Origin of the sequence: Sulfuriroseicoccus oceanibius (assembly GCF_010681825.2) — a bacterium.
Taxonomy (GTDB): domain Bacteria; phylum Verrucomicrobiota; class Verrucomicrobiia; order Verrucomicrobiales; family SLCJ01; genus Sulfuriroseicoccus; species Sulfuriroseicoccus oceanibius.
On record NZ_CP066776.1, the window covers coordinates 865,070 to 980,412 of the forward strand.

The following is a 115,343-nucleotide window of genomic DNA, read 5'->3' on the forward strand; positions in this document are numbered from 1 at the left end:
TGGACCTGCCTTATGATTATCAATCGGCGGCGGTGGTGCAGACGTCGGAGGAGATTTCGATCTACGGCATCCACGGGGTGTTGGCGTTGCAGGTGAACTCGACGGGGAATGTCACGCCGTTCAACCTGACCGGGCTCACATTTGATCTGACGGGAACCACGGATCTCGGCGACATCGAGGACGTGCGATTGTACTCGAGCCCGAGCGCAGGTGCGTTTGATCCGAGCCGCGCGACCTTGGTGGAAACCCTGACCGGACCATTTGACGGGACTCTGAGCTTTTCCACTCCGGCTCCGGTGGCATCGAATAGCCATCACTTCTGGGTGGCGGTTAAGTTGAAAGGAACGTCGACTTTGGGCGATGTGCTGGACGGTCGCATCACTGGGTTTTCCATTGATGGAGCGGATGCTGGCAGCTATGTGCCGACGGGAATTGATCCGGCGGGCGAGCTGACGGTCAATTCGCAGTTCTTCTCGACAATCGTGCGCAAAGAGGGCGACGACGGATCGCGGAGCTACCGCATTCCGGGCTTGGCGACCTCGAACGACGGCACGTTGATCGCGGTGTACGACATCCGATGGAATGGCAGCGGTGACCTTCCGGCGAACATTGACGTGGGAGTTTCCCGCTCGACGGATGGTGGCTTCACCTGGGGGCCAATGATCACGGCGATGGACTTTGATGGCAGCATTGCCGGGTCGAGTGGCAACGGAGTGGGCGATCCGTCCATTCTCGTGGACCGTGAGACGGGGCGCATTTGGTGTGCGGCGCTGCACTCGTTTGGCAACAATGGCTGGGCGGGATCCGGTCCGGGGCTCACTGCCGAGGAGACCGGGCAATTTGTACTAAATTACTCCGACGACGACGGCCTGACCTGGAGCGAGCCGGTTTCGATCACCGAGAGTATCAAGGATCCTGCGTGGCGTTTGTATTTCAACGGACCGGGCAAGGGGATCTGTCTGCGCGACGGGACATTGGTTTTCCCAGCCCAGTACCGCGATGAAAGCGGTACGGCGCGCTCGAACTTCATCTACTCGACCGACAATGGCGCCACTTGGAACCACGGCGCGCCGGCGGTTGCCTCAGGTAGTCCATGGACGACCGAGGCGCAGATGATCGAGTTGGACAACGGAGATTTGTTGATCACGATGCGCAACCACGCGGGCAATGGCCAGCGGGCGTGGGCGACGTACTCGTGGGATCATGAGACCGAGACCATTGCCGACGGCACGTGGAGCGCGATCCGCTACGACCAGACCGATCCGGTGGTGATGGCGTCGATCGAACGCTACAGCTCGACGCTCGACGGAGACCCGTATTCGGGCCTGCTTTTCGCCAACCCGGACAACAGCAACCGCTCGCGCATGAGCATCCGCCTCAGTTTGGATGAAGGCCAGACCTGGGCGTACAAGCGCAAGATCGATGACCGTCCGGCGGCGTACTCGTGCATGACGATTCTGCCGGATGGCGATATCGGGATTTTCTACGAGACGGGTGATCAGTCATCGGTAGCGGAGATGCGCTTTTGCCGGTTCCCGGTCGAGTGGGTGGTGGGCGATCTGACGGTCGACACCGATGGCGATGGGATGCCGGATTTCTATGAGGACACCAATGGCCTCAACAAGAACAGCGCGGCGGATGCTACGCTCGACGCCGATAGCGACGGGGCGAACAACTTGAACGAATACCTCGCCGGAACGGATCCACAGCAGGCACCGGGCGGTGGCAATCTGGGCGTGGTCGTGAGTGCGGGCAGTGACTTTTCCACCATCGAACCAACGGCGACTCTGGCGGGCTCTGCCAGCGATGACGGGTTGCCGAACCCACCGGCTGCGTTCACCACAGCGTGGAGTGTAACCTATGGACCGGGGGCGGTTACGTTTGCGGATGCGAGTTCGCCGACGACCGATGTGACGTTCGCCGCTGAGGGGACTTACGTGCTGCGTCTGACAGCAAATGACGGCGCCGTGATCACGGTGGATGAAGTGCGGGTCGACTACGCATTGACTCCGCCTGCCGGGGTGTATGCAAACTTCCGCGCGGGAGATGGCGTGACGGCTGACGGCTCGGGCACGATTTCCAATTGGGCGGACCAGTCCGGTAATGGGCGCAATTTGGACCAGGTGGTGGGAGCTCCATCGGTGAGCGAAACTCTGGGACTGAGCGGTCAGTCGGTGGAGCTGGTTGTCATGGACGGCGACGACTCGCTGTGGGCGGGGAATGGCTTCGGTGTGATCCAAGGCAACCGTACGATCGCAGTCCGCGCGCGGTTGGGTGATGTGGCTAATGGCTACCTTTTCGATGGCAGCAGTGTCGCTGGACTGACCCGCGCCCACGTGGCGGCGGGCGATTGGCAGGTCGGCGTGCAGGTGGATGACTTTGCCGGAGCCGATCCGGTGACCACCAGCGTGGAGGCCAACGATTGGCAGGACCATGTGTTTGTGTTCATTGAATCGGGCGGTAGCACCCATGTGACCCATTGGATCGATGGTGTCCAGGTGGGATCACATACGGTGGCGACGGATACTTCGCTCTCCGGATTGATCCTGGGCATGAGCGGCGCCGCTACCGATGGACTGAATGTGGAGTTCGCCGAAGTGCTGGTTTACGACCGTGCATTGGATGTGGGCGAACGCGATGAGTTGCAGCGCTACCTCGACCTGCGCTGGGCGGAGCTTGGCGATGCGCCGATGGATTTCACCTCTGCCTCCGTCGTGCAGACTGCGGGCGATGTGTTCAAGTTCGGCACCTATGGGGTGGCGGCGCTGGCGGTGACCTCGTATGGCAATCAGGGCAGCTACAACCTGACCGGACTCGAGTTCGACCTCAGCGGGACCACTGACCTAGGCGACATCGCGGAGGTGCGACTTTACTCGACCGGCGGCGACCGTGAGTTTTCGTCCAGTAGCGCGACCTTGATTGCAACACTGGACGGACCATTCAACGGACCGCTTACGTTCAATGCCAGCGCGGCCGTGACTCCAGGCATCCACCATTTCTGGGTCGCTGTGAAAATGAGCGGCGCCCCGGTGGACGGCGATGTAATCGACGCGCGCATCACTGGCTTCTCGGTGGACGGGCCGTCGGCGGGCAGCTACGTGCCAAGCGTGACCTCACCGCCTGAGTTCCTCACCGGAACGTCTGGCTTCTTCTCCACCGTGGTGCGCAAGGGCGGCGACGATGGATCCGGTAACTTCCGCATCCCGGCGATGGTGGTTTCCAATGCGGGCACCGTGATTGCCGGCTTCGACGTGCGCTGGGATGGCAACGATATCTCGTCGCCGGACCTGCCGGCGAATATCGATACCGCAGTGATGCGCTCGCTTGATGGAGGCTACACGTGGGAGCCTATGATCACGGTGATGGACTTCGATGCCAACGAGGCCGGATCCCAGGGCAATGGCGTGGGTGATCCTACCTTGCTCGTTGATCGTAACACCGGCCGCATCTGGTGCGCGGCGCTGTGGTCCAAGGGGAACCGCGGGTGGTGGGGCTCGGGTCCGGGACTCACGGCCGACGAAACCGGACAGTTCATGCTCAGCTACTCGGACGACGACGGCGTGACGTGGTCGGAGCCGTTCTCGATCACCTCGCAAGTGAAGGACCCTGCGTGGAACCTGTATTTCAATGGTCCGGGCAAGGGGATTTGCACCCGCGAGGGGACGCTGGTTTTCCCTGCTCAGTACAAGGATGCCGGCGGCACGCCACGCTCGAACTTTATCTATTCGACGGATAATGGAGCGACGTGGGTTACCGCACCTGCGGCAATTGCATCGGGCAACCCATGGACGACGGAGTCGCAGATTGTCGAGTTGGACAACGGGGATCTGTTGTTGTCGATGCGCAACCATGATGGCCGCAAGCAGCGCTTGTGGGCCCGTTTCTCATGGGACCGCGGTGCCGGTGAAACGATAGCCGACGGCTCATGGAGTGCGCCTTGGTTCGAGCAAACCGATCCAACCTGCATGGCAAGTGTCGAGCGCTACCGTTCGACGCTCGACGGCCATCCGTTCTCGGCGTTGTTGTTCTCCAACCCGGACAGCACGGCGCGTGAGAAGATGAGTATCCGCCTGAGCTTGGATGAAGGGGTGACCTGGCCGTACAAGCGCAAGATCGACGATTTGTTGTCGGCCTACTCGTGTCTTGCTGTGATGCCGGATGGGGATATCGGGATCTTTTATGAGACTGGGGAGCAATCATCGATCACTCGCATGGTGTTTGCCCGCTTCCCACTCAGCTGGCTGGTGGGCGATACGGACACCGACGGCGACCGTATCCCGGACTTCTATGAAGATGTCATGGGCCTGAACAAACAAGACGCGACCGACGCGGCAAAAGATGCTGACGGTGACGGTGTTAGCAATCTAGGTGAATTCGAGGCCCAGACCGATGCGAAGCGCAAAGACTCCGTGCTCAAGGCGGACGTCGTGCCGCAGGGCAATGGCTTCGCGCTGCGTTGGGACTCGGTCGAGTACGTCCACTACCGCGTGGAGAAGTCGGCCTCGCTCGAAGACGGAAGCTGGACTCCGGTCCCCGGTTATGAAAGTGTTCGAGCTGCCGGATCTGTGACTAACATTACTTTGCCGGAAAGTGCCGATCCACGCTGCTTCTATCGCGTGGTGACCCAGTAGAATTTTTGGTGCGCCGCAACTGACCGCATCCGACGGGAGCAATCCCGAACCCCACAGAGAGCCGGTGGTATCACCGGCTCTCTGTCATTTTTTGAGGTGGAGTTGATGGGCGTCCGCCTTTTGAACGATTGATGGGTGCAGGTGTGGGGGCCTGCAGGTGAGGTTTGCGTCGGTGATTCCATGCCCTCCTGTAAACCGTCCCTGCGGGACGCCTCATTCTTGGGCTCATGTCCGGAGGTTGAAACCTCCGGCTAACCGGTAAGTTGTCGCTTCGCGACGGGCTTATGGTAACGAGGGGTGTTACGGGAGTCCGTCTCTCATCGTCATAGGAATGGCGCGCCGGGGGCAACTCCCAATTTAATCAGACGGCTTCCTCGGCGTCGCTATCTCCGCCTTGTTAGCCGTCTTTGTTTGGTCGATGGGATTGGGGCTTAATTCGTCTAATTAGCGCCAGAAGTAATGGTGAGATCAAGAGCCATCCTGCAAAGTTGATCAACTGTCCCCTTCCGAATGCATTACTGTAGCTCTCGTCGGCACCTAATAAGCTGCTGTGCAGTGAGCCATCTACTTGCTGTAGAGCAATGTGTGGCCACGAATTTAGTGCATGTGCTAGCGGATAAAGTATTGCACCACCCAGATCGTAGGTGAAAAAGCAGATCATTAGCGCAATGAACGAGGTAGCGTAGAATGCCGCAGCTACCAAAGGGCTTTTGATCAGGAGGTCTTCAGTGGTTCTTCGCAAAGCAATTTCTTTGGCTAACAGTCACGATAAGATGAAGGGGCTAATGGTATGGGGATGAGATATGTTATGCCGTATCGATCAAACGCGCAGGAAGATGTGTTTGCGGAAGAAGAGAAGAAGGAGCAGCCACTGGACGACGAGCATTCCTACGATGAGGACGACTTTCTCCCACTCTCCGCAGAGCTTGGCGGTGCCGCCGAAGAAGAACCAGGAGACGTGGTCGAAGGGAAGGATATGATAGAGAATGTAGATCGTCAGCGGGTTCATGCCGATGACCTGAAGCGGGAAGCTCCAATTGATGCGGGGAGTGAAGTCGATCGTCAGGTGGAAGAATGCGAGTAGGAGCAATGCGATGCCTCCGGCGAGGAGGTTGAACGAACTAGTCCAGGCGCTTTTGATCGGTGGGTAGCCGTTGTCCCAACAGAGCCAGCCGAGAAACAGGAGGGTGGCACCCGCGGCGGTAAATTGAATGACTGAGCGGAACTGCGGTGACTTGCGGTGGTGAAGTAGTTCACCGGCGAGGCATCCAAGGAGAGCGAGGAACCCAGCTGAGAGGATGCAGACGAGGCCCTCCGGGTCGTGGAATCCAAAGTAGAGCTGACCTGGTAGCAGGTGTTGGTCTACCCATGAGTTGAAAATGGCTTCACGGGTGAGGAGGCCGGGTCCGTGATCGGGAACCGGGTAGAAGAGCTGCAATGCCGCCACGCCGAGAAGGATGGTGAGTGCGGTGCTGATGCGCCACCAGTAGCTCCGTCCTGCGAGGTAGACGAGTGCGGCGATGCCGTAGCTGATCCCGATGAGCCCGAGCACGCTGGCAACCCTCAGGCTTTCCCAGTTGAACTGCAGCATGCCGTTGTAAACCATGCCGAGAACGATCAGGATAACGACGCGTTTGAGTGTGTGGAGTGTGAGCTTGAGCTTGGAGGCGCCGTTGTCGAGCTTGCCGCGCAGTGCGTACGGGATCGCGACGCCTGAGATGAAGACGAAGGTCGGGAAGATGAGGTCGTAGAGGCGCAAGCCGTCCCACGGGACGTGATGCACTTGCTTGCCGAGCCAGACGAGAGCAGGGCTTTCGGTCATGCCGGCGAGCGTCCGGAAGAGCAAATCCAGACCAATGATCCAGAGCATGTCGAACCCACGCAGGGCATCGAGGGACTTGAGGCGGGTGGGCTTGGATGCCTGAGCAGTGGCGGCGGGTTGGTCGGCTGCGGCAGTAGCGGATTCGGGCTCGGGCATGTGAGGAGGGATTGGGTTATTCGACGGTGAGGATCAGTCGGTAGAATCGTCGGTTGTGCGAGGACGGTACCGGGTACACGACGGTTTCGCCGGTGGCGACGCCCTGCATTACTGGCGACCAACTTGTGAGGTCTGAGGAGGACTCGAGTTGGTACTTACGTGTAACGCCAACGTATCCTGTCCCATTAGCTACGGGAATATTGAAGCTGAGTGAAGTGCCGTCGGCAGCGAATGTGATTGGGATGGAATTGGTGCTTGGAGTGGTGGGGGCTGTGCCGAGGCGGAACTCATCGAGGTTGGAAATGGTATCGCCGTCGGTGTCTTCGTTGGGGTTTATTGCGATGTTGGACCCGCTGTAGAGGGATTCCCACGCGTCTGGGATCAGGTCGGAGTCACGGTCGATGCTGATGTTATGAAGGAAGTCGGTCTTGGCGTAGCCGGAGTAGAGGGTTCCATTGATGGTGAAGTCAGGGGCGATGGGGTCCGGGCCGACCATGGTGGTGTGGAGTCCCCATTCTTCTGAGGCGTGGGCTTCGAAGTCGGGGCTTGCGGTTTCTCCCGTGAGGTAGGCAGTGGAAACGGTTTGTGTTCCCTGGGTGGCGTGGTAGGCGAGTCCGTTGTTAGCGACTTGGCGGGGTGTCAGACCGTTGATCGACGGGGATTCCCAGTGGTCGTGGAAGAGTTTCGAGACCGCATTGGCGTTGGTGTTGTAGCGGTGGATGTAGAGCTTCTTGGCTTGCCAGGGGGCGAGTCCATCGAGATCGACGGTGGGATCGGCCGCCATGGCGAAGGCATCGCGGGTGGCGATCGACGCGGCTTTGTGGTTGCTGTGGCCGTACTCGCCATTTTCGTCGTGCGTGATGACGACCTCGGGGCGGAATTTGCGGATCTGGCGTGCGACGTACTCGGTGGCTTTGAGTTTGCCTGCGGCTTCGTCGCCGTTGCCGAGTACGTTGTCGTTCCATATGTCCCACGTGCCGTTGATGTCGCCGTCGTCGATCCAGTAATCGCGGAAACGTGGAAAGAGCGGGTGGTTGCGAAGCCCGTACTCCCAGCAAGCCGAGCGGAACTCAGCCTCACGCACGGTAGGTGCCAGAGAGTAATCGCCGCTGGTCATGCTAATGCAGATGGTTGGGACGTTCTGGGTTTGGGTGTAATAGGGGAGGGTGCCGCCGAAGAAGATGCCTTCATCATCCGGGTGGGCGCAAACGACCAAAAGTGTGGCTTTCGCGGGGCGGGCGGAGTAGGCGCGGCCGAAGTCGTTGGTTTGTGGGTCATGGCCCTGCTGGTATTCTTCGATGTTTGGCAGGCCGTCTCCATCGGGATCGCCGTCGGGGCCGTTGTCGATGTTGAGGGATCCGTCGTCGTTGGGGTCGAGGCCGTTAGCGGTTTCCCAAGTGGTCGGGAGTCCGTCATCGTCTGCATCCATGTCTCCGGAGGTGAGGTCGATGGACCAGGAATTGAGGGAGCCGCCGTCAGCTGATACACCATCGTAGATCTCAAGCGTCCATGTTCCCGAGGCATCGAGGGTGTTGAGATTGTCGAGATTGCCGTCGGGGCGGAATGTGCCGGTGAATGGAGGTCTGGCCGAGGCGATGCTCGTGGCTGCCTGTTGGTCGAAGGTGGTGTTGGTGTAATTGTCCGCTGACCCTCCGTAGCGACTGCTGAGTGTGACTCTTGTGCCGGTCGGGTGGATCAAGGTGAGCGTGAGGTCGCCGACCCACGAGTGTGTGATATCGAGCGTTACATTGACGTCGAGAATGCTGCCGGCGCCTTGGGGGACTGTCAGTCGGCTGGTGATGGTATTTGCCCTGCTGGCATCAATATTCCGAGGTACGTCACCGGAAGAGTAGGTCACTGCGTGGAGTGTGGGCAGCGTTGCCAGTAAGGCTAGCAGTGGGAGTAAGCGCATTATGTGAAGGTAGGGGAACTGTGGCCACTGTATTGATTAGATGACCTCTAATCCTATACCGATGAGATGAAATTCCTGACGCGCATGGGGGCTTTGGAACGGGGAGGAATAGGCGCAAATATCAATTTGACCCTTGGAGTGTCGCTCGGGATTAATTGGGGGAGATGCGCCTCTGGTGAAGAGATTTGATCAAGCTGTTTGAAGTGTCGGAGTGTTTCCGGAATAGAAAGACAAGAATATGCCTTACATAAATTTGCAGATTACCAAAGGAGCGGGGCGGGAGCAGAAGAAGGCGATCGTGGAGGAGTTTACGGCATCCTTGGTGAAGCACCTCGGCAAGAAGCCGGAGCACATTCACATTGTGATCCAAGAGATTGAGGAGGAGGACTGGGGCTATTCCGGGATGCTGACAGATGAGTTTAGAAAGTTGAGGGGAGCGGAAGGATAGTTTTTAGTGTGGCTCTGTTCCTCTGAATAAGGAGGGGGCAGGATGTCGAGTCTTTCTAGGCGGTTTGTCTTCGGCAAAGAGAAACCCCGCCGAAGTGGGGCTGGCGCGCGCGCCATTCCCACCCCGACGGGGCGGCTAACGATGAAACTGGCAATTGATGCTTCCTGGACGAGGAAGCGCGAGTTCATCAGGTGAAGATGATTTGCGATCCGGCGGAGAGCTCGTAGAACTCACCAACGGTGAGCACTCGATCCATCTGCGGGCAGAAGTCGTCTTCAGTGAGGTGGAACATATCGACGGTGGCGCGGCAGGCGTAGATGCCGCAGCCTGCGTCTGAGATCATTTCGATGAACTCGCCGATGGGTGGGATGTCGAGTTTGTCCATCTCCTTGCTCATCATGTGGGTGGCAAAGGCGGACATGCCGGGCAGAGCGCCCATCCATGTAGGCAGCGGCATGCCTTTGGCGTCTGGAACGCGCATGGCCGGGTTGCCGACGGTGGCGATCTTGATGTCGTTCATGTACTTTTTCAGCACTCCGTAGAGGCCGAAGAAAGTGAAGAACAAGTTGGCTTCGATCCCTTCCATCCGTGCTCCGTTGGCCATGATCAGACCGGGGTAGATCCCGTCGAGTGAGCCTTTGGAGACGATGATGGAGACCTTTTTGATTGGTTCGTCACTCATAGATTACTCCTTCGGGTTAGACGCAGCTTGCGGGTTTAGGGAGGCCGGCGATCTTCGCGGCCTTTTTGATCGGCCCGCCGGGGAAGAGCGAATAGAGCTCCTTGGTTGGGATGCCTCCGACTTTATTCAGGCGGCGCATTCCCGGGACGGCGCCCTTCTCGGCGAAGTCGGCGAGGATGTAGTCGAGTACCTTCCAGTGGGCGTCGGTGAGGGTGATTCCTTCTTCTTCGGCGATGGTGGCCGCCATGTCTTTGTTCCATGGGGAGTGGTCCTGCAGGAACCCATCGTCGTCGGTGCTGACGGTTACTCCGTTGATTGTTTTATCAGGCATGTTATTTCTGGGGTTTGTGTTTTTGTACTGGGTTGTTAAACCAAAGGTTGTGGGGCTTTGACTCCTTCGGGGAGTTTCTTGCCGCTGAGGGTCATGCGGTGGCCGACCATGGGAATGGGGTGGCCGGGGAGCAGGACGTTCCAGTAGATCCAGCGGAAGGCCATCTTGCCCATGTGGTTGAGTTTGGATTCGCCGAGTAGAGACATCGGGCCGATGCCAGGGACGGGGAACTTGCCGGGCACTGGCTCGAGTTCGTAATTGAAGTCGAGGAGGAATGCCTTCTCGTTACCGGATTCGATGAAGCAGTTGGCGTGGCCGTCGAACTTTTCTGGCAACGGCTTGCCCTGGGTGAAGGCGAGGATGTTTTCGGTCAGGACTTCGGCTTCGAAGTGAGCGACCGAGCCGGCTTTCGAGGTTGGGGCGTCGGTGGCGTCGCCGATGACGAAGATGTTCTCGTGGGCTTTCGACTGAAGCGTGTGTTTGTCGGTGGGGACGAAGTTAAGTTCGTCTCCGAGTCCCGAGCGTTCGATCATGGGGTCGCCCATGTTGGTAGGAACCGTGACGAGCAAGTCGTAAGGGACCTCCCGTTCGTCCCACGAGACGATCTTGTGGTCCTCGTTGTCGACGTGGCTGATGTTGAAGTCGTTGACCACCTCGATTTGTTTTTCTTCCAGCAGGCCGGAGAGGATTTTCGAGGCGACGGGTTTTGTGAATGCGCCGGAAAGCGGGGTGGCGTAGACGAGTTCGGTTTTGTCACGCAGGCCGCGTTCGCGGAGCCAACTGTCGGCGAGGAAAACGAATTCGAGAGGGGCGACGGGGCATTTGATCGGCATCTCGCAGATGTGCATCACGAGGCGGCCGCCCTGCCAGTCGTCCAGTGTGTTGGCGAGAGCTTTGGCGCCCTCGAACGTGTAGAATTCATGTACCCGCTTGCGCCAGTCGGGCCCCGTCATGCCCTCGGTTTCCTCTGGCACCGGTGTGGTGCCGGTGGCAACGATGAGGACATCATAGGCGAGGGTGTTACCGTTTTTCAGATGAACCTGATTGGCATCCGCTTCGATGCGGTCGACATCCGCCTCAAGGTAATCGACTCCTCCACCAACAAACTTGCGTTTGGGCTTCACTACATCCGCCTCGGAGTAGATGCGGAAGGGCATGAACAGAAAACCTGGCTGGTAGTAATGATCGCCCTCTTTATCAACAATGGTGATCTTCCATTCGGACCGGTTCATCTTCTTGCGGAGATGGTTGGCCATGATGGTGCCTGCGGTTCCAGCTCCCAGTATCAGTAGGTTTTTCATCGTTTGTTTATTGTGGTTGGTTGCAACTGGTCATGTATTCGCCACGCAGGTATTCGATGGTGTGGGCGATCTTGGGATCAGCCAGTGAGTAGAGGACTTGTTTCTTGAGGCGTCTTTGTTGGACCACTCCGGCCAGGCGCAGGACGCGCAGTTGTTGTGAGATGTTGGTCATCTTGCCTTCAGTGACCACCTCGGCGATCTCCTGGACGCTCGCTTCCCCGTACATCAGCATGCAGACCGTTCGGAACCGAACCTTGCTCGACAAGATGTGAAACAGCCCGACCACTTGCTCACAAACGGCCTGGTTATTTCCAAATTGTTGCTTGATGTCTTCTAATTGATCTTGCGTCATTTGAGACCCTCCGGGGTTACGATTGATCATATAAGTAATCATTGAATCGTCTCCGCGTATCTTGCTGTCCTTTGTGCATGTTTTGTTGAGTTTTTCGGTTTCGTGTTTTTTTTGGGCGTGTTGGTTCTTCTTTGGGGTGAGGGTGTTGTGGGTTTGGGGTTGGTTCTGTTTGTGCGTGTTTTGCAGTGTTGGTTGGGTTGGTGGTGGGGCTTTCGTGTTGCTAGATAGTAGTTTTCGTGGGGATCTTTGAGTTTCTATTCAGGGGCTTCTGGCTGTGTGGTGGTGTTGCTAGAGTGAATTTGTGGAGAGTGGTCTCTTGAAATCCCGCACAATGGGGTTGTTGTTATGGGCAAAAGAAGGGCGCTGTGGTAGCCCGACAAAGACTCCTGATTCATCTGCCTTGAGATGGTGTTTGGAGGGGAGTCGAACCTTAACCAGACCTCATTGCTATGAATTATAAATCAGTCGGCAGCGCCCTCACCGTGATGGGGCTTGGCCTTGTAACCCAGGCGTACGCCACCAATGGCGTGAATTTGATCGGGATCGGACCAGTGTCCCGCGCTCAAGGTGGAACGGGGGTAGCTGCACCGCAGGATGCGGTGAGTGCGGTGTTCTCCAACCCGGCTGCGATGTGTATCAGCGAATCCTGCAGTTCGCCTCAAGTGGACTTGTCGTTGACCACGTTCATGCCATCGACCAGTGCCAAGATGAGCATGGGACCGATGACTTTTGAAGGGGACAGCGATAGTGAGTTGTACTATATTCCTGCGCTTGGGGTTTCGTTACCGGTTGGAGGTGAGAGCACACGCTGGCGTGCGGGGATGGCGATTTATGGAATTTCCGGCTTGGGTGTGGACTACGAGGACACCGCAATTTCGTCGGTGATTCCTTTTGATTTCACCGAGTTGCAGATCATGAAGATGGCGCCATCGGTGGCCTACTCCGTGACACCGGATCTTTCGATTGGTGCGTCGGTGCACGTGAACTACGCGAGCTTGGAGATTGGCTCGTCGACCTTGCCTACTGGCAAGAACGATGCGTCGGACTGGGCGATGGGCGTCCAGTTGGGGGCGACCTGGACGGTGACTCCTTCTGTGACTTTGGGTGTGACTTACATTACCGAGCAGGAGAACTCATATAGCGATATCATGCCTGAGTTTGGCATGATGGGGCCGACCGGTGCGTTGACCGATTTCGATCTGTCGCTGCCGCAGCAGGTGGGTGTTGGTGTTGCCTGGACCGGGCTTGAAGATCGACTGACTTTGTCGACTGACGGACGCTGGGTCAATTGGGCTGACGCCGATGGCTATAGCGACTTCGGCTGGGAGGACCAGTGGACAGTTGGTGTTGGTGCCCAGTACGAGGTGATCGACAATAAGTTGACCGTTCGTGCTGGTTACAACTACGGCAAGAACCCGCTGCGTACGCAGTCGTTCAACCAGGATGTGATGAGCATCATTGGTTTCCCTGCGATTGTGGAGCATCACCTGGGCCTTGGTCTTGGGTATCAGATCAACAAAGATTTTGTGGTGAACATCGCGTGGGTGCACGCGTTTGAGAACACAATGAGCTCCGCCACGCCGGACGGCATGGCGAGCATTGAGTCTTCCCTCTCGGAGGACACGATTGATGTGGGATTGACCTGGCGTTTCTAATAGAAAGCCAGTGGTTGTGTGGGGCAGAACCTTCGGGGGTTCTGCCCCATTTTTTGTGGTCGCTCACTGGCTTTTGAGTGGTTTTATAAGTTCTTAATAACGACGGAATAGTACGATTTTTGAGTGGGAGGTTTAGGGGTGAAATGTTATACCGGCAGGCATGAAAGAGAAGATCTGCACGTTGGTGGTTTTGCTGTGTGCTTTTTGGCTTGTGGGGTGTGCGAATACGGGTGGTGGTGGCACTCCTGAGGGCGGAGATGTCGTGGGGCCGGATTATAGAAACTCGCGCGCTGAGGTCGTGGTTCTGAGCTTCTTCGACATGTATTGTCCGGTCTGCCAGCGCAGTGCTGATGAGGTGAACGAGCTGTATGGAATGGCGCGCAAGCAGGGTGGGCGGATTGCGTTTTACGCAATTGGGAAGAACAACACGCCGATGGAGGCGGATACGTACCGCAAGCGGTTCAATGTACCGTTTCCCGTGGTGGCGGATCGGCAATTGACCGTGGCGTCGCGGTTTGGGTCGTTTAAAGCGCCGATGGTGATTGCTCTCAGGCGTCAGGGTGGGGATTGGAAAGAGTTCTACCGAGCCAATCCCCACGAGACAAAGGTCGATGAAATGTACGCTCGTATCCAGCCATGAAGAGACAAGTGACTCCGAAATGTAGATTGGGGGGCAGGCGTGCGCTGTGGGCGGCGTCTGCAGCGGTGATGCTATTGGGAAGCTGCGCTACGAGTCCGGTCGCGCCAGAAGCGCAGGCAGTTCCTGAGGAATCTCTTTTTGAGCCGGGGAAGCTCAAGCCGGTGGACAGCGTGCTCAAAGTGAAGGTGGGTGAGCGGGTGCCTGATTTCACGTTGCCGACGGTGTCGGGCACCAGGGTTTCGTTGTCGCAGTTCCGGGGGAAGAAGAATGTGGTGATTGCCTTCGTGCCGGCGGCTTTTACTCCGGTGTGCTCTGCCCAGTATCCAGGGTACAACATTGCACTGGATTTGTTTGAGCGGCACGATGCCGTGTTGTTGGGGATGACGACTGACAACCTGCCGTCATTGCACGCCTGGGAGACGGCGATGGGCGGGCTGGACTTCGAGTTGCTCTCTGATTTTTGGCCGCATGGCAAGGTGACTTCCGAGTATGGCGTGTTGCGCAGCGACGGCACCTGTGAGCGGGCGTTGATGGTGATCGATAAGCAGGGTGTGCTCCGCTACGTCGATGTGCATGACATCAACAAGCGCCCGCCGCTGGAGGACTTGGCGGCGGCGTTGGCGGATTTGAAAGGGTGACGGCAGTGGGGCCGGGAGATTGAGGCGTGGGTTTGCTCGCTTCGTTCCCAATGTGTTCCATGGTAAGCTGTCCGGTGCGATGAGTACCAGGAGTCATGCCATGGTGAGGGAGCAGTTGGTGCCGCGGGGGATTATGGATCCCCGGGTGCTGGCGGCGATGGAGGCGGTGCCGCGTGAGGAGTTTGTGCCTGAGGAGCGGCGACCCGATGCGTATGCGGACGGGCCGTTGCCGATTGGGCATGGGCAGACCATTTCCCAGCCCTACATTGTGGCGGCGATGGTGCAGGCGCTGCGGGTGGGGGCTGAGGCGACGGTGTTGGATGTGGGGACGGGGTGCGGCTATTTGGCTGCCGTGTTGGCTCAGTGGGTGGAGAAAGTGTGTTCGATTGATTGTGTGCCAGAGCTGGTGAAAGCGGCCTCTGATCGTCTCGAGCGGCTGGGGGTTACCAATGTGGAATGTCGGGTGGGTGATGGCAGTAAAGGGTGGCCGGATCCGATGCTCTTCGATGGGATTGTGGTGTCGTGCGCGACGCCGGAGGTGCCACCGGCGCTGATTGACCAGCTGGGGATGGATCGTCGATTGGTGTTGCCGACCGGGAAGCCCAATGGTCCGCAGGTGTTGGAGGTTTACCGGCGTGAGGCGGGCGGGTTGGTGCCGGTCGGTGAGCCGATCCCTGTGCGCTTTGTACCGATGGTCTAGGCTGGGATCGTTTTGCTCTGGTGTGCCTGTTTGTATCTGCTTGTGGGAGCGGGCAGCGGTTTCGCCACGATGGCTGGGGCTCTGAAATTAGAATTTGCTGGATCGTTGCGGGGCTGTGCGTGACAGATAGCCTTGTGATTAGCGACGCATTATGGATGGAAGAAGCCTTGATCGAGGCACGCAAGGGGATCGGCCTGACCGCGCCGAACCCAGCGGTCGGGGCGGTGATCGTCAAGGACGGTGAAGTGATCGGCCGTGGGTGGCACCGTGCCGCCGGTCAGCCTCATGCCGAACGCGAAGCGCTCGCCGACGCGCGTGAGCGTCATGGAGAGGATGCGATTCGTGGTGCCACCGCGTATGTCACGTTGGAGCCGTGTTCGACCACTGGACGTACGCCGCCATGTTGCGATGGCTTGATTGAAGCGGGAATTTTCCGTGTGGTTTGGGGCGCGACCGACCCGAACCCAGCCCATGTGGGGGCGGCGGAGAAGATTTTGAACGATGCCGGGGTGGAAACCTCGCATGGGATGATGGCCGACGAATGCGAGGAGGTGATCCGAGGTTTCGCGTCTGTCCAAACCCGTAACCGCCCGTGGGTGATCGCCAAGTCTGCGATGTCAATCGACGGCCGGATCACGCGTCCTGCCGGTGAGGGGCAATGGCTGACGTCTCCGGAATCGCTGAGTCGGGTGCAGCAGATCCGCTCGCAGGTGGATGCGATTGTGACCAGCGGAGCGACCTTGCGTGCCGACAATCCGGCACTGACGCTGCGCGTGGCACATCCGCACGGTGAGAAAGCTCCCTTGTGGCGGGTGGTTTTCAGTCGTGGCGGTGGGTTGCCGGCGGAGGCGCAGGTGTTCACCGATGCGCAGCGTGAGCGCACGTTGGTGGTGATGGTTGGCGCGCCCGAGGGGGCGGTGGTCGAGGCACGTGCGTTGGTAGGGAACGAGCGGGTAGCGGTTGTGGAATCGATCGTCGGGGGACTGGAGTGGCTGTGCCAATGGGGGATCCAGACGGTGATGGTGGAAGCCGGTGGGCGGATGTTGGGAGAATGGATCGACCGACAGTTGGTCGATGAGTTTGTCGGGTTTGTGGCGCCGATGCTGTGTGGAGGGGGCGCGGTCGGCGTGGCGGGTGTCGGCGTGCCGAGCGTGACGATGTCGCCACGGCTGAGTGGGTTTACCTCCGAGCGGATTGGGAACGATGTGATGGTGCGTGGAGTGGCGCGTTATCCGGCATCGGAAGTGGTGGCCTCCGGCGTGCGGCGGATGCCTTGTGTGTTTTTTGATCGTGACGGCGTGGTGAACGATCCACGTGATCATTACTATGTGACTCGCTGGTCCGAGTTCCATTTCATGGAGGGCATCATCGATGTGATCGCCAAAGTGAAGGCGGCCGGGTGCCTCGCCATTTTGGTCACCAGCCAGCGAGGTGTGGGCAAGGGGCGGATGAGTGAAGCTGATCTGGCGGAGATCCACCAGCAAATGCAAGAGGAGTTGGAACGCCAGGGAGCCGCGTTTGATGGCATTTACTCGTACACCGGGCTCGCTCCGGATGGGCCGGGTGCCAAACCCCGCCCCGACATGATCTACGATGCGCTGGCGGATCATCCGATTGATCTCACCCTCTCCGTGATCATCGGCGATGCGGACCGCGACATCGAAATGGGCCGCAATGCCGGGATTCGGACCATCCGGTTGGTCGGAGAAAAGGCAGTGGGCGTGGAAGCGGATGCCACCGTGCAGCGGCCGGGCGAGCTGCTCGCCGTGCTGCGGGAGATGGGCTTTGTGATGTAGGTCTGGCGGTGCGTGGAATTCCACGTCGCTCCCAAGGCTGGCAGGCTGCTTCACCTGCGGTGTGCAAACTTTCGGTGGGTTTGTACTCGCGGGGTGTTGGGTGTCTGATAGTTTCTCGTTGCGATGAGCAAGGGGAATACGAACCGTAGGATTTTACTATTTGGAGTGCTGCCGGCAGTGGGGTGTTTGGCACTGAGTCTGCTCTTGTGGTGGGGGCTGACAGCGAAGGATCGGGAGTGGGAGCGATTGAAGGCGGAATGGGAGGCCAAGGGTGAGTCGTTCGATCCGAAGGATTTTGTGACCGAGATCGACTGCGAGGCGGAGGACAATGGCTGGTTCCATCCATTGGTCGTGGACGCGCGGAGCGGCGGGAATTATGTCACGGAAAAGGTCGGTGAGATCGATGGCTACTTGTGGTCGATGGGGATCGAGCGGCCGAGCGAGGGAGGGCTCACACTCAGGGAGTGGGGCGATCCGGAGAAGCCATTAGGGAAAACGCAGCATGAGATGGCTCGCGACTACCTGGCTCGGTTCTCTCTTTATCAGTCGGAATTCGATGAGCTGGAGGGGCTGGCGGACCGCCCGTTTTGGCAAAGCGGTGAGGTTCCATCGGTAGAAAACGAGTGGGGGATTAGCGAGTCTTATGGTGTAGGTGAGGTTTTCACCAATCGAGCGACCTTGCGTTTGCTGGCGGGGGAGCCCGATGCTGCGTGGGAGGATGTGATGCGGGCTCGGAATGTGTTGCGCTGGTATGAGCAGAATCCGGTTTCCCTTTTTTCTCTGTTGGTCTGGGGAGTAAATGATGGGCGGATTTCGAATGCAGTGCTCGATGGTTGTTTGATGGGGGCGTGGAGCGATGCCCAATTGCGGAGTCTCGCGGGTGGTGAGTTGACTGCTGGGGGGATGGGGTATCGGGAGATGTACCTCGCATCGGCCCGCGGCGAGGTGGCTTTTCAGGTCGATGGATTACCGGATTGGCTGGAATCTCCTGAAGTTCCGTCTCCCTATCGCCTGTTAGAGGCTCATTATGGCATCTATATCATTGAGGCGCAGTTGGCACCTCTGGTGGCTTATGAGGCGATGGGGCCTGGTGTGTCGTTGATGGAGCTGGCGGATGCGTATGAGTCCGCTCATGCCAGAGCTACGGCGGGGCGGTTGTGGCAAGGGTTGAAGCGATGGACGGAGTTGGGGAAGGCTATGGTTGCCAGTTCTTCAGCGGACTTTGTGTACCGGTTGCTGGAGTTGGATGTGCGGCGCGGATGCGTGCCTGTAGTAGCGGCGGCGGAATTATACCGTCGCGAGCACGGGAGTTGGCCGTCGACGCTCAAGGATCTGGTGCCGGAGTATCTGCCGGTGATTCCCAAGGATCCGGTGGATGGCGCGGCGATGCGCTATGTGGTGGGTGCTGACGGGGTGCCTGTGGTGTATTCCGTTGGGCGGAACCGGAAGGATGATGGGGGTGCGGATGGGGATTGGTGTGTGCGGCTCACCTGGTAATTCGCGCTACTCCATGTGGGATTCCTGTCTCTTGGTGTGGAGGTTCTGCAAGTCGCCGTGTTCTGTCGGCTTTTCCCGTCCTGTCTGTGGTGTTCGTGGTTATGTACGTCAAGTTCTGCAAAAAGGGTTTGATGGATGATGATCAGGCTGCGGACGTTTGATTTGAAGTAAGGCTGAGCTTTTGGGCTTCTTTGAGGTGATCCATGTTCAGGTAGCGGTGTTGATCGATCCACTGCTCATGGACTTGATGCGTGACAGCCCGGATTAAACGTTGGGCTGCAGCCTGGTTGGGGAAGGTTCGGATAATGTGCGTACGACGCTTAATCTCCTCATTGAGTCGCTCGAGCATATTCGTGCTTTTGAGATGCTTGTGATGCTCTCTGGGAAGTCGATAAAAGGTGAGCGTTTCTTCGATCTCACTTTCGACCCAGTCACAGAGCTTGTGGTATTTGCCTCCCCACTTCGCCAACCATGCCCGCAGATCCTGACGCGCTTCATTGATGTCTCGACGGTCATAGATCCAGCGCAGCTCGGTGCAGCAGTCGTCGTCATGCTTGCGAGGTAGATGATCAAGAGCGTTGCGAAGGAAGTGGACGTAGCAGCGTTGCCACAGCGCCTCGGGAAGCACTTCGCTGATAGCTCGTCGCAGGCCGGCATGGTTATCAGTCACGCAGAACTCAACACCCGTCAGTCCGCGTTGCTTGAGTTGAAGTAGGAAGTTCTTCCAGCTGCTTCCGCTTTCCCTTTGATCGAGCTCGGTAGCAAGGACCTCCCGTCGGCCATCCCAACTGATGCCAATGGCGATCAACACAGCCTGGCTGCGCACCACGCCGTTCTCTCGAACCTTTTCGTAGCGGGCATCCAGGATGAGGTAAGGATAAGCGTGGTTGAGCTTGCGTCGGGCAAAGTTCTCAAGCTCTTCGTCCAACGTTTTGTTCAGCCTGCTTACCACACTGGCGCTGACCCGGTGACCGCAGAGCTCCTCGGTGATCTGCGCGACTTTACGTGTCGAGACGCCCTGCACGTACATTTCGATCAGGGTGCTTACCAAAGCCTTCTCGCTGCGTTGATAGCGATCGAAGATCTCGGTGCTGAAGAGTCCGTCGCGATCTTGAGGGACGCGCAGCTCGATCCTTCCTACCCGTGTCAGGAGACTGCGTTGATAACTGCCGCTGCGATAACCTCGGCGTCTGTCGCTGCGTTCTGATTTTACCGCCTGGAGTGTCTCGTTCATTTCTTCTTCGAGCATCTCCTGCATCAATTTCTGAACCAAGGGCCTCAGAAAATCTTCCTGCTCGGCAAGAATACTTTTCAACTGCGGCGTTGTGGTCTTATCTGGTCGTGGGGTCATGGTGTGACGATTAGGGGTTCTTGTTTTGTTAAAAACCTAATCAATCATCATGACCCTTTTTGCAGAAGCTTTGGCACACTACCGTGTTCGTCTTTTGGTGACGTGGATTGGGTAGGTGGGCTGGCGGCTGGAGCGGAGTGGTGCAGTCTGCGGTTGGTGGGGTGATCCAACTGTGTGGGGCTTAGAGAATTGTGGGTGTGGCTGGTGATGGGACGGGGATGGTTTTTGATTTGAGAAACCTTAACGAAATCGTTGACTTTTGGGGTGGTGGCGGTATCCCTTGTGGATGCCTTTCAGCAATACCACAACATCTAGTTACTGGGATCGGCATGTCTCCGTGTTGCTTGTTGAAGGAGGAGGCCGCCGATCGCATGCGAACGTGCGATTTTCGGCAGCGAACCGCGACAAGTCGCCAGCGAAGGAATTCGGGCGTCGGCGGTTCCGCGAGGGCTTGCTCAACATGGTGACTACTGTCAGCGGATCGAACTGATCCGGATCCTTGATTGAAATGATGTGCACACCGGTGCCTCGCCGGTGGATGGTTTCGCGGCGTCTGTTATCAGGCGCCGCTTTTTTGTCGTTTTGTGGGCAAAATGGGCGGCTGGTGGTGACTTTGTAGGAATAGATCTTGGAGGGGGAGGCTCGTTGCTACATTCTCGAAAAGCGAGTGCGGCAAATAGCAGGTGGGGCGAGGATTTCCGCTGCCTGGATTTGCGTGCCATCGTATTGTTTCTGCCACCCTATCCAGCCATGATTTCGAAACTTACCGACGACATTATTTTCAACCCGGAGAAGCGTAACTTTCCTACATTCAGTCTACAGCGATTGTTGGGTCAGGTCTTTGAGCCGACCGAGGGCTGCAGCGTTTGTATTTTGATCGACCTGGAGGACATGTCGTTGATCAAAGACTTCGGATTTGCCAAGGCAGAGGGCCATGAGGTGCAGAAGAATGCGTACAAGCATTTCTACCTCGGGCTGAGGGAAGGGGTGATGGATGCGCTGGGGATGAAGGGCGGAGAAATGTTTGCCTACAAGCCGACCTATGGCAGCAACCTGGACCTACAGGACGAGTGCTGGGACACCGAGGGCAAGCAGCTCAGTTTGGACAAGGATGTCTACCCTAACTACGACATCATTCTGTGCATCTCGACTTGGTCGGCCACGGCGCCGTTGACCGCGAAGTGTAAAGAGTTTGGGTTCCGCGGCGCGACGCTACACGGACTCAACGATGTGATTCTGAATAGCGGGCTGGCAGTGGATTATAACGAGGTGAGTGCCGACGCGGAGAAGATCCGCCTCGCGATGAACAAGGCGGACTCGATTGAGATTGATTTCACTTTGGAAGATGGCCGGGTGCTGACCGCGTGGCTCGGGCTCGACGGCCAGGAGGCTCAGAAAAGCCATGGTCTGTGTAAAGGGACTCAGCCGGACGTCGCGAACCTGCCGGCGGGTGAGATTTATTACGTGCCGACCGATGCTCGCGGGCAGTTTCCGATGAAGTATGAGGATGGGACTTTGGGGGTGTTGGATGTTGAGAACCGCAATATCATCCGCTCGACGCTGATCGAGGGCAATCAGGCGACCATCGATGAGCATAACCAGCGGCTGAAGGACGACCCGATGACCGGGACGTTGGGTGAGCTTGGTTTTGGCACCCAGGTTTTGCCTGTTTCCGGTCAGGATATTCAGGACGAGAAGGTGCTGGGGACGTGTCACTTGGCGACGGGGCGTGACGACCATTTGGGGGGCGATATTGTACCGACGATGTTCAAGAAGCATGAGAACTCGACACACGACGATATTTTGTTCGCGCCGCACAAGACGCCGAACTTTGATATCAGCGAGGTGCGCATGAACCGCGGCGATTTGCAGGAGATCATCATCCAGCACTTCAAGCCGAGTGATTTTGTGCTGCGTGCGGCCCGTGTGTAATTCAGGTTCAGCCCCCCCCCAGGCTATGGCTACTGATTATGAATCACAGCGGGTACTGAACGAGTACTTGTTGTTTCACTATGGTTCCCAAGCGGATGTGCTTGGGGACTTTCCGGTGCCGGCAGAGGGTTGGGGGTTCCCGGTGCGGACGGCTGAGATGGCGTTGGCACATGGCGCTTGTGGGCGGGCACTGGATTTGGGGTGTTCGGTTGGGCGTTCTGCTTTCGAGCTGGCGCGCGGCTGCGACGAGGTGGTTGGGATTGATTGTTCCGAGGTGTTTGTGGATGCGGCGGACTTGATTGCTCGTGAGGGGCAGGTGCCTTACGACGTGGTGGTCGAGGGGGAGCATGCGCGGTCGGCCTCGGCGAGAGTGCCTGAGGGGGTAGACCCAGGTAGGGTTCGCTTCGAGCGTGGCGACGCGATGGCGTTGCGCGACAATTTGGGCAGCTTCGACTGCGTGCATGCGGCCAACCTGATCTGCAGGTTGCCTGACCCGCAGCGGTTGCTCAAGCGGTTGCCTGAGTTAGTGGTGGACGACGGCGTGCTCGTGTTGGCCACGCCGTTTACGTGGCTTGAGGAGTTCACGCCGCGGGGCAAATGGCTGGGGCCCGATGGCTTCGGTGCGCTTGAAAAGCTGCTCGAGCCGTCCTTCGAGCTGCTGAAGGCGAAGGACGAGCCGATGTTGATCCGCGAAACTGCGAGAAAGTATCAATTCACCTTTTCCAAGGTGAGCGTATGGCGCCGAGTGGCAGGTTGACGCTAGTTTTTCACCGGGACGATGAGCGTGCCGTCCGCACGGTCTGATTTGATGATGATGTTGTCGCCCGGTTCTTTGATTTCCGGGCGGGCTCCGTAAACGGGGAGCTTGCCGTTGATGGAGAATTTGTCGAGGTCCTGGCGGATCACTTCATGGGGCTTCTTGTTGGTCAGGTGGACCCTGGTGCGCGCTCCCTTGAGGTTGATTGAGGTGCTGGCAATTGGCTTGCCGCCCTGGGTGATGGTGAGGGATCCGTATCCTTCGATCGTCACGGCGGCATTTGTCAGCGAGGGCAGCTTCATGGTGGAGTCGACGATCATGACGGTGCCACCGCCGAGATCATTGGCCGTGCTGGTCGATGCGGAGAGAGCGGCCGCGGCGTGGCTGGCGATCTCTTGCGGTGTGAGCATGCTGCTGAATGCGGCGAACGAGTGGACCTGGTTGCCGCTGCCCAGGCTGGCGTTTGGATTGCCTACGACAGCTTTCTTGCTAGAGAAGTCGGGAACGTCGTTGGATGTGCCGATGAGCTTTCCGTTGCCGAAAATCCGGGTTTGCTTTGCTCCGGGGTCGACGACGTAGGTGATGTGGGTTGGGGTGTTGGCGCCGTCTGTTTTTTGACCTTCGAGGGCGATTTCCCAGTCATTGGCTTCGAAGAGGGTGCCAGTGGAGTTGACGGTTACGAGCAGTTCGATGGTGGCGGCACCGAAGATGGAGCTCGTATCGATGACCGTGCTGCCGTTGCTGATGGCGCAGAGGGACGGTTGTTTTGCGACGAGAGCTGACCACGATGCGCGCTGCGCATTGGACGATGGGTCCTTGCCATCGAGCATCGAGTTTTTGGTCAGGATGATGTCGAGCGAGCTATCGGGGTTCTGGGATTTTACCAGTGGGCCGAGGTTGCGACAGGTCGATGCGTCGAGGACCAGCGCGGTGCGGTGGCCGAAGTAGATCGGGTTGTGATTGAAGTCCAGCGACCCTCCGCTGTCAGCGACGATGGTGGACTGCTTGGTCAATTCGATCGGTCCCTGGGCGGCAGCTTTCGCTTTGAACCCGGAAAGTGAAAGGTGGAATGCCTTGCCGTTGGTTGGGGCTTTGGTCTGCTTCCAGAATGTGTCGTGGCTCATGTTGCCCTTTTTCGGGCCGTCCCATTCGAATGTGCCGCCATTGCTCCAGACTTTGGCGTTGGTGTTTGGGGACGATGCGGAAGCGGACGCAACTGCGATGAATGCGAGCGAGCAGGCGATCAGTCGGGGGGTAGGCATGGCTGCTGGAGGTCAGGTGGGGGATCAAGGTTCGTGATGTGCGGCGAGGCTACCAAGAGGGGGCGTTGTTGCCGAATTGCTGCAAACGGGCAAGGTTTAAGGGAAACCTGTGTGTCAGAAAAGACAAAATGCGTGCCATTGCAAGAATGGCACGCATTTATTTGGTGATTTTTACGTGTTAGGCAGGTGCGTTTCAGTGAGGGCTGCCGAGGGCGATGCCTGCTTGGATCCACACCGTGTGATCGCTGCCGTGGTTAGGCGAGTGATCGAAGTTGTACTGGGCGCGGATGTGGGTGCGGCGATTGTTGTCGGGGAAGAAGGTGACGCTCGGGGATACGCGGATGCGCTCGTTCAGTCCGAGGTCCTGGATACCTGAGACGTAGTCGAAGCGGATACCTGTATCCCAGTGACGCGACCAGCTGGCGACAACTGACGACGAGATGCCGATTTCGTCGAAGGTGGCGTCGCGTGGGCCATCGTCGTGATGCTCGTCTTCGTCATGGTCTTCGTGGGCGAGGTGATCTTCTTCATGATGATCATCCTCGTGGTGTTCTTCATCCTCGTGATGATCGTGGTGCTCTTCGTCCCCGTGGATTTCGCCCGAGCGAGCGGCCACGCTGCGGCCGAAGATTTCGGTTTTCCACAGCACGGAGACGGCATCCGGGTCGGTGAGGTCGGCGTTCCATCGGTAGCTGAAGTCGAGTCCGCCAACGTGGTTGTGACGGCCGAACTCGTTGTCACCGTAGACGTAGCTGATACCGGTGGTGAGTTCGTGCTGGTCGGAGAAACGGTGGCTGTGAGCGGCGCGGGTGGAGAACACACGGTCGTTGAAATGGGCACCTTCTTCTTCGAAGAGAGCCTCTACTTCGTCGTGATCGTGGTCATGCCCATGGTGATTGTGGTCGCCGTGGCTGTGATCGTGATTGTGTGGGCGGACTTCACCGTAACTGACGGTCAGGATCGACTGGTTGGTGAGTGGGTCGCCGATCTGCGGGCGCCAGTTGATTTCACCCGAGCGGGTGATCAATCCGTCGTCGCCGAGGAAGCGCGTGGTCAGCAATGGCATATCGACAAATTGCCACTGGTGGATGTGGGTTGGGTTGAACACCCCGACGCGGTTCAGAAACTGTCCGCCGCGGAGATCAAAGCCTCCCGGGAGGTCGTGAACGGAGCCGAAGATCTCCTCCCATTCCCAGGAGACATCGCCCTCTGCATCAGAGAAAAAGAGGCCGTTGGCGAAACCGGAAATGTGTTCGGTTGGTTTGATGCTGATGGACGGTTCGATGGCTTGGAGTGTCCAGCCTTCGCGCTGTGGGTCGTGGCCGCCGGTTTGCAGTTCGCCTAACTCGCCGGTGGATCCGCCGTAGCTCATGTAGCCGTGGAGAGATCCGCTGATGAGCCCATCCCACAGAGACCAATCGTTTGCTCGGTCGAACCACGAGGCGTCGCTGTCATCGGAGGCGTGATGGTGGCCATGGGTGCAGGTAGGGCCGCAGTCGTGATCTGCTGCGTAGGCTGCCGGTGCCGCTGCGAGCAAGAGCGCGGGAAGTGTGCGCATGAATCGGGGAGATGTCATTGTTAACTTGGTGTGCATGGTTCGGGGGATGGTTGTACGGGGTTTTTAGGAGTGCCGAATTAATCAGCCAGCATCCCCATGATGTTGATGCTGTTGAACGCGGCGTGAATGGAAATGGGTAGCCAGAGTGAGCCCGAGCGCTCGTAGCTGAACACGAGAATAAGAGAGAGCAGAGCGAGCACCGGTATTCCCGTGAGGTTGTTGTGAATGATGGCGAACACGACCGAGGTGATAATCGCTGCGAAAACAGGCTCGGTGAAACGTTTGAGCACTGGGTAGATGTAGCCGCGGAAGATGAACTCCTCCGCCAATGGTGCTGCGATGCAGGCGGATGCGATCACCGCGAGACGGGCGGAAGTTGAGCCGCTTTCTTTGAAGAAGGTGACCATGGATTGTTCCTTGGGAACGCCGATGGTGGGGACGACGACGGCTTGGTTCCACCATTGGACGACGACGACTCCGAGGAAGTAGGCCACAGCGGCACCGAGTAGTCCGTAGGCGATGACCTTCGCCGCCTTGATGCGGTTGAGGCCGTAGAACTCATTCACGTTGGTGCCACGGATGGCGATGGCGCCCACGGTCACCCCGGCGATGAAGAGCATCGTCACCGCGCTCGAAAAGATGTGGCTGATGGAAATCTCAGGAGTTCCGGAGTCGGCGTCGGTGGGAACGCTTCCGGCATCTGCCAGCCCGATGTAGAAGAGCAAAAACAGGCCGGAGACGATCACGAAATCCCCGCCATGGATCGGGCCGGTCCAGACATTGCCACTATTGCTCCAGGAGAGCTCGGGGCGCATGCGGCGGATGATGGCGCAGACTCCGAGGCCCAGTGCGAGGGCGACGATGGTGATCTGGAGCCATTCAATGAGAAATGTTTGGGTGATGGGGTCCATGGAGGGATTCAAACAGCGTGGATGGTGCGCCTCCCGTTACGGGGGCGCATGCTGTGGGCAGGGGGCTAATTATTCGCCCGCTGGGGACGGCAGGTGGAGGAAGTACGGGGTGCCCGTTTCGAGACGTGGAAGCAGTCGGTCCGAGACGTCGAGGGTGACTTTTTGGCCGCTTCCCTCGGCTTTTGCCGAGCCAAACATGGAAAGCAGTGCGCCCAGGTTTGGTCGCGTGCGGTAGCGGACAACGGTGGCGTCGGTGAGGTTGGCGCGCTGCATGGCTTCGGCCCAAGCGTCTTCGATGTAGCCGGTGGCGTCGATCATCCCCATCTCGAGCGCTTTGGTGCCGGAGTAAATGCGTCCGTCGACTGCTGACGAGCCACGCAGTTTCTCGATCGGGATGTTGCGTGCATCTGCGACGATGCCGAGGAATCGCTCATAGGACTCACCGACGAGGCTGTTGACGTACTCTCGTTCGTCCTCGCGCATCTCGCGGGATCCGCTGAGCATGTCTTTGAAGTCGCCGCTCTTGAAGACGACCATGTCGACCCCGATCTTTTCGGTGAGTTCCTGGTAATTGATGGTTTGGATGATGACGCCAACGCTGCCGGTGAGGGTGGTTGGGTTGGCCATGATGTGGTCTGCTCCGCAGGCGAGGTAGTAGCCGCCGGATGCAGCCACGCTGTCCATGTAGATGACGACCGGCTTGGCGGCCGCGGCTTTTTTCACCGCATTGTAGAGCACGTCGGAGGCGGTGACTTCGCCGCCGGGTGAGTTGACGCGGATCACGATGCCCTGGACGTTTTTGTCGGCTACCGCGTGGGCGAGCAGGGCTTTGGTTTGGTCGACCATGCTGGCTTCACCGCGAGTGGCGGAGGTGATCACGCCTTCGATGTCGATCTGGGCGATTTTTCCGTGTTCGCCCTTACGCAATTCCACTTCACGCACAGTGACTTGCTTCTCGATTGGGGCAATCGCGGAGACTGGAGCGGTCACGCCGCGGATCAGGTTGCTGATGCCGGCGAGGAAAAAGAACCCAAGCAAACCTACTACGGCGAGTGAGATCAGGCAGCCGATCATCAATCCATTGGAGCGGCGGCGCGGAGGAACTGGGGGAGGGGTGTAGGAATCACTCATGGTGTGCAGGCATCAAGTTGCCGAATCAGATCGGTTGATCTCAGAGTACGACACAGAATCTGCACAAAATCGAGACTTCGTCCACCTTCTTAATGCAAATTATTTGTATTAAGGTGCGCTTACAGGGTGCGCAGGTCGTCGAGTGCGCTGCCGATGTGGTCGATCACATCCGATGCGGTGAGTGAATCGACCGCGGTGTGGCGAGGGCCGAGGAAGGAGGCGATCTCGGCGGCACGTCCGTGGATCCATGCGGCGGCGGCCGCGCTGATGGCGGGGGCGAGGCCGCGGGCGGCGAAGGCGGCGCAGATACCGGTGAGGGTGTCTCCCATGCCAGCGGTGGCCATGCCGGCGTGACCGGTTGGGTTGGCTAGCAAGGGGCCGTCCTGCGAGCCAGTGAGTGTTCGTTGTCCTTTGAGCAGGAGAACCGAGCCGGGGTGGCGTTCGGTGAACGCGCGTGCGCGTTCGGCACGGGTACCGGTCAGGTCGTTGGCGAGTCGGCGGAACTCACCGGGGTGTGGGGTGAGGATACGCGGGCCGGCGGGTTGGTCGAGCAGCGGGCTGCGTTCGGCCACGGAGAGGCGGGAAAGTGCGTTCAATGCGTCGGCATCGACGACGACCGGAAGTGGGCATTGGCGCAGAATGTTGCAGGCCAGCGTGTCTGAGTTCGCACCCAGTCCGGGGCCGAGCGCTACGGCATCGAATGACTTCCAGTCGATGTGGTCGTCTGAGGGGAAGGGCTGCACCATGATCTCGGGGGCGCAGCGAGCGGCGACTTGGTCGATGCTGCTTGGATGGGTGATGATGGTGACGAGACCGGCGCCGGAGCGCAATGCGGCGTGGGCGGTGAGCGCGGCGGCGCCCGTCATCCCGGGTGATCCGGCGACAACGAGGACGCGGCCTGCGGTGGACTTGTGCTGATCGTGCGCAGGGCGTGGGAGCCACGCTGCGAGCATTTGGCGGGTGGTGACCTGATGAGTGGTGTCGCCTGCGGGTTGCAGTTCCGGGAGTGGGATGACTTCGAGTCTTCCGACGTATGGGGAGGCGTTGTCTGTGACCAGTCCGGTTTTGGGTTGGCAGACGGTGGCGGTGAGGTCGGCTACGATACAGTGGGTATCGGCTTCGCCGGTAGTGCCGTCGAGTCCGGTTGGCAGGTCGATGGAGACAGTGAACGCGTTGTGTACGGTGCGCCAGTGGTTGATCCATTGGGTGGCGGCGGCTACCGGGCCGCGGAGGGGTGGGCGGGCACCGATTCCGAGCAATCCGTCGACGACGACCAATGGGCGGGGCCAGTCAGGATCCGGTTCGTGGGCGGAGTTGAGCTTCTTGGCGCATTCTCCGAGAGCGGCCAGATTCTTCTGCGTCAGGTCCGAGAGTGGACGCTCCGGGCAGGCTGCGATCCATCGGATCGTCCAGCCGGCAGCGGCGAATGGGCGGGCGGCGACGCAGGCATCGCCGGCGTTGTTGCCGGGCCCCAATGCGAGAACGAGAGTGCCGCGGCGCAGGTGGGGCGGGAAGTGACCGGCGATGGCGCGGGAGATGCCGAGTCCGGCCTTCTCCATCAATGTGCCCGCGTTGCCGTGAGCGTTCATCCAGTCCGCTTCGGCGTCGAGCATCTGTTGTGGAGAGACGAGCATGGCGGGCTGGAGATTGGCGGGTTAGTGGTCGGCGGGTTAGTTGATGGCCTTGAGGTGTTTTAGAACGCCTCTGCCGATGGCCTCTGCCATGGCTTGGCGGTATTTGCCGGTTTTACACAGCTTGAGTTCGCGAGCGTTGGTGAGGAACCCGCACTCGACGAGAACCGCTTGCTGCTTGGTGTTCCGGATCACGTGGAAGCGGGCTTGCTTGACCCCGCGGTCACGTCGGCGCGTGGCGCGGACGATTTCGGTTTGGATACGAGCCGCGAGCTCTTTTGAGTTGCGCGAATAATGGAATGTTTCGAGGCCGTGGGCGTTGCGGTTGCTGGCGCCGTTGAAGTGGACGCTGACGAAGATTGAGTTTTTCGAGTAGCGGTTGGCGATACGGACGCGTTCCGGCAGTGAGATGAAGACGTCACTACGGCGGGTGAGGACGGTTTTGACGCCCTTTTTGCGCAGGTATTTGTCGAGACGGAGCGAGACATCGAGAGCGAGCCACTTTTCATAAACCTGGCCATTGCGTTGACCGAGGTTGAACCCACCGTGGCCGGCATCGATCACCACGGTGTCGATCTTGCGGGCGTGGGCTTGCGGTACGGCAAGCGCTGCCACGGCCATGCAGAGCAGGCAGAGGAGCCCGCGGATGAGAGCCGTCCGGGCGGTGATGCGGTGGGTGAGGGGCTGTGATGTCATGATCCGTGATGACGTTTACGCTTCAACGCGCTCATTCCGCCGCTTCTAGTTGGCGGCGCATGTCGATGAGTTCCTCCAAGCCTGGAGGCAGTTCGGAGAGACGGCGGGTTGCCTCCTTCTGCTCCTTGGCAGCATCCGGATCGAACTCGACGCCACCGACTACAGCGACACCACCTTGTGGCACGGCTTGCAAACGTGGAATGGACGGTCCCTTTTCTTTGAAATACTTGACGGAGTCGGGGAGGACATTGCCGCGGGTGTCGATTTCCACTTTGGCGTACATCTGTGGTCGGGTCATCCACAGAACGTGGGCGTGGTTGTCGTTATCGATGGCGAACATCGGCTTGCGGATGTCGATCAATTCCGCCAGGCGGTAGCAGGTGAGGCAGGCCAGCGTGCTCGGGTCGTCGAGACGGTAGTAAAGGTAGGACTTGTTGCGCCCGGTGAACTTCATGAACTTGTGGGTACGCAAGGTCATGAGGCGTGATCCGCCGTCGTCGTGCAACGATTCGAACTCGCTGAGGTCAGTGTCTGTCTTCGGCCGATCGCGGGTGACACCGTAGGTTTGATCCCACAGAACGCGGGCGCTTACGACGTTGCCGCTGGTTCGGTTGGAGGTAATGTACTTGCGGGCAGGCGAGAACCAGACGGCGGCTTGGAACGTGTAGAATCCGAAGTCCGTCATGGTGAAGTAGTTGGCGATGTCGACCGTGAACTTCATGGTTTGACCATTACGGATCATCGTCGGCTCGAAGATGTTGTTGAGGTTGCTTCGGCGAACCGCGCGCTGGCCGCGGAAGACGCGGAAATCGAGCCAGTCGGCACCGCCAGGGCCACCCAGAGTGAGGTCGCGTCCCGAGCGGTTGGTCAGTGTGATCATCACGGGAATGTCCTCGAATTGGACGTACTCACGCTGCTTGGTTTTGATTTTGATCTCGAGCTGGGCGTGCGCGGACGGAGCAAACGCCAAGCATAGCACGAGGATGAGCGCGGCGGAGACAAGCTTCGGCAGGGAGGCTGGAGATGCGAAAGACATGGGGAAAAAAAGATCGGTCTTGGTGTGATTTGCTCGGCGAGGGTGCTTCGGATCGAGCGGCGAATCAATCATCGATGTGCGAAATCGGCGGCTATTCGCAAGGGTGGGTGGGATATGCAACGGGCAGTGTGGCGCCCTCAATCCGGGTTGCGGCTGGTGGCCGTGCGGAAGCCAACGTAGGGCGCGTGGCTCGAGCGGTTGGTCGGCAGTGAGCGGGCGGTCAGGTCGACGCTTTCGGCATAGTAGGACCCGCCTTTGACCACCGGAGCCTTGAGGTCGGGGTCACTGGGGTCTGGTACTTCCGAGGCGGTCCATTCGGCCACGTTCCCTGCGAGTCCCATGACGCCCTCTGGTGTGCGGTCGGCAGCCGGGTGGTAGACTGCGGATGTCATGGCGGATCCGTCGACCGATCCGTCGCGGGAGTCGGCACCTGTGTTGGCGAATGCCGGCTTCCACTGGTGGCCCCACGGGTACTTGCGCGGTGGGTTTCCGAGTGCGGCGAACTCCCATTCTTCCTCACTCGGGAGGCGGCGACCGCGCCAGCGGGCATACGCGTAGGCATCCCACCAATCGACGCCGAAAACCGGGTGGTGCAGCGTGAGCTTGTGGCCTTGGTAATTCCCTCCGGCGGTGGCCAGTGGGTAGTAGACCGACCAATTGGCGGGGACGTGGTTCCTTTTCGTTGAGGGTTGGTTGCGGTGGTTGAGGTAGTCGGAGTCTTCCGAGGATTCGAGGTAGTCGAGAAACTCGGCGTACTGGCCGATGGTGACTTCGTGGGCGGAGAGCCAGAAGGTTTCGATCTTGATCGGGTTGCTGGCGTTGTCGCGGCGATAGCTTCCGCCTTTGATCTGAACCATTTCCTCCAGGTCGATGTTGGCTGGAAGTTCGGGGGCGGCGGGGTTGCTGCCAGTGAGTTTCAGCCCGACGATGAGTCCGACCGCTGCTAGTACGGCGGCGACGATCCAAGGGACGGGGGATTTCTTCTTTTGGGGAAGTGGTCGGCCAGGGCCTCCGGCGCGTTTTGGAACGAAGGATTGATCTTGTGGGCGCACGGTGATGGCCGTGGCCCGGCCTTCGAGCTTGGCGAGCAGCTCACGTGCTGCAATCGACGTGCTACGCAGACCGGATGGTGCGGTTCCCTGACTCATCATCTGGTCGAGCCAGTCGATGACTTCGGTGGCGTGCGGCGCGGCGGAATCGATGGATTGGATAATGGCAGGCAGCAGGTTGCGCAGGTTTTGCAACAACTGCTCCTCAGAGGCCGTGCCGGCGTAGGCGGTGTTTTCGATGCGGCAGTGGTCTTTGGCTTCCTGAATGAGGAAGATGTGCTCCGGTTCGAGTTGGTGGCTGTTGACCTTTAACCCGAGCAAGTGGAGCAGGACGGAAGCCGCGGCGCGCACGATGTGCACAGCGAGCGTGGGCTCGATCGGTTCTTTGTTGCGGATCCGATCGGCCAGCGTGTCGTAGAGCAGGTGCTCTTCGGTGTAGTAGAGCTGGATGCCGTTATCGATGGCTTGGAAAACCGGAATGATCGAGCCGTGGTTGGCTTTGGCCTTGGCCTGGATGTCCTCAAGGAACTCGCGCCGCACCTGGGCGTCGTGGGTGTGCTCGTGGTTGAGCAAATGGAGGAAAACCGGACGCTCGATCGACGTCTGGGTTGCTTCGAAGGTGTGGGTCATCCGCCCGTACGAGAGCAATTGGGCGAGTTGGAACTCATCGAGTCGACAGGCAGGGTCGTTGGCCGGATGTTCGGAGAGCATCACCCGCAATGCATAGCCGGTGCCGGGGAGAGGCATGACGGGATGGCTTCCGAGTCGTTGTTGCAGATCGGGGATGAGGTCGTGCTCTGCCAGCACGATCAACCGCATGGATTCAAGAAATGGCTCCAACGCGTCGAGCAGGGTGTCGAAGTGCTCGTCGTGCGTGATCAGCGCTTTTGGAATCTCGGCGGCAGCGGCTACGAAGCCGGTAAACTCGGCGGCAGAGGCACAGCGTGTGATCTCGAGGCCCGGTGTTTGGTCGGTCGAGTGGCTCAGCCGCCCGCAGATGTGGTCTGAGGCGGAGCCATGCGGACTGTAGACGAGAATACTCACGGGGGGGGGATGGTCGGGTTGGTGCGGGGATCGGACAGGCGCGGCTAGAGATCTGCGGGATCGGTAAAGCCCTCCATGGTGTCGTAATCGTCCTGATAGTGGTCGATCGCCGGGGGCGCGTCGAGAGCAGGGGAGAAACGAGCCAGGCGTCGTGGACGAGCAATTAAATCTACCAAGCGTTCTTTGTAGTAAAGCTCAATCACGTAACCGAGCTGCGCGCGCTTGTCGTCGATGTTCGGGCGGAACACGTTGTACTCCGGTAGCTTGTAGCTGAGTTCCAAGGTTTCGATGCCGCCGTTGTTCCAGTTGACGGGGAGGTCGAGCCATTGTTGCTCAGGTGGGTCACTAACGACGAGTTCGTCCTGTGCGCCATTGGCGGTATCGACCAAGTGGACGACGACGTAGACGTCTGATCCAGGGTCCTCAATTTCCACGCCCGGGCGGGTCTGGAGGGTGACGGCCAGTGTGAGGTTCATGCCCTCGACTGGACCTTTGATAGGGGTGCGGCGTTCTTCGATGTTGCCGATGAAGATCTTCTCGTCGATCGGCGCCTGGTTGGCGATGAGACTCAGCCCTTGGGTCAGCTTTTTGGCAGCGAGCCGGTGGTAGGCTCCGGCCTCGGTTTCGCCGGCGTCGTAGACGCGTTGGAACGAAGCGGCGGCCTTTTTTGCGAGGCCCATCAGTTCGAGCGCCGAGCCGATCTCCCAGTGGAGACGTGGGTGATTGGGGATATGGGTTTCGGCTTCGCGCAGTTTTGCGATCGCGGTGCCGACGTCGCCGCGTTGGCGGGCGGTGATCGATGCTGCCACCAGTTCGCGGGCGATTGGGTTGTTGATGTTGAGGTTAGGCTCGGCTGGTTCGGGGGCGGGTAGCGTCGGGGGGGGCGTTGGTGCGAGCGGTTCGAGTACCGGCGGACGGATCGATGCGACAGGTGCCAATAGATTCGGGGCCGGTAGCGCGGGAAGTTGCTCTGGTCCGTCGAGCGGTGGCAGCGAATCGGGCAGAGGTGGTGTGGGGCCGCCCTGGGGCTCGACTACGATCGGTGCGGGCTCCGGCGCTGATGTGCTGGTTTCAGTGGGTTCCTGACGGTCGCGCTGGGACCAAAGCAGGATCAAGACGTGGGCAATCACCGTAACGACGAGTAACCCCAATACCCAGCTGAAGGTATTGCCGCGACGCGGATGGTGGGAACTGAGCGTGGGTGTCATCTTTGGGGGAGATCAGGCGGTGGTTGAGGATGGCCGCACTATAGCCGCGATGCCCTGTGGGAAAAACCAGGATTCCTGCTATCATTAGTGATCGCGGATTCGAATGCGGACTATCTGTGGACGGGGCAGACCTCGGGTGTGATACTACAACGCATTTGCACCGCCCAGCTATTTGAGAATTGTTTCACGACATGAACCCATCACCCCGCGCAGACCTTGAGGCGTTTCGGAAGGCAACCACTGCAAACGACGGCGACGGTGTGGTGTGGCTGGATGCGGCGGGACGGTCGGAAGGGGAAGTGAACCCCGGGGCGCGATTGTTCTCCGACCCGGTCGCCGTGGTGACGGGGAACCTAATGGATCCTGTGGATCGAGACCGGCTGCGCGCGGCGTTGGCGGAACTCAATCCGGAGCGAGGGGCATTGGCCGGAGCGGTGGACTATGACGGGAGCTTTCAATTCGGGGTGTACACGGATTACCTGACGTCACCGGCGAGCTTTGCGGGGCGCGCGGTTGAGGATTTGCCGCCGCCATTGGATCCGGCGCCCGAATTGCAGCCGGAGATGAGTCGTGGCCAGTTTTGTGACGCGGTTGCGCGGATCAAGGAATACATTGCCGCCGGAGATATCTACCAAGTGAACCTGGCTCAGCGTTTTTCCGGGGCGGGGATTTCAGGTGCGGCGGCGGTTCAGCTTTACCAGCGGCTGCGCGGGTATTCGCCAGCGCCGCGCGGGGCGTTTGTTTCGCTGCAGGGGCGGCAGTTGTTGAGTGCGTCGCCTGAGTTGTTTTTGGAGTTTGATCCGGAGACCCGGCGCTTGGTGACCCGTCCGATCAAGGGGACCCGTCCGCGGAGAAGCGATCAGGCGGCGGACGCGCAATCGCGAGAGGAGTTGTTGGCTTCGGAAAAAGAGCGGGCCGAGTTGATCATGATCACGGATCTGGAACGCAATGATCTGGGGCAGGTCTGCGAGTTCGGATCGGTCGCTGTTTCTGAAATCGCCTGTCTTGAGTCGTTCGAGCAGGTGTATCACCTGGTTTCCACGGTGGGCGGGACGCTGGCATCAGGCGTGGATGCGATTGACGCGATGGCCGCGTGTTATCCCGGCGGATCCATCACAGGAGCCCCGAAGAAGCGGGCGATGGAAATTATCGAGGAACTGGAACCGTGCCCGCGCGGCCCCTATACCGGCGCGATTGGGTTCTTTGGGGCCGACGGCAGTGCCGGATTTAACATTGCGATTCGCACGATGGTGGCCACCGAGGAGGAGATGTCATTCCATGTCGGCGCTGGGATTGTCGCCGACTCGGATCCCGCGGCTGAGTACGAGGAGACCTTGCACAAAGGCAAGGGGATGGCGCTCGCGTTGGGGCTGCCGTGGAGTGTGTGATGCTGGAGTGGGGGGGGCGCACCCTCGCAGGGAGGTGTAACACCGATCGATCAGGAGTTACGTGGTTGTGCCGCTGCGGTGGTCTTTATCCTTATCGTTATCCAAATCTTAATCGGAACGCAGCGACCCAGCTTGGTGCGCGCAGCGCAGGTGTTTGGATTGAGTCTGCGTTGCGTCGACGAGATAAGCCGTCCCGTTGGGACGAGTTCGGTGGTGATGCTGTGCCGGCGGTTGAAACCGCCGGCTAGCCGGTAAGCTGTCGCTTTGCGACGAGGAGAGTATGATGGGGCTTCGGTTCGTTGATGGCCCTCGGGAGCGACGGGCTCCTCACCGTCACCGGCTGGCCCTGCCGGGCTCTAGAGTTCGAGAGCTTGGCCTGGTTGTGGGATGAGGATCTCGCTGTCCGGAAGTTCGCGGCTGAGGGTTTGCTGGAACCAATCGAGAGCCGGGGTGTCACCGTGGACGAGGACGACTTTCTTTGGTCGTACGTCGGTGGCGAAGTGGACGAGTTCCTCGCGGGTGGCGTGGCCGCTGAAGTCGAAACGGTGGACGTCACAGTTGAGCGGCTCGGCTGGATAGCGGTGGTCGAGTTGGATTTGGTCGCCGCGGTCGGCTTCGAGGATTGCTCCGGCCGGCGACGCTGGGTCCGCGTAACCCACGAAGATGATCGAGTTTTTCGGATTCTTGAGGAACCCGCGAGCGAACTGATTCGACGTGGTCTTCTCAGTCATCATGCCGCTGGAAAGTGCGTAGATCCCGCCGGCTTGTGGGCGCAGCGGTGAGCGGTCGCGACGACGACGCATCTGCAAATCGACCTCACGCAGGATGCGGAACCCTTTGTTCTTGCGTCGGGTGGTCGCAGCGTGGCGGTCGAAGATAGTGGTCATTTTGGTGCTGAGCCCGCCCATGTGAAGTGGGGCATCGCGCAGCAGGCCGCGCTGTTTGCATCCGTGAAGAATGGTGAGCAATTCCTGGGTTTTGCCCATGGCGAAGACGGGAATCAGGACGGCGCCTCCGCGTTCGAGAGTTTCTTCGATGGCGTCGATGAGGCGGGTGATCTCCGAGCTGCGGGTGTAGTCCGGTCGGCGTTCGCTGGCACCGCGGGTTGTCTCCATTACGAGTGTGTCGACGTGATCGCGTGGGAAGTCGGCGGCCATTGAGATGGTTTGGTCTTCGAAGTGGACGTCGCCCGTGTAGAAGAGCGACTTGCCATCGTGCTCAAGGCGCACACCAACGCTGCCGAGAATGTGGCCGGCGTCGAAGAATTCGGCGGTGACTGGATCTTCATCGCGTCCGACGGAGAAGCGGTTGCGAGTTCTTGCGGGAAGCCAGAGCTTGGATTCTTCCTCGACGTCGTAGTGCTCGAAGAGCGGGTACTCCAGGATTTCCTCTTCGATGGCACGCGAGCGCATGACATTGACCGAGTTGTGGAGCAGTGCATCGGCCAAGTCGATGGTTTCGGGCGACATGTAGACATCGGCTTCCGGGTGTTCTTTTTGGAGTAGTGGGAGAGTGCCGACGTGGTCGAGGTGGGAGTGGGTGACGAAGATGGTGTCGATCATCCGGTCGCGCAGCAATGGGAAATCGGGCGTGCTGTCGAGTCCGTCTCGCTTCGGGTGCATGCCGCTATCGAGGACGATGTTGGTGCGTCCGCATTCGAGCAGGTACGAGTTGGATCCGATTTCGTTGCCGCGGGATAAGTTGGTGAATTTCATGGGATGATGACTGGGCCCTCGCCACAGTGGGGCATCAATAAACCCGCATGGCTTCGATGAAAGCGGAAATGTGGGTGGGTTTCGTCGCCGTGGAGCCGCGCAACTTTGCTGTCGCGGCTGGGTTTACTCGTTTCGCCCTGCGTAATCTGGTAAACCGGATACGCTCCCGATCCGCCCCCAAGACAAATTCCGACCATGGACATGACCCCACTGCCCCCGGCCCGCTGGTCGAATGAACTTGCAGCCCACCTGCTCAACCGAGCGGGGTTTGGTGCGCCGCCCGATGTGGTGGAGGCGGTTTTTCGAATGGGGCACCGGCGTGCGGTGCGGGCTTTGATGACTGGGGAGTTGCCGCTGAGGCCCTTGGGCGGTGTGGTTGTTGAGCCCGCCTGGTATCACCACGACGATGGCAAAGAGGCGGAGATCCGCGCCGAGCAAAAGGAGCTGCGGCAGCAGAAGCGTGAGGTGAAAGATTTCAGCGCTCGTGAGGTGATCACCAAACGTGAACGCGAACTGCGGCAGCAACTCAACCGGATGCGGCGTCAGCGCAGTACGGAGATGACGCGGTGGTGGTTCGAAACCATGCGCACGGCGAGCGACCCTTTGTTGGAGAAGATGACGCTTTTCTGGCACGGGCACTTTGCCACCAGCTTGGAGAAGGTGAATGAACCACGGCTGATGCTGCGCCAGAACATGACATTCCGCGAGCATGGCATGGGCGATGTGCGCGAGTTGACCAGGAAAATGGCGTACGACCCGGCCATGATGATCTACCTGGATATTCAGCAGAGCCATCGCAACAAACCAAACGAGAACTACGGGCGGGAGTTGCTTGAGTTGTTCACTCTGGGTGAGGGGAACTACACGGAAAAAGATATCAAGGAGGCCGCCCGTGCATTTACCGGGATCCGCTGGAACCGGGAAACCGATGTGGTGCGCATGAACCCGAAGCTCCACGATTCGGAGCCGAAGAAGTTCCTCGGTGAAGTGGGACGCCATGGGCCGGATGAGATTGTCGACATCATCTTTTCCCAGGATCGGGCGAGTGAATTCCTCGCACACAAGTTGCTGCGCTACTTTTTGGTCGATTCTCCGCCGCGTAGGATGGTGATGGCGCTGGCGCTTGAGATACGGCGGGTGAAGTACGACATGCGGCGCACATTGGGGGCGATGTTCTCCGCCGAGTGGTTTTTCCGCAGACCGTATGTCAGGGCGCAGATCAAGAGTCCGATAGAGTTTCTGACCCAGTTGATGATTCAACTCGAACTCGGTGATGTGCCGGAGAACCTGGTGATGCACTGCCAGAAGAGCTTGGGGCAGCAGTTGTTCCGGCCGCCGAACGTGGCGGGTTGGCCGGGCGGGAAGCTGTGGATTACCACAGACACGCTGCTCGAGCGCTACAACATTGCCGGCATCTTTTCCCGTGCGCACTGCGACCCGGATTATGCGGTGGAGGCGATGGGAGTGGTCGGGCGCAAGCGGCCGCAACTCAAGGACGGGGACAACGCGCGCCGCCGCAAGCGATTGCTGGCTCAACTGCGCAAGCAGGTGCCGCGTCCGGACATTGAGAAGATTGCGCCGCTGGAATTGCGCGCGCGTCCGGATCAGATGGTCGATGCGTTGGCGCAGCGCTTTTACCAGTTTCCGATGCGCCGCGAGGACCGTGATTCGTTTGTGGCATTTGCCGAGAGCCGGGTGGATGGCGGCAAGCCGCTGGCCGAAAAGGATCTGGCTGAGCTGGTTCATTTGATGCTTTCCACCCCGTATTACCAACTGACCTGAACGCACTATGAGCAAGAGAAGTAGCTATCAATCATTGGCGACCCGCAGGCGCTTTTTGCGCACGGGCTTGTTGGGTGCGGCGGCGGCCACCAGCGTGCCGGCCTTTCTTGAACGGACATTTGCGGGAATGCACCACGCGGCGGATGCGGCATCGGCCGTGCAAGGGGTGACCGGCAAGGACGGAACCATTCTGGTGGTGGTGCAGTTGGCTGGGGGGAATGACGGACTGAATACCGTCGTCCCGTGGGCGGACGATGCCTATTACCAGGCGCGGAAGAAGATCGCGATCCCGCAGAACCAGGTGCTCAAGGTGAACGATCAGATCGGCTTTGCTCCGGCGGTGAAGTATTTCCACGAGGCCTTCGACAATGGCGAGCTCGCGCTGGTTCAAGGCGTGGGCTACCCGAACCCAAACCGATCGCACTTCCGCTCGACCGAGATTTGGGAGCAGGCCACCGCCGCGGATAAGACCGCACACACCGGGTGGCTCGGCCGCTATTTCGACAATGCGTGCGACGGCGAGGACCCGGTGCCGGGGATCGCACTGACCAATCAGAAGCCGGACAGCTTTGTCGCCGCCCGCAAGCAGGGGATCACCTTGGATGCCCCGGAGTTGTACAAGTGGGTGGATGGCGGTGAGGGAGGGGCGCGGCGCAGTGAGGTTTTTGATCATTTGAACGCACCGGATGACGAGCAGGATGGAGCATCGACCGGGCAGATGACCTCGGGTGTGAAAAAGGACACGGGGATCCATTCGGCGGGTGAGGCGTTGGACTTTCTTGAGCGTACGGCGCTCGACGCGCGGTTGAGCTCTGACAAGGTCGGCGAGATCGTACGCAAATCGAAGTCGAAGATCAGCTACCCCGGCACTCCGATCGGGCGCAATTTGCAGCTGATTAGCCGGATGATCGAGGGAGGTCTATCGACGCGGGTTTACTATGCCAGCCACGGTGGGTTCGATACGCATAACAACCAGCGGGGAGCGCATCCGGCGCGGTTGGGCCAGCTCGATCAGGCGCTGCGGGCATTTTTCAAAGACCTCAAGGCACAGGGGAACTACGAGCGGGTCGTGTTGATGACGTTTAGTGAGTTTGGTCGGCGCGTGGCGGAAAATGCCAATGCCGGCACCGATCACGGAGCCGCCGCCCCTTTGTTTTTGATGGGAGGTGGAGTGAAGGGCGGAATCGTAGGCGACCACCCGAGCCTGACTGATCTCCACCGCGGCGACCTCAAGTTCTCGGTCGATTTCAGGTCGGTCTATGCGTCGTTGCTGGAGCAATGGCTGGGCACGAACAGCGAGGCTGTGTTGCGGGGGAAGTTCAAGCCGCTGGATTTGATCCGCAGAGGGTGAGGGCGGGGCTTTGGTTGATCCGCCGGTTTCGGAGGTGGGATGTGGAGGTTCTGCCGCCCCGTTGGGGCTTGGTTGTATTTTTCGGATGATTCCCATGGCGTTGCCATGGGCTGCGTTGGGATGCACCTCCGGTGCGTGGGGAGAGGTGGTGTCCTCAGGGGCGAGTGGTTGGGAGTGGTCGCTGTGCTCCTGTGGGCTTGGAGGCCGGGTGAAATCCGGCGGTCCGATGGGATGATCGGTTGTCGGGCTGGATCGTTGGTTTGATGGCAACAAGGAGTACGTGGAGTTACAAAACGGCGCGAATGCGGAGATGTGGGAGTGCAGCGAGAATCGCTGCTTTGGATTGGTAGGTGCGTGTGGCGGTGAGTGGGGTGACGGTGTCCTCACCGTCGAGGGGTGAAAGCGGTCGCTGCGCTCCGGTGGGGGTAGGAGGCCGGGTGAAATCCGGCGGTCCGAGGGGTGGCCCGCTGGTGGATCGCACAAAAAAAAGCAGGCGACCGGATGGCCGCCTGCTTGGGTGATTCGGGGAATCAGATGGTGTGATCGGTTACTTCTTCAGTGCGTAGGCGATTTCGTAGATGGACGGGGCGGTGCCGGTCCACTCGATCTTGATCTCGAAGATGTGGTCGTGCTGGGCGGTGTTGAGCTCGTTGAGGCTCTTGCTCAATGTACCGAGCTGTTGCCACTGATCGGCACCGGTGCGGACCATGACTTTGGCGTTTGAGATCGCGTTGCCGTCCTGGACGATGTTGATCTGTTTGAGGCGGGTGTCTTCGCTGAGTTTGTAGCTGATCGAGCCGCTCTTGATCTTACCGTCCTGTGTGTTCGGGCGGTACGACGTGGTGAGGTCACCGTCGACCATCATTTCCGGTCCGTGGCCTTTGAGCTCGATCGGGTTCGAGACGTAGGTCGGGTCGTTGGTGGTACGGATGTAGGCGCCGTCGTTGATCAACACCTCCGAGATCCGGATCCATCGGTGTGGATAGGTCTTGGTAGCGAGGATGCGGAAGTAACGTGCCTTCATGCCGAGGTTTTCCCCTTCGAGGTAGGAATGGGAGATCGGGATGATGCCGTCGGACAAGCTTCCGTGTTTGTAGCCGTTGTCCTGTGGCTTTGCATCGCGGTCGTCCGTCTTGCTCGCGGTGGTGAACGCATCGCGCCAGTTCTTGCCATCGAGGCTGAGCTGGAACTTCGCATCGCGCACGTGGTCGGTGTCGGTGTCGAAGACGACGTACTTCAAGTTGTCGATGTCGAGCACCTGGCCGAGGTCGTAGACGATAGCGTCGCCTTCGTTGAACCCACGGTTGAAGAACACGGTGGTGGTGAAGTCGCCGTCGAAGGCTTGTTCTGGTTTGCTGTTATTGTAGATCTCCGCGTGGCCTTTCACATAGCGGACCGGGTGGATCTCGTTTGAGAGCACCTCAAAGCGCTGGATGCCGGTGGTGACTGGTTGTTTGGTGTGGTTGACCAAGCGGACAAAGCGGGCGTCCGGAAGGGCGTTGCCGTTGACTTTGCTCCACTCCACCGCGTTGGCGGATGCCTCGACAGTCAGTTGTTTGTTGGTCACCTGCGAGCGGATCTTCTTCAGGTCCTTGATGCGGTCGAGTTTGATGCCGATGAACTGACCAGGCTTCAAGGTGATGCGCTTGGTAGGTTCGAGCACGGCGCGCTCCGGCGTGACCGCGACCTTCAACTGGGCGTCTGTGTTGGTGAATGCATCGCGCAGCGACTTCTTCACCGGTGGGGTGACGCTGAACTCCTTCACCGCCCACCACTTGGCGGTTTGTTCGAGGTTGCGGATCCGCAATGCCTTGGCGGTGATGTCCGACTCGCTGGCATCGAATGTCAGGGTCGGCGCACTCTTTTTGAAGGTATGAAGCGGCTGCCAGTTGGTGCCGTCGGCGGAGTATTCCAGTGCCGCGCGGTTGATCTTATCGCCCGCGGCCTGGACGAACTTCACGGTGCCGATCTTCTGTGGTTGGGCGAAGTCGGCGCGAATGAAGGCATCGGCAGGAATTCCGTCGCGGTTTGGGTTTTCGTATGGATTCTTGGCAAAGCTCGGGCCGGAGGTCGGGCTGCCATCGGTGATGTCCTTCAAGCTGCCGCCCATTTTGATTCCAATGTTCTCCGACGCGGTGGCGGTGAGTTGGTAATCCTGCTGGCTGGCAGCGGCCTCCTCATTGACGAGGATTTCGCGCACGCCGAGCCACGTGTTGGCCTTTGGTTTGGTGGCGACCAGTCGGACGCCGCGCACCTCGAGGTCGAGGTTTTCAGCCTTCACCTGGGTTGGCAGTTGGTAGGTTTGTCCGTCGAGCGGTTTCCAGTTTTCGCCGTCCTTGGTGATTTCGATGCGTGCTTCGGCAAAGGTGTCCTTCGGGTTGGCGGTGGTGCCGACGAGGAACTCAACGCGCTCCAGATGGATTGGGTTGTTGTACTGGATGCCGATGTAGTCGCCGCTGGCGATGGACGTCGGGGATTTGTAGACTACGCCGGTCTTGGCATCGCCGTCGCGCAGTGCGCTGAGCTTGCCTTGTGGCGCGTCGCTGCGGTTGGTGATGTACGTTTCGATGACCTTGCTCGGGTCGACGATCGACGAGACCACGCTATTGAGGTGTTTGCCGAGGTCTTTGATGAACGGAACGATGTGCTGCACACCGACCTGCGCGTTTTGGTAATGGCTCACATACCAGAACTTGTAGGTTTTCGATTTCTCGAATGCCGCGTGAGCGGTCGAGTAGTAATTCCAGATTGCGTCCTTGTTGCCATCCATCGAGGCATCCAGGCACTTGAGGTAGTTGATGGCGGCGGTGGTGGTGTCTTGCCAGCAATCGAGCCAGTAGATGATCTGGTCGCGGGTGCGTGGGTTGCCCGGGTTCTCCTTGTAGTAAGCGGCGGCTTGTTGTAGCGCCTCGAACTCGGAAATCAGCGATGCGATCGCAGCTTTGTCCACGTTGCCGGACTTCAATTGCTGGCGCAACGCGTTGAGTTGGGGCGCGAGCTCCACCGACTCCTGCAGTGCACGCACGCGGCCGTCCATGTTCTGGTTGATCATGTGGCGGCTGATCGTGCGCAGAGCGGTCGACGCTTTGGTTTCCTCCGCCGTCCCGTGGTTCATGTACTTGAACGAATCGTGCCAGTTCTGGTCGGCCTGGGCCTTGTCGTCCCAGACATTCCAGCCGTAGTCGGCGATGGCGAAGAGCGCGGACTTGTTCGCCTCGGCTTGTTGCATCGGGTTGAGCACGATGCCGGCGATGTTGTTCGGGTTCACGCCCGGGTGGAGGAAGGTGTCGTTACCTCCCATGATCAAGTGCTGCTTCGAGTTGTCGCTGCACGGCCAGTTGATCCACAGGTATGGCGGGCGACCTTCGAGTCCCGGTGAGCTGATGTTGTTCTTGAAGTTCGAGGTGAACCCCTCACTGACTTCACCCCAGATGCGGCCGCCGGTCATGATGATGGAGACCGATTGCGGCGCTTGGTTGACCACTTTGAGCTGCGGCGACGAGCCATTGCCCATGTAGTCGTTCGAGCAGAATGGGAGGTCGGTGACGAGGTCCGGGTAGGATTGGTTCTTCTGCTCGATCAACCAGTTGGTCAGATCATTGAGCAACTTGACGTAGGTTTCCGGGCCTTGTGGTGGCACGCCGGCGTCGTCCGCCAGGATGCTGAAGGCACGGACGTCGTTTTCAAGAAGCTGAACGAACTTCGCTTTAATGATGTCGAGGTCGTGCTGGTAGTTTGCTTCGGTGTCGAAGCGGATCGCGCTGTGCATGAACGGATGCAGCGCATAGACGTATTTGTTTTTCGTCTCGTTGCCGACCTGGGCGAGCTTCTTGATCTCAGCCAGTTCTTTTTCCGGGTAGAGTTCGCGCCACTTCTTGTTGTGGTAGATGTCGTCCTTGGGCGCGAAGAAGTAGGTGTTGAGTTTGTAATCGCCGCCGAAGCGCATCAACTCGGCGCGGTCTTCATTGCTCCATGGGTTGCCGTAGTAGCCTTCGATGAACCCGCGGTGCTTGACGTTGGAGTAGTCGTCGATGCGCAGTTCGGTGATCTGGCGGTTGTCGATCTGGTTGAAGATGTGCTTCAGCGTGGTGATGCCGTAGAAGGCACTGTCCGTGTCGTCGCCGAGCACGCCGATGACGTTGTCGGCGATCGAGACGATGTGGGAGTCGTTCTTGTCGAAGAACGTTTCCTGGTGGGATACCTTGGAATTGAAATACTGGTCAACGGCGCCACCTGACTGGTTGATCCCGACGAGAATGTTGGTCTTGCCGGGGACGAGCTTCGGGCTGGTGGTGAATGTGATGCCGTGGGCTTTGAGGACCTTGGCGAGGCGCTTTTTGGTGTAGCTGTCGATGCCCTGTTCCAGCACGACGTTGACGTCCTTGCTGATTTGGAAGGTTTGCTCGCGGTATTCGATTTGCTGCGGGCGCGGGTAGATCTCGAATGGGGCGTTGGCAAACGCGGCACCGGTTGTCAGGGCAAACCCCAGAACAAGAGCGGATGTCTTTCGTGTCTTCATGTCGTTGTCGTTTTCGAGGTGTGATTGGCGGTTGGAGTTGGTGGGGGATTCCGCCGGGGGCACCGCATGTGTCGCGCTCTGTTGTGGGAGCGGGCGGTGGTTGGGTGGCCGGCTGGCGCCTCCTGTTGTTTCAAGGCACCAGCCGGTGGGTAAACGCAGAGTTCGCCTTAAAGCGACTTCGCCTGGTCGAGGCGGACGTGGTTGTTCATCAGATCGGTGACCTTGATGCCTTCGCCGTCGTTCATGGCGTCCATCTTGCGGACGGTGGCCTCCATGCCGTGGATGGCGGCGAGGACGTCTCCGGTGTGGCCGGTTTCCGAGATGGTGTGCATGTTGCGGATTGGGAAGCCAATCGAGGCGGCGGCGCAGTCGAAGCCGGCGAGAGCTGCGGCCATGGCGTCGGTGCCGGTGTCGCGTCCGGACATGTCACGCTGGAGCGGGATCTCGTTTTCGAGGCAGGCTTGTTCGATCAGGCTATTGAGGTAATCGCTGGTGATCGCGCCGGTGGTGATGGTGAAGCCTTTGCCCATGCTGAGTGTGTTCATGCGCTTGGCGCTGATGCCCGGGGCGGCGTCGTAGTCGTGGTTCACGTCTGTGCCGATGAGGATGTCCGGCACGAGCTCACCAGCGATGGCGGTTGCGCCGAAGCGACCGATCTCCTCGTGGGTGGCGATCGTAAAGAGCATGCGCACGTTCTTCAGCGGGTTCTTGGCAATGCGCTCGGCGAGTTCCGCCACGGTGAAGCAGCCGAGACCGTTGTCGAGGTAGGCTCCGTAGAACGAATCCGGTGCGAAGCCGCGCTTGATCGGGCGGTCGAAAATGATCGGGTCACCGGCCTTGATGCCGAGTTCTTCGAGCTTCTCTTTGGCCTTTTCTCCGTGCATCTGGAGCTCAACGTAGAGCATTTCCGGCTTGATGCCCTTTTCGCCGGTGCGGGTAGGGATGTCGGCGAAATGGATTGCGCCGAGTGCTTCGATGGTGCCGCCTTCGATCACTTTGTACTCGCCCGGCTTTTCCGGGTTCTGAGGGAAGAGCTTCACCTCATGGCCAACGAGCACATTCGGGATGAAGCTGTCGCTGTTGATCCAGATCTTGCCATCGTCGCTGATCTTGCGCACCTGCATGCGGATCTTATCAGCGTGGCCCACGACCATCACGGTCGGCAGGTCGAGGTCGTTCGGGTGAGTGTCGAGGACGATGCCCGCGTTGCCTTTGAACTGATGGATCGCCCAGCTGTCGTGCTTGATCTTTTCGAAGTGCGGTTTGATCACGCCGTAGCTCATCGCGGCTTCGAGGCCGATCGGGGACGGTGCGGCGAGGATCTCGCGCATGAAGTTGAACTGCTTCTCCGGCATGGACTTTTCCCATGCTGCTTTGGTCTTCTTCTTGGTAGGCATAGCTTTTCTGAATTCGATCGATTGGTGGGCTGCCGGGCTGGCGCCATTACGGCAACGTACACGTCTGATCATTCATTGGAGGGAGAAATTCGGGAACTTTTGGCGAACCTGCGGAAAATTGAGTGTGGTGGAGTGTCAAAAGATCGGGCGGGTGAGAGGATTTTGGTCGGCTAATCCGGCGTGCTTTGTTAGCCTGTAGGGATGAAAAATATCGTTGCCGCTGTCGATTTTTCTGATGTCACTCCCCAAGTGCTCGCGGTGGCTCGCGAGCAGGCCGAGGCATTCGGAGCCAACCTGCATTTGGTACATGCCGTGGATCCGGGGCCATCTTACGAGATTTATGGGTTTTCTCCGTCTGAGATGCCGGTCAACCCGTGGCTGGACAAGGCATTGGAGAATGCCAAAGACCGTCTGGAGAAGGTCGCGAAAGACGTCGGACTGCCCGAGGGACGCGTGCGTGTGCATTACATCGCCTCGATGCCTACCGACGGCATCATGCGGGTGGCCAAGGATGTGACGGCTGATTTGATTGTCGTCGGGTCCCACGGTCACAACCTTCTGGGGTCTATCCTTCTGGGTAGTTGTGCCCAGGGAATCGTGCGCCGCGCTGAGTATCCCGCATTGATTGTGCCCGTCGGTAAGAAGTAGGTCGGGGGGCAATGTGACAAAATCTTAGGCTCACCCGCGGCGAATTGCGTAGCGGTTGGGAATGGGGTGATCCAACATAATGGCATTTTTCGTCGTGAGCGATTCTACCAAAAGTAATCAACAAGAAGAATCCGATAAGATTCGCTCGAAATGGACGAAGCTGGTCTATGTCGCGGCGCTGGCTGCAGCGGTCGGTGCGGCGGTGTGGGAGTTCTCCAGATCGGGGAACCCAATGTCGCGCGAGGCCAAGGGGGCTCGGATTGCAGCGGCCATCGAGGCGACTGGTAAGGCGAAGCTTGCGATGAAGCCCGAGCTCGATGCCGCAGGCGTGGCGGCGGGCGATCCCGTGTTCCTGCGCGTGTTCAAAGAGAGCAGCGAGATGGAGCTGTGGATGCAGCCAGGGGGCGAGGGCGAGTATGTGTTGGTGAAGAACTACCCGGTGGCGAAGTGGTCTGGGGAGCTTGGCCCGAAGCTTGCCGAGGGCGATTATCAGGCGCCGGAGGGGGTGTATTTTACCAATCGGGGGAGTCTCAATCCGTTCTCAAAGTACCATCTCTCGTTCAACATCAATTACCCGAACGCATATGACAAGGCACACGGGCGGACGGGCAGTTTCATCATGGTGCACGGCAGTAATGTGTCGATCGGATGTTATGCGATGACGGATCCGGCGATTGAGGAGATTTACGGGTTGGTTGAGGATGCGTTGAAGAACGGTCAGAATGAAGTGTCGGTGCATTGTTTCCCATTCCGCATGACGCCTGAGCGGTTGCAAAAGGCGGCGGCGATGGAGGGTGAGCAGAAGTGGGAAGAGTTTTGGCGCGATGAGTTGGTGCCGGTTTACGAGGCATTTGAGGACACGCGTCAGCCGCCGGTGGTGAGGGTTGAGGACAAGAGGTACGTGGTGGAGTGAGTTTTTTTTGGAGGGGCAGGTAAACCGTCCCTTCGGGACGAGTGGCTTTTTGTGGCATCACCTCCACCGGTTGAAACCGGTGGCTAGCCAGTAAGTGGTCGCGCTGCGACCTGATCCGACGGGCGGCTCTAGTCTTGCGTGATCCGTTGGGGGAGATCGGCAGAGGTCTGATGCGACGGATGCTGCGGTGGTGACGGTGGTGACGGTGGGCTTATTGGTGTTGATGAGCGAACGCCTAAGTCTGCGTCGCGGAGCGACGTGTTACCGGATAGCCTGCGGTTTTAACCGCAGGAACGTGGAGACATCCGCCGCAGTCGTCCCGAAGGGACGGTTTACCCGGGGGAGGGAATCAGCGCGCGGTGCGCGGAGGTGTTGGTGGCCGTATGGGAAAACGGCGGTCCATGGAGGTTGCCGTTCGGCGAGAATCGATAGCGCTTCTGACGGCTTAGCCCTTGTCCGGTGTCGGGGTGGGAGCTTGGTGGACCGTGATCTGGGTGAATGGCACGTTCCACTGGTGTTCGTTGCAGACGTCGACACAGAGTCGCTGGATGGCGCGGCGCAGGATGTGGTAGCGCGATGCCACATCACCTGAGAAGTCGGCAAGGACTTCATAATCGAGGGAGGATGCTCCGGCGGAGCTGAATTCGACCGAGATGTGAATGATGGCCTCCGCGGGTACGATTTCCGCCAATCCCTCTTCGATGGCTTTGGCGAAGATGCCCGGGACTTCGTGGGTGCTGATGTCCTGGTGGATGTAGTCGATGCCGAAAGTGGATTTGAGGCGGAAGTTTTTCGACAAGTTTTCCGGCGCCATTTCGAGGAACTGCTGCGATGGGATGAGCTTGCGGCTTCCGCCTTTGCGCAGGATGTGAACGTACTCCGGGGTTTGTTCGATGACTTTAGCCAGTCGTTCGTCATCGAACAAAATCCAGTCGCCGGCTTCGCATGGGAACCAAAGTTCGCCGGTAGCCGGACGCGAGCGCATGCTGAGCAGATTGTCGATTGGAAGGCGGACAAGTCCTCCTTTCAGCGTGGGGTTGGTGAAGTCGGTGTAAACGTGGATCTTCCCAACCTTCCACGGGATGCCGTCGATGAGTACCCGCTCGCCTTCGCGTACTGGTCCGAGGTTGAGCATCAACTTGGCCTGATCGTAGTAACGGGGGAGCGTGTGTTTGCTTCCCCATGCGATCGCTCCGAGGAAGAGCAAAGTCACGACTAGCAGTACCCAGTCATTGGTCAGGTAGAGGATGAAGACGAAGACCAGGATGGCTGCGAGAATCCCTGCAACATGGAATCCGAGATCGAGACTTTTGATGTAGAAGCTGTCCGAGGTTCTGCGATGTACCGGGCTGTATTTGCGGAACATCGCATAGCCACGGCGGAAGATCAGCAGAGTGACTATGCAGCCGATGATGGCGTAGAGGAGGTTTTTGCCGCGGGTGCGGAAGAAGTTTTGGATTCCGGTGGTGGCTCGGACCCAGAGCGATTCGGTGGAGTTGTTGAGGTCGGCTAGGCGGTCATTGGCGATGGCGATTTCCAGCTCGGTTTCATCGAGATGTTCCTGCCAGACGGCGCGTTGTTCGTTGAGTCGGTCGACGACGTCTTGTGGTGGGTTTTGAGCGAGTTTGCGGTCGATTGCGGTGACGACGCGTGTGGCGGTTGCGCGTTGGTCATCGAGGATGGCGAGTCGACGGCGTAGCGACTCGATTTTCCTGGGTTCGAGAGTGGCGTCTTTGAGTTCGCTGATGACCGGGGCGACGAGTTCCCTGATTTCCTGTTCGAGGGTGAGGGTTTCCTGTTGGGCGTCTGACGATTCGTCGAGCTCGATTTTGGTGGCGGAGGAAAGGAACCAGTTTTTGAGTCGGCGCAGTTCGCGTTCGGTTTGGTCGATTTCTTCCGCGAGTTCGAGCAGTTCTGGTGGGGCCAGGTTGCTTTTACGTTGGCTCTCGAGCTTTTTGAGCTTGGCCTCGGTTTCCGAGATCGACTTGGAGAGGTCTTCGAGCAGCGACGTCTTTTTCGCCGTCTCCTGTGGCGTGGGTGTGGCTTCGGGTTGCTGGGCCTTCGTGGCCGGGACGGCTGCTAGAAGAAAAACCACCCCAAAAGCCAGCGCGAGCCACACGTGGAAACGATGGCTGTGACTAGGTGATGGGTTGGATGAGGTGGCGTGCATTGATGGAGGATGGGGACGGATTAGTCCGTGTGGATGGGTGGCTTCCAGCGCAGCTTTTTCTCCACCGACGAGACAATCATCGCGGCGATGTCCTTGCCGGTGGCTGTTTCGATGCCTTCGAGTCCAGGTGACGAGTTGACTTCCAAAAGCAGAGGGCCGGTTGCCGAGCGGATGATGTCCACTCCGGCCACACTGAGGCCCAGTGTTTTCGCGGCTTTGACGGCGAGCGAACGTTCTTCAGCGGTGAGGCGCACGACCCGGGCGCTGGCGCCGAGGTGGATGTTGGCGCGGAACTCACCTGGAGGGGCCGAGCGCTCGATGGCGGCGACGACCTTGCCGTCGATCACAAAGCAGCGCAGGTCTTTGCCGTCGGCCTCTTTGATGAACTTTTGCACCAGCAGGTTGGCGCGGAGGGACTTGAATGCGTTGATCACACTCTCGGCGGCCTTGCGGGTTTCCGCGAGCACGACGCCTTTGCCCTGGGTGCCTTCCAAGAGCTTCACGATCAGCGGTGCGCCGCCGACCATGTCGATCAGGTCGGTGGTATCGATCGGTGAATTGGCAAAGCCGGTGGTCGGAATCTGGATCCCGTTCTTGAGCATCAACTGCAGCGAGTACAGCTTGTCCCGGGACTGGGTGATCGCCGCAGATGAGTTCACGGTTTGGATTCCCATGCTCTCGAAGTGGCGGGTCAGCGCCGTGCCGTAGAATGTCATGCTCGGGCGGATGCGCGTGATCACGGCATCCAGATCATTCAGCAGCGAGCCACCGCGGTAGTGAGCCTCCGGCTCGGTGGCATCAAGCTTCATGTAGCACTGCTTGATGTTAAGGAAGAGCATCTCGTGACCGCGCTCGCCGCCGGCTTCAAGGATGCGCTGGTTGCTGTAGAGCTTTTTATCGCTCGCCAGCAGACCGATCTTTAAGCCGGTGCGTGGCGGCTCCTTGGTGTCGTAGAGATCCTCGATTTCCTGAGCGGTGCGCGCGCCCTGGGTAAAGCTCAGCGATGGGTCGACGATGAGCCTACCGTTCATCGCCTGACGACCGAGCAGCATGCGGTAACCCATGGAGTCGCGGTTGGCGAGGGTGAGCTCAATCTCCCATGTTTGCTCACCGATGGTCAGCGGGGTGCTGATAACGTAGCGTTTCTCAGGGATGCCGCTCGAACTGCGAACGGTGCGCTTGTCGACGACCGGGCGCTCGCAACGAATCGACGTGCGTTGGTCGTTTTGGACCGGATGAAGCTCGAAAGAAACCCAGCGCTGGCCGTTGCGGCGGAACGCCTGGATGTTGAAGGCATGGATCGACGACGTCTTGGCGCCGGAGTCGATGCGGGCTTTGATGGCAGGTGCGCCGATCTCGGGGAGGGCGCACCATTCTTCGCTGCCAATGATGGTTTTCTGATTCGAGTTCATCGGTTGGGAGTTGGGCTGCGGGACTAGGCGAAGAGATCGCCGAGGTCGTCCTGAGCGGGTGCCGGGAGTGGCTTCTCAGGCTTCTTCGCTGGTGGTTCTGGTTGAGAGTCGTCTTCGGATGGAGTGCTCTCAGGCTCGATGGCTTCTGGTTCTGGAGTCGATTCCGGTACGTCTGTGGCGGCGATTTCAGCCGCTGGAGAGGTTGCGATTTCTGGCTCGATCGTGAGAGGTTGTGCCGTTTCGACCTCAGGCTCCGTGAGCGCAGGTTCGCTGGCTGCGACGGGTTCTGGCTGCTGGGGCTGTGTGATGTTTGGCGTCGAGGGTACGCTAGGTTGGGCGGTTGTAGCAACCTCTGGATCCACGGATGCGAGAGGTTCTACCAAATGCCCCGGAAGCGGGAACACGCGGTCGTAGATGCCGGGGGCGATCTGAGCTGTCGTCTCATAGCCAGCAAACATCATCTCGAGTTTTGCGTCGATGTTGTCAATGTGGTGCAACGCGATGGCTTCCGGCGTGCGTGGCAGCACTGGCGAGCCGAACTCATGGGTGCCGTGGTGCGAGCCAATGAGGTGCAGCAAGTGGAGTCGTGCCTCTTCGCTCGATGGCGTGATTGTTTTCCACTCGGCGGGTGCGTCCGGTGAATCGACTGCGCTGTGCCAGAGTTTGTTGGCCACTTCGATGCCGATCGGGATGTGTCCGAGCAGTTCGCCGCTGAGTTGGAATGGCATGGTGAAGCCGTCCTCCGGGTAGGCGTTCTCCCACAGCTTGCCGCAATCGTGGAGCAGGATGCCGACCTGGAGCAGGTCGCGGTTGAGGCGTGGGTAGGCTTCGCAGAGGCTATCGGCGGTGCGCATCATTTGGGCGACGTGTTCGACCAGTCCCCCGCGGCGTGCGTGGTGGTTGCGGCGTGCGGCGGCGGTGCGGCGCATGTGGGAGCCGTGGCGAGCGATGAACAAATCGGCCACTGCCTTGAGGCGTGGGTCGGCGACTTGGCTGATGTAGTGGAGAATCGTGGCCCAGTCGCTGTCTTGTTTGGCTCTGAGTTCTCCGGTGCCGGCGAGCAGGCGGTCTGTGGCGTCTTCGTCGAGCTTGGCTGCGGTCCAGTCGCGGCAATCGACGCCGTATTGTGAGGTTGACCAGCCGCCGGTCACGGCGATGAAATCATTCGGGGCGAGGCGACCAGATTCCGCGGCGGCGAAGCCCGGGGTGTCCTGCCACGCTTTAAGTGTGACCTGGTCGGTCGCGTCGCGCAGCGTGATTTCATAGTACGGCTTGCCCGTCTTGGTCTGCTTCTCCACGATGGACTCAATCTGGCAGTGCACGGTGGCGGGGACGGTCTGCTCGGCGCAGGCGGATTTTGCAGCGGAAATCGAAAGGGGGGCGTCGGAAATGGAATCGTAGCTCATTGCTGCGAATCTGAAGCCAGAGTTCGCCTCGGATCAATGGCAATCAGCGATCGGATGAACAAATCCCAGAACGATCGCAACTTCCACTTGCCAGATCAGGAATTGAGGGTAGTTTCAACGCTCCAAGACGGAGAGATGGCTGAGTCCGGTCGAAGGCACTCGACTCGAAATCGAGCGTGGCAGCGATGTCACCGTGGGTTCGAATCCCACTCTCTCCGCCACTTTTATATAAAGACCTACCGCAGAGCTTACGGGCCACGGTAGGTCTTTTTTTGTGTTGGGATTCGAACCCACGTTCTGGAAGAACGGTTCGATCCCACAAGGATTGTGGCAAGCGCCGAGGGACGAGGCGCAATCCCACTCTCTCCGCCACTTTTATATCAAGACCTGCCGCAGAGCTCACGGGGTACGTGCGTTTCGCGGGTGAGGTGTGGCGGAGATGACGGTGTGGTGGCCTGCGGGTGGATTGGTTGGTTCGCCGACGGTTGTTGGTAGTGTGCCAAAGCTTCTGCAAAAAGGGTCATGATGATTGATTAGGTTTTTAACAAAACAAGAACCCCTAATCGTCACACCATGACCCCACGACCAGATAAGACCACAACGCCGCAGTTGAAAAGTATTCTTGCCGAGCAGGAAGATTTTCTGAGGCCCTTGGTTCAGAAATTGATGCAGGAGATGCTCGAAGAAGAAATGAACGAGACACTCCAGGCGGTAAAATCAGAACGCAGCGACAGACGCCGAGGTTATCGCAGCGGCAGTTATCAACGCAGTCTCCTGACACGGGTAGGAAGGATCGAGCTGCGCGTCCCTCAAGATCGCGACGGACTCTTCAGCACCGAGATCTTCGATCGCTATCAACGCAGCGAGAAGGCTTTGGTAAGCACCCTGATCGAAATGTACGTGCAGGGCGTCTCGACACGTAAAGTCGCGCAGATCACCGAGGAGCTCTGCGGTCACCGGGTCAGCGCCAGTGTGGTAAGCAGGCTGAACAAAACGTTGGACGAAGAGCTTGAGAACTTTGCCCGACGCAAGCTCAACCACGCTTATCCTTACCTCATCCTGGATGCCCGCTACGAAAAGGTTCGAGAGAACGGCGTGGTGCGCAGCCAGGCTGTGTTGATCGCCATTGGCATCAGTTGGGATGGCCGACGGGAGGTCCTTGCTACCGAGCTCGATCAAAGGGAAAGCGGAAGCAGCTGGAAGAACTTCCTACTTCAACTCAAGCAACGCGGACTGACGGGTGTTGAGTTCTGCGTGACTGATAACCATGCCGGCCTGCGACGAGCTATCAGCGAAGTGCTTCCCGAGGCGCTGTGGCAACGCTGCTACGTCCACTTCCTTCGCAACGCTCTTGATCATCTACCTCGCAAGCATGACGACGACTGCTGCACCGAGCTGCGCTGGATCTATGACCGTCGAGACATCAATGAAGCGCGTCAGGATCTGCGGGCATGGTTGGCGAAGTGGGGAGGCAAATACCACAAGCTCTGTGACTGGGTCGAAAGTGAGATCGAAGAAACGCTCACCTTTTATCGACTTCCCAGAGAGCATCACAAGCATCTCAAAAGCACGAATATGCTCGAGCGACTCAATGAGGAGATTAAGCGTCGTACGCACATTATCCGAACCTTCCCCAACCAGGCTGCAGCCCAACGTTTAATCCGGGCTGTCACGCATCAAGTCCATGAGCAGTGGATCGATCAACACCGCTACCTGAACATGGATCACCTCAAAGAAGCCCAAAAGCTCAGCCTTACTTCAAATCAAACGTCCGCAGCCTGATCATCATCCATCAAACCCTTTTTGCAGAACTTGACGTACATAACCCGGTTGTTGGCTTGGCCGGATTGGTTGGTCGGTCGGGGATCCCAGGGTGATGTCGCCTGAGGCTCCTTTCACCGCTGGGCTGGTTTGCGTTTCCCCTTTGGGGAAAGGGGATGGGCTTGAAAAGGCGGAAGCCCCCCCGGTTCGACGGCAGGAATGCCGTCCCACCAGCGCTGCGCGTGCATGGAACGGGCGGGGATGGGTGATCTTCTTCGCTGTCACTCGGATCAGGATTTGGATAGGGATAAAGATAACGAATGCAAGGCTCACGCGAAGCATATGGAGCGACCACACTCATGTGGTCGGCGGACAGGGATGGCTTTGAAATAGGGGGAGCCCTCCGGTTCGACGGTAGGAATGCCGTCCCACCAGCGCTGCGCGCGCAAGGATCGGGCGGGGATGGGTGATCTTCTTCGCTGTCACTCGGATTAGGATTTGGATAAGGATAAAGATAACGAATGCAGGGCTCACGCGAAGCGTATGGAGCGACCACACTCATGTGGTCGGCGGACGGAGATGGTTTTTGAAATGGCGGAAGCCCTCCGATTCGACTGCAGGAATGCCGTCCCTCCAGCGCTGCGCGTGCATGGAACGGGCGGGGATGGATGACCTTCTTCGCTATCGGTATCAGCAATCAGCAATCAGCCAAGAGATCGGAGTGGTTGCTGGGATCAGTTACAAAAATCGGGCGAGTTTCTCATTTGAATTAGGTGTGGGGCGTGTACAGCTTTGCCCGACTCATGACAGATGCCGTATTAGAGACCCCGAAGGATGCCAGCCGCTGGAGGCTTGGGTTGTTGATGTTTTTGCTGGGAGGTTGTGGTCTGGCGTATGAGTACACCTTGAGCAAGATTGCTGCGGACCTGTTAGGTAACTCGGTTCAGCAATGGGCCACGATTATCGCAACGATGCTTTTTGCGATGGGAGTAGGGGCCGAGTGGCAGAAGCGGATCGATCAGGATCAGGTTTCTAGCCGTTTGGTGGATTCCCAGATGATCCTGGCGTTGGTCGGCGGATTCGGGCCGTTGTTGATGGTCTACAGCTTCTCGCTTCTGGCGGATTATTACATTTTGGTCCAATACGGGCTGGCGCTGGTGGTGGGCACGTTGATCGGGTTCGAGATCCCATTGATCATGCGGCTCAACGAGGATGAGGACCCTGAAATGCGTGTGAACCTGGCGCGGGTTTTGAAGATGGATTACATCGGTGCGCTGGTGGGGGCGCTGGTCTGGACGTTTCTATTTGTCCGTTACATGAGCATTTCCCAAGTGAGTTTTGCACTTGGGCTGGTGACGGTTGGGTCGACCTGTTTGATTTTGTGGATGTACTGGAAGCGGGTGGCCAAGGGAGGTGCCCGTTTGGTGCAGCTTGCGGTGGTGACGGCCCTTTTGATTACGGGATTTGTGTTCAGCAAGCCGTGGATGGTTCATGCCGAGCAGTTTTTGTATCGGGACCGCATCGTGTTCAGCGCGACGACTCCGTATCAGCACGTGGTGTTGACGGAGAACGCGGCTGGGAAGATCGGGTGTTATATCAATGGCCACCTGCAGTTTCGTGAGGAGGATGAGTTCATCTATCACGAGAACCTGGTGCATCCGGCGATGATGTTGGCACCTCAGCGGAAACGGGTGTTGATACTCGGCGGTGGCGATGGATTGGCTGCTCGGGAGGTGTTGAAGTACCCTGAAGTGGAGGAGTTGCTGCTGGTGGATATTGACCCGCAGATGACTGATCTGGCGGTGGATCAGCCGGATTTGGCGCGGATGAATGGCGGGGTATTGAAGGATGCGAGAGTGGTACGGGTGGAGGCTGGCGGAATTGAGATGGGCGGGGAGATGGATGTGAAGATGGTGAGTCGGCGCGATCCTGGGTTTCGCGGGGAGGGGCACAAGGTGGCCTCGGTGAGGGTGGTGAATGTGGATGCGGCTTCGTTTTTGCGCGAGGCTCCGGGTGTTTATGATGTGGTGATCATGGATTTCCCGGATCCGAGTTCCCCGGATTTGGCCAAGTTGTACAGTCGTCCTTTCTACGAGAACCTGAAGTCCTGTCTGCATGAGGGGTCGGTGATCGTTCAACAGAGTGGATCGCCCTATCATGCGAAGGAGGCCTTTTTGTGTATTGGTAGAACGCTGGCGCATTCCGGTTACTCGGTGATGCCCTATCACGATAACGTGCCATCGTTTGGGGAATGGGGCTGGTGGATTGGCGTGGCGGGAACGGGCAACGAGGAGACGCTGAAATCTGCGTTTGCCGGACTGAGCCGACGGGAGATTCCCGTGGATGTGGCGTATTTGACGCCTGAGTTGATCGGGGCTTCGGCTGCGTTTGGCAAAGGTCAGTTGGAGAGCGAGAACTCGGACATCACATCATTGACCGAGGGACGCGTTTACGATTACTACTCCCGCGCTTGGAAGTGATTGGGAGTTAGAATGGGTTAATAAATAGAAGATAAAATGAGTATGTTGATGAGATTTGGGGTGGGCTTATTCGGACTGATTTTTGCGTTTTCGTTGCTAAAAACGTGTAGCAGCCAGAGCAAGCCGGTGAGCACCGAGGTGATTGCCAAGGAGTACGCAAAAGGTCTCGATTTGAAGGCGGTGTCGGCGTTGGCGAAGCGGAGCAAGGATGCGGCCGACTTTGAAAAGCGCCTCAACTCGCCGGGGGAAAAGGTCAACAACCTGGATCTGAACGACGATGGGAATGTCGACTATATCAAGGTGCAGGAATATGGCTCGGGGAATGAGCGTGGGTTCTCGCTGACGGTGGAAGTCGAGCCTGGGAAGGTGCAAGAGGTGGCTACGATTCAGTTTGTCCGCGACGGTGACCGCGTGAACATGCAAACCAGCGGACATTCTTCGCTTTATGGAAGTGGTCAGCATTATCACTCGAGCTTTGGAATCGGGGACATGCTGTTGTTGGGTTGGTTGTTCTCCGATCGCGGCGGGCATTATGCATCGCCTTATGGATATGGGAACTACCCGCCGTATTACGCGCGGGGATGGAAGCGTAAGAGCACGGATCAATACCAACGTGAGTGGAGATCGGCCGGGGCGGGAACCACGTTCTCCAAGAGTTCCAAGCCGGTGGTGAAGACGACGGCAAAGTCACCGAACGCGAGCAAGGAGGCGGTGCGGTCTGAGATTTTGTCCAACCCGAAGAAGTCGCAACGTTCGTTCCAAAAGCGCACGAGCAGTTCATCACGGAGTGGTGGGTTCGGGCGGTCATCATTCGGATCCAGCGGAAGTTCGCGCAGTGGTAGTTCGTTTGGAGGCGGGAAGTAGAGAACTAGAAACTAAATTTAACTGAGCGATGATGACTGATTTGAAAGAACGTGTTGGGCAGTGGTTTGATGTTGAGCCTGTCTATCATTTGATCGGTTCTGGAGCTGCGATCTACTTTGTAGTGGCGTTGCTGTTGGTGTATGTGGCGAAGTTTGCCAAGGGGCGTGCCGTCTCGTTTGCTCTGAATGAGGAGCTGACGCAGAAGGACAACAAAGCGGTGGGAGTGAGCACGGTGGGCTATTTGCTCGGCGTGATGATTGTGATTCGCGGGGTGTTGGTTTCCGATGCCGACGCGCCGCTGGAGGAGTTTTTAATCAGCGACGTGCTGATGACCGTGGTTTGGTCGCTGGTTTCGGTGGGCTTGCTGTTGCTCTCCGCTGTGGTCAACGACAAGTGGTTGCTGCATTCGTTCTGTAACCGCAAAGAGCTGATCGAAGATCGCAACGTGGGGACTGGTGCGGTGGTCGCTTCTTCCTATGTGGGGACCGCGCTGTTGATTGCTGCGGCGGTGAGGGGCGCCTCCGAGGCCAGCTTCGTGGTCGAGTTGGTCGATACGCTGGTTTACTTCGTGGTCGGCCAGTTGGCTTTCATTATCACCGGCGTGCTCTACCAGCGCTTTACCGGATATGACATTCACGCCGAGATCGAGCGCGACAATGTGGCGGCGGGCGTGTCCTTCGGGCTGACGCTGATTGCGGTGGCTGTGTTACTCAGTGGTTATCTTCAGCGCAACGATTCGTTGATTGGTTTTGCAGCGTGGATTCCGTTGTCGATTGTGTTGTTGCTGACGGCGCGGGCGTTGGTCGACCGCTTCCTGATTTACAAATCGAGCATCAAAGAAGAGATCGCTCGTGATCAGAACTGGGGTGTGGCCTTGGTTGAAGGCGGGGTCGCACTTGGCGTGGCATTCATTCTCAATGCGGCATTCGCCTAATCGAACCCTCTTAAATTTTCGAAACCGATGAGCTCAGATTACGACGATCCGTGGACTATTAGTGACGAGCAGAAGATGCGCTTTGCCGCGTTGTTCCTGCTTGAGTATGTGATCAACAAGCCAATGCTTTTCAAGGTGTGGCTGGATCGCGATGATTCCGATCTGGAGCCAGTCCTTGAGTGGATGCTGGTGCAGAAGTGGATCGAGATCCGCGATGGGGATCACTACGTGCCGACCGAGCGTGGGCGCGAGGTTCTGGAAACCTTTATCAAGCGTTACGCGGAGTATGTGTACTTCTTCGATGTGTTCTGCGCGGTCGATCTTGGCGAGGGAAGTTTTGCCTTCGAGCGGTTCTTTGACTTCGATTCCGAGGAGGAATGGCACCGCTACTTGGATCAGGAGCGGTTTGAAGACCTGCGGATCGCAGTGGCGGAGTATTTGGATCTCGATGCGGTGGAGTTGGTGTTCATGCAGTTTGTGCGTGAAGAACGCTTTGGCCGGGATGCGACGGGGTGGCAGTTTGATCTTCTGCTAGGCGCGATCTGGGACGAGATCCTGGAGATTTGCAACGAGGCGCTCGACGTGAACGATCTCGGTTATGAGGACGATCAAGGAGTGGTCGATGGTGAAGTTGTGATCGAAGATGTGATCGGACAGGGCGGGGCGTTGTTGGGGCAACTGCTTGCGCGTGCCGACCGCGCTTTGAAGGGAATCTCCGATTCGAGCGGTGGGGCTGCCGATCGCGTGGTGCCGCCGGTGGAGTTTCCGCCTGCGTCGCGGTTTGATTTCGATCAATTCGCGCGAGGTGAGAAGAAAGACGACCTCTGGGATGAGATTTCGAAGCTCTAATTAGGACGATGTTTTTTTTACTGAGGAAGTGGTTCAACCGGAGCCACCGGGTGCGTGTGCGGGTCGCCAATGCGTTGATGCTGGCACTTGTTTTGAACTTGGTGTTCGGGTTGTTGTTTTATGCGGTTGAGCATCCGCACCACGACGGGCTGACGCTCGAGGATTCGATCTGGTGGGCGATGGTGACCATGACCACGGTTGGTTATGGCGACTATTATCCGGTGACGTTTGTCGGGCGGTATTTGATTGCCTACCCGTGCTTCCTCATCGGGATTGGATTTATTGGCTCGTTGATCGGGATCGTGGTGGATTCGGTGATCGGGCGGATGACGAAGAAGAGAAAGGGATATTCGACTATGTATTTGAAGAACCATCATGTGATCTGCCACTGCCCGAGTGAGGGCAAAGTGCTGCAAATTGTCAGCGAGTTGAGGGCTGCGCCTGGCTCCGAGGGCGTGCCTGTGGTTGTGATTAGTCCCGAGTTGGACGAGCAGCCGGTTTCTTTCCGCGAGCGCGAGATTCAGTTTGTGAAGGGAGACCCAACGGCAGGGGATGTGTTGCAGCGGGCTGCTGTTTGCGATGCGGCTGGAGTGTTGGTGTTGGCCGCGAACCCAGGGGACGCGTCTTGTGATGCCGAGACGTTTGCGATTGCCTCGGTGGTGAAGCTGACTTGCAACAATGCGGAGTCACGGTCGCGTTTGGTGCTGGAAATGGTTTCGCGCAGCAACCGTGAGCTCTTGGATGGGGCGGGAGCGGATGGAATTGTGGCGACCGAGGGGATTTCCGATCAGTTGTTGGTACAGGAACTGTGTAACCCTGGGTTGAGTGATGTGTTTGACCAGCTGATCTCTTATAAATTTGGAGCTGAATTCTACCTGACAGAATCGAGCCTGTCGGGTACGACCTTGGAGGCCGTGCAGATCGAGGCCATTCGTGGTTCTGGTCATGTGCAGGTGCTCGGGTTGCTGCGTGATGGCAAGACCATGTTTGCCAAAGGGGCGGATACGGTGATCCGGGAATCTGATCAATTGATCGTTCTTGCGGAGAGCCTGGCCGAGTTTCAAGCACTGGAGCAGCGGTTGCAGAAGTCTGCGTGATTTTAACCTAACTAACGAGATGAGTATCAAAATCAAACTACAGCGAACCGAGGAGCTTTCGGAGTTTCTCGAGCTAAATGGGTTCGAGGTCGAGGCCTTGGACAATGGCGTTTACCGGGTTCAGCGAGAGGGCGAGTTGCCGGTCTTTTTGAAGATGGTGGACGATCGTATTTTCTACGAGGTGGACTTGGGCAACGTGGATGAAATTTTGAGTGAAGAGCTGTTGCTTAGTCTGCTCGATCTCAATACGCAGATCCTGCCGGTGAGCTTCGGTTTGGACACCAGCAACCCGGATGACCGTCGTCTGGTCTTGGTGGAAAGCCGTGAGACTGGCGATATGAACGACAACGAGTTGTTGTCGGTTTTCGATGCGCTTGAGCTTGCGGTGGACCGCGCCGAAGAGCTTCTGGCACCAGCAGTGAATGGCTAACCTTTAAACGATATGAGTATTTTTTCCCGACTGTTCAAAGTAGGTCAGGCTTCGGTTGGCAAGGTGGTCGACAAGCTTGAGAAGCCCGAGTTGATGCTTGAGCAAGCGATCCGCGACAAAGAGAAGCAGATCCGTGAGTCGAAGCAGGCGATCCAGCAGTGCATTGCCACCGAGCGCCAGACCAAGGCGATGTTGGAGAAGGAGAAGTCCGAGAAGTTTGCCTGGGAGCAGAAGGCGGAAGCTGCGATGCGCGCCGGACGTGAAGACTTGGCGGTGAAGGCTCTCGAGCGAGCAAGCGAGCACGAGCAGCGCGCCAATGGGCTCCTCCCTAACTGGGAAAGCCAGCGTGCTGCCGTGGATGAACTCAAGACCGAGATCCAGAAGATGGAGGGCGAGATTGCCGAGTTCAAACGCAACAAAGACTTCATCATCGCCCAGAGTAAGGCGGCTCAGGTGAAGAAGGACATCTACGAAGCGAAGGCTCGTATCAGTAAGAAGGATCGTTCCGATGACTTGATGGCCCGGATGAAAGAGAAAGCCGAGCGTCAGGGATATGAGGCTGACGCTGCCAAGGAGCTTGCCGATGTATCGAGCGGTGCGACGTCGCTTGAGGATGAGTTCAAGGATCTGGGCGGGGCGGCAAATCCGAACGTTCAGGCCAAGCTCGACGCTCTCAAGAGCAAGCTGGGCGCCACGGCAAACTAATCTGTTCTACTTATGAGGCATCCCGGACGGGCGATTGCAGTCCGGGATGTCTGGATTTGATATTATGCCAGAGCATTCACCAGTGGGGCGCCATATTCTGCTCGAACTCAGCGGTTGTTCCGCGGCTTTATTGCGGTCGGAGGAGCAATTGGAGTGTCTGTTAGTTGAGGGGGCGCGCGCTGGTGGGGCTACTGTGGTGTCGAGTCATTTTCATGGGTTCGAGCCACAAGGGGTGAGTGGTGTGGTGGTGATTGCGGAGAGTCATGTGACGATCCACACGTGGCCGGAGCATGGGTATGCTGCGGTTGACGTGTTTACTTGCGGTGAGCACTTGGTGGCGGATTGCGTGGGAGATGAAGTCGTGGCTCGTCTGCGGGCGGATCATGTGAAACGCACCGTGGTCAACAGGGCGCCTGCCGGATCGGATGTGTTGCCCCCGGTTAGTCAAAATGTGGAGGGTGCCTGTTATGCCTGAAACGCTGGCTTATCGATGCACGCAGGGCGCTGCTGAGTTGATGCATGGGTTGGTGGCGTCGGAAGGGATCGCGCCGCTGGATCTCGACTATGAGTTGTGGTTTGTTGTCTTTCTGAGCAGCCGTATCGACGGGGGGCTGAGTGAGCGTGAGAAGCGTTATGCGCGTGCGGTGGCGGCGCAATTGGGGTGGTCGTCGGCGCACGAGCATTTGTTGGATGGGCGGATCATGTCGCAGCCCAGTTACGACCTGAGTGCGGTTCGGTACGGACGTGAGCATGCTGCCTGGGGCGAGTTGTTGTTCAGGGTTGCAGTGGGGGCCGCTCTGGCGGACGGCGGCATGAACTATGAGGAGGAGATTTTTATAGAGAACCTGGCGCATGAACTGTTGAGCGATCAGGGGCGTGCCGCGGAGGTGATTGCCTGGGCGCAGGGCCGGGGTGAGCTGGAGCTGCCGAAGGTTGAGGGAGAGAAGCCTGCCGATTCACAGGTCGGTGAGGTGCCGGAGGAGTCGCTGGAGGAATGTTTGGACGCGCTCAATTCCTTGGTCGGGTTGGATTCGATCAAGAAGGAAGTGGAGAAGCTGGTGAGCTACATCACGATCCGCAAAGCGCGGGAGGAGCACTCGCTGCAGGTGCTTGGGATGTCCCTGCACATGGTCTTCGCGGGCAACCCGGGGACGGGTAAGACGACAGTTGGTAGGATCATTGGGCGCATCTTCAAAGCACTGGGTGTGTTGGAAAAAGGACACCTGGTGGAGACCGATCGTTTGGGTTTGGTTGGTCAGTTTGTGGGCCACACGGCGAAGAAGACCGATGACGTGGTGCGCAGCGCGTTGGACGGGGTGCTCTTCATCGATGAGGCGTATGCGCTGCTAGGCGGTGGCGAGAACGATTTTGGGCAGGAGGCGATCGATACGCTGGTGAAGCGGATGGAGGACTACCGCGAGCGCTTGGTGGTGGTGGTGGCCGGCTATCCGGACGAGATGGACGAGTTCATTGATTCCAACCCCGGATTGCACTCGCGGTTCAACCTGCACTTTGATTTCGAGGACTACAGTGGCGAGCAGTTGCTGGGCATCATGCGCATTCTGTGTGACAAGAACCAGTATCAGTTGGCGGCGGATGCGGAGGCGTATTTGGAGAAGTCTTTGGCCGCAGAGGTGGAGTCGGCTGGGCAGGGGTTTGGCAACGGGCGCCACGTGCGCAACTTGTTTGAGTCCGCGGTTCGGGCGCAAGCGGTGCGCTTGGCGATGGGGGGCGACCAGTGGACCAAGGAGCAACTGAAGGAGCTGGTGGCGCGGGATTTTGGCGCATCTTCGGAAGTCGTTGGAGAAGCGTAGGCTGGAGCGGGAGTGGGCTGGAAATGCTGCCGAAAGGTACGCGAGTGGAATCTGGGAAATCGGCACAGTGGAGGGTTGGTCTCGCCAAGAAATCGCTACATGTGGTAGCCAAGCGAGACCATGAACACAACATCTAGTGCAATTCAGACAACGCTGTTTGACGTACCGAATGGGCTTCCTTACCCGTTGGTGACCAAGAGGGATGGGAGCCGGGTGCCCTTTTCCTTGGAGCGTATTGCGCAGGCTGTGTACAAGGCGGGACTGGCCGCACAGATCGACGATTTCGCGTATGCGGGCCAGGTGACGGCGTCTGTCACGGCGAAGATGATGGGCCGTGACGAGGTGTGTGTGACGGAAATTCATCGGATGGTCGAGAACGAAATGATGGCGGGTCCGCATAAGGAAGCGGCGCGTGCCTATATTGAGTTTCGTCATGACCGCGACAAGGCGCGTGAGCGGGGGAGTCAGCTCAACCGTGAGATCGAAGGCTTGGTAGAGCAGAGCAATACCGAGCTGATGAATGAGAACGCGAACAAAGACGCGCAGGTGATACCGACCCAGCGTGATTTGTTGGCAGGGATCATCGCGAAGCACTACGCCAAGCAGTACATTCTACCGAAGGATGTGGTGGCTGCACATGAGTCGGGGGACCTGCACTACCACGATTTGGATTACGCGCCATTTTTCCCGATGTTCAACTGCATGCTCATCGACCTGAAGGGGATGTTGACCCAGGGCTTCAAGATGGGGAATGCGGAGATTGACCAGCCGCGCTCGATTTCCACGGCGACGGCGGTGACGGCGCAGATCATCGCGCAGGTGGCGAGCCATATTTACGGTGGGACCACGATCAACCGGATCGACGAGGTGTTGGCTCCGTATGTGACCTGCAGTTATGAGAAGCATCTGGAGACGGGCGAGAAGTGGCAGGTGGCGGATCCCGAGGCGTACGCGATGGCGTTGACGGAGAAGGAGTGCTTCGATGCGTTCCAGTCGCTGGAGTATGAGGTGAATACATTGCACACCGCGAATGGGCAGACGCCATTTGTGACTTTTGGTTTCGGGCTTGGGGAGTCGTGGCAGTCGCGGATGATCCAGAAGTCGATTTTGGAGAACCGGATCCGGGGACTGGGCAAGCGCCACAAGACGCCGGTGTTCCCCAAATTGGTGTTTGGGATCAAGCGCGGGCACAACAGCCGCCCCGAGGATCCGAACTACGATATCAAGCAGCTGGCGCTCAAGTGCGCGTCCGAGCGGATGTATCCGGATATCTTGAACTACGACAAGACCGTGGAGGTGACGGGCTCGTTCAAGTTCCCAATGGGCTGCCGCAGTTTCCTCGGCGCGTATGAGTGCGATGGCGTGGAACAGCACGAGGGACGTAACAATCTGGGTGTGGTGAGTTTGAACCTGCCGCGTATCGCCATTGAGGCGCAGGGGAATGAGTCGCGTTTCTTCGAGTTGCTGGGCGAGCGTCTGAAGTTGGCTCGCCGTGCGTTGGACACGCGGATTGCGCGTTTGCAAGGGGTGAAGGCGCGAGTGGCGCCGGTTTTGTACATGGAGGGTGCGTGCGGTGTGCGGCTGAAGGCAGATGATCCGGTGTCGGACATCTTCAAGGATGGGCGTGCGTCGATCAGCCTGGGGTACATTGGATTGCACGAGACGATCAACGCGCTCTATCAGAACAAAGAGCACGTTTACAATTCAGCCGAACTGCGGGCCAAGGCGCTGGGTATCGTGAAGATGCTGAAGGGGGCGGTCGATGCGTGGAAGGCGGAAACCGGATATGGCTACAGTTTGTACAGCACGCCGAGTGAGAACCTTTGCGATCGCTTCTGCCGCTTGGACTTGAAGCGTTTCGGCCAGATCGAAGGAGTGACGGATAAGGGGTACTACACGAATAGCTTCCACTTGGATGTGGAGAAGAAAGTGAACCCATACGACAAGCTCGACTTCGAGATGTGTTATCCGCCGGTGGCTAGTGGTGGGTTTATTTGTTACGGCGAGTACCCGAACATGAAGCGCAACATCGAGGCGCTTGAGGATGTGTGGGATTACAGCTACGACCGTGTGCCGTACTACGGGACCAACACGCCGATCGATGAGTGCTACGAGTGTGGGTACACCGGCGAGTTCGACTGCAAGGCCAGTGGGTTCACTTGTCCGAAGTGTGGTAACAACGATCCGTCCAGGGTGTCGGTGACACGTCGGGTTTGTGGTTACCTCGGGAACCCGGATGCGCGTCCGTTCAACGCGGGCAAGCAGGAAGAGGTGAAGCGCCGCGTGAAGCACATGTAGGGCGGCGGATTTCGATGTGTTCAGACAGGATTCACATGATTGTTGTGATTTCATCTGCGGGCCGTCGGAGTGGGTTCTTGCAGCCTCAGCGATCCCATGAAGCGGTTGAAATCTTCGCTTGGTTGAAATGAACTACCATCGCTATATCGACGTGGATGTGGTCAATGGACCGGGCACCCGCTGCACGCTATATGTGGCGGGGTGCGAGCATCATTGCCCCGGGTGCTATAACGCATCGACGTGGCCATTGAACTCGGGGCATCCGTTTTGTGATGCGTTGGCGGATCAGATTGTGGCGGACTTGAACGACACGCGGATCCGTCGGCGTGGGTTGTCGCTGACGGGGGGCGATCCGTTGCATCCGGAGAATGTGCCGGAGGTGTTGAAGCTGGTGCGGAGGGTGCGTGCAGAGTGTCCGGGCAAGGATGTTTGGATGTGGACGGGATACACGTTTGAGGCGTTGACTTCGGCGCAGCGTGAGCTGGCTCAGATGGTGGATGTGCTGGTGGATGGTCGTTTTGTCCAGGAGCTGGCGGATCCTGAGTTGTTGTTCCGTGGGTCGTCTAACCAGCGGCTGATCGAGGTGGGGAAGGTGTGAGGTTGGGGGCGCGGTTAGAGGTGTGGCGGGGCTGAGAGTCAACGACAGGAGTGTCGTTGGTCCATCGGGGAATGGTGGAGTGACGGGCTGTGATGGAGTGACCACACTCCTGTGGTCGAGGAGAGGCGAGTGAGGACGGAGTGATCTTGGACATACGGAGCTGTCGGGCAACGACAGGAGTGTCGTTGGTCCATCGGGGAATTGTGGAGTGACGGGCTGCGATGGAGCCACCACACTCCTGTGGTCGAGGAGAGGCGAGTGAGGACGGAGTGATCTTGGACATACGGAGCTGTTGGGCAACGACAGAAGTGTCGTTGGTCCATCGGGGAATGGTGGAGTGACGGGCTGCGATGGAGTGACCACACTCCTGTGGTCGAGGAGAGGCGAGTGAGGACGGAGTGATCTTGGACATGCGGAGCTGTCGGGCAACGACAGGAGTGCCGTTGGTCCAGCGGGGAATGGTGGGGTGACGGGCTGCGATGGAGCAGGGGTACTCTGCTGAGGCGTGAGGTGGACGCTGTCGCTTCGCGCTTGCTTTGTCGGGCGGATTGGCGCGTGATGCTGGGCATGCATTGGATTGCGACAGTTGTGGTCGGCGTGTTGCTGATGGTTGGAACGGTGGTAGCAGGTCCGGCGGAGGACGTGCGTGCGCGGGTGAAGCAGGAGGGTGCTGGGTTGAAGGTGTTGTTTGTCGGCAATAGCTACAGCTTTGAGGTTCCGAAGGCGTTCGCCAGGGTAGCCAAACGAGAGGGGCATGGGCTGGAGGTGAGTCAGGTGACCAAGGGTGGGCAGCGGTTGAGCGGCCATGCGGCGGATGAGAATCTGAAGCAGCAGATTGCGGAGGGCGGATGGGATGTGGTGGTGCTGCAGGAACAAAGCCAACTGCCTTCGTTTCCGGCGGGGCAGGTGGATGCCCAGTGCGTGCCGGCGGTGCGGCAATTGGTGGCGACGATCCGCGATGCAGGGGCGGTGCCGGTTTTGTTCCAGACCTGGGGGCGGCGGGATGGAGACCGCCAGAACCGGGGCGATGATGATTTTCTCAAGATGAACCAACGTCTGGCCGCGGGGTATGCCCGCATGGCGGCATCGGTGGACCCGGCGCTTTACGTCGTGCCGGTTGGCGATGCGTGGGCTGCGGTGATGGCGGGTGGCAATGGCGGCGCACTCTATCAGCGGGATGGGAGCCATCCGTCCATGGCGGGTGTGGAGTTGGCGGCTGCGACCATTTATGCCGCGCTCTATTATGACAAACCGGAGGCGGGATCGCTTTCGCAGACCGAGGGTGTGGACCGGCAACGTTTGATTGACGCGGTAAGCCAGGCCATGCGCCAACAGGGGCAGGCCGCCAAGCAGTGATTTGATATGGAACTACGACAACTCCAGTACTTCGTGGCGGTGGCCGAACTCGGCGGCATCTCCGCGGCAGCGCGTCAGGCTAACATTACGCAACCCGCATTGAGCCGGCAGATCAAGGCGCTCGAGGATGAGTTGGGTGTGGCGTTGCTCGAGCGCGGTGCACGGTCGATTTCGCTCACGGCAGCTGGTGAGTTGATGGCGGACGAGGCGAAGCGGATTCTGAATGCGTGCGAGTCGTTGGCGTACCGGGTTCAGGTAGCGGGGCGCCAGGTTTGTTTGCGGGTGGGGTATGCGCCTTCGTTGGCGGCGCCTTATCTTGGGCCGGCGTTGGAGAAGTTCCAGCAACTGCATCCGCATGCGCGCTTTACGTTGTCGGACCTTTCGAGTGCGGAGATGCGGGACCGTTTGATTGCCGGCGATCTGGACGTGATTATTTCCGTGCCCTCTGATCTGAAGGATGCCGAGGTGGCGTGGACCAAGCTCGACGAGCCTGAGTGGGCGGTCGCGGTGCCGGTTGGTCATGCGTTGGCGAAGGTCGGCGCGGTGAAGCCTGAGGATTTGTCCGGTGAGCGTGTGTTGATGTTCGACCGCCACGAGTACCCCGAGTATTGGGATTCGGTGAGCGGTTATTTCCGCAAGCATGGGATTAACGCGAAGGTCGCTGGTGAGTTCGACAGCGTGACCAGTCTGGGCGCGGCATTAGAGGCGGGGCTTGGGTTGGCGTTGATTGCCAAGGCCAGCCGGATCGGTGAAAGCGATCGGGTGAAAGTGGTGAGCGTATCACCGGCACCGAGTGGGATTTGCACGGCGGTCGGGGTTTCTGCGAAGCGCGAGCTTGCCGACGCGGTGCGCGAGTTTGTGAAGCTCTTGGGGAGTTAGGGGTGTGGTAAACCGTCCCTGCGGGACGCGAATCGGTTCGCGTCATTCCCCGGAGGTTGAAACCTCCGGCCAACTAGTAACGCGTCGCTGCACGACGGGGCGCAGGCAACGCGAGCTATCCCATACTGCCTTGATGTGTGAGTTGGTGGCCCGATCGGTGGCGCTAATGCGGACGATTGGGCGCTGCTAGTCTTGGTAGCCGAGCCATGGGCCGAGCCATTTTTCGGCTTCGGTGACCGACCAGTTTTTGCGTTCGGCGTAGTCTTCGATCTGATCTTTTTGCAGTTCGCTGATGGCGAAGTACTTCGACTCAGGGTGGGAGAAGAGCAGTCCGGAAACGGCGGCACCTGGGTGCATCGCGCAGGATTCGGTGAGTTCGACGCCGGTCTTTTCGGTGGCGCCAAGCAGGTCGAAGAGTGTGATCTTTTCGGTGTGGTCGGGCTGGGCCGGGTAGCCTGGAGCCGGACGGATGCCGCGGTAGATCTCTTTGATCAGCTCGTTGTGGTTGAACTCATTCGAGCGCTCGTAGCCCCATGCCACACGGGCGCGGTGGTGGAGCAGCTCGGCAAATGCCTCGGCCAGGCGGTCGGCGATCGCTTTGATCATGATGCCCTTGTATGGGTCGTGCTCGGCAGTTTCGACTTCGTTCGCCCACTCGTGTGCGCCGTGGATGCCGACGACAAACCCACCGACATAGTCGTTGCCAGCTGGTGTGCCGGCAGGTGCGACGAAATCGCTCAATGCAGTGTGTGGTTTGTCGGTTTCCTTTTCAATCTGCTGGCGCAGCGTGTGGAATGTGGCGCGTGGCGTGGTGCGCGAGTCATCGGTCCATACGGTGATGTCGTCGCCTTTGCTGTTAGCCGGGAAGAACCCATAGACACCGCGCGCGGTGAAGCGCTTGTTGGCGATGATGTCTTCGAGCATTTCCTGTGCGTCGGCGAAGAGTTGCTGGGCCTGCTGGGCGCCTTCTTCGTTGCGGGTCTTGAGGAAGCCACCTTCGCGGTCCCAAACGCCTCGAAGCTCCCAGGCGTGGAAGAACGGTGTCCAGTCGATGTACTCGGCGAGCTCGCGCAGCGATTGGTTCTCCATCACGCGGGTGCCGGTGAACTCAGGCTGGGCGGGACGGTAGTCGTTCCAGTCAAATGCCGGCTTGTTAGAGCGGGCTGATTTGAGCGAGATGGTTGGCTTGCGCTTTTTGTTAAACCCAGCGCGCAGCTTTTCGTGACGGGCTTCGTTATCGGCGATGAACTGGGCGCTGTGTTCTTCGCTGATGAGGTTGGTGGTTACGGGCACCGATCGCGAGGCGTCGAGCACGTGGATCACCGGGCCGCTGTAGTGTGGCGCGATTTTCACCGCGGTGTGGGCGGCGGAGGTGGTGGCGCCACCGACCATGACCGGGAGCTTCATGCCACGGCGTTCCATTTCCTGGGCGACGTTGACCATTTCGTCGAGCGACGGGGTGATCAATCCGGACAGACCGATGACGTCGGCTTTGCGTTCGATTGCGGTGTCGAGGATCTTTTCGCACGGGACCATTACGCCGAGGTCGATGACGTCGAAGCCGTTGCAGGCGAGCACGACGCCGACGATGTTTTTGCCGATGTCGTGGACGTCGCCTTTGACGGTTGCCATGACGACGCGGCCGGCGGTCATCGATTTCTCGGCTTCGTGGCGGGCGTCTTCGGTGGTGAGGGATGGATCCTTTGCCTGGAGGTCGGCGATGATCCCCAGGATTTTCTCTTCCTTCTCCGCTTCCATGAACGGCTCAAGGTAGGCCACCGATTTCTTCATCACGCGGGCGGACTTCACCACCTGCGGCAGGAACATTTTTCCAGCGCCAAACAAATCGCCGACCACCGACATGCCATCCATTAATGGTCCTTCGATGACCTTGAGCGGGCGACCGTACTTTTGGCGGGCCTCTTCGGTGTCCTCGGTGATGAAGGTGTCGATGCCCTTGAGCAGTGCGTGCTCCAGGCGTTTTTCGACCGGTGCTTCGCGCCAACTGAGGTCGGCTTGTTGTTGTGCTTTTTTAACACCCTTGAACTGCTCGGCAAAGTCGAGCAGGCGCTCGGTGGCTTCCGGGTCGCGGTTGAGGAGCACGTCCTCGACGTGCTTGAGCATGTCAGCAGGGATTTCGTCGTACACTTCGAGCATACCGGCGTTGACGATGCCCATGTCCATGCCAGCCTTGCCAGCGTGGTAGAGGAACGCGGCGTGCATGGCTTCGCGCACCGGGTTGTTACCTCGGAACGAGAACGAGACGTTGGAGACACCGCCTGAGACTTTTGCACCGGGGAGGTTCTCCTTGATCCACTTGGTGGCTTTGAAGAAGTCCACCGCGTAGTTGTTATGTTCTTCGATGCCGGTGGCGACGGTGAGGATGTTCGGGTCGAAGATGATGTCCTGCGGGTTGAATCCGACTTCATCGACGAGGATGCGGTAGGCGCGTTCGCAGATGCGGATTTTCTCTTCGTAGGTGGCGGCCTGGCCGTTTTCGTCGAAGGCCATGACGACCACCGCCGCGCCGAACTTCATGATCGTGCGGGCGTTGCTTTTGAAGGTTTCTGCGCCTTCCTTGAGCGAGATCGAGTTGACGATGCCCTTGCCCTGGAGGCACTTCAGTCCGGCGACGAGGATCTCCCACTTCGACGAGTCGACGGTGATCGGAACCTTGGTGATATCGGGTTCCGACTGCACCAGGTTGAGGAAGCGTGTCATCATTTCCACGCCGTCGATTAGGCCGTCATCGAAACAGATGTCGATCACCGGGGCTCCGTTGTCGACCTGCTGGCGGGCGACGCTGAGGGCGTCCTCCAGTTTGCCTTCCTGGATGAGTTTGCGGAAACGTGGCGAGCCTGCGACGTTGGTGCGCTCACCGATCATGAGGAAATTCTTGTCGTCCGTGTGGTTGTACGGTTCGGTGCCGGATAAGCGCAGCAGTGGTTCGATGGTCGGGCGCTTGCGTGGAGCGATTCCTTTGACGGCGCGGGCAATCGCCTCGATGTGCTCTGGTGTGTTTCCGCAGCAGCCACCGGCCAGGTTGATGAAGCCGGATTTGGCGAAGTCGCCGAGGTGGCCGAACATGTCGTCCGGCAGCATTGGGAATCCGGTAGGCGACAGTGGATCGGGCATGCCGGCGTTCGGGTAACATGAGACAAAGCTCTCGGCGACGCGGCTGAGCTCCGAGATGAACGGGCGCATCTCGTCTGGGCCGAGCGAGCAGTTCAAGCCAACTGCCAGTGGCTTGACGTGGGCGACCGCGTTCCACAGCGCCTCGACTTTTTGCGCCGAGATCATGGTTTCACCGCCACGGCCGACCGCGGCCGAGATGATGATTGGCAGACGGAAGCCGTCTTCTTCGAACACATCCTGGCTGGCAACGAGGGCGGCCTTTGAGTTGAGGGCGTCGAAAATGGTTTCGACCATCAGGATGTCGACACCGCCTTCGACCAACGCGCGGATCTGGCGCTTATAGTCTTCGTAGACTTGGTCGAATGTGACGACGCGGAAGCCCGGATCGTCTGGGTCTACCGCTGAGTTGTTGAGGCCGACGGTCATTGGTCCGATCGCACCGGCGGCGTAGCGTTTGATGCCGGTTTCTTCGGTCATGCGGTCACAGGCTTCGCGTGCGAGCTGGGCCGACTTGACGTTGATCTCCCAGGCAAGATCGCGCAGGAATGGATCGTCGATCACCTTTTGGTAGAAGTCCGGATCCTTGCGGCCTTTGCCGGACTCGCGTGGGTCCTCGACGAAGAACTCCGACTGCGCGATCGACGTGCCCGAGAACGAGTTGGTCTCGATGATGTCCGAGCCGGCTTCGAGGAAGCGGCGGTGGATATCGCTGATGACATCGGGACGCGTGATGGAAAGGATGTCGCCGTTGTTGAGAAGGTCTTTCTCGCTGTCCTTGAAGCGCTCGCCGCGGGCGTCTTGTTCGGTGAGTCCGTAGCCACGGATGGTAGTGCCCATGGCGCCATCGAGCATGAGGATACGTTGCTCCAGGGCGGCGGTGAGTTCAGCGGTCGAGTCAGGACGAGGCATGGGGCAGTGTAGCGGCGGGTGTTGGATCTGCAACAATGAATCTACGCATCGTGATATGTTGATGGGACGGGTTGTTTTAGGTGAGCGGGAGCCACTCTCATAGGTCTTAGAGGTCCTATAGGACTTATGGGAGTGGCGCCTCTGGTGGCCAATGATTGATCGACCGCCAATCTGCGCGATGGTGGGAGGGATGAGCGAAAACGAAGCACAGCGAATGATTTTGGCGTCGGGGTCACCGCGTCGGCGGGAGATGATGGCCGAAGCGGGAGTGGACTTTGAGGTGGTGCCCTCTGACGCGGATGAGTTGCACGACGACTCGATGGATTTGTTCGCGCTGTGCGAGGTGAATGCGGAACTCAAGGCCAAGGTGGTGGCGGAGCGTCATCCGGGGCGGTTGGTCATTGGTTCGGACACGTTGGTTGCGATCGACGGCGTGAAGCTCGCCAAGCCGGCGGACATGGAGGAAGCGCGGCGGATGTTGTGGCGTCTCTCCGGGCGGACGCACGAGGTGTGCTCGGCGGTGGCGCTGGTGCGAACCGGTGAGCGTCCGGTCAGCGAGACGTTTCATGTCATCAGCAAAGTCACGTTCAAAGAGCTGAGCGATGAGGTGATCGACGCGTATTACCGCGAGGTCGATCCGTTGGACAAGGCGGGGGCGTATGCGGTGCAGCAATGCCGCGAGTTGATCATTGAAAAGATCGACGGGGATTATCACACGATTGTGGGCATGCCGGTGGCGGAGACCTTGGAGCGGGCCAAGCTGTTGTTGTGAGAGGGGGCGTGGATGCTGATGATAGGCACCCCCGGGTAAGCCGTCCCTTCGGGACGAGATCGGTTTGAGGTTGTGGACCGGGGGTTGAAACCTCCGGCTAGCCGGTAAGTGGTCGCATCGGGACCAGGGTCGGCGGCGCATTTTGTGGGGACTGTGTGGTCGGACGTGACCCACAGGAGACACGAAGAGCACCATAGAGGGAAAGGTGCTCGCTGTGCTCGGATGGGATGGGTGGCCGGGTGCAATCTGGCGGTCCGGTGGGGCTCTGCGTGGTGGCGATGTGGTTCGGTTATTAGAGCTCTTAAGGAATTTTCATAGGAAGGGAAGTGCAACAAAGCCCGGGGGGAAGGAGTTTGAGGTGACGTCAGCCAGGGAATCGGTGTAGTCCGGTATGCGGTCGAGCGGTTGGTTCTGGATTGTTGGGGGCGTTGCCCCATGGCTGTGGTGCTGGCTCTGTTTGGGATGATTGTTTGAGGGGCTCGACAAAGGCTGGCGTGGAGAGCGGATTTGCTTATGCTTTGCGGCCAATGGGTGAGAAGGATATGCGACCGAAGAAGCGGCTGTGGCTGCGATTGACCTGGCTGACGATTGGGTTGTTGCTGGGCTTGGTGGTTTTTGTGTCGGTTGGTTTGCCGCGGATGATCGAGCGTAGGTTGACGAATGCGTTGCGGGCTGCCGGAGTGGACGATGTGGAAATGCGTGTGCGGTCGGTTGGGTTCGATCGGTTGGTGATCGATGAGGTGGAGCTGGGTGCGGACGGATGGTCGGCGCGGGCGGACAAAGTGACTGCGGGGTATTCGTGGCGGGATCTGCGGGAATCGCAGCTCAAGGAGCTGTGGATCGACGGGCTGGAGGTGGATGTGTTTTTACCGTCGGGTGCGGGTGAGTCCGGTTGGGAGACCGATGCAAGAGATCCTGCCGCGGGGGAGGTTGCGGATGACGGTTCGGCGGACTTTGGTTGGGTGCATTCCGCGCGCGACGGGATCGGTCGTTTGGGGGAAGTCGACGCCAATGGGGCCGTGGTGACGATTCATCGCGACGGGGAGTCGGTGGCCAGGGATTTTGATTTCCGCGCGCGGTGTCATCCGTTCGAGAGTATGGCGTACTTCAATTCGCTTGAATTTGAGGGGAGGTTCTTTATTCAGAATTCGGATCCTACGGCAGTCGGAACCCACATGAACCTTGTCTTGCAGCTTGAGGATATGGGCTCGGTGTTGGGGTTGGCTGATGTAGTTTTCGGGGCTGAGTTCACTCTCCCGGATAATCTCTCCGTGGGCGATCGCGGGTTGGTTTGGATGGACAGTGAGGTGAAGGCTGAGGTGATCGAGTATGGTAGAGTCGGAGGGGGCTTTGAGGATGTGATCTATGACAATGGAGTGGTTCGCGTGGGAGCGGATCGACTGCGTTGGAGTTGGGGGGCGATTGAGTCTGGATGTCCGTTGGAGTTTGATTTCGGGGTAAAGCAATTCGAGCTGTCTGGAGAGGGCGGCGTGGTGCTGGGAATGGTGAGTGGTAGCGATCCAAGGGTGAATGGCGAAGTGCGCTTCGGAGCCGACGGAACTGAGGTGGTCATCGCAGTGAAGGATCTGGCTCTCGCGGGCGAGGAGAATGGGGTTGCCTATCAATTGGATGATATCGACTTGAATGGGGAGATGCGCGGCGTGCAGTTGAAGGTGAACGGTGCGCTGAGCCTCGGCGGGAACCGGCTGCCGTTGACTTACCAACATGCCTATCAATCCTATGGGGACGCGTGGGAGCTGGCTGGGTGGGCTGGGGTTGCGGAATGTGAGCTTACCGAGCCGGTCGATACGTTGGGTGTGGTGCTGAAGGAATTGGCGGGCTCCGCGTTTTCGGGTGGGATTGGTGGGAGTATGGAGTTTGCGTCGGCGCATGACCGGGCGTTCGATGGGGCTTTGGAAGTGGCGGTGAAAAAGGGAGAGCTTGGGTTGGCGGACGGCCCGGTCTTTCATGGGATCGATGGGACGATCGCTCTGCCGTCGCTTGCGTCGGGGGCGACGGATGGGTTTCAGCAGGTATCGGTCGAATCGGTCGATGCGTGGGACGTTGAGCTGGTGGAACTGGTGGGCGAATACCAACTGCTTGCCGACGGTGGGGTGAAGCTGCGTGGGGTGTCGGCTGGGTTTCTTGGTGGACGGGTTGCGGTGGATCCGTTCACGATGCCCGGTGGCGATGAGGACTATGGGTTCACGCTGCGCTTGAAGAATTTGGACGTGGCTCAGGTGGCCGGATTGTTTCCCGAGTTCAATGGAACGGTGAGCGGCCGGCTCGACGGCGTGCTGCCGATTCAGAACCGCAACGGGCTTTTTTGGCCGCAGCGGGGGAGTCTGACTTTGACCAAGGGGACCAAAGGGAGGCTGAGGTACGATGCGCAAGGCGCGTTCAGCGCGGGGCTGGATCCGCGCAGCGACGATTACAAGAAGATGAAGATGGTCGAGGATTCGCTGGAGAACCTCGAGCTCAAGGTGTTGTCGTTGCGCTTGTTTGATCCTGACGATGAAGGCAAGGCGGTGGTGGTGCGGATCGAAGGTGAGTCGCCGGACGTGCGCGAGGCACCGCCGATTATTCTGAACGTGAATGGGTTCATGCCCGAGGACGAGGTGCTGGGGTATTTTGATTTATTGTTCCGGCACCGGGATAAATTGAATTTTGGGCTGTGATGCCGCGTCAGTGGCGCGTAGTTTTCGCACTCAGACTGTCTTATGAAACCGACTCATCTCGTTCAATGGATTGCCGCTCTCGTGTTGTTACCTGGAGCGGTTTCGTGTGCCTCGGTGAAGGTCGAGCCGATCGAAGTGAAGCCGATTGAGATCAACGTGAACGTGCGGATGACGGTGGAGCGGGAGTTGGACGACTTCTTCAGCGATCTCGACGAACAGGAAGCCGAAATTGTGAACTGACCATGAAACGATCGATTACAACAATGTTGGCCGTGGTGGCGATGACGGTGGCCGTGGCTCCGTCGGTGCGGGCGGAGAACCTTGGCACGGTGAAATCCCGGATGGAGCAGCGTCTTGCCGATGTGGTTTCGCTGAAGCAACGCGGTGCCGTGGGTGAGGACAACCGTGGCTACCTGAGCGTGCGTGGCCAGGTGAGTGCGGCGGAGAATGCGCTGGTTCAGGCGGAGAATGCGGACCGCAAGATGGTTTATGCCGCGATTGCGAAGAAGACGAATGCGAGTGTCGAGAGTGTGGGCGCGAAGCGTGCGGCGCAGGTGCGCAAGGCCGCTCCGAAGGGGACGTGGGTGCAGAAGCCTGATGGGAAATGGGTGGAAGTGTCCTAGTTTTCTAACGTTCAGTTTTCAGCCGCATGCGTATGTGGTGGTGTGTGAGGCGGTAGTTCTTCCGTCTCCGCGGAATCCGCGCCCATTTTCAATTGGGGTTGCTATTTTTTGTGTGGCGTCCTAGTGGTTTCTTTACCGCCGGGTGGAAGCTGTCCGGTGGAGGAATCCGTTATGAACATTATCATTCTGGGAGCTGGCGAGATTGGGCGCCACATGGCGTTGAGTCTTTCGATCGATGATCACAGTACGGTGGTGATCGAGCAGGACGATTCGGTGGCCCGCGATCTTGAGGAGCAACTGGATGCGCGCGTGATTTGTGCGGATGGGGCGTCGGCCGAGGTGTTGATTGAAGCGGGAGCCGCTGGGTGTGATTTGTTTTTGGCGCTGACCAGCAGCAACACGATCAACCTGGTGGCGTCGAAGGTGGCGAAGACGCTGGGGGCGAAGAAGACGATTTGCCGCGTGCATCCCGGGGTGCAGCGGGAGCAATGGATTTTCGACTACCGCCGGGAGTTTGAGATCGACCACATTTTCTCGAGTGAGAACCTGGCAGCCATTGAGCTGGCGAAGTTCATCCGCAACCCGAACTCGGTTTTGGTCGAGGAAATCGCACGCGGACGGGTGGAGCTGCAGCAGGTGTCCGTCGGGGTGGCCGCTGATGTGGTTGGCAAGACCTTGCGTGAGCTGGAGCTGCCGGCGCGGGTGCGCGTCGGATTGGTGATCCGCGATGGAGTGGGGCGCATTCCCAAGGCCGACGATGTGTTGGCACCGGGGGATTTGCTGACGCTTTTCGGTGAACCTCGGAAGCTGGAGTCGGTGGTGGTGCGGATGCGTGGCAAGACGGCCAAGGACAAACCAAAACGCGTGGTGTTGTTTGGCGGTGGCGAGTACGGTTATTCGGTGGCGCAGATGCTGCAGGACTGGAACTGCCGGTTGCGCATTTTTGAACAGGATCCCGATCGCTGCGAGTGGCTGACCTCCACGTTGGAAAACACGACGGTGATCAATGCGGACGGGACGTCGATCACCGAGCTGCGCGAGGAGCAGGTGGGCGAGGCGGACTTCTTCGTGGCGACCACCGGAAGTGACGAGGATAACGTGATGACTTGTCTGCAGGCGAAGAGTCTGGGGACTGAGAGTTGCATCACGCTGGTTCACCGGGCGGACTACGCGGATGTGATCTCGCAGAACCATGGAACGCTCGGGATCCGGGCTGCGGTGTCGCCGCGCGAGGCGACGCGGCGTGAGTTGATGCGCTTTGTGACGTCTGACCGCTTCCATACGATGAAACGATTCCCTGGTGCGGAGTTGATCGAGTTGGCGGTGCCTGAGGGGTCGCCGATTGTTGGGAAGATGATCCGCGAGCTGAACTGGCCGCAGGGTTGCGGGTTGGTGGCACGGGTGCACGACATTCATGCCGAGGTGCCATCCGCCGACGATGTGCTCGAGGACGGGGACAATTTGTTTGCGCTGGTGGAGCCGGATGCGAAAAAGGCATTCGTGAAACTGGTCATCAAGGGCTGACGCTGCGGGCCTGTGACCGTGCAGGCCGAATGATGGAAATCCGATGAACTACCGCCTGCTATCGAAGATATTTGGATCGTTGTTGCTCTTGTTGAGCTTCACGATGTTGTGCTGTGCCGGTTTTGCCTGGTATGAGAAGTGGCACGGTGTGGTGAACCACGGGGCGCATGCGCTTTCGATGGGGACGGGGATTACCGCACTGAGCGGGGTGGTGTTGTTGCTCTTGGGCGCGCGCTGCAAGGTGGAGATTCTGAGGAAAGAGGCAGTGGTGGTTGTAGGATTCGGGTGGATTTTATCGGCGGTGTTTGGGGCGGTGCCTTATTTGTTTTCCTCACCGTCGCTTTCTCCTGCTGCCGCTGTGTTCGAATCGATGTCCGGGTTCACGACGACGGGTTCGACGACGATTGCATCGTTATCCGAGTGGCCGCGGTCGTTGTTGTTATGGCGTGCCACGACGCAGTGGCTTGGGGGCTTGGGGATTCTGGTATTGTTCGTGGCGTTGCTGACCTACCTGGGGGTGGGTTCCAAGAGTTTGTTCCGCTTTGAGTCGTCATTGCGGTTGGGCGAGGCGTCGCAGACGCAGATCCGCCGCACGGCGCGGATTTTGCTGATTGTGTATGCGGGGCTGACGACGGTGGCGATTGTCGGGCTCAATGTGTTGGGGATGTCGATCTACGATGCGGTGGCGCATGCGTTTACCGCGGTTTCGACCGGTGGGTTCAGTCCGTATGACTCGTCGGTTGGTCATTTCCAGAGTACGCCGATCGAGATGTTTCTGGTGGTGATCATGTTGCTGGCGAGCATGAACTTCTTGTTCTATGCCGCGGTGATTAAAAAGGGAACCAGCCGGATCCGGAGCGAAGAGGAAGGTCGGTGGTTCTTGATCATCGTGTTGGTCTCGGCGCTTACAATTGCTGCCAACTTGTGGTTCGGCGGTATGCAGCGTGAGGCGGGTCCGTACTACGGTGCGCCGCAGGATGCGTTTTATGATGCGTTGTTCATGGTGAGTTCCATCATCACGACGACGGGGTTTGGTTCGGCGTGGCGCACGGCGGAAACGGCTCCGCTCGGGTATGACCAGTGGCCGACGTTCTCCGTGGCGATTCTGTTGGTCTTGATGATGATGGGCGGCTGTGCCGGAAGTACCGCAGGTGGCATCAAGGTCGGGCGGATTGTGCTGTTCTTCAAAATGATGCGCCAGGAGGTGGTGCAGTCGTTCCGTCCAAAGCAGGTTTTCAATATTTTCCTCAACAAACATCCGGCAGGAGATGCGGCGCGCAGCGTGCCGTTCTATGTGGCGATTGTGGGGGCGACTCTGGTTGCCGGTACCGTATTGCTGAGTTTGTTTGAGCCGGGGAAGAACTTCGACACCTGCTTTACCGCGGCGATTGCGACTTTGTTTAACATTGGTCCGGGGATCTCGGAGGTGGGGCCGACTCAGACATTCGCTGGATTCAGCGGTGCGAGCTATGTACTGATGTCCTTGCTGATGGTGCTCGGCCGCTTGGAAATGTTTGCGGTGTTGGTGTTGTTCATGCCGTCGCTTTGGAGGCGGTACTAGCAGTATGGAGGTCACCGCGGGGTGTTGGGCTGTGCAGATTTTTTCAAATGTTTGGCGAGTGGTATTCGTTGGCGGAATTGTGCTTGCATTGCTAGTTCCGGCTGTGGAGAGTGGCGCGGTGCCGGTGTCTGCTCGGGCGGATGTAACTGGTTAATTTTATTTGAATCATGAGATCTTGGAGACTTTTTGATAAAGGGGTAGTGGCGCTATCGTTTGCCGCGGGAATCGGTGCTGCGGTAGCCTCGGGTGCTGGGGACGACGCTGCGAAGCAGGCGCGCGAAGAACTGAAAGCCAAGGTCATGGAGGAGTCTCCGTTCTTTGATGCTTCTGTAACGCCAGCCTACTCCGCTGATGAGTTCCGCAAGCAGTTGTCACAGTTGCCCGAAGTGTTCGGCGAAGGGTTTGAGATGAACCTGAGCAACCTGGCGGCGCAGATGTTGCAGGGGCAGCAGATCGCACAGCGTTCCGATCAGAATCAATTCAAGACCTATGAGTTGGCGCGTGCCCAAGGCTTGCGAACCGAGGGCGTGACCAAAGATGGGCATCGCTTCGAGCTGCGAGGATTTGATAGCAATGGCAAGCCGTATTATATCCACGCATTCAACTACACCTCACGTACTACGCAGGGCGTCCATATGATCGGTGAGGGGACCGAGCGGAATCTGACTGGAGCCGGTTTGTTGGCAGGTGTTTGGGACGCTGGTGGTGTGTTGGCAACCCACGTCGAACTCGATGGCCGGGTCACTCAGGTGGATCTGCCGGATGACTTGGACAACCACGCAACACACGTAGCAGGGACCATTGGTGCGAGCGGGGTGCAAGAGTTGGCTCTTGGCATGGCTCCGAACGTCACGATCATGGCCCATGATTGGGATAACGATCTGGGGGAGATGCTGGCGCTTGCTGGGACGACTCGCTTCAGTGGTGTGACTGATTTGTTGGTGTCCAACCACTCGTATGGATTGATCGGTGGCTTTATAAATATCAACACGCCGGAAGATCCACTTTATCTTTGGTTAGGGGATGACCCGCCTGCCCGTTTCGATCCAAAGCACGGTGGATACATTGAAAGTGCGCCTCTAGTGGATGCTCTGGTGTACAATAGTAAGTACTATCTTCCAGTGATTGCTGCAGGTAACGACGGTGATCAGCCAGGGCCTGAGCCTGGCGACGATTGGGCGATCATCGATCCAGAAGATATTTTTGGAATCGCAATCGTTGAGGATTATAACCCGGCATTGGACCCAGAGAGTGTGCAGGCTCGCGATGGTTATGATTCTATCGGTGGTGCACTTGGATTGGGTAAGAACGTGCTGACCGTGGGGGCTGCCACGGATGGCGTGGCTGGCTACGAAGAAGAGTTTGAAGATGACGGGGACACTGAGTTCCTTGGTTCGACTGGTTCACCTAAGGGTGAGCGCCAGCAAGCTAAAGTGCGGATTGCTCGCTTCTCGTCGAGAGGTCCAACCGATGACGGGCGGATCAAGCCGGAAGTCGTGGCAAATGGTACAGGCGTTCTGTCACCGGTTGCCAACTTCGACGATGCCTACGACCGCTACAGTGGTACAAGTATGGCCGCACCAAGTGCTGCTGGTGCCATCGTTTTGCTGCAGGAGCAGGCGATCACCTCCGGAGCTGGCGGCGCATTGCGTGCGGACACCATGAAGGCGTTGCTTTGTCATACCGCTTTCGATCTTGGTAACTTCGGTCCTGACTACATCTACGGCTTCGGATTGATCGACGCAGCGAAAGCCTCTGATTTCATTGCGCTTCAGCGTTCGACTTTGGTTCCGGGAGATAGCAAGCCAATCCACGAAGGTCGTGTCTTCTTGACTGACATTGGAAACGGCTACCGTCTGACGCAGTACAAGGCGCAGGTGAATGGTGGAGGCCCTTTGAAGATCACTCTCAGTTGGCTCGACCTTCCTGGTGAAGAGCTTGAAGGTGGTAACAACCGGACACGCACACTGGTGAACAACCTCGACTTGCGCGTGTATTCTCCATCAGGTGAAGTTTTCCGTCCATGGGTGCTTGATCTTGAGAACCCTGAGGATCCTGCGGTTCCGGGTGACAACCAGGTGGACAACATTGAGCAGGTCTATATTCCTAATCCAGAGGAAGGTGAGTACACCGTGTTGGTGATTGCCAGCGAGTTTGATGCCGAGGTGACCGCTCAGGAGTACGCTGTTGTGGTTGACGGTGTGTCCGCGTTTAGGCAAGAGCCGATCGGTGACACCACTCCGATTGACCCGATTGACTATCCATTCGAGATCATTCCGGTTGAGCCGAATGTGCCTGATGAGATCGCCGAGGCGGTGGTCAAGCAGATGAATGTTTTCCGCGTGCCGATTTATGCAACAGCTGGCACTCCGGACGCAAAGATGCGTTTGGTGGGTGACCTCCTTGCCGAGTACATCGATAACGACGAAGACGGCATCGCTGATAACGGTCCGGTGGTCAACGAGATTGAGCGTAATGGCTCGATGGTCGTGATGTTCGCCAGCGCTCAGGAATATGAGTTGGCGTTGGAGGAAGGAACCATCAACGGAGCGGCTCTGAACACCAAGGAAGTTCAGATCATCTTCGCGAACGAAGTTTCCAAGAGTTTGCCTCGTGGACATGCCGAGGAAGCTCGATCCAAGCTGCTCAAGCTGATCTTGCGCAATGGATTCTCTGAATTCGAGCGCTATGCCGAGTTCTTCGCTGAAACCGAAGACAGCGTGCTTGGTGGCTTGATGCTCAAGGCTCGTGGAACGCTCGACAAGGAAGATCCAGAGTACAACATCCGCGGGTGGTACCATGTGGTCTCAACCGACGAGGCGCGTCTCGTTTCCGAGTACTTCTACTATGTCATGGGCAGCCGCATCGGATTGTTTGACGGCAAAGGTGTTGGTCGCAACGTCGAGGTGTTCTGGGATTTGTACAACGAGGAGAAGTTGCGTGGCGGTGACCCGTTCGCCTTCCTTCTGGTGAACAAGCCGCAGTACAAGATGCCGCGTCGTTTGCCGGATGGTGACTATCGTCCGGATCGTACACCGCCAGGTATCCCATTCTTCTAATACCTGATTGATAGATATTTGATTCATAGATCCCCCGGTCCGAGTGAATTTTGGGTCGGGGGATTTTTTGTGCTTGTTCGGTAGGGGCGTCCTACTAGCGTGTCATGCGGATCCTCTCTGTTATCAACGCTCATGTCAGCATCCCCGTCCCGAAGTCAGCCATTGATCGACACCTTGCAGGTGGTCGAGTTGGCGGAAGGGGTGGAAGTGCAGTTGCCGGTGGCGGGTGTGGTGGCGCGGGCTCACGCGTTTATGATCGATACTTTGATTCGTGTGTTTTTGATCTCATTGATCGTTGGTGCGGTGGCGTTGGCGGCGATGTGGTTGTTCGGGCAGGGAGTGGGGATTGGTATCTATTTGGTGGGGAGCTTTCTCGCCGATTGGTTTTACTTTGTGTATTTCGAGTACTTCCGTGGCGGCGTGACACCGGGGAAGAAGTCGGTGGGTTTGCGGGTCGTGCAGGAGTCGGGGCAACCGATCACGTTGGGGCAGTCGATCTTGAGGAATTTCCTGCGTTATGTGGACACGTTCCCTGCGGTCTTTAGTTTGGTAGGAGTGGCGAGCATGGTGTTGTCTGGCCGGTCGCAACGGTTGGGCGACTTGGCAGCTGGGACGTTGGTGATTTATACCGACCAGGAAAAGTTGTACCCGGCGATGTTGCGGCAGGTGGCGCCGCCGATGGAGCTGCCGGCAGAGGTGCCGCCGGTGATGCTGACGCGAACCGAGCAGCGGGCTGTGACGGATTTTGTCGAGAGGGCGGGGATCTGGACCGACGAGCGGCGTGAAGAATTGGCGAACTTGGTGACTCCGCTGACGCGGGCGTCGGGAGTCGAGGGCGTGCGGCGGTTGGTCTCGTACAATGCGTGGTTCAAGCGTTAATCAGGCGATTTGAGACGATGAAAGAGCCAGAGTTTATCGACGAACACAGTGCGATGTGGGAGCGCTTTGAGGAGGATCTTAAAGTGCTTGAGAAGCGCTCGGTGGTTGGGGATGCGGTGATGACGTCGCGGACGTTCTCACAGGTCTGTCATCATTTGGCATTGGCTCGTCATCGGATGTACGGAGCCGAACTGTGCGAGCGCTTGAATGCGTTGGTCAGCCGTGGAAGCCGATTCTTCAGCAAACCACGACGGTCGTCTGCTGCTGAGGTTTGGTATTTTTTGACGGCGGGTTTTCCTGCCACGGTGAGGAAGGAGTGGCGGCTTTTCTGGATCAGCACCTTGGTGTTTTTGATTCCGTTTGTGTGGGCGGCACTTGCGGTGGGCAATGACAGTGAATGGGCCCACGCGATCCTGGGAGCCGATGGAATGGAAAGCGTCGAGAAGATGTATGGCAAAGGGGCGGATTTGGAGACGTTTCGAGGTGAGTTTGACTCCAACTTTATGATGTGGGCGTTCTATGTTTGGAACAACGTACGCATCGACTTTCAAATGGTAGCGGGCGGGTTGCTTGCCGGTGTCGGGACGTTGTTCTTTTTGTTGTTCAACGGCGTGTTTTTGGGTGCGTTCACAGGGTGGGTTCATCAGTCGGGAGATCCGCAGAAGTTTTACTCATTTGTGGTGGGGCATTCCTCGTTGGAGATGGTGGGGATGTTGATTGCCGGGATGGCTGGCCTGAGGATCGGTTGTGGGATCTTGTTTCCAGGTCGGTTGAGGCGTGGAGTGGCTTTGGCGGATGCGGCGAAGCGGGCGTTGCCGATGATCTATGGATCGGGTTTGATGACGTTCTTTGCGGCGTTCATCGAGGGGTTCTGGTCTGCCCAGGATGTGCCGGTCAGTGCGAAGTACTGGGCTGGTGGTGCGGGTTGGTTGCTACTTGTGGCGTACTTTTTATTGGCTGGTCGCGGAAAGGAGGCGTTGCCTCGATGAACCTGTTTGATATCAATGCGGTGATGCGGCCGCGGCGGACGTTGGAAGCTGTGGACCTTGGTGTGGCATTGGTCCGGCGGTTTGCCAAGCCGGTGTTTGGGGCGTGGGCTCTGACCGTGCTGCCGCTGTGGCTGATGATGGCAGCTGTGCTTTGGAACTATCCGGGGTGGGCGCTCTTTGCGATCTGGTTCACCAAGCCGCTGATGGACCGGGTACCGCTTTATGTCATCAGTCGCGGGTTGTTTGGCGAGGTCCCGCCGATCCGCGAAGTGGTGCGGGCGTTTCCCAGAATGTTGGTGCGGAATGTGTTTGCTCTCACCATTGCCAACCGAATGTCGATGTGTGGCGCCTTGTTATTGCCGGTGGTGGATCTTGAGGGGGCACAGGAAAAGAAGGCGAGGAAAGAACGCATTCAGGCAATCCGGCGAGTGGGTAGCGGAGCGGGCTCGGTGATGTGGGTGTTCAGCTTGATCGAGTCGTCGATGTTGATCGGTTTGCTGATTGTCGGGCAGATGTTGCTGCCTGAGTTCCTGGCGGATGAGTTCTCAATGGGGATGAGTCTTTTGCTGGAGTACTCGGACCCGACGATGTTGGTGCCTCTGCTGCAGGTGGTGTTGGTTGGCTATATCGTGGCGGTTTCGTTGGTGGAGCCGTTTTATGTGGGCGGTGGATTTGGGGTGTATGTGAACGTGCGCTCGATCATGGAAGGGTGGGATATTGAGCTTGAGTTCCGCAAGCTGGGTGCGCGGTTGAGTGAGCAGATGGCTCCGGTTTCGAAGGTGGTTGGGGGATCTCGGTCGGCGTTGATTGGTCTGTTCGCTGCGTTGCTATTCGGTCTGTCGGGTGTGGGGTCCGGGATGGGGCAATCGTGGGATGAGGGCGAGTGGACGGCACGGGATTCGAAGGAGTTGGCGCAGCAGGTTTCCGAGGAGGATGCGTTCGAGGTGAAGACGGTGAAGATTTGGAAGCCGGACGAGCCTGAGAAACGGAAGAGGGAGTCATTTGACGCGTCGCCCTTGGCGGGGTTGGCGAAGGTGGGCTTTTGGTGTGTGGTCGTGGCAGTTGTCGGGTTCGTTTTGTGGCTGATGATCCGGGCAGCTGCGCGCTGGAAAGGGAGTGTGCCGGATGTGGCTGAGCCTGAGGATCGACGGGCAGTCGAGTCGTTTCTCGGGATGCCGGTACGTCCGGAAAGTTTGCCGGATGATGTGGTGACGGAGGCGCGTCGTTTATGGAACGAGCAGAAGTTCGTGGAAGCGATGGGGTTGCTCTATCGGGCGGGGATTGGCTGGATGATCGAGCAAGGGCACGTCGAGATCCGTGAAAGTGATACCGAGGGCGATTGTTTGCGGCGGATCGAGAGCGAATTGCCGGGGGATCCGCGAGTGGCGTTCTTTCGCTCGTTGACCAATGGCTGGATGGCGACGGTTTATGCGGGCCTGATTCCGGAGGCACCGGAGTTTGAGCAATGGTGTGACCAATGGCCGTATCGGCGCGATGTGGCCGCTGGGATGGGAGGTGCGAAATGAGCGTGTGGCGTCGATGCCTTGCGGGCTTTGTGGTGCTCGCTGCGTTTTTATTTGCCGGCTGCCGTGGCGATGGGCAGTGGGAGGAGGAGCAGCTTGGGTATACGGGTAAGGCGCGGCGCTATCCGTTTTTGGCGGCGAGTCGGGTGCTCGAGGAGGCGGGGTATGGCCCGACGGATCGGTTGCGTTCGGTGTTCGTTAACGACAAACACTACGGGACTATGTTTGTGCGCGCGTCTTCGGTCGCGGACAAGGCGACGGTGAACCGCTTGCGTAGGTTGTTACGAGATGATGTGCATCTGGTGTTGTTGTTGGACGGCGGCGAGCGTTATCTCAATGACTTCAGCAAGGGCCACCGGGCATTGGCAGGATCGTGGCAGGCGGAGGATATCCGTGACACGGCGTTGATCGAGCTTCTGGATGAATTTGGGATTGAGCTGGATGATGGGATCCAGTTTTCGGCTGAAGCGCCGGTACGTTATTCCCTGGGGGGCGAGACATTCGAGGTGGCGGCTGACGCGGATTTTGGTGTGCGCTGTGTGCGTGCCGAGCCGGTGATTGAGTCCGTGGAGGGTGACGGCGATGCGGCGTTGATCGTGACGCGGCGAGCGTTGGCTGGGCGGCTGACGGTGGTTGCCAATGCGATGCCATTCCGTTCGCGGTTTCTTGCGGAGGGGGATCACGCGCACTTGTTGATGGCGTTGATGGATTTGTCGGATTACGGCGGGATTGCGGTGGTTGAGGATGGCGGGATATCGTTTTTCGGGATGGTGTGGCGCAGAGGATCGTTGCTTGTGGTGGCTGGTGGTCTTGCGCTGGTCTTGTGGTTGTGGCGCCGGATGACGCGTCGTGCGCCGGTGCTCGCCGCGCCTGAGGTTGCGCTGACTGATTTTGGCGAGCGCATCGAGGGGCTCGGTCATTTTGTATGGAGCCAGAAGGGTGGCGCCCAGCTGCTTGAGGGGATGAAGCGCGAACTGCTGGCCCGCTGGGGCACCGCGACGGGGCAGATGTTGGTTTTTCCTGAAATGCCGGATTCAGGCTCGATTTCCGAACGCATCCGTGGCGAGGTCAGCGCCGACGATATCCGCGCCGCGCTGACGCTTGAAGCGGGCGCTGAGAGTGAGCCGATGCTGCTGGCTATTTCCAATCTTCAAAAAGTAATTCGCTTGTTATGAGTACATTTGATTCCAACCCAGAAATGCAGGCTGTCGGTGATGCCCCGTCAGTAGAGCCGCGCCACGGTGACGACACACGGCAGCGTGTTGCCGGAATGTTGCAGGCAATCCGGAGTGAGGTCGGCAAGGCATTCATCGGCCAGGAAGCCATTTTGGATGATGTGTTGGCTGGTTTGCTGGCTGGTGGGCATTTGCTGCTGGAAGGGAAGCCTGGATTGGGTAAGACCCGACTGGTAGTGGCGCTGGCTCAGGCGATCGACGGGGAATTCGGCCGGATTCAGTTTACGCCCGAGTTGATGCCATCGGATGTTACGGGCTTTTCGTTGTTTGATATGAAGAGCCAATCCTTCCGCGTGAGCCGGGGTCCGGTTTTCACCAATTTGTTGCTGGCGGATGAGATCAACCGCGCTCCCGCCAAGACCCAGGCGGCATTGCTCGAAGTGATGCAGGAGCGGCAGGTGACGATCGAAGGGGAGAGCTACACTTTGGAGCGGCCGTTCATGACGTTCGCCACGCAGAACCCAATCGAGCATGAGGGGACTTATCCGCTGCCGGAGGCGCAGCTGGACCGCTTTTTGATGAAGTTGGTGATCGACTACCCATTGCATGATGTGGAAGTGCAGATCGTGCGCGAGATGGCTGGAGTAGGTGGGACGGCTGCGATGGCGGTCGAGCGGGTGTGCAGTGTGGCGGACATCGTGGCGGCGCAGGATGCGGCGGCTTCGACTGAAGCGGTGGTGGAGGTGGTGGACTACTGTGTGGCGATTGCGCGAGCGACGCGTGAGTCTCCGGCGTTCTCGTTAGGCGCGGGTACTCGTGGGGCGATTGATTTGCTACGGGTGGGTAAAGCGCGGGCGTTGATGGCGGGGCGTCATTATGTGATTCCGGACGACATCAAGGCATCGGCAGTGGCGGTGCTGCGTCACCGGGTGCAACTGACGCCGGAGATGACCATCAGCGGGCAGTCGGTGGACCGGGTGCTTGAGGATGTGGTGGCCGGAGTGCCGGCGCCTCGGGTTTAATCTGGATTCGATTGTAAAAGTGCGATGATTCCCGGGCGTCGATTGCTGATCCTTGCGACCTTGATGGTCGGGATCTCGTGTGTGCTGGTGGCAGTGCCCGGGGCGATGTTTTACGGCTACGCCCTGTTGGCTGTGTTGGGCGTGGTTGCGGCGGTCGATTTGTTGTCGGCGTGGAAGATGACGCCGTCGATCCAGATGCGGCGGGTATTGCCCGGGCGGTTTGCGCTGGGTGTGAGGCAGGTGGTGGGCTTGGTATTGCGTCAGGACGGGCGACGGACATTGGCGATCGAGCTGTTCGACGGTGTGCCGGATCGGTCGGATGTCGAAGGTTTCCCCTGGCATGGGCAACTGCCGCCGGCGCAGGATTTGCACGTGCGTTATGAGATCGGTTTTGATGAGCGCGGCGAGGTGCCTTTTGGTCGGGCGTGTGTGATGGTGGATTCCCCGCTCGGGTTGTGGCAGCGGAGGCTGTGGGTTGGAGATGAGGAGGTGGTGAAGGTGTATCCCAACTACAAACCGGTGTTGGACATGGCGTTGTTGGCGATGGATTCTCGCCGCGATGAGATGGGGCTGCGCTACATGCGGCGGGCAGGTGCCAGCCGCGAGTTCCTGCAGCTGCGGGACTACCAGCTCGGCGATGGGTTGAACACGGTGGACTGGAAAGCGACGTCGCGGTTCCATCGCTTGATCAGCCGGGAATACGAAGAGCAAAGGAACCAGACCTTGATCTTCATGCTCGATTCGGGAAGGCGGATGCGGGCGATGGATCACGGGCTGCCGCAATTTGATCACTGTCTCAATGCGATTTTGTTGGTGGCGTACGTGGCGCTGAACCAGGGGACGCAGGTTGGCGTGTTGGGCTTTGGCGAGGGCGTGAACTGGCTCCCTCCGGTAAAGGGCGTGCAGGCGATGCCGCGGTTGCTCAACCATTTGTTCAATGCTGAGACGACGATGAGCCCGAGTGATTACGATGAGGCGGCAACTCAGTTGATGGTGCGCCAGAAGCGTCGGGCGATGGTGGTGATGCTGACCAATTTGCGGGGGGAGAGTCCGCGCGAGTTGTTACGGCCGTTGACTGTGTTGAAGCAGAAACATCACGTGGTGGTGGCTTCACTGCGTGAGCAGCGCGTGGAGGAGATGCGCAACGCGGCGGTGGGTTCGGCTGCTGATGGTGTGCGGGCGGCGGCGGCACATTTGTATGTGGCGGAGCGGCGCAAAGTAGCAGCGGAAATGGATGCGCTGGGGGTGCCATTAGTGGACGCGACCGCTCACGATTTTCCGGTGGCTCTGGCCAACCGTTACCTGGCGGACCGGGCGCGGGGAGCGATGTGATGCGGGGGCGGACGAGATGGAAAACGGTCTGGTAGGATCTATTGCGGTTGATCTAGCGGCTGTTTTGCTTTGTCTAGCAATGGCTTGTTGCGTGGAAGTGCGGCGAAGAGGGTGACAGCAAAGACGGCGCCGAGTGTGTCGGCGAGCATGTCTTTCTGGGCGTCCCAGATGTCGCCTTGGGACCCGAGTACGGCGGCTCCTGCGGTGGGGTCAGCGTTGATGGCCCAGATCCATTCGAGGATTTCGTAGAGGCCGGCGATTGCCAGCACCGTGACTACGGGGAGCCCGAGTACCAGCGTGCGGGTGCGCACGAGTTGGTTGGCGGCGGCGGCCTCCGCCATGGCGTAGGCGAAGAACCCGACGGCGAAGTGGCCTACGCGGTCGTAGTGGTTGCGCTCGAAGTTGAAGGTATTGGTGACCCAGTCGAATGGGACGAGCTCGAAGGTGAAGTGTGCACCGATGGTGTGCATAACGGGCAGCACGGTCATCAGGGCGTAGGCTGTGTTAGAGAAACGATGGTAGCGTGACGCCCAGATGATGAGCCCTACGATGACCCAGATTGGGATGATCTCGGCGAAGAAGACGGTGAGGTCGTGTGGGTTGATGGCGCAGAGCGCGACGACCAGCAGGTAGAATCCGAGGCAAATGTAGGGGAACTTCGTGGAATTGGTGGTCATGGCTGGCGTCGGATTGTGACGGATTCTTCGGGATGATCTGATTGCCGGTGGTGTGGGCATGGATGCACGGTCGTGGCGTTGCAGGAACAAATCCAAGCAACTCAATTTTGAACGATCGAGATCCATGAAGTCTTATCTTCCATTTGTTGTGGCGGCTGTGTCGCCGTTGGTTACGCTTGGCTATGCCGAGAGCCTGAAGTCCGAGCAGGTGATTGCTCTGGGAATGAACGAGGGGGAGGTGGTTTCCTATTCGCCAGGAATGCAGCGTCTGGCTGTGACCTCCGAGGTGGCTGGTGGCGTGCGGAGCTATCGTTTCGCTTCCGGGCAATTTGTAGCCGGGGCTGCAGTCGACCTTGTAGGCTACTTCGGGAGCCAGCCAGCGGGGGGCTTCACCTTTGGGGGTGTGACTTCGGTGGCGTTGCATCCGAAGGATGTCGATTTGGGTGTGGCGAGCGTGAAGAACGCGACCAAGAACAGTGATGGGATCCCCGGAGCGGGGCGAGTGGTTTTCTTCCGCGTCTCGTCAGGCGAAGTGCTTGGTTCCGCGGCCGTGGGCGTGCATCCGGATATGGTGACTTTCTGCCCGAAAGGAGACCGTGTGTTGGTCGCTAACGAGGGGGAGTTCGTGGTGGACTCCCCGGCGGATGCGGATGGTTCGATCAGTGTGATCGACGTGCGCGGGGTGATTGGCGGCGGTGAGGCTGTGGCGCGGACGGTAGCGTTCGACGGAGTGAATGGACTCGAGCGGTTGCGTTACAATGCGAAAATCGAGAGCGGACGCGAGAGCGCCCACATCGAACCGGAATACGTGACGGTATCTGCTAGCCATGATTTGGCATTTGTCAGCTTGCAGGAAAACAACGCGATCGGTGTCTTTGATCTGAAGGCCGGGGCATGGCAGGGCGTGCATTCGCTGGGTTTGCTGGAGCAAACCATCGATGCTTCCGACAAAGACAAAAAGGTGGCGATTGATAAGGTGGTTGCGGGGTTGCCGATGCCGGATGCGATCGCTTCGTACGAGGCGGACGGAGTAGTTTATCTGGTGTCGGCTAACGAAGGGGACTTCCGGCCGGATGATGGGGATCGTGCGCGCGTGATGGATTTCACGGGCGAGGACCAGGGGGGCGACGCGATTGAGGTCGACATGGGGAAGAAGGCATTGGGTAGGTTGCGGGTGTCCGTGCCGGACTCCGATCCCGATGGTGACAACGCGTTGGAGAAGTTGGTGATGCCGGGGACGCGGTCACTTTCCGTGTGGCGCTTTGACCCGGCGGCGGAGACGCTGGAGTTGGCCGGCGATACCGGGTCGTTGGAAGCGTATTTGGCCGAAGTGGACCCGACGCGTCACAATGCCAACGACGGTGGAGATCCTGAGGCGTTCGACAAGCGTTCCGATGACAAGGGGCCGGAGCCGGAAGGTGTTGCTGTGGTGAAGACGGCAAGTGGCCGCGTGTTAGCCGTGGTTGGAATGGAACGCCAGAATGGCCTGGTGGTGGTGGATTTGACCGCGCCCGAGTCACCGAAGCCGGTCGGGTACCTCAACGACTTCGATCGAGGGTTGCGCCGTCCGGAGAGCGTGATCGCGGTGGATGGGTCGGACAGCCCGACAGGTGAGCCGATGGTGATTGTCGGTTACGAAGGGGATGCGGACGAGCAGATCAATGGTGGCGTGGGCGTGTATTCGCTGAAATAAGTGGAACGGCACGCGATGGAACGCATGTCACCGCTGGAATGTGCGGCCATCGGGGCGGGTTTCTCGCTCCGATGGCATCGCAAGCTCGGCCCGGTTAGGTCGGCGATTTATCCCAGGGGGGGGAATACCCGATAGGTCCGCCACCAGTTCCTTGAATCTCCAATTGGACCGCCCCTGCAGGGCTCCATCGCTTAATCCGCCAATCCCCACGGCGTTGCCGTGGGCTGTGTTAGTCCGCACCTCCGGTGCTCTCTCTCGTCCAGTCCCCATCACCCCGCGGCTCCACGCTCGTCCTACGTCATCGAATGCCCCCCAGCCCACGTACTCGGATCCCACCCAGCGCCGGAGGCGCGCCCCAACATAGCCCATGGCGAAGCCATGGGATCACGCCCGCCCCCACATCGAGCCCTGCAAGGGCGGTCTAATACTATTTGAGCGGTCAAATTGGCGGGATGGCGGAGAGCTTTCTCGAGTGAGGCAAGGCGCGAACTGCGATGCGGGCTGCCTGATCGGCGAGCAACGCTGCATCACTCAAAAAGATCCCGCCAAGATCACATTCTTCATCTCTGATTCTCCTCACTCAATCCCCATTGGTTACGCCAAGGCGACCCTTCGATCTGGAGTTACGGAGCCGTGTCGCTGCAGTGGTCATTATCCTTATTGTGATCCAAATCTGAATCGGAGCGCAGCGACCCTGCCCGGTGAGGTGCTGCGCATGCGTCCGGTCCGATCCGTCTTGAAACAAAAGCGCCCCCGATCGCAGGCAGAGTGATGCCGGCGGTCGGGGGCGTTGAGTTGTCAGCAGAGGAGTGCTGGGCTAGAGCGAGGCGGCGTCGATGCCGCCGAGTTCGCAGATGCGCAGGAAGTGCTTTTCCTCGACTGGTGTGATCGAGAGGCGGCTGCCGCGTCGGGTGACGAGCAATCCGTCGAGCGGTCCGCCTTCCTCCGAGTCGGCCTTGAGGTCGTCGAGGCTGACGTAGTTGGGGAATTCGGCGACCCATTGCACGTCGACCATCAGCCAGCGTGGGTTGTCGGCTGAGGACTTTTCATCGAAGTACTTCGACTTCGGATCCCACGAGGTGTGGTCTGGGTAGGCTTCCTTTACGATTCGAGCGATGCCAGCCACGCCCGGCGGCTTTGTGTTGGAATGGTAGAACAAGACCAGGTCACCGACCTTCATTTCATCGCGCATGAAGTTACGCGCCTGGTAGTTGCGGATGCCGTCCCATGGCTCGGTTTGGTTCTTGCACGCCTTCAGGTCATCGAACGAAAAGACGTCCGGCTCGGATTTCATCAGCCAATATTTCATCGCGGGCACGGTAGGGGATTGCCGCGGTGGATGCAATCCTTCGCCTTGGCCCGGCAGCGAAGGATAGGCTCACGCAAAGAACCCAAAGGGGGGAGGGTGATGGGGGGCGGATGCCGTTCGGACGTCGAGAGTGTGTCGTGTTTCGGTCGAGGCGCAGCCGGATGGGCACAGGTGTGAGAGCCATTTCAAGAATCCCGTAGTGTGGCCATTGCGCGAAGCGGTGGGTGTCGGGCATGTTGGGGGCATGATGGAGGAATCAGAGCGAGTGACTGAGTTTGCGCGGCGGGTGTATGCGGCGTGCAGTGCGGTTCCGGAGGGGAGGGTGACCAGTTACGGTGAATTGGCGAAGGCGATTGGATGCGGGTCTGCGCGGGCGGTGGGGCAGGCATTGCGGGCGAACCCATACGCGCCGGACGTGCCGTGTCACCGGGTGGTGCGTGCGGATGGCTCGTTGGGCGGGTATCTTGGAGAGACCGGCGGCGAGCAGCTGCGGCGCAAGGTCGAGTTGTTGGCCCGCGAGGGCGTGCGGTTTGATGCCGGGGGCAGGCTGATTGAGCCAGAGCGTCTGGTCACAGCAGCGAATCTGATTGCGCATCTGCCCGAGGCATGAAACAAACAGCGCGGAACGTTGACCGCGCTTTTAGCCAAGCCGATGCGGGGTTTTAGACAGGATTTACATGATTGAGATGATTTGGCGGAAACCAGTCTGGATGAGTGGGAGCGTGTCGTGCGGACGCGCACTGGCGCTGTCGTTGCTTGCGTTTGCCGTGGTGGGTTGTGACAAACCATCCGACGAGGTGGCGGCGGAGGTTGAGGTGCCGTTGGCAGAGGAGTCGCCTGCGTTGTCGGCGGATTCGTTTGTGGATGATCATGCCGAGGAGGAGCCCGAGGCGGAGGATGTGTTCCAGCATGACAAGTCGGTGGTGGTTTCGATTCTGGGCTACCATCGCTTTTCCTCGAGTGCGAAGCCGACGGACATGATGACGACGACGGCGCGTTTCCGCGAGGAGATGCAGATGCTGGCGGACTCCGGGGTGGCGGTGGTTTCGATGGAGGACTTTTTGGCGTGGAAGCGTGGTGAGATCAACATTCCCAACCCGAGCGTGGTGATCACGATCGATGACGGCTGGAAGTCGGTTTATACCGAAGCGTACCCGGTGCTGAAGGAGTTTGGGTTTCCGTTCACCACGTTCATCTACACGAACTTTTTCGGCGGGCTGGGCAAGACATTGTCGGCCGAGCAGGTGAAGGAAATGATCGCCAATGGGATGACGCTGGGCTGCCACAGCAAGAGTCACCCATACGTGAGCAAAGTGCGGGCCGAGAGGCAGAAAGGCGAGGAGGCTTACGCGAAGTTCCTTCGTGAGGAGATGGTTGAGACCGCGGATGTTTTGGAACGTGAGATCGGCGTGCGGCCGGTGGTCTATGCCTACCCGGGTGGGTACTATGCCGACGATATGTTGGAGGCCGCCAACGAGGCGGGGTATGAGGCGTTGTTTACAGTGAACCCGGCGAAGGTGGTTTTCGACACGCCGAACCATGAAATCCATCGTTATGTGGTGCATGGGGACAAACCGTACACCTTCGACAACGCGACGACTTTTGGTGGGATCCCGCTGGGGCGTAAATCGTTGGCGGCTGCCGACGGGTCGCGGATTGAAAAGGCGGACCTGCATTTGGTGCCGGCGGACGGGGAGGTGGTGACGGATCGCCAGCCGCTGGTGAGCGCGGACTTGTCCCAGGTGGGTGACGTGGATCCCGAGTCGCTGGTGATGCGGATTTCCGGATTTGGCAAGGTCGAGCCTCACTTTGATGCGGAGACCAAGCTGGTGACGTACAAGATGAGCCGCCGGTTGCGTGCGACCGACGTGGCGGTTTATCTGAGCTGGAAGTTGATCGAGAGCGATCGCTACGAGCCGCCGCTGCGCTGGAGCTTCACTGTTGACCGCACTGCCAGCCTGCTCGCGGAGCAGCCGGTGGTGGATGAGGAATCCGCCCGCGATTTGACCGAGGAGCTGGACGGAACCGGGTTTTAGGGCATGTTGCCCCGTGTCAGTACGGCTGGGGAAATCTCCTCACGCTCCGTCGGTCCCAACGATTTTCACTATGTTTAACCAACTTTCCGACAAACTCGAAGGCGTCTTCAAGAACCTGCGTGGCCAGGGGAAACTCTCCGAGCGCAATATCAAAGACGCGATGACCGAGGTGCGTCTCGCCTTGCTTGAGGCGGATGTCGACTACAGCGTGGCACGTGACTTCATCTCCAGTGTGCGCGATGAGGCGATGGGTGAGAAGGTGCTCAAGAGCGTGACGCCGGGGCAGCAGATTGTCAAAATCTTCCGCGACAAGTTGGCCGAGTTGCTCGGTGGCGACCAGGCTCCGCTGGAGCTCACGCCGCCAGCGCGCATTTTGATGGTCGGTTTGAACGGTGCGGGTAAGACCACGACGTCGGCCAAGCTGGCGCTGCGCTTGAAGAAAGAAGGGCGCCGTCCATTACTGGTGGCTTGTGACTTGTTCCGTCCGGCGGCGATTGACCAGCTGGAGACTCTGGCGCGTGAGATTGACGTGCCGGTTTTTACCCCGGATCGCGATGAGAAGAACGTGATCAAAGTGGCCAAGCAGGCGCTGAAGTGGGCGGAGACGCAGAACGGAACGGTGATGATTTTCGACACCGCGGGCCGTCAGGAGATCGACGATGCGTTGATCCGCGAGCTTGAGGACTTGCAGAAGTTCCTTCAGGCCAAAGAAGTGCTGTTGGTAGCGGATTCGGCCACAGGTCAGCAGGCGGTGAACGTGGCCAAGCGCTTCGACGAGGCGGTGGGGATTTCCGGTATTGTCCTGACCAAGCTTGATGGTGACGCCCGTGGTGGTGCGGCATTGAGCATGCGCTCGGTGACCGGTAAGCCGATCAAGTTCTCCGGTGTGGGTGAGAAGATTGCGGACTTTGAGGCCTTTGTGCCGGACCGCTTGGCGGACCGCATGCTGGGCATGGGCGACGTGGTGGGCCTGGTGGAAAAGGCAGCCGAAGCGGTGGACGAGAAGGACGCCATGAAGATGGCAGAGCGTCTGGCGAGCAATCAGTTCGACTTCAATGATTTCCTGCAGCAGATGAAGTTCATGAAGAAGCTCGGGCCGATGGAGAATATCCTCGGCATGCTTCCAGGTGTGGGCAAGAAGCTCAAGGACATCAACGTGGACGACGGTAAGATGAAGCGCATCGAGGCGATCGTGTTGTCGATGACACCTTACGAGCGCTCACGTCCTGAGATCATCAATGCCAAGCGTCGCAAGCGCATTGCCGCAGGTAGCGGAACGAACCTGACGCAGGTCAATCAGTTGCTGAAGCAGTTCTCCATGATGCGCAAGATGATGAAGAACAAAGGCAAGATGAAGGGCATGATGAAGCAGATGGGAATGGGCGGCGGTGGATTCCCCGGCCTGCCAGGTGGCGGAAAACTTCCGTTTTAATCCCTTGAGTACGAGAACCATGCGATCCGTGTGAATTTCTGCTTGGCAAAGTGCGAAATGAGGGCATATTCAGCTCCCTCGATTCGCTCGGCGCTCGAATGGATCGATCGAACCAACCTTAAACTACCTCACCGAGGAACTTACAAAATTTTATGGCAGTAGCACTCAGACTCCGCCGCGAAGGTAACCGTAACCGCGCATACTACAAGATCGTGGCAACCGACAGCCGCGCACGCCGCGACGGCAATTTCATCGAGCAGATCGGCACCTACGATCCGCATCAGGAAGGCAAGAACTTCACCATCGACCTTGAGAAGGTCGACAAGTGGGTGGGCAACGGCGCGCAGCCAAGCGACCGCGTCAAGAACATCATCAAGCACGCTCGTAAAGAGCAGGGCGCAGAGGCCTAAGGTCCTCTGATCGATCTTTCGGTCTCGTGCCGATCGATAGCGCCGACAGAATCATTTATGAACCGCCGATCCTTTCGAGGGTCGGCGGTTTTTTTGTTCCTGTGCCGGCGGGGATCTGTGTCAGATCGGCTGTCGATGAGAGAAGTGCCGCGCTACGGATCGCGGCGCTGGATGAGGAGCGGCGCCATGGCGATGGCCCAGACAGTGGTAGCCGCGGCCCAGACGAGAGCGGAGTAGAGGTAGTGCGCCGTTTTGACCTGCGGCGTGAAATCGGCAGTGACCCGCAGCACCATGGCGATGAGGATGAGCCCAAAGACAACGCACAGGGGGATGAGCCATTGGCCCATGGCTTTGGTGCGGCCGGCGTGGCCGTAGAGCACACGGGTGCCGACGACGAGTGCGATTAATCCTAGTCCGCCGATGTAGAGGATGTGGTCGAGGGCGATGCGGTTGGCTTGAACCCATCCAGCGGCGAGTGCGGCGATGATCAGACAGATGAGCCCGGTGCGCAGGGCGGCGGGAAGCACACCGGTTGCTTCAGAGCGTTTCCAGAACCCGGTTTCGCTGGCGAGGTAGGCGAAGCAAGTGGCGGCGCGTAGCCATGCGCCCCAGCGGACGATGCCTTCGACCTCGAGGAAGAAGCTGAGAATGATCAACGCTGCGGCGGTGCCTGCCAATTTAGCTCGACGGGTCCATTGCTCGGTCGGGTACGGGTTGCTCGGGAAGATCTGTTTGTTGTCGGTCTTGAAAAAGCGTGGGAAGAGAAATGCGCCGATGCCGATCAGAGGGAGCAACATGAAGCCTTGGTAGAGTAGCAAGCCCGCCCACTGCTCGCGGGTCGCGTTGAATTCCAACGCGTGGCCGCTGAGAAAGAGTACGGTCCCGCTGATGCCGCACAGCATGCCTGCGCCGACGAGTAGGAATCCTGGAGGTGGCAAATCCTTGCGCAGGGCGGCGCGGGTGCCGGCGCTGATCATGAAAGTGACCAAAGCGATGAGGAAGAACGCGTCGCCGGCGACGGTGCGGTTGGCGAGGTGAAACCCAGAGGAGGCGAGGTATGCGGTGGCGAACGTGGCGAGCTCGCCGAAGAAGAAGCGGTGGGTGTTGAGTACTTTTGGGATGGCGGTACCGAGGAATCCAAAGGCGAAGCCGCCGATGAACCCTTGGATCATGAGCCGGGCGTGGCTGGTTTTTGGCTGGTAGTCGATCCAGTGCTGGTAGAAGGCAGGCCATAGCAGCACGGCGGCGATCCCGATCAAGACAGCGAGCGGGAAAAACCAGCGGTAGGGCTCGGCGAGGAGCAGCTCGCGGAAGGGGGCTTGCGCCAAACGGGCGCGGCGTGCGGCGCAGCGTCCACCGCGTGAGGAGGCGGTGGGCTGCGGGGCGGATGACAAGTTGGGATCAGAGGTGGCCGGACGGTCCATCGTTGTTGAGTATCGCGGCGTGATCGTGCGATCGATGGGCAATTGTGCGGATTCGACGGGATTGGCTCGCGTTGCTTCGAATCCTCACCAACGCAGCCGTCCGGATGGATTGTGGATTGGAAACCGACGTATTATCCCGCTGCGCTGGAACCCATTCCGGGTCGGTGCAATCTGAGTTCTCTCTTATGAATACAAATACCCAGCCGCTGGCCGAGCGCCACGGACACGATGTGATTGCCATGATGCTCGAAGGCGGCAAGACCTACAGCCGCGAGTCATTGAAGAAGGAAATCATCGAGACCTTCGGCATTACCACCACGTTCTACACCTGCTCGACGAGCGGCATGACGCCGGACCAGTTGATCGACTTCTTGGCGGCGCGTGGCAAGTTTGAAGGCACCGAGGATGCCTTCCGCTTTGACCCTGCCAAGCAGTGCAAACACTAGGTTTGCTGGTGGTAGGCGCGTCACGCGACGATGAGACGTCCTATCAGGACGATCTGAGTCGATGCAATGGCTGATCCTGGGACTTTGTCCCAGGCTGGGGAAACCGTCCCTCCGAGACGCCTCATTCACGCGCTCACCTCCGGAGGTTGAAACCTCCGGCTAACCGGTAACCTGTCGCTTCGCGACGAATTCGATGGGTTGGGGGAATCCTACCAAAATCGCGGAGCGATGACTTACCGGTTAGCCAGCGGATTCATCCGCTGGTCCAGTCGCTCCAATCAACTCGCGCCGGAGGTGCGGTTTACTTCGTTGAGCTCATGCCTCATGTAAGCCGTCCCTACGGGACGCCTTATTCACGCACTCATATCCGGAGGTTGAAACCTCCTACTAACCGGTAACCTGTCGCTTTGCGACGAATTCGATGACACGGGGGCTTCCGATTAAAGTCGTCGTTGCTGATGTGTTCCGGGAGCCTAATGCTCATGGGTCGTGCCTGATTTGGAGCTCTCTTGTTGTTAGTTGTCCGTCTATCTCGTCTGGCTCAAGCAGGGGGATAGCCTTTGATTACGGATGCGGTGAGTGCCTGATCGTCTCGGATGTCACGCGGTGGCATCCGGGATGTGGGTTCTTGGCGTGTGCGATCATGCAGGCGGCCAGTGTGGCAACCGGTACCGGCTGGATGCGCCGAACCGTAGCGAAGGGAAGCCAGCTGATCGCGGCGAGGGCAATGTAGCCAAGCCGCTCGCCGAGGCGGAACTCATCGCGCTGCGGTGCGTGGAGGAGTGACGGTTGGTAGATCGTGAGCGACGGTAGGTCGAGTGCTTCCAGGTTGTGTTCGGTTTCCCCTTTGGTGCGGAGGTAGAAGTTGCGGGGTGCGGTGGTAGCTCCGAGCGAGCTGATGACGTGTAACTGCGGGCAGTGTCGGGCTTTGGTCCACTCGCCGACGGCGACAACCAGATTGTGGTCGATGGCGGTGAAGGCTGGCTTGCTGCCAGCTTTGGCGATGGTGGTTCCGAGTGCGCAGAAGACGGCGTCGAGATGGGGCAGGTCTGGGAAATGCTCAGGAGCCATGGTGGGCACGACGTGCTCGATCACACGGTTGGGACGGTCTTCCGCAGGGAGGGGGCGTCGGACGATGGCGTGAACGGTCAGACCCTCTCCAGCTGCCAGTTGGCGTACCAGCTCGCGGCCGGTTGCGCCGGTGGCACCAAAAACCGCGACCTCCTTCATGACTTCGGTTTGAGGATCTGCATCATGGCGAAGTCGATGAAGCGGCTTTCAAAGTCGACCTTCACCGGACGCACTTCCAGTTTCGTGCCGACGCGCAGTTCGTAGCGCGGGCGGCGCGAGCGCCACGTGTTGAGTTCGTTGATGAAGAAGAAATCGCCGGGGAGGAAATGCGATGGCGGCACTAGTCCTTTGATTTGTTCGTTCACCAGCTCGACAAAGACTCCGTTGCGGCGGACTTCGTTGACCACTGCGGTGAATGTACGTTCATCACCGCGGGAGATCAGGCGCTGGAAGTACTCGAGCTCCTTCAGCCGCACCGATTCGCCTTCTGCCTCGGCAGACACGCGTTCGGTGGTCGAGATGGCTTCGGCGACTTCGGCCATGCCGTCGTGGGTCGGTGTGCGGACGCTGACCTGTGGCTTGTGGCACGGTAGTTTGCCGAGCGCACGGTGGACGATGAGGTCGGCGTAGCGGCGGATCGGGCTGGTGAAATGGGTGTAGTTCACTTTTGCCAAACCGTAGTGGCCCATCGGGTCGGCTGCGTAAGCTGCGCGCTTCAGGCTGCGCAGGAGTCCCACTTTCAGCGCGTGTTCCTCCGGTACCCCTCGGATCCGCTTGAGCAGTTTTTGAAGCTCGCGTCGGTTGGTCAGGTCGCCGATTTGGAAGCCGTAGTCACAGGCGGTCTGGCGGAACTCCTGGAGCTTTCCTTCGTCCGGATCGTCGTGAACGCGGAACATACCGGGTTTGCCGGATTCCTTGACCACCTTCGCCACAGCCTCATTGGCGACGAGCATGAACTCTTCGATCAACTGGTGGCTTTCGTCGTAATCGACCCGGCGTAGTTCGGTTGGCCGGCCCTTGTCGTCGAGGATGACCTTCACTTCGGGGAAGTCCATGTCGAGCGCGCCATTTTCGAAGCGCAGTCGGCGGATGCGGGCGGCGAGTCGCCACGCATCGTAGAGCATGGCTTCGACTGGATCCGTTGGTGGAGTGGCGGTGAGGTCTTTGACGACCGGGCGAATGACCTCCATCGCTTGCTCGTAGGTGTAGCGTTTCGCGCTGCGGATCACAGCCGAGGCGAAGCGGGCTTTGAGCATTTTACCGGTGGCGGAAAAGCGCATCTCTACCAATTGGGTGAGCCGGTCTTCGTCCGGACGCAGGCTGCAGATGCCATTGCTGAGGGATTCAGGTAGCATCGGGATCACTCGGTCCACCAGATACGTCGAGTTGCCGCGTTTGCGGGCTTCCTTGTCCAATGCCGAGCCGGGCTTCACATAGTGCGAGACGTCGGCGATGTGAACGGCCAGCAGCCATTCGCCGTTATCGCAGGCGGTGACGCTGATGGCATCATCGAAGTCACGGGCGTCGAATGGATCGATCGTGATGACCGTGCGGTCACGCCAATCTTCGCGGTCGGTCAGGTCGTCTGCTTGAACTACCGCGTGAATGGCAGCGGCCTCAGAGAGCACGTCTTCGGGGAACTCAAGCGGTAAGCCGAAGCGGTAGATGATGCTTTGGATGTCGACGCCCTTGTCGCCGCGGCGGCCGAGCACTTTGACCAGTTTGCCCAATGGTGGGCGGTGTGGTTGGTCCCAGCGGACGAGATCGACGACCACGGTGTCGCCGGACTTGGCCTCGGGTTCGTCTTTCGCCGGTGGAGTGAGTTCCAAGTTAAAGGGAAGGCGGGTGTCGTCCGGCTGGACGAAGCGGAACTTTCCGCGGATGCGCAGCGTGCCGACGAGTGGTTTACCCGAGCGTTCGATAATTGAGAGGACGCGGCCCTCGACGTGCATTTCATCTGGTGTGCGGAGGCGGCCTGCGTGGCGCATCCAGACTGGTGGTGGCACCTTGCGCAACGAGATCTCGACGCGGTCGCCGGGAAGAGCGGTGCCGGAGGCTCTGGGTTGGATGAAGATCCGTTCGCCTTGTTTGGCGAGTGCTGTATTGCCTGAGCTGTTGGCTTCGAGGATGACGAATGCCTTGCCGCGGCGGGTGAAGTCGAGGATGCCGCGTGCGGTGCCGGGTTGGCTGTGTGAGCCGACGCGGTAGCGGCCTTTTTTGACGCGTGTGACCTTGCCGGATTCTTCCAAGTCGCGCAGTGCGTTGCGGAATGTGGCGCGCTCTTTGGGGTCTAGCCCGAGGTGGCGGGCGATCTCCGATTTGGTCGACGGACGGTAGTCGTCCGATTCGAGGTGGCCGATGAGTTTTTCGCGGATCTCTTCGCGTCGCGATTGACCTGCGGGTTGGTCGCGCTCGGTTGGCTTGTTTTTACGTGGTTTTCCGGTCACAAACCGGATCCTCACACGAGAGGCGAGAATCCGCAATCATAGGATTGACCTGCTTGAGATCGTCAGGATAATCGTCTCGGATTTCGTCGGCTCAGCGGTTACCATGAAGGTTCGTCCGTTTGAGATCCGGCGAATCGTCTTTTTACCCAGAACTATGAAACCCCGACACTCCCAATTGTCCAACCGTGCTTCGCGCTCGCGAGGCTTCACTCTGATCGAGCTTTTGATTGTGATCGCCATCGTGGCGATCCTCGCATCGATGATTTTCGCTGGCAGTAGCTTTGCCCTGAAGAAAGCCCGTAAGGTGGAGGCTCAGAACCTCGCCACTGGTATCGCTCAAGCGGTCGAGCAATTCGAGGTGGAGTACAACCGGATGCCAATTCCAGGTAGCAGCCGTGGTCAGGACTGGGAGGGCGACAGCTCCGAGGAAATCTGCGTGATTCTCACCGGCCAAGAGACCGGAGGAAAGGTCCTCAACAAGAAGCAGATCGACTATCTCGATGGTATGAAGCAGGCAAATGATGCCGCGGGTGGTATCGACCGCACGGAGGAAGACCGTCCTGTGGTTTTCGATCCATGGGGTAACTTCTTCGTGATCCATATCGATGGCAACTACGACAAGAAGCTGAGGAATCCTGAGTCGTCTGAAGATGGCGAAGACGAACTCAAGGGTGTTCGCGTGGCTGTTCTCTCCAAGGGAGAAGACGGTATTGCTGCCGGTGAGAACGAAGAGGGCGACGACGCCACCCAGGACAACGCACGCTCCTGGTAAAAAAAAATACCGATGGGGTGACCCATCGGTGAGAATGATTTCGATCCGACCGGTGGCTGTGTGCTGCCGGTCGGATTTTTTATGGCTGGAGGGGGGGGCATTGGTTACCGGAAGTTGGCCAATTCTGCCTGCCTTCCCTCGCCCTTGTAAACCGTCCCTACGGGATGCCTCATTCGTGCGCTCATCTCCGGAGGTTGAAACCTCCGGCTAGCCGGGAACCTGTCGCTTTGCGACGATCCCGGTTACTCGAAGTTTCCGGCTGCCGACCAAAGTCGTCGTTGCGGCAGCCCGATTCCCATCGGCTATGCCCACTTGATCATTCAATTGCGATCACTCCGAGTATTCCGCCCACGACGAGGTGGTCTCCCAGACGCGGATTGAAGCCAGGCGGACTTGGTCGCGCACAGGATAGGGGACATCGGTGCGGGATTTCCATTCGGCGAGGCGCTCGCTGAAGGTGTGGAAGAACACGCGGGCGAGTACTTCGGTGGTTGGGTCTTCCTGGTCGAAGCCGATGACGCGGTCGCCGTAGCGTTGCTTGAACTCAGCGTAGGCGGGGTCGTCGGTATTGAGGCACATGGCGTGGTCGAACGAGTCGAGGTATTCGCCGATGATTTGCTTTACCGCTTTGAAGTCGCAGACCATGTCGTGGTCGTCGAGGGTGTCGGCCTCGAGGACGATTTCGACTTTGCGGGTATGGCCATGGGGGAACTTGCACTTGTCCGGGTGCTTGCTGAGCATGTGCCCGTTCTCGATCTCGATGGCTTTACAAACGCGGTATGGCATAACGTCCGTAATTTAAGCCGGATCGGCGCTAGGACAACCGGAGCTTGAGGAGGTTTTTTCCACAGACTCCGCCTTACGCCAAGTACTCGGTAGGATCCGGGATGCCGGCGTCGCGGAAGGCTTCCTTGCGCTCGACACACGTGCCACAGGTGCCGCAGTGGATGTCGCCGCCTTTGTAGCAGGACCAGGTGAGTGAGAAGTCGACTCCGAGTTCCGCTCCTCGCTGGGCGATCTCGGTTTTGGTCATGTTGATGAACGGGCGCATGACCTCGACGTCTTCGTAGGTGCCTTGTTTGATTGCCTCGGCCATGGGAGCCATGAACGATTCACGGCAGTCAGGGTAGATGGCGTGGTCGCCGGAGTGGGCGGCGATGACCACTCCGGTGGCGCCGACGCTCTCGGCGAAGCCGGCTGCGATCGAAAGTAGAATGCCGTTGCGGAATGGGACTACGGTTTGCTTCATGCTTTCCTCTTCGTAGTGGCCGTCCGGGATGTCGCCACCGGAGTTGAGCAGTGCGGAGGAAAAGAGCTGGTCCATGAATCCGAGTTGGGCGCATTCGTGGCGGACGCCCAGTAGTTCGGACTGTTTGGCTGCCATTGGCAGTTCGCAGTGGTTGTGCTTGGAGCCGTAGTCTGCGCTCAATGTCGCCACCACGTGGTGGTCGCGGTGGGCCTGGTGGAGGGCCACCACGGAGTCCATGCCTCCACTGAGCAGGACGATGACATTTTTGCGGGCTGTCGGCGATTCGGTCATGCGCTGATCATAAGAGGCAAGAGGCAAGAGGCAAGAGCGGGATGAGATTGAGGAGGCTTGGTCTTGTCGGGGGCAGCGTTCCCTCTCTAGGGTTGGAGGTTGCAAGCTGATGATGACAATGATGAAACGACGCGTATGGGCAGCTGCCGTGATGATGGCGGCTTCGTTAACGGTTGGGTACTCCCAGCGAACATTCACCGATGTGGACGGGCGGACGATTGATGCGGAGGTGCGGTCGGTCTCTGAGACGGACGTGGTGTTGGCGGTGGGGAAGACGACTTACAACGTGCCGTTGGAGCGCCTGGTGGAGGAAGATCGAGAGTTTCTCAAGTCCTGGCGTCCGGCGGTAACGATTGGCGACCCGCGGATCGACGTGAATTTTTCGGATTCGGTGGACCGCGTGAAGCGCAATCAGGAGCGGCTGTTGTTCCGGTTGGAGGTCGAGGTGCGGAATGCGGATAACCGCGAACCGTTTTCAGGAGGAACGGTGGACGTGCTCGTGTTGATGCGGCATTTGCGCGAGCGCAATGTTTACGGTGTGGGTGTCAGGCGTGAGTTTGCGGTTCCAGCGGTGCCTGAGTTGAGGTCTACCGAGGTGGAGCTGCCCGAATTCAAGCACGAGCACAAGGGGGATGGTAACAACAAGAAGGGGTGGAAGTTCTATGGCTACGTGGTGATCTTGAAGGACCGCAATGGCAAAGAGCTGAGGCGCAGTGTGTCGTCGGCAATTGATGGTGAGCTCGTGGGGCGCCTGCTGAAGGCGTCCGAGGGGGATATGTTCGGGCGCAACTACCGCCCGATCGACAAAGGGCTCCGCAGGAAATATGACTCCAATATGCTGCCTGAGGAGGTCCGCGAGAAGAAAGAGGACGAGGAAGAAAAGCAGCCGGAACTCAAGGACGAGCCGTTGGTTGAGTAGGGGCTTGAAGAATTCTTTTATCGAGGCGCTTGACCATTACCGATCCTCGGCTATTTATTTCCACACCAACGACTTTCCGCACGGGTAGCTCAGCGGTAGAGCGACTGGTTTACACCCAGTTGGTCGGCGGTTCGATCCCGTCCCCGTGCACCATTTTCATTCCCGCATCGACTTGTTCGCTGCGGGAATTTTTTTGTGGTTGGGCGGTTTACCCGAGTAATTCGTCCGCGGCGGTGGTGACGGTGGTAGCCGGGATCTGGTCCATCGCTGCCTTTTTGTGTTTCGGCTCGAATGTGCTGGTCACGCGGTCAGGTGCCGAGGCGAGGATGATGCGTGCATTGGCGTGGGTCGGGGCCCAGTGATACGGGTTGGTCGGGCCGAACAACCCAATCTGACGGCAGCCGAACTGGGCGGCCAAGTGCATCGCCGCCGAATCGACGGTGACGACAAGGGCGGCGTCGCCAATCACGCGTGCGGTGTCTGCTAGCGAGAGCTTGCCGCTGAGGTTGGTGAATGGGATGGCTGCATCGAGGAGGCGATCAAAAATAGGGGCCAGGTGCGATTGTTCGCGGTCGTCATTGGATCCGGTGACGACGAGGTTCAGACCTCGTTCATGGAGGTGGGCTGCGACGGTCAGCCAGTTTTCCGTGGTCCAGTATTTCTCGTCGCGCGCGGTGCCGGGGTGGAGGACGGCGTAGGGCTTTGGCAGCGGCTGGTCGAGATCGATCTGATGGTCGAGTTTCAATGGCGATCCTCCGTTTTCCGAGGTGGCGGCTGCCTGTCCGTGGGCGGCTACGGCGTCGGCGAGTGCCAAGTGGAAGTCGACGGTTGAGAGGTCGCGTACCGAGGCGTCGACACCGTGTGGATAGATCCAGCGCTTGACCGCGGACTTGCGGTAGCGCTCATAGCTGATGCGGAGCGTGCCGCGGCTGAGTGCGGTCATCAAGGCCGAGCGGTCGGTTCCTGTGAAGTCGCACACGACGTGCCAGCGGCGGGTGAGGATCTTGCGCCAGAGCGCACCATTGGATGCTCCGGGCTGGTAGACGAGTGTTTCGTCCACTTGTGGGATGAGCGGTGCGAGTTGGCCGCTCGGGCCATGGAGCACGAGTGTGATGCGTGCGTCCGGATAGGCTTGCCGGATGCGGTCGATGGCCGGCGCGGTGAGGATGGTGTCGCCGATGCGCTTGAGTTGGACGATGAGCAGGTTCACGGCGCGGATGGGGTGGCAGCGGCGCGGGTGGCGACGAGTTGTTTCGCGTAAGCGTAGGCGTGCAGCAAGCGTTGGCGGTGGTGGTCCCAGGTGAACCCATTGACCATGCGTTCGCGGGCGCGGTCGCCCATTGCTGCGACTTCCTCCGGGTGGTCGTAGAACCACTGGATTGCGTCTTGCAGGGCGTCGACGTCGTTGGGTGGGATCACGCGGCCGGTCTCGCCATCGACTACGGCGTCGCCGGACTCGCGGGTGGTGATTTGCGCCAGGCTGCAGGCGGAGGCTTCGAAGGTGGCTTTTGCTGATCCTTCCAACTCCGATGGGAAAATGAATGCCGATGCGGACTCCAGGTAGTCCTGTGGGCGTTTGACGAATCCGGCGACGGTAACCGACGGACCGGCGAACTTCTCGAGGTAGGGTTTGATCTCGGGTTCAATGTTGCCGACCAGCACGAGCTCCGCGTTCTTTAATCCGAGGCGGTGCCAGGCTTCTAGGATGTGGTGGACGCCCTTGCGTTTGATCAACGCGCCGACAAAGACGAGTCGGAATGTGTCGGCGGGGCGCACGGTCGGGCGGAACTTGGACGGGTCGACACCGCGGTAGACGAGGAAGATTTTCTCTTCGGGGATGCCGGCTGCGATGAACGACTTCGCGGCGTATTGCGACTGGACGAGGATCACATCGGCTAGCGTGTACTCGGTCAGGGTGTGCTGGCGAGGGATGGTAAGGCGATGCTCCAGGGTGTCATCGGCTTTGCGCTCGCTTGCGGTGGTGAATGGTTTGACTTGGCCTTTGTTGCGGTGCCAGGTCGGGATCTCGATGAGCGAGGGGATGTTGAGCCGGCGTGCGACTTGGAGGGCTTCGCGGCAGTCCTCGGACCAACTGTGGAAGCAATCGAACTTACCGGATTCGAGCTGGTTGGCGGCGACGTGGGCGGTGAGTAGTTTGCGGATCCCGCTGTCGGCCTTCTTGCCGAAGCGTAACTGAGCCAGCCAGCGGGCAGGGTGGAGGCCGATGTTGAGAAAATGATGGGGCGCGACTTCCTGCTGGCGGTTGCGCATGGTGACGACGGTGCCGAGGAAGCGGCGGTCGGCTGCGGCGCGGATACCCTCTGCGGCCGTGGTCGGGAGGCCGGCACCGCCGACGGGTGTTGCGATTGCGTAAAGCAGGCGCGTTGGGAGCTGCTCCGCGGTGGGGAGCGGGGCTGTCAGGTCGGGGATGATGGCGTTGGTTTCCGGCACGTTGAGCTGTCGGGATGGGCGGTAATCAGCGCGTCATGCGCTTGAAAGATATAGAAGTATCCGCCGATCATCGCAATTGCGGTTTTGCCCAATGTGTCTGATGCGCTATGGATGGTAGCGTTATGCGAATAGGATTGGCTCGACGAGGATATTCTGCGAGCGGGGGGGCGGAACGTTTTTTGTTGCGCTTCGCCGAGGGCTTGCGTGCTGCTGGACACGAACCTGTGTTTTGTGTAGACCGTGCATGGCGCAAGGCCGGCTTGAAATCGGACGAAGTGGTTTGGTTGGACGGGATGACGCCGCTTACCTTTGCCAACACGATGCGGCAGACGCTGGCGACCGACGTTTGCGATTGCCTTTTCAGTCTTGAGCGAGGGTGGGCGTGTGACGTGTACCGAGCCGGGGACGGAGTGCACAAGGCCTGGCTGGACCGTCGCAGTGCATTCGAGCCATCTTATAAGTCTTGGTTCCGCGCTATTCAGAGCAAGCACAGGGCAATGATGCGGTTGGAAGCCTCGTTGCTCGGAGACACCAGCCACTGCCCTGCCGTGGTGGTGAACTCAAAGATGGTGGCGAAAGAAATCGCCGAGCATTATCCTGACCGCGATCCTGATAGCGTGCACCTCGTCTACAATGGCTACGATCCGGTGGTGGAGCCTGAGACCTTGGATCGGGCGGCGATGCGCGCGGAGGTGCGCCGCGAACTCGGGATTTCCGACCAGGAGAAGGTGGTGCTTTTTGTCGGCTCCGGTTGGGAGCGGAAGGGGCTGCCGGACTTGATCAAGGCTTCCTCCGGACAGAACTGCCGCTTGGTGGTTGCTGGGCGCGGACGGATGCGCTCCGAATGGAAAGGTCGGAAGCAAGTGACCTTTCTGGGGCCGCGCAAGGATGTCGCTCGCTTGTTGATGATGGCGGATGTGTTCGCACTGCCGACGTATTATGATCCATTTTCGAACGCGACACTCGAGGCGGCGCGTCACGGGCTTCCGGTGATTACCACGACAGCCAATGGGTTCCACGAAGTGATGACCGAAGGTGTGCACGGCTCGGCCGTGGATGCCGGTGACGTGAGTGCCTTGGCGGCGGCAATTGATCACTGGGCCACGCTTGAGAACGACGATACTGTGTTCTCGCGTTGCCTGGAGAATGTGAAGCCCTTCACCATCGACCGCAACGTGAGCGAAACGTTGAAGGTTGTGGCCAATGCGGATCGCGTGGGGCTCGGCGTGGCCACCGCGGGGAATCCCACCCCGGTCGGTAGCCCGCAAACGATCTGGCGCAGCTGATACCATTTGAACGGCCACCTTGGCGTAACCGATGGGAATTGAATGAGAAGGATCAGAGATGGGGAAAGTGATTTTGGCGGGATCTTTTTGAGTGATGCTGCGTTGCTCACAGCTCAGGTAGCCCGCTAGCATCGCGGTTCGCGCCTTGCTTCACTCGAAAAAGCTCTCCGCCATTCCGCCAATTTGACCGTTCAAATGGTATAAGCGCCGATCGGCTACAGGAGCTCCAGGACGGCTGCTGTATTTGTAAGGTCTTCGAAGACGTGGTCCGCGCCGTGTTCGGCGAGTTGCTCCGCGGTGAAGTTGCCGCTGGCGACTGCGAGGCAGCGGACATTGCATGCGTGGGCGCAGCGGATGTCCTTCGGCGTGTCGCCGATGACGAGGATCCGTTGATCGGCGATGGCGTGGCCTGTGATGCCGGTGACGCGTTGTTTGGCGATTGGGCCGAGGAGGTTGCGGTCGAAGTGGTCGTCGCCGTACGAGCCGAGGTTGGTGTTGAAGAAGCTGGAAAGCCCGAAGTGGTTGAGCTTGGCTTCCGCTCCACGACGAATGTTGCCAGTCAGGAGCCCAACGATGAACTCATCCGGCCGGGCTGAGAGGGTTTCGAGAAGGTTGACCACACCGGGGAGCACGCGGCCGTCGTCGCTCGCGGCGAGATGGTGCTCCAGGTGCCCGACGTAGGTGTCGAAAAAGCGCGCGGTGAGTTCGTCGGTGACGGCGATGTTCCGCTGAAACCCGAAGTCACGCAGGAGGCCTAGATCGGTGGCTCCGGCCAGGTCGAGCTCGGGGTGTTCGTCCTGGTTCAGGTCGAAAACTTCGGCGAAGGCGTTGTGAAGACCCTTGATGCCGGCGCCTCCGGTGTTGAGCAAGGTTTGGTCGATATCGAAAAGTACGAGAGCGGGGGACATTGGGGCTGGGTGTGGAGTGGGCAAAAAAGTGCCCGCTTGATCGGCAGACCAGAGCGGGCGGATTTGATTAATCGGCTAACGAAGGGGATTACGCGTCGTCGCCCTCGTCATCGTCGTCCTCTTCAGGGAGGTCTTCGGCCTTGTACTTGGAGAACTTGCGGACGCGCTGCTGTTCAGGCAGAGGGGAGAGCATCATGGTGATGTTACGTCCTGCCTGGCGTGGCTGGAAGTCGACCGCGGCCATGCCTTTAAGGTCTTCGATCACGCGCTTCATCAAGGCCATGCCGAGTTCCGGGTGGGCCATTTCGCGGCCGCGGAACTGAAGTTGGCAGTGCAGCTTGTTGCCTTCGTCGAGGAACGACTCGGCGCGAGCGAGTTTCATGGTGTAGTCGTGCTCTTCGATACGCGGGCGGAATTTGACTTCCTTGGTGCGTTGTTGCTTGGACTTTTTCTTGTCCTTCTTGAGCTTAGACTGTTCGTACTTCCACTTGCCGTAGTCGCAGATGCGGCAAACCGGTGGGTTGGCGTTGGATGCCACCTCCACCAGATCGAGTCCCATTTCCTTGGCCTTCTGCACAGCGGCACGCGTTTGCATGACTCCGAGCTGGTCGCCGGTGGTTCCGTCGACTACTCGAACTTTGCTGACGCGGATGCGCTCGTTGACGCGCGTCTCCTCTCGGCGTCCTCTTCTTTTGAATGGTGGCTTGGCTATAACTCGTGGATGTTTTGGTTCTTAAAATTGGGGCGGCTCGGGCGACGAATCGCGCGGCCGCTCCCGGTGTGGTTGGTTCCCTCTAAATAACTTACAGGGAACGCTCGGAAATCTCTGTCTGAATCGACGAGATGAACTCATCGACCGCTTGTGTGCCGAGATCGCCTTTGCGTGAGTGGCGCACCGAGACCTGGTTGGCTTCAGCTTCGCGCTCACCGACGACCAACATGTAAGGAACTTTATCGAGCTGAGCAAGGCGAATTTTGGCCCCGACCTTGTCTGGCGATTTGTCGAGAACGACGCGGACGCCGGCTTCCTTGAGTGTGGCCTCGGTCTGTTGTGCGAAATCCATCACTTTGTCCGAGATCGGAAGGATACGGACTTGTTCCGGTGCAAGCCAGGTCGGGAAGTGACCGGCGAAATGCTCGATCAACAATCCAGTGAAGCGCTCAAGTGATCCGAATGGCGCACGGTGGATCATGACTGGGCGGTGCTTGTTGTTATCCGACCCGATGTACGAGATGTCGAAGCGCTCTGGAAGGTTGTAGTCGACCTGAACGGTTCCGAGCTGCCACTCGCGGCCGATGACGTCGCTGACGACGAAGTCGATCTTTGGTCCGTAGAAGGCGGCTTCGCCAAGTTCTTCGGTGTAGTCGACGTCGAGCGACTCGACGGCTTCGCGCAGGGCGGCCTCTGCTTTGTCCCAGTTGGCCGGGTCACCGACGTACTTGTCGCTGTCCGGATCGCGGAGGGACAGGCGCACGCGGTAATCGTTCATGCCGAGGGTTGCGAGTACGGTTTTGACCAATCCCAGGCAGCCCTGGATTTCTTCCGCTACCTGGTCTGATGTGCAGAAAATGTGGGCGTCGTCCTGGGTGAACCCGCGGACGCGGGTCATTCCGCCAAGCTCGCCGGACTGCTCCCAGCGGTAGACGGTGCCGAACTCAGCCAGGCGCACAGGTAGGTCGCGGTACGAGCGTGGTTCGCTGTCGAAAATCTTGATGTGGTGCGGGCAGTTCATCGGCTTCAGGAGGAAGCCTTCGATGTCGCCGGACTCGAGGTGGTTGTGCAGTTCGGCGCAGGTGCAGCCTTCGTCCGCGAGGCGCTTGATGTTGTCGCGCTCGATCACCGGTGGGTACTGGCTGTCCTGGTAGTACGGGAAGTGTCCGCTGGTGCGATAGAGGTCGAGTTTGCCGATGTGCGGGGTGAAGACCTGGAAGTACCCCTGTTTGTCGAGGGCACTGCCAATGAAGTCCTGCAGCTCGCGGCGGATGATGCCGCCCTTTGGCTTCCACAGAATGAGACCTTGGCCGACGGCTTCGTCGATGGCGAAGAGGTTCATCTCTCGACCGAGTTTGCGGTGGTCGCGCTTTTTGGCCTCTTCGAGTTTCTCGAGGTAGTCGTCGAGCAGAGTACGGTTCTTGAAGCAGGTGCCGTAGATGCGCTGGACCGACTGGTTGTTTTGGTCACCCTTGTAGTAGGCGGCGGCGACGGACATGACCTTGAAGGCTTTGCAGTTGCCGGTGCGGCCAACGTGTGGGCCGGCGCAGAGGTCGATGAACTCACCATTCTGGAAGAGCGAGATTTCTTCGTCCTCCGGGATGTCGTCGATCATGTCGAGCTTGAAGGTGGACTCGACATCGCGCTCGCTGAGAGCGCCGAGGCGGCCCGACTTGGCGAGGGCCTTGGCTTCGTCGCGGGTGACGGTGACGCGTTCGAAGGTCTGGTTTTCTTTGACCACCTTCTTCATTTCCTTTTCGATCTGCTCGAAGTCCGCCGGTGTGATGGCGTGGTCGAGGTCGATATCGTAGTAGAAGCCGTTGTCGACCGGAGGTCCGCCAGCGAGCTGGGCGTTTGGCCAGATTCGGAGGATGGCGGTGGCAAGGACGTGTGCGCAGGAGTGGCGGAGCCGTTCGAGGTCGGTCATCTGGTTGCGCTCATCGAGTGTCTTTCGCATGGCTTCTAGGTCGGTGTGGTCTTGGGAAAAATTGGTGTTGCAGATGGGGTGGCGTCCGCAGCGCGATCTGTGATCCGTTCACTGATAAGGGCGATCAGGGCGGATTGCAAAGAGAGCTGCGCTACGATTCGCGATCTGTTTTGTCCGGGCTTTCAGCGTCGTCGTCTTCGCTATCATCGCTGGCGGACTCATCATCGTTTGAGTCGCCGGTATTGGCATCGTCTTCTTCGTCCTCATCGTCGCCGCCGCCGAATGGGATGATGCCCTTGGCCTGCCCCGGATAGTAAACTTCGCGCGGGACGTCCGGGAACCCGGTGTCGTTCTCATCGTCTTCTTCCTCGTCGCTATTATCCTGCGGATCCGAGGTGTCGTGGTCCACGGTTGCTACGAGAGCTCCAGCTGATGGTGCCTGGCTTTGTGGCTTGAAGTTGCTTTCCGGATCGTCCGGGTAGGTGACGTAGTTGTCTTCCGGTTCCTGTGTGGCTGGCTCGGGATCTTCGTCCTGTTTGCGTTCCAGGATCACAGCGAGCCAGATGCAGATCTCGTAAAGGAAGATCATCGGTCCGGCGAGCAGGAAGAGGGTGAGGGCGTCGGTTGTCGGGGTGATCAGTGCGGCAACGATCACGATGATGATCACTGCGTAGCTGCGGGTGTCACGCATGAAGCGCGAGCCGAGGAGCCCGAGTTTGACCAGAGTCATGACCACGACGGGAAGCTCGAAGCATGCGCCGAAGATCAAGGTCAGCTGGGTGACGAACGAGACGTAGTAACCGATGCGCCAGTCCGGGGTGACGCCCAGGTGCTCGGAGAAGTTGGTGAAGAAGATCAGCGCCTTCGGAACCACCACAAAGTACGCGAAGACCACGCCGATGGTGAAGAGGCCAAAGCCGATCATGCATGATGGCAGGACCATGCGGCGTTCGGTAGGCGTCAGCCCCGGCATCACGAACTCTGCGATGAAGTAGAAGAGGAATGGGAAGGCGATGATGATGCCGGCGAAGAAGGCAAGCTTGAGCGAGAGGTTGAAGGGCTCTGCCGGTCCGAGCGAGGTCATGCGGACCAAGTTGCGGCCGTCATCGAATGTGGCGTCCGGGTTGTTTTCCAATAGCGCCAGAACGAGTTCGAGGTCGGCGGATCCTTCCGGCAGGACGTCTCTGGCGAACTGCTGCCGGTGCTCCATGCCTTGAATGGCGAGCGAGGCTCGGAAGATGCCGGCGGGCTTGACGATCGCTCCGTTGACTGGATCCGAGGCGATGGCGTTGCGGATGAAGGCTTCGCGTTCTTCCCCGTGGAGTGTGATGGCCACGTCCGAGAGTCCTTTTACGACCGACCAGTCGACGTCCTTAATTGCGTCTGGCAGACTCTTGGCGTCGCTGATCTCCACGCCTGATGCGGTGATCGGGTACTTGATAATGCTGAGCAGCTCCTTGTGGAAAACAAAGGAGCCGATCATCGCGATCATCACGGTGATGATGATCTTGAAGAGCATCTTGCGCAGATCCTCAAGGTGGTCGAGGAAGGGCTTCTCGTCGTCTTGGGAGAAGCCATTGGCGTGGCTGCTACGGCGTCGGTCGTAGGCTTGTTCACGCAGGCGGAAGATATTCTTTAGAAACCACATGGGCTGGAGCGTCGGAGATGCCGACTGTGCCTAATGTGCGTGATTCGCGTGGGCGTGCAATCGCTAATCGACGTGGGAGTGTGGGCGGTGGTTACTTGGCTCAGTGGGCGAGCTGGAGTGATTCGAGGATGCGGTGGCAGGTCTCGCGGGCGTTGAGTGGT

The 115,343-nt window shown here is 58.9% G+C and carries 88 protein-coding genes and 2 tRNA genes (2 of these 90 running past the window's edge); 53 read left to right on the plus strand and 37 right to left on the minus strand.

Going from position 1 to position 115,343, the window contains the following annotated elements:
- Positions 1–4,631 carry the 3' portion of an exo-alpha-sialidase gene (locus G3M56_RS03330; protein WP_164363294.1) on the plus strand. The gene continues 1,255 nt to the left of window position 1, outside the view, so the window shows 4,631 of its 5,886 coding nt (coding positions 1,256–5,886); its start codon lies beyond the left edge, outside the window; the stop codon is at positions 4,629–4,631.
- An 820-nt stretch (positions 4,632–5,451) separates the two neighbouring features.
- Here the strand turns inward: G3M56_RS03330 and G3M56_RS03335 are convergent.
- A complete protein-coding gene (locus tag G3M56_RS03335) occupies positions 5,452–6,609 on the minus strand; it encodes an acyltransferase family protein (protein WP_164363296.1) in 1,158 nt (385 codons plus the stop codon).
- A gap of 16 nt (positions 6,610–6,625) precedes the next feature.
- The gene (locus G3M56_RS03340; RefSeq protein WP_164363298.1) at positions 6,626–8,521 is read right to left on the minus strand and encodes a PIG-L family deacetylase; all 1,896 of its coding nucleotides are present in this window, start codon (positions 8,519–8,521) and stop codon (positions 6,626–6,628) included.
- A 238-nt stretch (positions 8,522–8,759) separates the two neighbouring features.
- Between G3M56_RS03340 and G3M56_RS03345 the strand changes: the two genes are divergently transcribed.
- Entirely contained in the window at positions 8,760–8,969 is a 210-nt protein-coding gene (locus G3M56_RS03345) for a tautomerase family protein (protein WP_164363300.1), read from the plus strand.
- A 187-nt stretch (positions 8,970–9,156) separates the two neighbouring features.
- Here G3M56_RS03345 and G3M56_RS03350 read toward each other — a convergent pair whose 3' ends face one another.
- From G3M56_RS03350 to G3M56_RS03365, 4 genes are read right to left on the minus strand one after another with little or no spacing between them, the layout of a single operon-like run.
- The gene (locus tag G3M56_RS03350; protein ID WP_164363302.1) at positions 9,157–9,651 is read right to left on the minus strand and encodes a DsrE/DsrF/DrsH-like family protein; all 495 of its coding nucleotides are present in this window, start codon (positions 9,649–9,651) and stop codon (positions 9,157–9,159) included.
- 16 nt (positions 9,652–9,667) lie between these two features.
- On the minus strand, positions 9,668–9,982 hold the full coding sequence (locus G3M56_RS03355; RefSeq protein ID WP_164363304.1) for a TusE/DsrC/DsvC family sulfur relay protein: 315 nt from the start codon (positions 9,980–9,982) through the stop codon (positions 9,668–9,670).
- Positions 9,983–10,017: 35 nt separating this feature from the next.
- Positions 10,018–11,283 carry a type III sulfide quinone reductase, selenoprotein subtype gene (gene sqr / locus G3M56_RS03360; protein WP_164363306.1) on the minus strand — a complete coding sequence of 422 codons (1,266 nt, stop codon included), beginning with the start codon at positions 11,281–11,283 and terminating at the stop codon, positions 10,018–10,020.
- Positions 11,284–11,290: 7 nt separating this feature from the next.
- Positions 11,291–11,635: an ArsR/SmtB family transcription factor gene (locus G3M56_RS03365; RefSeq protein ID WP_235203567.1), complete on the minus strand. Its 345-nt coding sequence runs from the start codon at positions 11,633–11,635 to the stop codon at positions 11,291–11,293.
- Positions 11,636–12,084: 449 nt separating this feature from the next.
- On the opposite strand from G3M56_RS03365, the gene G3M56_RS03370 reads away from it, so the two are divergent.
- From G3M56_RS03370 to G3M56_RS03395, 6 genes are all read left to right on the plus strand, one after another.
- On the plus strand, positions 12,085–13,290 hold the full coding sequence (locus G3M56_RS03370; RefSeq protein ID WP_164363310.1) for an OmpP1/FadL family transporter: 1,206 nt from the start codon (positions 12,085–12,087) through the stop codon (positions 13,288–13,290).
- Between the two features lie 160 nt (positions 13,291–13,450).
- Positions 13,451–13,930, plus strand: coding sequence for a peroxiredoxin family protein (locus tag G3M56_RS03375; protein ID WP_164363312.1), 480 nt, complete (start codon positions 13,451–13,453; stop codon positions 13,928–13,930).
- Positions 13,927–14,568 (plus strand): redoxin domain-containing protein, encoded by a 642-nt coding sequence (locus G3M56_RS03380; protein ID WP_164363314.1) that lies wholly within the window; start codon positions 13,927–13,929, stop codon positions 14,566–14,568. The genes G3M56_RS03375 and G3M56_RS03380 overlap by 4 nt, the downstream gene beginning before the upstream one ends.
- Before the next feature lie 79 nt (positions 14,569–14,647).
- Positions 14,648–15,268, plus strand: coding sequence for a protein-L-isoaspartate(D-aspartate) O-methyltransferase (locus G3M56_RS03385; RefSeq protein WP_164363317.1), 621 nt, complete (start codon positions 14,648–14,650; stop codon positions 15,266–15,268).
- 134 nt (positions 15,269–15,402) lie between these two features.
- A complete protein-coding gene (ribD, locus tag G3M56_RS03390) occupies positions 15,403–17,064 on the plus strand; it encodes a bifunctional diaminohydroxyphosphoribosylaminopyrimidine deaminase/5-amino-6-(5-phosphoribosylamino)uracil reductase RibD (RefSeq protein WP_164363320.1) in 1,662 nt (553 codons plus the stop codon).
- A gap of 123 nt (positions 17,065–17,187) precedes the next feature.
- Positions 17,188–18,561: a hypothetical protein gene (locus G3M56_RS03395; protein ID WP_164363322.1), complete on the plus strand. Its 1,374-nt coding sequence runs from the start codon at positions 17,188–17,190 to the stop codon at positions 18,559–18,561.
- A 142-nt stretch (positions 18,562–18,703) separates the two neighbouring features.
- On the opposite strand, the gene G3M56_RS03400 is transcribed toward G3M56_RS03395, so the two are convergent.
- Positions 18,704–19,912: an IS256 family transposase gene (locus G3M56_RS03400; RefSeq protein ID WP_235203327.1), complete on the minus strand. Its 1,209-nt coding sequence runs from the start codon at positions 19,910–19,912 to the stop codon at positions 18,704–18,706.
- 750 nt (positions 19,913–20,662) lie between these two features.
- On the opposite strand from G3M56_RS03400, the gene G3M56_RS03405 reads away from it, so the two are divergent.
- Together G3M56_RS03405 and G3M56_RS03410 are read left to right on the plus strand one after the other, a co-directional pair.
- On the plus strand, positions 20,663–21,844 hold the full coding sequence (locus G3M56_RS03405) for a M29 family metallopeptidase (RefSeq protein WP_164365651.1): 1,182 nt from the start codon (positions 20,663–20,665) through the stop codon (positions 21,842–21,844).
- 25 nt (positions 21,845–21,869) lie between these two features.
- The gene (locus G3M56_RS03410; protein ID WP_164365650.1) at positions 21,870–22,601 is read left to right on the plus strand and encodes a putative 4-mercaptohistidine N1-methyltransferase; all 732 of its coding nucleotides are present in this window, start codon (positions 21,870–21,872) and stop codon (positions 22,599–22,601) included.
- A gap of 2 nt (positions 22,602–22,603) precedes the next feature.
- Here the strand turns inward: G3M56_RS03410 and G3M56_RS03415 are convergent, their stop codons facing one another.
- The 9 genes from G3M56_RS03415 to G3M56_RS03455 all read right to left on the minus strand — a co-directional run bounded on the left by G3M56_RS03415 (position 22,604) and on the right by G3M56_RS03455 (position 34,127).
- On the minus strand, positions 22,604–23,863 hold the full coding sequence (locus tag G3M56_RS03415) for a hypothetical protein (RefSeq protein WP_164365649.1): 1,260 nt from the start codon (positions 23,861–23,863) through the stop codon (positions 22,604–22,606).
- A gap of 193 nt (positions 23,864–24,056) precedes the next feature.
- Positions 24,057–25,421, minus strand: a complete 1,365-nt coding sequence (locus tag G3M56_RS03420; RefSeq protein WP_164365648.1) for a hypothetical protein — start codon at positions 25,419–25,421, stop codon at positions 24,057–24,059.
- A gap of 77 nt (positions 25,422–25,498) precedes the next feature.
- Positions 25,499–26,332, minus strand: a complete 834-nt coding sequence (locus G3M56_RS03425; RefSeq protein ID WP_164365647.1) for a CPBP family intramembrane glutamic endopeptidase — start codon at positions 26,330–26,332, stop codon at positions 25,499–25,501.
- Between the two features lie 69 nt (positions 26,333–26,401).
- Entirely contained in the window at positions 26,402–27,463 is a 1,062-nt protein-coding gene (gene sppA, locus G3M56_RS03430; protein ID WP_164365646.1) for a signal peptide peptidase SppA, read from the minus strand.
- 119 nt (positions 27,464–27,582) lie between these two features.
- Complete coding sequence (locus G3M56_RS03435; RefSeq protein WP_164365645.1) at positions 27,583–29,097, minus strand: NAD(P)H-hydrate dehydratase; 1,515 nt, start codon at positions 29,095–29,097, stop codon at positions 27,583–27,585.
- Positions 29,098–29,133: 36 nt separating this feature from the next.
- Positions 29,134–29,790 (minus strand): N-acetylmuramoyl-L-alanine amidase family protein, encoded by a 657-nt coding sequence (locus tag G3M56_RS03440; RefSeq protein WP_164365644.1) that lies wholly within the window; start codon positions 29,788–29,790, stop codon positions 29,134–29,136.
- 31 nt (positions 29,791–29,821) lie between these two features.
- Positions 29,822–30,826, minus strand: coding sequence for a hypothetical protein (locus G3M56_RS03445; RefSeq protein ID WP_164365643.1), 1,005 nt, complete (start codon positions 30,824–30,826; stop codon positions 29,822–29,824).
- Positions 30,827–30,963: 137 nt separating this feature from the next.
- Positions 30,964–32,919: an SUMF1/EgtB/PvdO family nonheme iron enzyme gene (locus G3M56_RS03450; protein WP_164365642.1), complete on the minus strand. Its 1,956-nt coding sequence runs from the start codon at positions 32,917–32,919 to the stop codon at positions 30,964–30,966.
- Positions 32,920–32,963: 44 nt separating this feature from the next.
- Positions 32,964–34,127 carry a hypothetical protein gene (locus tag G3M56_RS03455; RefSeq protein ID WP_164365641.1) on the minus strand — a complete coding sequence of 388 codons (1,164 nt, stop codon included), beginning with the start codon at positions 34,125–34,127 and terminating at the stop codon, positions 32,964–32,966.
- A gap of 191 nt (positions 34,128–34,318) precedes the next feature.
- On the opposite strand from G3M56_RS03455, the gene G3M56_RS03460 reads away from it, so the two are divergent.
- Complete coding sequence (locus G3M56_RS03460) at positions 34,319–35,515, plus strand: anthranilate synthase component I family protein (RefSeq protein ID WP_164365640.1); 1,197 nt, start codon at positions 34,319–34,321, stop codon at positions 35,513–35,515.
- 356 nt (positions 35,516–35,871) lie between these two features.
- Here G3M56_RS03460 and G3M56_RS03465 read toward each other — a convergent pair whose 3' ends face one another.
- Positions 35,872–37,230: an MBL fold metallo-hydrolase gene (locus G3M56_RS03465; protein ID WP_164365639.1), complete on the minus strand. Its 1,359-nt coding sequence runs from the start codon at positions 37,228–37,230 to the stop codon at positions 35,872–35,874.
- Positions 37,231–37,425: 195 nt separating this feature from the next.
- Here G3M56_RS03465 and G3M56_RS03470 point away from each other — a divergent pair, with 195 nt between their 5' ends.
- Both G3M56_RS03470 and G3M56_RS03475 read left to right on the plus strand, forming a co-directional pair.
- Positions 37,426–39,012, plus strand: coding sequence for a DUF1800 domain-containing protein (locus G3M56_RS03470; protein ID WP_164365638.1), 1,587 nt, complete (start codon positions 37,426–37,428; stop codon positions 39,010–39,012).
- A 7-nt stretch (positions 39,013–39,019) separates the two neighbouring features.
- Positions 39,020–40,363, plus strand: a complete 1,344-nt coding sequence (locus G3M56_RS03475) for a DUF1501 domain-containing protein (protein WP_164365637.1) — start codon at positions 39,020–39,022, stop codon at positions 40,361–40,363.
- A 547-nt stretch (positions 40,364–40,910) separates the two neighbouring features.
- On the opposite strand, the gene G3M56_RS03480 is transcribed toward G3M56_RS03475, so the two are convergent.
- Positions 40,911–44,882, minus strand: coding sequence for a glycoside hydrolase family 84 protein (locus tag G3M56_RS03480; RefSeq protein WP_164365636.1), 3,972 nt, complete (start codon positions 44,880–44,882; stop codon positions 40,911–40,913).
- Positions 44,883–45,049: 167 nt separating this feature from the next.
- The gene (locus tag G3M56_RS03485) at positions 45,050–46,279 is read right to left on the minus strand and encodes a peptidase M42 (RefSeq protein ID WP_235203568.1); all 1,230 of its coding nucleotides are present in this window, start codon (positions 46,277–46,279) and stop codon (positions 45,050–45,052) included.
- Between the two features lie 201 nt (positions 46,280–46,480).
- Between G3M56_RS03485 and G3M56_RS03490 the strand changes: the two genes are divergently transcribed.
- Entirely contained in the window at positions 46,481–46,927 is a 447-nt protein-coding gene (locus G3M56_RS03490) for a universal stress protein (protein ID WP_164365635.1), read from the plus strand.
- 94 nt (positions 46,928–47,021) lie between these two features.
- Positions 47,022–47,840, plus strand: coding sequence for a L,D-transpeptidase family protein (locus tag G3M56_RS03495; RefSeq protein ID WP_235203569.1), 819 nt, complete (start codon positions 47,022–47,024; stop codon positions 47,838–47,840).
- 445 nt (positions 47,841–48,285) lie between these two features.
- Here G3M56_RS03495 and G3M56_RS03500 read toward each other — a convergent pair whose 3' ends face one another.
- The 3 genes from G3M56_RS03500 to G3M56_RS03510 are packed head-to-tail and all read right to left on the minus strand — an operon-like array spanning position 48,286 to position 52,828.
- Positions 48,286–50,010, minus strand: a complete 1,725-nt coding sequence (locus G3M56_RS03500; RefSeq protein WP_164365634.1) for a coiled-coil domain-containing protein — start codon at positions 50,008–50,010, stop codon at positions 48,286–48,288.
- 20 nt (positions 50,011–50,030) lie between these two features.
- Positions 50,031–51,422: a 30S ribosomal protein S6--L-glutamate ligase gene (gene rimK / locus G3M56_RS03505; RefSeq protein ID WP_164365633.1), complete on the minus strand. Its 1,392-nt coding sequence runs from the start codon at positions 51,420–51,422 to the stop codon at positions 50,031–50,033.
- A 23-nt stretch (positions 51,423–51,445) separates the two neighbouring features.
- Positions 51,446–52,828: an HD domain-containing protein gene (locus G3M56_RS03510; RefSeq protein WP_164365632.1), complete on the minus strand. Its 1,383-nt coding sequence runs from the start codon at positions 52,826–52,828 to the stop codon at positions 51,446–51,448.
- A 129-nt stretch (positions 52,829–52,957) separates the two neighbouring features.
- Between G3M56_RS03510 and G3M56_RS03515 the strand changes: the two genes are divergently transcribed.
- From G3M56_RS03515 to G3M56_RS03585, 15 genes are all read left to right on the plus strand, one after another.
- Positions 52,958–53,049 (plus strand) — tRNA-Ser (locus tag G3M56_RS03515).
- Positions 53,050–53,401: 352 nt separating this feature from the next.
- Complete coding sequence (locus G3M56_RS03520) at positions 53,402–54,610, plus strand: IS256 family transposase (protein WP_235203327.1); 1,209 nt, start codon at positions 53,402–53,404, stop codon at positions 54,608–54,610.
- Positions 54,611–55,392: 782 nt separating this feature from the next.
- On the plus strand, positions 55,393–57,069 hold the full coding sequence (locus tag G3M56_RS03525; protein WP_164364999.1) for a polyamine aminopropyltransferase: 1,677 nt from the start codon (positions 55,393–55,395) through the stop codon (positions 57,067–57,069).
- 42 nt (positions 57,070–57,111) lie between these two features.
- Positions 57,112–57,933 carry a hypothetical protein gene (locus tag G3M56_RS03530; RefSeq protein ID WP_164365000.1) on the plus strand — a complete coding sequence of 274 codons (822 nt, stop codon included), beginning with the start codon at positions 57,112–57,114 and terminating at the stop codon, positions 57,931–57,933.
- A 28-nt stretch (positions 57,934–57,961) separates the two neighbouring features.
- Positions 57,962–58,867, plus strand: coding sequence for a DUF350 domain-containing protein (locus tag G3M56_RS03535; protein ID WP_164365001.1), 906 nt, complete (start codon positions 57,962–57,964; stop codon positions 58,865–58,867).
- A 27-nt stretch (positions 58,868–58,894) separates the two neighbouring features.
- A complete protein-coding gene (locus G3M56_RS03540; RefSeq protein ID WP_164365002.1) occupies positions 58,895–59,716 on the plus strand; it encodes a hypothetical protein in 822 nt (273 codons plus the stop codon).
- An 8-nt stretch (positions 59,717–59,724) separates the two neighbouring features.
- On the plus strand, positions 59,725–60,813 hold the full coding sequence (locus tag G3M56_RS03545) for a potassium channel family protein (RefSeq protein WP_164365003.1): 1,089 nt from the start codon (positions 59,725–59,727) through the stop codon (positions 60,811–60,813).
- Between the two features lie 19 nt (positions 60,814–60,832).
- A complete protein-coding gene (locus tag G3M56_RS03550; protein ID WP_164365004.1) occupies positions 60,833–61,243 on the plus strand; it encodes a CesT family type III secretion system chaperone in 411 nt (136 codons plus the stop codon).
- Between the two features lie 12 nt (positions 61,244–61,255).
- The gene (locus G3M56_RS03555) at positions 61,256–61,948 is read left to right on the plus strand and encodes a PspA/IM30 family protein (RefSeq protein ID WP_164365005.1); all 693 of its coding nucleotides are present in this window, start codon (positions 61,256–61,258) and stop codon (positions 61,946–61,948) included.
- Positions 61,949–62,012: 64 nt separating this feature from the next.
- Complete coding sequence (gene speD / locus G3M56_RS03560; RefSeq protein WP_164365006.1) at positions 62,013–62,423, plus strand: adenosylmethionine decarboxylase; 411 nt, start codon at positions 62,013–62,015, stop codon at positions 62,421–62,423.
- A complete protein-coding gene (locus G3M56_RS03565) occupies positions 62,416–63,762 on the plus strand; it encodes an AAA family ATPase (protein ID WP_164365007.1) in 1,347 nt (448 codons plus the stop codon). The genes speD and G3M56_RS03565 overlap by 8 nt, the downstream gene beginning before the upstream one ends.
- A gap of 120 nt (positions 63,763–63,882) precedes the next feature.
- Positions 63,883–66,060: an anaerobic ribonucleoside-triphosphate reductase gene (gene nrdD / locus G3M56_RS03570; RefSeq protein WP_164365008.1), complete on the plus strand. Its 2,178-nt coding sequence runs from the start codon at positions 63,883–63,885 to the stop codon at positions 66,058–66,060.
- A 127-nt stretch (positions 66,061–66,187) separates the two neighbouring features.
- Entirely contained in the window at positions 66,188–66,658 is a 471-nt protein-coding gene (gene nrdG / locus G3M56_RS03575; protein ID WP_164365009.1) for an anaerobic ribonucleoside-triphosphate reductase-activating protein, read from the plus strand.
- 567 nt (positions 66,659–67,225) lie between these two features.
- Positions 67,226–68,014 (plus strand): SGNH/GDSL hydrolase family protein, encoded by a 789-nt coding sequence (locus tag G3M56_RS03580; RefSeq protein WP_164365010.1) that lies wholly within the window; start codon positions 67,226–67,228, stop codon positions 68,012–68,014.
- Between the two features lie 6 nt (positions 68,015–68,020).
- Positions 68,021–68,893 carry a LysR family transcriptional regulator gene (locus G3M56_RS03585; protein ID WP_164365011.1) on the plus strand — a complete coding sequence of 291 codons (873 nt, stop codon included), beginning with the start codon at positions 68,021–68,023 and terminating at the stop codon, positions 68,891–68,893.
- A 186-nt stretch (positions 68,894–69,079) separates the two neighbouring features.
- Here G3M56_RS03585 and metH read toward each other — a convergent pair whose 3' ends face one another.
- Positions 69,080–72,937: a methionine synthase gene (gene metH / locus G3M56_RS03590; RefSeq protein WP_164365012.1), complete on the minus strand. Its 3,858-nt coding sequence runs from the start codon at positions 72,935–72,937 to the stop codon at positions 69,080–69,082.
- Between the two features lie 151 nt (positions 72,938–73,088).
- Between metH and G3M56_RS03595 the strand changes: the two genes are divergently transcribed.
- The 13 genes from G3M56_RS03595 to G3M56_RS03655 all read left to right on the plus strand — a co-directional run bounded on the left by G3M56_RS03595 (position 73,089) and on the right by G3M56_RS03655 (position 90,074).
- The gene (locus G3M56_RS03595) at positions 73,089–73,709 is read left to right on the plus strand and encodes a Maf family protein (RefSeq protein WP_235203570.1); all 621 of its coding nucleotides are present in this window, start codon (positions 73,089–73,091) and stop codon (positions 73,707–73,709) included.
- 542 nt (positions 73,710–74,251) lie between these two features.
- Positions 74,252–76,387 (plus strand): intermembrane phospholipid transport protein YdbH family protein, encoded by a 2,136-nt coding sequence (locus G3M56_RS03600; protein WP_235203571.1) that lies wholly within the window; start codon positions 74,252–74,254, stop codon positions 76,385–76,387.
- A 42-nt stretch (positions 76,388–76,429) separates the two neighbouring features.
- Positions 76,430–76,627 carry a YnbE family lipoprotein gene (locus tag G3M56_RS03605; RefSeq protein ID WP_164365014.1) on the plus strand — a complete coding sequence of 66 codons (198 nt, stop codon included), beginning with the start codon at positions 76,430–76,432 and terminating at the stop codon, positions 76,625–76,627.
- 2 nt (positions 76,628–76,629) lie between these two features.
- Complete coding sequence (locus tag G3M56_RS03610) at positions 76,630–77,010, plus strand: YdbL family probable chaperone protein (protein WP_164365015.1); 381 nt, start codon at positions 76,630–76,632, stop codon at positions 77,008–77,010.
- Between the two features lie 171 nt (positions 77,011–77,181).
- Complete coding sequence (gene trkA / locus G3M56_RS03615; RefSeq protein WP_164365016.1) at positions 77,182–78,534, plus strand: Trk system potassium transporter TrkA; 1,353 nt, start codon at positions 77,182–77,184, stop codon at positions 78,532–78,534.
- Positions 78,535–78,577: 43 nt separating this feature from the next.
- Positions 78,578–80,095 carry a TrkH family potassium uptake protein gene (locus G3M56_RS03620; RefSeq protein ID WP_164365017.1) on the plus strand — a complete coding sequence of 506 codons (1,518 nt, stop codon included), beginning with the start codon at positions 78,578–78,580 and terminating at the stop codon, positions 80,093–80,095.
- A 167-nt stretch (positions 80,096–80,262) separates the two neighbouring features.
- Positions 80,263–83,154 (plus strand): S8 family serine peptidase, encoded by a 2,892-nt coding sequence (locus G3M56_RS03625; protein WP_164365018.1) that lies wholly within the window; start codon positions 80,263–80,265, stop codon positions 83,152–83,154.
- Positions 83,155–83,286: 132 nt separating this feature from the next.
- Positions 83,287–84,033: an RDD family protein gene (locus tag G3M56_RS03630; RefSeq protein ID WP_164365019.1), complete on the plus strand. Its 747-nt coding sequence runs from the start codon at positions 83,287–83,289 to the stop codon at positions 84,031–84,033.
- 17 nt (positions 84,034–84,050) lie between these two features.
- The gene (locus tag G3M56_RS03635) at positions 84,051–85,022 is read left to right on the plus strand and encodes a stage II sporulation protein M (protein WP_164365020.1); all 972 of its coding nucleotides are present in this window, start codon (positions 84,051–84,053) and stop codon (positions 85,020–85,022) included.
- Entirely contained in the window at positions 85,019–86,548 is a 1,530-nt protein-coding gene (locus G3M56_RS03640; protein WP_164365021.1) for a DUF4129 domain-containing protein, read from the plus strand. Before G3M56_RS03635 ends, G3M56_RS03640 begins: the two co-directional genes overlap by 4 nt.
- On the plus strand, positions 86,545–87,720 hold the full coding sequence (locus tag G3M56_RS03645; protein WP_164365022.1) for a DUF4350 domain-containing protein: 1,176 nt from the start codon (positions 86,545–86,547) through the stop codon (positions 87,718–87,720). Before G3M56_RS03640 ends, G3M56_RS03645 begins: the two co-directional genes overlap by 4 nt.
- A complete protein-coding gene (locus G3M56_RS03650) occupies positions 87,717–88,742 on the plus strand; it encodes an AAA family ATPase (protein WP_235203572.1) in 1,026 nt (341 codons plus the stop codon). The genes G3M56_RS03645 and G3M56_RS03650 overlap by 4 nt, the downstream gene beginning before the upstream one ends.
- Positions 88,743–88,766: 24 nt before the next feature.
- Positions 88,767–90,074: a DUF58 domain-containing protein gene (locus tag G3M56_RS03655; protein WP_164365023.1), complete on the plus strand. Its 1,308-nt coding sequence runs from the start codon at positions 88,767–88,769 to the stop codon at positions 90,072–90,074.
- A 38-nt stretch (positions 90,075–90,112) separates the two neighbouring features.
- On the opposite strand, the gene G3M56_RS03660 is transcribed toward G3M56_RS03655, so the two are convergent.
- On the minus strand, positions 90,113–90,751 hold the full coding sequence (locus G3M56_RS03660; RefSeq protein WP_164365024.1) for a DUF2238 domain-containing protein: 639 nt from the start codon (positions 90,749–90,751) through the stop codon (positions 90,113–90,115).
- A gap of 124 nt (positions 90,752–90,875) precedes the next feature.
- On the opposite strand from G3M56_RS03660, the gene G3M56_RS03665 reads away from it, so the two are divergent.
- The gene (locus tag G3M56_RS03665) at positions 90,876–92,444 is read left to right on the plus strand and encodes a choice-of-anchor I family protein (RefSeq protein ID WP_164365025.1); all 1,569 of its coding nucleotides are present in this window, start codon (positions 90,876–90,878) and stop codon (positions 92,442–92,444) included.
- An 817-nt stretch (positions 92,445–93,261) separates the two neighbouring features.
- Here G3M56_RS03665 and G3M56_RS03670 read toward each other — a convergent pair.
- A complete protein-coding gene (locus G3M56_RS03670; protein WP_164365026.1) occupies positions 93,262–93,753 on the minus strand; it encodes an EVE domain-containing protein in 492 nt (163 codons plus the stop codon).
- 199 nt (positions 93,754–93,952) lie between these two features.
- Between G3M56_RS03670 and G3M56_RS03675 the strand changes: the two genes are divergently transcribed.
- From G3M56_RS03675 to rpsP, 4 genes are all read left to right on the plus strand, one after another.
- Complete coding sequence (locus G3M56_RS03675; protein ID WP_235203573.1) at positions 93,953–94,363, plus strand: MGMT family protein; 411 nt, start codon at positions 93,953–93,955, stop codon at positions 94,361–94,363.
- Positions 94,364–94,430: 67 nt separating this feature from the next.
- The gene (locus G3M56_RS03680) at positions 94,431–95,789 is read left to right on the plus strand and encodes a polysaccharide deacetylase family protein (protein ID WP_164365028.1); all 1,359 of its coding nucleotides are present in this window, start codon (positions 94,431–94,433) and stop codon (positions 95,787–95,789) included.
- Between the two features lie 70 nt (positions 95,790–95,859).
- Positions 95,860–97,221, plus strand: coding sequence for a signal recognition particle protein (gene ffh, locus G3M56_RS03685; protein ID WP_164365029.1), 1,362 nt, complete (start codon positions 95,860–95,862; stop codon positions 97,219–97,221).
- Positions 97,222–97,373: 152 nt separating this feature from the next.
- Positions 97,374–97,631, plus strand: a complete 258-nt coding sequence (gene rpsP, locus G3M56_RS03690) for a 30S ribosomal protein S16 (RefSeq protein WP_164365030.1) — start codon at positions 97,374–97,376, stop codon at positions 97,629–97,631.
- Between the two features lie 152 nt (positions 97,632–97,783).
- On the opposite strand, the gene G3M56_RS03695 is transcribed toward rpsP, so the two are convergent.
- Positions 97,784–99,055, minus strand: coding sequence for an NnrS family protein (locus tag G3M56_RS03695; RefSeq protein ID WP_164365031.1), 1,272 nt, complete (start codon positions 99,053–99,055; stop codon positions 97,784–97,786).
- 185 nt (positions 99,056–99,240) lie between these two features.
- Here G3M56_RS03695 and G3M56_RS03700 point away from each other — a divergent pair, with 185 nt between their 5' ends.
- The gene (locus tag G3M56_RS03700) at positions 99,241–99,501 is read left to right on the plus strand and encodes a YecH family metal-binding protein (protein ID WP_235203574.1); all 261 of its coding nucleotides are present in this window, start codon (positions 99,241–99,243) and stop codon (positions 99,499–99,501) included.
- A gap of 564 nt (positions 99,502–100,065) precedes the next feature.
- Here G3M56_RS03700 and G3M56_RS03705 read toward each other — a convergent pair.
- Positions 100,066–100,731 (minus strand): NAD(P)H-binding protein, encoded by a 666-nt coding sequence (locus G3M56_RS03705; RefSeq protein WP_164365032.1) that lies wholly within the window; start codon positions 100,729–100,731, stop codon positions 100,066–100,068.
- Positions 100,728–103,019 carry a ribonuclease R gene (rnr, locus tag G3M56_RS03710; protein WP_164365033.1) on the minus strand — a complete coding sequence of 764 codons (2,292 nt, stop codon included), beginning with the start codon at positions 103,017–103,019 and terminating at the stop codon, positions 100,728–100,730. Before rnr ends, G3M56_RS03705 begins: the two co-directional genes overlap by 4 nt.
- Positions 103,020–103,173: 154 nt before the next feature.
- On the opposite strand from rnr, the gene G3M56_RS03715 reads away from it, so the two are divergent.
- Entirely contained in the window at positions 103,174–103,791 is a 618-nt protein-coding gene (locus G3M56_RS03715; protein WP_164365034.1) for a prepilin-type N-terminal cleavage/methylation domain-containing protein, read from the plus strand.
- Between the two features lie 330 nt (positions 103,792–104,121).
- On the opposite strand, the gene G3M56_RS03720 is transcribed toward G3M56_RS03715, so the two are convergent.
- On the minus strand, positions 104,122–104,577 hold the full coding sequence (locus tag G3M56_RS03720) for a 6-pyruvoyl trahydropterin synthase family protein (protein WP_164365035.1): 456 nt from the start codon (positions 104,575–104,577) through the stop codon (positions 104,122–104,124).
- A gap of 73 nt (positions 104,578–104,650) precedes the next feature.
- On the minus strand, positions 104,651–105,331 hold the full coding sequence (gene queC, locus G3M56_RS03725) for a 7-cyano-7-deazaguanine synthase QueC (protein ID WP_164365036.1): 681 nt from the start codon (positions 105,329–105,331) through the stop codon (positions 104,651–104,653).
- Between the two features lie 118 nt (positions 105,332–105,449).
- Here queC and G3M56_RS03730 point away from each other — a divergent pair, with 118 nt between their 5' ends.
- Both G3M56_RS03730 and G3M56_RS03735 read left to right on the plus strand, forming a co-directional pair.
- The gene (locus tag G3M56_RS03730) at positions 105,450–106,250 is read left to right on the plus strand and encodes a hypothetical protein (RefSeq protein WP_164365037.1); all 801 of its coding nucleotides are present in this window, start codon (positions 105,450–105,452) and stop codon (positions 106,248–106,250) included.
- Between the two features lie 78 nt (positions 106,251–106,328).
- A tRNA-Val gene (locus tag G3M56_RS03735) sits at positions 106,329–106,403 on the plus strand.
- A gap of 55 nt (positions 106,404–106,458) precedes the next feature.
- Here G3M56_RS03735 and G3M56_RS03740 read toward each other — a convergent pair.
- Both G3M56_RS03740 and G3M56_RS03745 read right to left on the minus strand, forming a co-directional pair.
- A complete protein-coding gene (locus G3M56_RS03740) occupies positions 106,459–107,460 on the minus strand; it encodes a glycosyltransferase family 9 protein (RefSeq protein ID WP_164365038.1) in 1,002 nt (333 codons plus the stop codon).
- A complete protein-coding gene (locus G3M56_RS03745; RefSeq protein ID WP_164365039.1) occupies positions 107,457–108,701 on the minus strand; it encodes a glycosyltransferase family 4 protein in 1,245 nt (414 codons plus the stop codon). The genes G3M56_RS03740 and G3M56_RS03745 overlap by 4 nt, the downstream gene beginning before the upstream one ends.
- A gap of 122 nt (positions 108,702–108,823) precedes the next feature.
- Between G3M56_RS03745 and G3M56_RS03750 the strand changes: the two genes are divergently transcribed.
- Entirely contained in the window at positions 108,824–109,987 is a 1,164-nt protein-coding gene (locus G3M56_RS03750) for a glycosyltransferase family 4 protein (RefSeq protein WP_164365040.1), read from the plus strand.
- Between the two features lie 215 nt (positions 109,988–110,202).
- Here the strand turns inward: G3M56_RS03750 and G3M56_RS03755 are convergent, their stop codons facing one another.
- The 5 genes from G3M56_RS03755 to G3M56_RS03775 all read right to left on the minus strand — a co-directional run.
- Positions 110,203–110,895 (minus strand): HAD family hydrolase, encoded by a 693-nt coding sequence (locus G3M56_RS03755; protein ID WP_164365041.1) that lies wholly within the window; start codon positions 110,893–110,895, stop codon positions 110,203–110,205.
- Between the two features lie 88 nt (positions 110,896–110,983).
- Positions 110,984–111,607: a translation initiation factor IF-3 gene (infC, locus tag G3M56_RS03760; RefSeq protein WP_164365061.1), complete on the minus strand. Its 624-nt coding sequence runs from the start codon at positions 111,605–111,607 to the stop codon at positions 110,984–110,986.
- Between the two features lie 91 nt (positions 111,608–111,698).
- On the minus strand, positions 111,699–113,564 hold the full coding sequence (thrS, locus tag G3M56_RS03765; RefSeq protein ID WP_164365042.1) for a threonine--tRNA ligase: 1,866 nt from the start codon (positions 113,562–113,564) through the stop codon (positions 111,699–111,701).
- A gap of 121 nt (positions 113,565–113,685) precedes the next feature.
- Positions 113,686–115,182: a twin-arginine translocase subunit TatC gene (gene tatC / locus G3M56_RS03770; protein ID WP_164365043.1), complete on the minus strand. Its 1,497-nt coding sequence runs from the start codon at positions 115,180–115,182 to the stop codon at positions 113,686–113,688.
- 100 nt (positions 115,183–115,282) lie between these two features.
- On the minus strand, positions 115,283–115,343 hold the 3' end of the coding sequence (locus G3M56_RS03775) for an FAD-dependent oxidoreductase (RefSeq protein WP_164365044.1). It continues 1,169 nt past the right edge of the window; the window shows 61 of its 1,230 coding nt (coding positions 1,170–1,230); its start codon lies off the right edge, out of view; its stop codon occupies positions 115,283–115,285.

Excerpts from the sequence above, each read along its gene's own strand:
- G3M56_RS03335 (WP_164363296.1), bottom strand. The coding sequence starts at position 6,609 with ATGCCCGAGCCCGAATCCGCTACTGCCGCAGCCGACCAACCCGCCGCC.
- G3M56_RS03340 (WP_164363298.1), bottom strand. The coding sequence starts at position 8,521 with ATGCGCTTACTCCCACTGCTAGCCTTACTGGCAACGCTGCCCACACTC.
- G3M56_RS03345 (WP_164363300.1), top strand. The coding sequence starts at position 8,760 with ATGCCTTACATAAATTTGCAGATTACCAAAGGAGCGGGGCGGGAGCAG.
- G3M56_RS03350 (WP_164363302.1), bottom strand. The coding sequence starts at position 9,651 with ATGAGTGACGAACCAATCAAAAAGGTCTCCATCATCGTCTCCAAAGGC.
- G3M56_RS03355 (WP_164363304.1), bottom strand. The coding sequence starts at position 9,982 with ATGCCTGATAAAACAATCAACGGAGTAACCGTCAGCACCGACGACGAT.
- sqr (WP_164363306.1), bottom strand. The coding sequence starts at position 11,283 with ATGAAAAACCTACTGATACTGGGAGCTGGAACCGCAGGCACCATCATG.
- G3M56_RS03365 (WP_235203567.1), bottom strand. The coding sequence starts at position 11,635 with ATGACGCAAGATCAATTAGAAGACATCAAGCAACAATTTGGAAATAAC.
- G3M56_RS03370 (WP_164363310.1), top strand. The coding sequence starts at position 12,085 with ATGAATTATAAATCAGTCGGCAGCGCCCTCACCGTGATGGGGCTTGGC.
- G3M56_RS03375 (WP_164363312.1), top strand. The coding sequence starts at position 13,451 with ATGAAAGAGAAGATCTGCACGTTGGTGGTTTTGCTGTGTGCTTTTTGG.
- G3M56_RS03380 (WP_164363314.1), top strand. The coding sequence starts at position 13,927 with ATGAAGAGACAAGTGACTCCGAAATGTAGATTGGGGGGCAGGCGTGCG.
- G3M56_RS03385 (WP_164363317.1), top strand. The coding sequence starts at position 14,648 with ATGAGTACCAGGAGTCATGCCATGGTGAGGGAGCAGTTGGTGCCGCGG.
- G3M56_RS03395 (WP_164363322.1), top strand. The coding sequence starts at position 17,188 with ATGAGCAAGGGGAATACGAACCGTAGGATTTTACTATTTGGAGTGCTG.
- G3M56_RS03400 (WP_235203327.1), bottom strand. The coding sequence starts at position 19,912 with ATGACCCCACGACCAGATAAGACCACAACGCCGCAGTTGAAAAGTATT.
- G3M56_RS03405 (WP_164365651.1), top strand. The coding sequence starts at position 20,663 with ATGATTTCGAAACTTACCGACGACATTATTTTCAACCCGGAGAAGCGT.
- G3M56_RS03410 (WP_164365650.1), top strand. The coding sequence starts at position 21,870 with ATGGCTACTGATTATGAATCACAGCGGGTACTGAACGAGTACTTGTTG.
- G3M56_RS03415 (WP_164365649.1), bottom strand. The coding sequence starts at position 23,863 with ATGCCTACCCCCCGACTGATCGCCTGCTCGCTCGCATTCATCGCAGTT.
- G3M56_RS03420 (WP_164365648.1), bottom strand. The coding sequence starts at position 25,421 with ATGCGCACACTTCCCGCGCTCTTGCTCGCAGCGGCACCGGCAGCCTAC.
- G3M56_RS03425 (WP_164365647.1), bottom strand. The coding sequence starts at position 26,332 with ATGGACCCCATCACCCAAACATTTCTCATTGAATGGCTCCAGATCACC.
- sppA (WP_164365646.1), bottom strand. The coding sequence starts at position 27,463 with ATGAGTGATTCCTACACCCCTCCCCCAGTTCCTCCGCGCCGCCGCTCC.
- G3M56_RS03435 (WP_164365645.1), bottom strand. The coding sequence starts at position 29,097 with ATGCTCGTCTCTCCACAACAGATGCTCGACGCCGAAGCGGACTGGATG.
- G3M56_RS03440 (WP_164365644.1), bottom strand. The coding sequence starts at position 29,790 with ATGACATCACAGCCCCTCACCCACCGCATCACCGCCCGGACGGCTCTC.
- G3M56_RS03445 (WP_164365643.1), bottom strand. The coding sequence starts at position 30,826 with ATGTCTTTCGCATCTCCAGCCTCCCTGCCGAAGCTTGTCTCCGCCGCG.
- G3M56_RS03455 (WP_164365641.1), bottom strand. The coding sequence starts at position 34,127 with ATGACACCCACGCTCAGTTCCCACCATCCGCGTCGCGGCAATACCTTC.
- G3M56_RS03460 (WP_164365640.1), top strand. The coding sequence starts at position 34,319 with ATGAACCCATCACCCCGCGCAGACCTTGAGGCGTTTCGGAAGGCAACC.
- G3M56_RS03465 (WP_164365639.1), bottom strand. The coding sequence starts at position 37,230 with ATGAAATTCACCAACTTATCCCGCGGCAACGAAATCGGATCCAACTCG.
- G3M56_RS03470 (WP_164365638.1), top strand. The coding sequence starts at position 37,426 with ATGGACATGACCCCACTGCCCCCGGCCCGCTGGTCGAATGAACTTGCA.
- G3M56_RS03475 (WP_164365637.1), top strand. The coding sequence starts at position 39,020 with ATGAGCAAGAGAAGTAGCTATCAATCATTGGCGACCCGCAGGCGCTTT.
- G3M56_RS03480 (WP_164365636.1), bottom strand. The coding sequence starts at position 44,882 with ATGAAGACACGAAAGACATCCGCTCTTGTTCTGGGGTTTGCCCTGACA.
- G3M56_RS03485 (WP_235203568.1), bottom strand. The coding sequence starts at position 46,279 with ATGCCTACCAAGAAGAAGACCAAAGCAGCATGGGAAAAGTCCATGCCG.
- G3M56_RS03490 (WP_164365635.1), top strand. The coding sequence starts at position 46,481 with ATGAAAAATATCGTTGCCGCTGTCGATTTTTCTGATGTCACTCCCCAA.
- G3M56_RS03500 (WP_164365634.1), bottom strand. The coding sequence starts at position 50,010 with ATGCACGCCACCTCATCCAACCCATCACCTAGTCACAGCCATCGTTTC.
- rimK (WP_164365633.1), bottom strand. The coding sequence starts at position 51,422 with ATGAACTCGAATCAGAAAACCATCATTGGCAGCGAAGAATGGTGCGCC.
- G3M56_RS03510 (WP_164365632.1), bottom strand. The coding sequence starts at position 52,828 with ATGAGCTACGATTCCATTTCCGACGCCCCCCTTTCGATTTCCGCTGCA.
- G3M56_RS03520 (WP_235203327.1), top strand. The coding sequence starts at position 53,402 with ATGACCCCACGACCAGATAAGACCACAACGCCGCAGTTGAAAAGTATT.
- G3M56_RS03525 (WP_164364999.1), top strand. The coding sequence starts at position 55,393 with ATGACAGATGCCGTATTAGAGACCCCGAAGGATGCCAGCCGCTGGAGG.
- G3M56_RS03530 (WP_164365000.1), top strand. The coding sequence starts at position 57,112 with ATGTTGATGAGATTTGGGGTGGGCTTATTCGGACTGATTTTTGCGTTT.
- G3M56_RS03535 (WP_164365001.1), top strand. The coding sequence starts at position 57,962 with ATGATGACTGATTTGAAAGAACGTGTTGGGCAGTGGTTTGATGTTGAG.
- G3M56_RS03540 (WP_164365002.1), top strand. The coding sequence starts at position 58,895 with ATGAGCTCAGATTACGACGATCCGTGGACTATTAGTGACGAGCAGAAG.
- G3M56_RS03545 (WP_164365003.1), top strand. The coding sequence starts at position 59,725 with ATGTTTTTTTTACTGAGGAAGTGGTTCAACCGGAGCCACCGGGTGCGT.
- G3M56_RS03550 (WP_164365004.1), top strand. The coding sequence starts at position 60,833 with ATGAGTATCAAAATCAAACTACAGCGAACCGAGGAGCTTTCGGAGTTT.
- G3M56_RS03555 (WP_164365005.1), top strand. The coding sequence starts at position 61,256 with ATGAGTATTTTTTCCCGACTGTTCAAAGTAGGTCAGGCTTCGGTTGGC.
- speD (WP_164365006.1), top strand. The coding sequence starts at position 62,013 with ATGCCAGAGCATTCACCAGTGGGGCGCCATATTCTGCTCGAACTCAGC.
- G3M56_RS03565 (WP_164365007.1), top strand. The coding sequence starts at position 62,416 with ATGCCTGAAACGCTGGCTTATCGATGCACGCAGGGCGCTGCTGAGTTG.
- nrdD (WP_164365008.1), top strand. The coding sequence starts at position 63,883 with ATGAACACAACATCTAGTGCAATTCAGACAACGCTGTTTGACGTACCG.
- nrdG (WP_164365009.1), top strand. The coding sequence starts at position 66,188 with ATGAACTACCATCGCTATATCGACGTGGATGTGGTCAATGGACCGGGC.
- G3M56_RS03580 (WP_164365010.1), top strand. The coding sequence starts at position 67,226 with ATGCATTGGATTGCGACAGTTGTGGTCGGCGTGTTGCTGATGGTTGGA.
- G3M56_RS03585 (WP_164365011.1), top strand. The coding sequence starts at position 68,021 with ATGGAACTACGACAACTCCAGTACTTCGTGGCGGTGGCCGAACTCGGC.
- metH (WP_164365012.1), bottom strand. The coding sequence starts at position 72,937 with ATGCCTCGTCCTGACTCGACCGCTGAACTCACCGCCGCCCTGGAGCAA.
- G3M56_RS03595 (WP_235203570.1), top strand. The coding sequence starts at position 73,089 with ATGATTGATCGACCGCCAATCTGCGCGATGGTGGGAGGGATGAGCGAA.
- G3M56_RS03600 (WP_235203571.1), top strand. The coding sequence starts at position 74,252 with ATGCGACCGAAGAAGCGGCTGTGGCTGCGATTGACCTGGCTGACGATT.
- G3M56_RS03605 (WP_164365014.1), top strand. The coding sequence starts at position 76,430 with ATGAAACCGACTCATCTCGTTCAATGGATTGCCGCTCTCGTGTTGTTA.
- G3M56_RS03610 (WP_164365015.1), top strand. The coding sequence starts at position 76,630 with ATGAAACGATCGATTACAACAATGTTGGCCGTGGTGGCGATGACGGTG.
- trkA (WP_164365016.1), top strand. The coding sequence starts at position 77,182 with ATGAACATTATCATTCTGGGAGCTGGCGAGATTGGGCGCCACATGGCG.
- G3M56_RS03620 (WP_164365017.1), top strand. The coding sequence starts at position 78,578 with ATGAACTACCGCCTGCTATCGAAGATATTTGGATCGTTGTTGCTCTTG.
- G3M56_RS03625 (WP_164365018.1), top strand. The coding sequence starts at position 80,263 with ATGAGATCTTGGAGACTTTTTGATAAAGGGGTAGTGGCGCTATCGTTT.
- G3M56_RS03630 (WP_164365019.1), top strand. The coding sequence starts at position 83,287 with ATGTCAGCATCCCCGTCCCGAAGTCAGCCATTGATCGACACCTTGCAG.
- G3M56_RS03635 (WP_164365020.1), top strand. The coding sequence starts at position 84,051 with ATGAAAGAGCCAGAGTTTATCGACGAACACAGTGCGATGTGGGAGCGC.
- G3M56_RS03640 (WP_164365021.1), top strand. The coding sequence starts at position 85,019 with ATGAACCTGTTTGATATCAATGCGGTGATGCGGCCGCGGCGGACGTTG.
- G3M56_RS03645 (WP_164365022.1), top strand. The coding sequence starts at position 86,545 with ATGAGCGTGTGGCGTCGATGCCTTGCGGGCTTTGTGGTGCTCGCTGCG.
- G3M56_RS03650 (WP_235203572.1), top strand. The coding sequence starts at position 87,717 with ATGAGTACATTTGATTCCAACCCAGAAATGCAGGCTGTCGGTGATGCC.
- G3M56_RS03655 (WP_164365023.1), top strand. The coding sequence starts at position 88,767 with ATGATTCCCGGGCGTCGATTGCTGATCCTTGCGACCTTGATGGTCGGG.
- G3M56_RS03660 (WP_164365024.1), bottom strand. The coding sequence starts at position 90,751 with ATGACCACCAATTCCACGAAGTTCCCCTACATTTGCCTCGGATTCTAC.
- G3M56_RS03665 (WP_164365025.1), top strand. The coding sequence starts at position 90,876 with ATGAAGTCTTATCTTCCATTTGTTGTGGCGGCTGTGTCGCCGTTGGTT.
- G3M56_RS03670 (WP_164365026.1), bottom strand. The coding sequence starts at position 93,753 with ATGAAATATTGGCTGATGAAATCCGAGCCGGACGTCTTTTCGTTCGAT.
- G3M56_RS03680 (WP_164365028.1), top strand. The coding sequence starts at position 94,431 with ATGATTGAGATGATTTGGCGGAAACCAGTCTGGATGAGTGGGAGCGTG.
- ffh (WP_164365029.1), top strand. The coding sequence starts at position 95,860 with ATGTTTAACCAACTTTCCGACAAACTCGAAGGCGTCTTCAAGAACCTG.
- rpsP (WP_164365030.1), top strand. The coding sequence starts at position 97,374 with ATGGCAGTAGCACTCAGACTCCGCCGCGAAGGTAACCGTAACCGCGCA.
- G3M56_RS03695 (WP_164365031.1), bottom strand. The coding sequence starts at position 99,055 with ATGGACCGTCCGGCCACCTCTGATCCCAACTTGTCATCCGCCCCGCAG.
- G3M56_RS03700 (WP_235203574.1), top strand. The coding sequence starts at position 99,241 with ATGAATACAAATACCCAGCCGCTGGCCGAGCGCCACGGACACGATGTG.
- G3M56_RS03705 (WP_164365032.1), bottom strand. The coding sequence starts at position 100,731 with ATGAAGGAGGTCGCGGTTTTTGGTGCCACCGGCGCAACCGGCCGCGAG.
- G3M56_RS03715 (WP_164365034.1), top strand. The coding sequence starts at position 103,174 with ATGAAACCCCGACACTCCCAATTGTCCAACCGTGCTTCGCGCTCGCGA.
- G3M56_RS03720 (WP_164365035.1), bottom strand. The coding sequence starts at position 104,577 with ATGCCATACCGCGTTTGTAAAGCCATCGAGATCGAGAACGGGCACATG.
- queC (WP_164365036.1), bottom strand. The coding sequence starts at position 105,331 with ATGACCGAATCGCCGACAGCCCGCAAAAATGTCATCGTCCTGCTCAGT.
- G3M56_RS03730 (WP_164365037.1), top strand. The coding sequence starts at position 105,450 with ATGATGAAACGACGCGTATGGGCAGCTGCCGTGATGATGGCGGCTTCG.
- G3M56_RS03750 (WP_164365040.1), top strand. The coding sequence starts at position 108,824 with ATGCGAATAGGATTGGCTCGACGAGGATATTCTGCGAGCGGGGGGGCG.
- G3M56_RS03755 (WP_164365041.1), bottom strand. The coding sequence starts at position 110,895 with ATGTCCCCCGCTCTCGTACTTTTCGATATCGACCAAACCTTGCTCAAC.
- thrS (WP_164365042.1), bottom strand. The coding sequence starts at position 113,564 with ATGCGAAAGACACTCGATGAGCGCAACCAGATGACCGACCTCGAACGG.
- tatC (WP_164365043.1), bottom strand. The coding sequence starts at position 115,182 with ATGTGGTTTCTAAAGAATATCTTCCGCCTGCGTGAACAAGCCTACGAC.